General features: G+C 64.3%; 106 protein-coding genes and 1 pseudogene (2 of these 107 running past the window's edge). 48 read left to right on the top strand and 59 right to left on the bottom strand.

Annotated features, from left to right (window positions below):
• The 10 genes from PCA20602_RS09045 to PCA20602_RS09090 form a co-directional block, all read right to left on the bottom strand.
• On the bottom strand, positions 1–862 hold the start of the coding sequence (locus PCA20602_RS09045; protein ID WP_150720924.1) for a hypothetical protein. It extends 1433 nt beyond the left edge of the window; 862 of the gene's 2295 nt are visible here — the first part of the coding sequence; it begins with the start codon at positions 860–862; its stop codon lies off the left edge, out of view.
• A gap of 176 nt (positions 863–1038) precedes the next feature.
• On the bottom strand, positions 1039–1986 hold the full coding sequence (locus PCA20602_RS09050; protein WP_069343228.1) for an NAD(P)H-dependent flavin oxidoreductase: 948 nt from the start codon (positions 1984–1986) through the stop codon (positions 1039–1041).
• A gap of 502 nt (positions 1987–2488) precedes the next feature.
• Positions 2489–3412, bottom strand: a complete 924-nt coding sequence (locus PCA20602_RS09055) for an MBL fold metallo-hydrolase (RefSeq protein ID WP_150720925.1) — start codon at positions 3410–3412, stop codon at positions 2489–2491.
• A gap of 55 nt (positions 3413–3467) precedes the next feature.
• On the bottom strand, positions 3468–3899 hold the full coding sequence (locus PCA20602_RS09060; RefSeq protein WP_069343226.1) for a MaoC family dehydratase: 432 nt from the start codon (positions 3897–3899) through the stop codon (positions 3468–3470).
• A 63-nt stretch (positions 3900–3962) separates the two neighbouring features.
• Positions 3963–4196, bottom strand: a complete 234-nt coding sequence (locus tag PCA20602_RS09065) for a DUF1289 domain-containing protein (protein ID WP_150720926.1) — start codon at positions 4194–4196, stop codon at positions 3963–3965.
• Between the two features lie 28 nt (positions 4197–4224).
• The gene (locus PCA20602_RS09070; RefSeq protein WP_150720927.1) at positions 4225–4662 is read right to left on the bottom strand and encodes a thioesterase family protein; all 438 of its coding nucleotides are present in this window, start codon (positions 4660–4662) and stop codon (positions 4225–4227) included.
• Positions 4663–4729: 67 nt separating this feature from the next.
• Positions 4730–5248 (bottom strand): YbaK/EbsC family protein, encoded by a 519-nt coding sequence (locus tag PCA20602_RS09075; protein WP_150720928.1) that lies wholly within the window; start codon positions 5246–5248, stop codon positions 4730–4732.
• Positions 5249–5345: 97 nt separating this feature from the next.
• Entirely contained in the window at positions 5346–6278 is a 933-nt protein-coding gene (locus PCA20602_RS09080; protein ID WP_150720929.1) for a hydroxymethylglutaryl-CoA lyase, read from the bottom strand.
• 96 nt (positions 6279–6374) lie between these two features.
• Positions 6375–7319 carry a 2-hydroxyacid dehydrogenase gene (locus tag PCA20602_RS09085; RefSeq protein WP_150720930.1) on the bottom strand — a complete coding sequence of 315 codons (945 nt, stop codon included), beginning with the start codon at positions 7317–7319 and terminating at the stop codon, positions 6375–6377.
• Between the two features lie 120 nt (positions 7320–7439).
• Entirely contained in the window at positions 7440–7991 is a 552-nt protein-coding gene (locus tag PCA20602_RS09090) for a YaeQ family protein (protein WP_150720931.1), read from the bottom strand.
• 136 nt (positions 7992–8127) lie between these two features.
• On the opposite strand from PCA20602_RS09090, the gene PCA20602_RS09095 reads away from it, so the two are divergent.
• Positions 8128–8964 (top strand): alpha/beta fold hydrolase, encoded by an 837-nt coding sequence (locus PCA20602_RS09095; RefSeq protein ID WP_150720932.1) that lies wholly within the window; start codon positions 8128–8130, stop codon positions 8962–8964.
• Between the two features lie 134 nt (positions 8965–9098).
• Here the strand turns inward: PCA20602_RS09095 and PCA20602_RS09100 are convergent, their stop codons facing one another.
• From PCA20602_RS09100 to PCA20602_RS09110, 3 genes are all read right to left on the bottom strand, one after another.
• On the bottom strand, positions 9099–9476 hold the full coding sequence (locus tag PCA20602_RS09100) for a helix-turn-helix domain-containing protein (RefSeq protein WP_150720933.1): 378 nt from the start codon (positions 9474–9476) through the stop codon (positions 9099–9101).
• Positions 9477–10070: 594 nt separating this feature from the next.
• The gene (locus PCA20602_RS26275; protein WP_343032044.1) at positions 10071–10958 is read right to left on the bottom strand and encodes a helix-turn-helix domain-containing protein; all 888 of its coding nucleotides are present in this window, start codon (positions 10956–10958) and stop codon (positions 10071–10073) included.
• A gap of 129 nt (positions 10959–11087) precedes the next feature.
• On the bottom strand, positions 11088–12011 hold the full coding sequence (locus tag PCA20602_RS09110; protein ID WP_150720934.1) for a DMT family transporter: 924 nt from the start codon (positions 12009–12011) through the stop codon (positions 11088–11090).
• 410 nt (positions 12012–12421) lie between these two features.
• Between PCA20602_RS09110 and PCA20602_RS09115 the strand changes: the two genes are divergently transcribed.
• Complete coding sequence (locus PCA20602_RS09115) at positions 12422–13642, top strand: diguanylate cyclase (RefSeq protein ID WP_246182093.1); 1221 nt, start codon at positions 12422–12424, stop codon at positions 13640–13642.
• A 125-nt stretch (positions 13643–13767) separates the two neighbouring features.
• Here PCA20602_RS09115 and PCA20602_RS09120 read toward each other — a convergent pair whose 3' ends face one another.
• The 4 genes from PCA20602_RS09120 to PCA20602_RS09140 form a co-directional block, all read right to left on the bottom strand.
• On the bottom strand, positions 13768–14049 hold the full coding sequence (locus tag PCA20602_RS09120) for a hypothetical protein (protein WP_139133269.1): 282 nt from the start codon (positions 14047–14049) through the stop codon (positions 13768–13770).
• Between the two features lie 790 nt (positions 14050–14839).
• On the bottom strand, positions 14840–15025 hold the full coding sequence (locus PCA20602_RS09130) for a hypothetical protein (protein WP_150720937.1): 186 nt from the start codon (positions 15023–15025) through the stop codon (positions 14840–14842).
• Positions 15026–15320: 295 nt separating this feature from the next.
• Complete coding sequence (locus PCA20602_RS09135) at positions 15321–16535, bottom strand: porin (RefSeq protein ID WP_150720938.1); 1215 nt, start codon at positions 16533–16535, stop codon at positions 15321–15323.
• Between the two features lie 227 nt (positions 16536–16762).
• Positions 16763–17653 (bottom strand): NAD(P)-dependent oxidoreductase, encoded by an 891-nt coding sequence (locus PCA20602_RS09140; protein WP_150720939.1) that lies wholly within the window; start codon positions 17651–17653, stop codon positions 16763–16765.
• A 365-nt stretch (positions 17654–18018) separates the two neighbouring features.
• Between PCA20602_RS09140 and PCA20602_RS09145 the strand changes: the two genes are divergently transcribed.
• Positions 18019–18822, top strand: a complete 804-nt coding sequence (locus PCA20602_RS09145; RefSeq protein WP_150720940.1) for an AraC family transcriptional regulator — start codon at positions 18019–18021, stop codon at positions 18820–18822.
• Between the two features lie 30 nt (positions 18823–18852).
• Here the strand turns inward: PCA20602_RS09145 and PCA20602_RS09150 are convergent, their stop codons facing one another.
• From PCA20602_RS09150 to PCA20602_RS09225, 16 genes are all read right to left on the bottom strand, one after another.
• On the bottom strand, positions 18853–20874 hold the full coding sequence (locus tag PCA20602_RS09150) for an acetyl/propionyl/methylcrotonyl-CoA carboxylase subunit alpha (protein WP_150720941.1): 2022 nt from the start codon (positions 20872–20874) through the stop codon (positions 18853–18855).
• Between the two features lie 223 nt (positions 20875–21097).
• The gene (gene bioB, locus PCA20602_RS09155) at positions 21098–22171 is read right to left on the bottom strand and encodes a biotin synthase BioB (RefSeq protein ID WP_246182094.1); all 1074 of its coding nucleotides are present in this window, start codon (positions 22169–22171) and stop codon (positions 21098–21100) included.
• Between the two features lie 71 nt (positions 22172–22242).
• Positions 22243–23052, bottom strand: a complete 810-nt coding sequence (gene bioD, locus PCA20602_RS09160; protein WP_425495656.1) for a dethiobiotin synthase — start codon at positions 23050–23052, stop codon at positions 22243–22245.
• Entirely contained in the window at positions 23045–24253 is a 1209-nt protein-coding gene (gene bioF / locus PCA20602_RS09165; RefSeq protein ID WP_150720942.1) for an 8-amino-7-oxononanoate synthase, read from the bottom strand. Before bioF ends, bioD begins: the two co-directional genes overlap by 8 nt.
• The gene (gene bioA, locus PCA20602_RS09170; RefSeq protein ID WP_246182095.1) at positions 24250–25671 is read right to left on the bottom strand and encodes an adenosylmethionine--8-amino-7-oxononanoate transaminase; all 1422 of its coding nucleotides are present in this window, start codon (positions 25669–25671) and stop codon (positions 24250–24252) included. Before bioA ends, bioF begins: the two co-directional genes overlap by 4 nt.
• A gap of 341 nt (positions 25672–26012) precedes the next feature.
• Positions 26013–26804 carry an enoyl-CoA hydratase/isomerase family protein gene (locus PCA20602_RS09175; RefSeq protein WP_150720943.1) on the bottom strand — a complete coding sequence of 264 codons (792 nt, stop codon included), beginning with the start codon at positions 26802–26804 and terminating at the stop codon, positions 26013–26015.
• 55 nt (positions 26805–26859) lie between these two features.
• Positions 26860–28467, bottom strand: coding sequence for a carboxyl transferase domain-containing protein (locus PCA20602_RS09180; RefSeq protein WP_069343211.1), 1608 nt, complete (start codon positions 28465–28467; stop codon positions 26860–26862).
• A gap of 64 nt (positions 28468–28531) precedes the next feature.
• Positions 28532–28939, bottom strand: coding sequence for a YchJ family protein (locus PCA20602_RS09185; protein WP_150720944.1), 408 nt, complete (start codon positions 28937–28939; stop codon positions 28532–28534).
• A 19-nt stretch (positions 28940–28958) separates the two neighbouring features.
• Positions 28959–29564: a 2-hydroxychromene-2-carboxylate isomerase gene (locus tag PCA20602_RS09190; protein ID WP_069343209.1), complete on the bottom strand. Its 606-nt coding sequence runs from the start codon at positions 29562–29564 to the stop codon at positions 28959–28961.
• 166 nt (positions 29565–29730) lie between these two features.
• The gene (locus PCA20602_RS09195) at positions 29731–30408 is read right to left on the bottom strand and encodes an SDR family oxidoreductase (RefSeq protein WP_150720945.1); all 678 of its coding nucleotides are present in this window, start codon (positions 30406–30408) and stop codon (positions 29731–29733) included.
• Positions 30409–30419: 11 nt separating this feature from the next.
• Positions 30420–31604, bottom strand: coding sequence for an acetyl-CoA C-acetyltransferase (locus PCA20602_RS09200; RefSeq protein WP_069343207.1), 1185 nt, complete (start codon positions 31602–31604; stop codon positions 30420–30422).
• A 33-nt stretch (positions 31605–31637) separates the two neighbouring features.
• A complete protein-coding gene (gene can, locus PCA20602_RS09205; protein WP_150720946.1) occupies positions 31638–32318 on the bottom strand; it encodes a carbonate dehydratase in 681 nt (226 codons plus the stop codon).
• Between the two features lie 55 nt (positions 32319–32373).
• Positions 32374–34194 (bottom strand): bifunctional isocitrate dehydrogenase kinase/phosphatase, encoded by a 1821-nt coding sequence (aceK, locus tag PCA20602_RS09210; protein WP_150720947.1) that lies wholly within the window; start codon positions 34192–34194, stop codon positions 32374–32376.
• Positions 34195–34301: 107 nt separating this feature from the next.
• The gene (locus PCA20602_RS09215; protein WP_069343204.1) at positions 34302–35483 is read right to left on the bottom strand and encodes an isovaleryl-CoA dehydrogenase; all 1182 of its coding nucleotides are present in this window, start codon (positions 35481–35483) and stop codon (positions 34302–34304) included.
• Between the two features lie 168 nt (positions 35484–35651).
• Positions 35652–36134, bottom strand: coding sequence for a PaaI family thioesterase (locus PCA20602_RS09220; RefSeq protein ID WP_150720948.1), 483 nt, complete (start codon positions 36132–36134; stop codon positions 35652–35654).
• A 427-nt stretch (positions 36135–36561) separates the two neighbouring features.
• Positions 36562–36996 carry a MerR family transcriptional regulator gene (locus tag PCA20602_RS09225; RefSeq protein WP_150720949.1) on the bottom strand — a complete coding sequence of 145 codons (435 nt, stop codon included), beginning with the start codon at positions 36994–36996 and terminating at the stop codon, positions 36562–36564.
• A gap of 221 nt (positions 36997–37217) precedes the next feature.
• Between PCA20602_RS09225 and PCA20602_RS09230 the strand changes: the two genes are divergently transcribed.
• Positions 37218–38300 (top strand): MBL fold metallo-hydrolase, encoded by a 1083-nt coding sequence (locus PCA20602_RS09230; protein ID WP_150720950.1) that lies wholly within the window; start codon positions 37218–37220, stop codon positions 38298–38300.
• A gap of 298 nt (positions 38301–38598) precedes the next feature.
• On the opposite strand, the gene PCA20602_RS09235 is transcribed toward PCA20602_RS09230, so the two are convergent.
• The 6 genes from PCA20602_RS09235 to argS form a co-directional block, all read right to left on the bottom strand.
• Positions 38599–39918 carry an MFS transporter gene (locus PCA20602_RS09235; protein WP_150720951.1) on the bottom strand — a complete coding sequence of 440 codons (1320 nt, stop codon included), beginning with the start codon at positions 39916–39918 and terminating at the stop codon, positions 38599–38601.
• Between the two features lie 238 nt (positions 39919–40156).
• Positions 40157–40519, bottom strand: coding sequence for a hypothetical protein (locus PCA20602_RS09240; RefSeq protein WP_150720952.1), 363 nt, complete (start codon positions 40517–40519; stop codon positions 40157–40159).
• A 446-nt stretch (positions 40520–40965) separates the two neighbouring features.
• Complete coding sequence (locus PCA20602_RS09245; RefSeq protein WP_150720953.1) at positions 40966–41856, bottom strand: SDR family oxidoreductase; 891 nt, start codon at positions 41854–41856, stop codon at positions 40966–40968.
• A gap of 46 nt (positions 41857–41902) precedes the next feature.
• Complete coding sequence (locus PCA20602_RS09250) at positions 41903–42583, bottom strand: thiol:disulfide interchange protein DsbA/DsbL (RefSeq protein WP_150720954.1); 681 nt, start codon at positions 42581–42583, stop codon at positions 41903–41905.
• Positions 42584–42830: 247 nt separating this feature from the next.
• Positions 42831–43514, bottom strand: coding sequence for an SPOR domain-containing protein (locus PCA20602_RS09255; RefSeq protein ID WP_150720955.1), 684 nt, complete (start codon positions 43512–43514; stop codon positions 42831–42833).
• Positions 43515–43575: 61 nt separating this feature from the next.
• On the bottom strand, positions 43576–45339 hold the full coding sequence (gene argS, locus PCA20602_RS09260) for an arginine--tRNA ligase (RefSeq protein WP_150720956.1): 1764 nt from the start codon (positions 45337–45339) through the stop codon (positions 43576–43578).
• A 152-nt stretch (positions 45340–45491) separates the two neighbouring features.
• On the opposite strand from argS, the gene PCA20602_RS09265 reads away from it, so the two are divergent.
• Positions 45492–45815, top strand: coding sequence for a DUF1840 domain-containing protein (locus PCA20602_RS09265; protein ID WP_150720957.1), 324 nt, complete (start codon positions 45492–45494; stop codon positions 45813–45815).
• Positions 45816–45914: 99 nt separating this feature from the next.
• Here the strand turns inward: PCA20602_RS09265 and PCA20602_RS09270 are convergent, their stop codons facing one another.
• The 4 genes from PCA20602_RS09270 to PCA20602_RS09285 all read right to left on the bottom strand — a co-directional run bounded on the left by PCA20602_RS09270 (position 45915) and on the right by PCA20602_RS09285 (position 51253).
• Positions 45915–46250, bottom strand: a complete 336-nt coding sequence (locus tag PCA20602_RS09270; protein WP_150720958.1) for a hypothetical protein — start codon at positions 46248–46250, stop codon at positions 45915–45917.
• Positions 46251–46456: 206 nt separating this feature from the next.
• The gene (locus PCA20602_RS09275; RefSeq protein ID WP_150721121.1) at positions 46457–47167 is read right to left on the bottom strand and encodes an MgtC/SapB family protein; all 711 of its coding nucleotides are present in this window, start codon (positions 47165–47167) and stop codon (positions 46457–46459) included.
• Positions 47168–47311: 144 nt separating this feature from the next.
• Positions 47312–50053, bottom strand: coding sequence for a methionine synthase (metH, locus tag PCA20602_RS09280; protein ID WP_150720959.1), 2742 nt, complete (start codon positions 50051–50053; stop codon positions 47312–47314).
• Positions 50054–50152: 99 nt separating this feature from the next.
• Entirely contained in the window at positions 50153–51253 is a 1101-nt protein-coding gene (locus PCA20602_RS09285) for a homocysteine S-methyltransferase family protein (RefSeq protein WP_174980925.1), read from the bottom strand.
• Positions 51254–51398: 145 nt separating this feature from the next.
• Here PCA20602_RS09285 and PCA20602_RS09290 point away from each other — a divergent pair, with 145 nt between their 5' ends.
• On the top strand, positions 51399–51791 hold the full coding sequence (locus tag PCA20602_RS09290) for a rhodanese-like domain-containing protein (RefSeq protein WP_150720960.1): 393 nt from the start codon (positions 51399–51401) through the stop codon (positions 51789–51791).
• Positions 51792–51964: 173 nt separating this feature from the next.
• On the opposite strand, the gene PCA20602_RS09295 is transcribed toward PCA20602_RS09290, so the two are convergent.
• The 4 genes from PCA20602_RS09295 to PCA20602_RS09310 form a co-directional block, all read right to left on the bottom strand.
• Positions 51965–52222: a BTH_I0359 family protein gene (locus PCA20602_RS09295; RefSeq protein WP_069343189.1), complete on the bottom strand. Its 258-nt coding sequence runs from the start codon at positions 52220–52222 to the stop codon at positions 51965–51967.
• A 193-nt stretch (positions 52223–52415) separates the two neighbouring features.
• Positions 52416–53210 carry an alpha/beta fold hydrolase gene (locus PCA20602_RS09300; RefSeq protein WP_150720961.1) on the bottom strand — a complete coding sequence of 265 codons (795 nt, stop codon included), beginning with the start codon at positions 53208–53210 and terminating at the stop codon, positions 52416–52418.
• A 288-nt stretch (positions 53211–53498) separates the two neighbouring features.
• On the bottom strand, positions 53499–54536 hold the full coding sequence (locus PCA20602_RS09305; protein ID WP_150720962.1) for a DUF3108 domain-containing protein: 1038 nt from the start codon (positions 54534–54536) through the stop codon (positions 53499–53501).
• 348 nt (positions 54537–54884) lie between these two features.
• Positions 54885–55781, bottom strand: a complete 897-nt coding sequence (locus PCA20602_RS09310) for an IclR family transcriptional regulator (RefSeq protein ID WP_150720963.1) — start codon at positions 55779–55781, stop codon at positions 54885–54887.
• Positions 55782–55951: 170 nt separating this feature from the next.
• Here PCA20602_RS09310 and PCA20602_RS09315 point away from each other — a divergent pair, with 170 nt between their 5' ends.
• The 6 genes from PCA20602_RS09315 (at position 55952) to PCA20602_RS09340 (ending at position 63080) form a co-directional block, all read left to right on the top strand.
• A complete protein-coding gene (locus tag PCA20602_RS09315) occupies positions 55952–56938 on the top strand; it encodes a fumarylacetoacetate hydrolase family protein (protein ID WP_150720964.1) in 987 nt (328 codons plus the stop codon).
• A gap of 376 nt (positions 56939–57314) precedes the next feature.
• Positions 57315–58469, top strand: coding sequence for an ABC transporter substrate-binding protein (locus tag PCA20602_RS09320; RefSeq protein WP_069344692.1), 1155 nt, complete (start codon positions 57315–57317; stop codon positions 58467–58469).
• A gap of 147 nt (positions 58470–58616) precedes the next feature.
• Positions 58617–59438: an enoyl-CoA hydratase/isomerase family protein gene (locus PCA20602_RS09325; protein ID WP_150720965.1), complete on the top strand. Its 822-nt coding sequence runs from the start codon at positions 58617–58619 to the stop codon at positions 59436–59438.
• 188 nt (positions 59439–59626) lie between these two features.
• Positions 59627–60607, top strand: a complete 981-nt coding sequence (locus PCA20602_RS09330) for a PhaM family polyhydroxyalkanoate granule multifunctional regulatory protein (protein ID WP_150720966.1) — start codon at positions 59627–59629, stop codon at positions 60605–60607.
• A gap of 215 nt (positions 60608–60822) precedes the next feature.
• Positions 60823–62112: a patatin-like phospholipase family protein gene (locus tag PCA20602_RS09335; protein WP_150720967.1), complete on the top strand. Its 1290-nt coding sequence runs from the start codon at positions 60823–60825 to the stop codon at positions 62110–62112.
• Between the two features lie 107 nt (positions 62113–62219).
• Positions 62220–63080: an AraC family transcriptional regulator gene (locus PCA20602_RS09340; RefSeq protein ID WP_150720968.1), complete on the top strand. Its 861-nt coding sequence runs from the start codon at positions 62220–62222 to the stop codon at positions 63078–63080.
• A gap of 64 nt (positions 63081–63144) precedes the next feature.
• Here the strand turns inward: PCA20602_RS09340 and PCA20602_RS09345 are convergent, their stop codons facing one another.
• The 3 genes from PCA20602_RS09345 to PCA20602_RS09355 form a co-directional block, all read right to left on the bottom strand.
• A complete protein-coding gene (locus PCA20602_RS09345) occupies positions 63145–63741 on the bottom strand; it encodes a LysE family translocator (RefSeq protein WP_150720969.1) in 597 nt (198 codons plus the stop codon).
• Between the two features lie 235 nt (positions 63742–63976).
• On the bottom strand, positions 63977–64414 hold the full coding sequence (locus PCA20602_RS09350; protein ID WP_150720970.1) for a nuclear transport factor 2 family protein: 438 nt from the start codon (positions 64412–64414) through the stop codon (positions 63977–63979).
• 124 nt (positions 64415–64538) lie between these two features.
• Positions 64539–65207, bottom strand: a complete 669-nt coding sequence (locus PCA20602_RS09355; protein ID WP_174980927.1) for a chalcone isomerase family protein — start codon at positions 65205–65207, stop codon at positions 64539–64541.
• A 686-nt stretch (positions 65208–65893) separates the two neighbouring features.
• On the opposite strand from PCA20602_RS09355, the gene PCA20602_RS09360 reads away from it, so the two are divergent.
• The 3 genes from PCA20602_RS09360 (at position 65894) to PCA20602_RS09370 (ending at position 68637) form a co-directional block, all read left to right on the top strand.
• On the top strand, positions 65894–66766 hold the full coding sequence (locus PCA20602_RS09360) for a ferritin family protein (RefSeq protein ID WP_170836165.1): 873 nt from the start codon (positions 65894–65896) through the stop codon (positions 66764–66766).
• Between the two features lie 363 nt (positions 66767–67129).
• A complete protein-coding gene (gene rfaE2 / locus PCA20602_RS09365; RefSeq protein ID WP_150720972.1) occupies positions 67130–67633 on the top strand; it encodes a D-glycero-beta-D-manno-heptose 1-phosphate adenylyltransferase in 504 nt (167 codons plus the stop codon).
• Positions 67630–68637, top strand: coding sequence for an asparaginase (locus PCA20602_RS09370; protein ID WP_150720973.1), 1008 nt, complete (start codon positions 67630–67632; stop codon positions 68635–68637). The genes rfaE2 and PCA20602_RS09370 overlap by 4 nt, the downstream gene beginning before the upstream one ends.
• Positions 68638–68801: 164 nt before the next feature.
• Here PCA20602_RS09370 and PCA20602_RS09375 read toward each other — a convergent pair whose 3' ends face one another.
• The 3 genes and pseudogenes from PCA20602_RS09375 to PCA20602_RS09385 form a co-directional block, all read right to left on the bottom strand.
• Positions 68802–69668, bottom strand: a complete 867-nt coding sequence (locus tag PCA20602_RS09375) for an SPOR domain-containing protein (protein WP_174980929.1) — start codon at positions 69666–69668, stop codon at positions 68802–68804.
• Between the two features lie 112 nt (positions 69669–69780).
• A pseudogene (locus PCA20602_RS09380) lies at positions 69781–70761 on the bottom strand (type III pantothenate kinase); the annotation flags it as partial.
• A 122-nt stretch (positions 70762–70883) separates the two neighbouring features.
• Positions 70884–71837, bottom strand: a complete 954-nt coding sequence (locus PCA20602_RS09385; RefSeq protein ID WP_174980931.1) for a biotin--[acetyl-CoA-carboxylase] ligase — start codon at positions 71835–71837, stop codon at positions 70884–70886.
• A gap of 313 nt (positions 71838–72150) precedes the next feature.
• Here PCA20602_RS09385 and PCA20602_RS09390 point away from each other — a divergent pair, with 313 nt between their 5' ends.
• The 11 genes from PCA20602_RS09390 to PCA20602_RS09440 all read left to right on the top strand — a co-directional run bounded on the left by PCA20602_RS09390 (position 72151) and on the right by PCA20602_RS09440 (position 82847).
• Positions 72151–73272 (top strand): MlaE family ABC transporter permease, encoded by a 1122-nt coding sequence (locus PCA20602_RS09390; RefSeq protein WP_150720977.1) that lies wholly within the window; start codon positions 72151–72153, stop codon positions 73270–73272.
• The gene (locus PCA20602_RS09395; protein WP_246182096.1) at positions 73272–74222 is read left to right on the top strand and encodes an ABC transporter ATP-binding protein; all 951 of its coding nucleotides are present in this window, start codon (positions 73272–73274) and stop codon (positions 74220–74222) included. The genes PCA20602_RS09390 and PCA20602_RS09395 overlap by 1 nt, the downstream gene beginning before the upstream one ends.
• On the top strand, positions 74212–75180 hold the full coding sequence (locus PCA20602_RS09400; protein WP_150720978.1) for an MlaD family protein: 969 nt from the start codon (positions 74212–74214) through the stop codon (positions 75178–75180). The genes PCA20602_RS09395 and PCA20602_RS09400 overlap by 11 nt, the downstream gene beginning before the upstream one ends.
• Positions 75181–75260: 80 nt before the next feature.
• Complete coding sequence (locus PCA20602_RS09405; RefSeq protein WP_174980933.1) at positions 75261–76115, top strand: ABC-type transport auxiliary lipoprotein family protein; 855 nt, start codon at positions 75261–75263, stop codon at positions 76113–76115.
• A gap of 15 nt (positions 76116–76130) precedes the next feature.
• Positions 76131–77303, top strand: coding sequence for a VanZ family protein (locus PCA20602_RS09410; RefSeq protein WP_150720980.1), 1173 nt, complete (start codon positions 76131–76133; stop codon positions 77301–77303).
• Between the two features lie 182 nt (positions 77304–77485).
• Positions 77486–79027 (top strand): MFS transporter, encoded by a 1542-nt coding sequence (locus tag PCA20602_RS09415; RefSeq protein ID WP_069340401.1) that lies wholly within the window; start codon positions 77486–77488, stop codon positions 79025–79027.
• 171 nt (positions 79028–79198) lie between these two features.
• Positions 79199–79528, top strand: coding sequence for a (2Fe-2S) ferredoxin domain-containing protein (locus PCA20602_RS09420; protein WP_150720981.1), 330 nt, complete (start codon positions 79199–79201; stop codon positions 79526–79528).
• Positions 79529–79632: 104 nt separating this feature from the next.
• Positions 79633–80262 (top strand): alpha/beta hydrolase, encoded by a 630-nt coding sequence (locus tag PCA20602_RS09425; protein WP_150720982.1) that lies wholly within the window; start codon positions 79633–79635, stop codon positions 80260–80262.
• A 260-nt stretch (positions 80263–80522) separates the two neighbouring features.
• Complete coding sequence (locus PCA20602_RS09430; RefSeq protein ID WP_083253548.1) at positions 80523–81710, top strand: D-alanyl-D-alanine carboxypeptidase family protein; 1188 nt, start codon at positions 80523–80525, stop codon at positions 81708–81710.
• A gap of 19 nt (positions 81711–81729) precedes the next feature.
• The gene (locus tag PCA20602_RS09435) at positions 81730–82578 is read left to right on the top strand and encodes a D-amino acid aminotransferase (RefSeq protein ID WP_150720983.1); all 849 of its coding nucleotides are present in this window, start codon (positions 81730–81732) and stop codon (positions 82576–82578) included.
• Positions 82575–82847, top strand: coding sequence for an HP0495 family protein (locus tag PCA20602_RS09440; protein WP_069340396.1), 273 nt, complete (start codon positions 82575–82577; stop codon positions 82845–82847). The genes PCA20602_RS09435 and PCA20602_RS09440 overlap by 4 nt, the downstream gene beginning before the upstream one ends.
• Positions 82848–82881: 34 nt before the next feature.
• On the opposite strand, the gene PCA20602_RS09445 is transcribed toward PCA20602_RS09440, so the two are convergent.
• Entirely contained in the window at positions 82882–83922 is a 1041-nt protein-coding gene (locus PCA20602_RS09445; RefSeq protein ID WP_150720984.1) for a transcriptional regulator GcvA, read from the bottom strand.
• 100 nt (positions 83923–84022) lie between these two features.
• Here PCA20602_RS09445 and PCA20602_RS09450 point away from each other — a divergent pair, with 100 nt between their 5' ends.
• From PCA20602_RS09450 to PCA20602_RS09505, 12 genes are all read left to right on the top strand, one after another.
• Positions 84023–84355, top strand: a complete 333-nt coding sequence (locus PCA20602_RS09450) for a DUF2917 domain-containing protein (protein WP_150720985.1) — start codon at positions 84023–84025, stop codon at positions 84353–84355.
• A 258-nt stretch (positions 84356–84613) separates the two neighbouring features.
• Positions 84614–85567, top strand: coding sequence for a DMT family transporter (locus PCA20602_RS09455; RefSeq protein WP_174980935.1), 954 nt, complete (start codon positions 84614–84616; stop codon positions 85565–85567).
• 10 nt (positions 85568–85577) lie between these two features.
• Positions 85578–86291: a lipoyl(octanoyl) transferase LipB gene (lipB, locus tag PCA20602_RS09460; RefSeq protein WP_150720987.1), complete on the top strand. Its 714-nt coding sequence runs from the start codon at positions 85578–85580 to the stop codon at positions 86289–86291.
• 24 nt (positions 86292–86315) lie between these two features.
• On the top strand, positions 86316–87335 hold the full coding sequence (lipA, locus tag PCA20602_RS09465) for a lipoyl synthase (protein ID WP_069340391.1): 1020 nt from the start codon (positions 86316–86318) through the stop codon (positions 87333–87335).
• 529 nt (positions 87336–87864) lie between these two features.
• Positions 87865–88731: an N-formylglutamate amidohydrolase gene (locus tag PCA20602_RS09470; protein ID WP_150720988.1), complete on the top strand. Its 867-nt coding sequence runs from the start codon at positions 87865–87867 to the stop codon at positions 88729–88731.
• Positions 88731–89510 carry an IclR family transcriptional regulator gene (locus tag PCA20602_RS09475; RefSeq protein WP_069340389.1) on the top strand — a complete coding sequence of 260 codons (780 nt, stop codon included), beginning with the start codon at positions 88731–88733 and terminating at the stop codon, positions 89508–89510. Before PCA20602_RS09470 ends, PCA20602_RS09475 begins: the two co-directional genes overlap by 1 nt.
• Positions 89511–89926: 416 nt before the next feature.
• The gene (locus PCA20602_RS09480; RefSeq protein WP_069340388.1) at positions 89927–90895 is read left to right on the top strand and encodes an ABC transporter substrate-binding protein; all 969 of its coding nucleotides are present in this window, start codon (positions 89927–89929) and stop codon (positions 90893–90895) included.
• A 14-nt stretch (positions 90896–90909) separates the two neighbouring features.
• Positions 90910–91746, top strand: coding sequence for an ABC transporter permease (locus PCA20602_RS09485; protein WP_174980937.1), 837 nt, complete (start codon positions 90910–90912; stop codon positions 91744–91746).
• A gap of 19 nt (positions 91747–91765) precedes the next feature.
• Entirely contained in the window at positions 91766–92560 is a 795-nt protein-coding gene (locus tag PCA20602_RS09490) for an ABC transporter ATP-binding protein (protein WP_150720989.1), read from the top strand.
• A gap of 44 nt (positions 92561–92604) precedes the next feature.
• On the top strand, positions 92605–93891 hold the full coding sequence (locus tag PCA20602_RS09495; RefSeq protein ID WP_150720990.1) for a dicarboxylate/amino acid:cation symporter: 1287 nt from the start codon (positions 92605–92607) through the stop codon (positions 93889–93891).
• A 277-nt stretch (positions 93892–94168) separates the two neighbouring features.
• The gene (locus PCA20602_RS09500) at positions 94169–96130 is read left to right on the top strand and encodes a sensor histidine kinase (RefSeq protein ID WP_343032050.1); all 1962 of its coding nucleotides are present in this window, start codon (positions 94169–94171) and stop codon (positions 96128–96130) included.
• A complete protein-coding gene (locus tag PCA20602_RS09505) occupies positions 96130–97491 on the top strand; it encodes a sigma-54-dependent transcriptional regulator (protein ID WP_150721125.1) in 1362 nt (453 codons plus the stop codon). Before PCA20602_RS09500 ends, PCA20602_RS09505 begins: the two co-directional genes overlap by 1 nt.
• Positions 97492–97626: 135 nt before the next feature.
• On the opposite strand, the gene PCA20602_RS09510 is transcribed toward PCA20602_RS09505, so the two are convergent.
• The 3 genes from PCA20602_RS09510 to PCA20602_RS09520 all read right to left on the bottom strand — a co-directional run bounded on the left by PCA20602_RS09510 (position 97627) and on the right by PCA20602_RS09520 (position 99906).
• Positions 97627–98364, bottom strand: a complete 738-nt coding sequence (locus PCA20602_RS09510) for a carbonic anhydrase (RefSeq protein WP_217432390.1) — start codon at positions 98362–98364, stop codon at positions 97627–97629.
• Between the two features lie 351 nt (positions 98365–98715).
• The gene (locus PCA20602_RS09515) at positions 98716–99240 is read right to left on the bottom strand and encodes a TlpA disulfide reductase family protein (RefSeq protein WP_069340383.1); all 525 of its coding nucleotides are present in this window, start codon (positions 99238–99240) and stop codon (positions 98716–98718) included.
• 57 nt (positions 99241–99297) lie between these two features.
• Positions 99298–99906 carry a thioredoxin domain-containing protein gene (locus PCA20602_RS09520; RefSeq protein WP_246182097.1) on the bottom strand — a complete coding sequence of 203 codons (609 nt, stop codon included), beginning with the start codon at positions 99904–99906 and terminating at the stop codon, positions 99298–99300.
• A 182-nt stretch (positions 99907–100088) separates the two neighbouring features.
• Here PCA20602_RS09520 and PCA20602_RS09525 point away from each other — a divergent pair, with 182 nt between their 5' ends.
• Positions 100089–100646, top strand: a complete 558-nt coding sequence (locus PCA20602_RS09525) for a hypothetical protein (RefSeq protein ID WP_150720992.1) — start codon at positions 100089–100091, stop codon at positions 100644–100646.
• Positions 100647–100675: 29 nt separating this feature from the next.
• Here PCA20602_RS09525 and PCA20602_RS09530 read toward each other — a convergent pair whose 3' ends face one another.
• Together PCA20602_RS09530 and PCA20602_RS09535 are read right to left on the bottom strand one after the other, a co-directional pair.
• Positions 100676–102211, bottom strand: coding sequence for a YifB family Mg chelatase-like AAA ATPase (locus PCA20602_RS09530; RefSeq protein WP_150720993.1), 1536 nt, complete (start codon positions 102209–102211; stop codon positions 100676–100678).
• Positions 102212–102624: 413 nt separating this feature from the next.
• Positions 102625–102873, bottom strand: coding sequence for an accessory factor UbiK family protein (locus tag PCA20602_RS09535; protein WP_150720994.1), 249 nt, complete (start codon positions 102871–102873; stop codon positions 102625–102627).
• A gap of 396 nt (positions 102874–103269) precedes the next feature.
• Here PCA20602_RS09535 and PCA20602_RS09540 point away from each other — a divergent pair, with 396 nt between their 5' ends.
• The 9 genes from PCA20602_RS09540 to ptsP all read left to right on the top strand — a co-directional run.
• Complete coding sequence (locus PCA20602_RS09540; RefSeq protein ID WP_150720995.1) at positions 103270–104115, top strand: TorF family putative porin; 846 nt, start codon at positions 103270–103272, stop codon at positions 104113–104115.
• A gap of 13 nt (positions 104116–104128) precedes the next feature.
• Positions 104129–104467: a P-II family nitrogen regulator gene (locus tag PCA20602_RS09545; protein WP_010804740.1), complete on the top strand. Its 339-nt coding sequence runs from the start codon at positions 104129–104131 to the stop codon at positions 104465–104467.
• Positions 104468–104552: 85 nt separating this feature from the next.
• Positions 104553–106025 (top strand): ammonium transporter, encoded by a 1473-nt coding sequence (amt, locus tag PCA20602_RS09550; RefSeq protein WP_240493421.1) that lies wholly within the window; start codon positions 104553–104555, stop codon positions 106023–106025.
• Positions 106026–106386: 361 nt separating this feature from the next.
• Positions 106387–107676 carry a glutamate--cysteine ligase gene (gshA, locus tag PCA20602_RS09555; RefSeq protein WP_150720996.1) on the top strand — a complete coding sequence of 430 codons (1290 nt, stop codon included), beginning with the start codon at positions 106387–106389 and terminating at the stop codon, positions 107674–107676.
• Positions 107677–108151: 475 nt separating this feature from the next.
• Positions 108152–109429 (top strand): helix-turn-helix transcriptional regulator, encoded by a 1278-nt coding sequence (locus PCA20602_RS09560; protein ID WP_150720997.1) that lies wholly within the window; start codon positions 108152–108154, stop codon positions 109427–109429.
• 111 nt (positions 109430–109540) lie between these two features.
• Positions 109541–110479 carry a glutathione synthase gene (gene gshB, locus PCA20602_RS09565; RefSeq protein ID WP_150720998.1) on the top strand — a complete coding sequence of 313 codons (939 nt, stop codon included), beginning with the start codon at positions 109541–109543 and terminating at the stop codon, positions 110477–110479.
• A 179-nt stretch (positions 110480–110658) separates the two neighbouring features.
• Positions 110659–111072: a PTS sugar transporter subunit IIA gene (locus PCA20602_RS09570; RefSeq protein WP_069340374.1), complete on the top strand. Its 414-nt coding sequence runs from the start codon at positions 110659–110661 to the stop codon at positions 111070–111072.
• Positions 111073–111075: 3 nt separating this feature from the next.
• Positions 111076–111345, top strand: coding sequence for an HPr family phosphocarrier protein (locus PCA20602_RS09575; RefSeq protein WP_047906779.1), 270 nt, complete (start codon positions 111076–111078; stop codon positions 111343–111345).
• A gap of 99 nt (positions 111346–111444) precedes the next feature.
• Positions 111445–112592 carry the 5' portion of a phosphoenolpyruvate--protein phosphotransferase gene (ptsP, locus tag PCA20602_RS09580; protein WP_150720999.1) on the top strand. It continues 589 nt past the right edge of the window, so the window shows 1148 of its 1737 coding nt (coding positions 1–1148); its start codon is at positions 111445–111447; the stop codon falls past the right edge of the window.

A 112592-nucleotide genomic window follows, 5' to 3' on the forward strand; every position in this document is an offset into this window, starting at 1 on the left:
CATCGGTCTCGCTTTGCGCGACGACATCGGCTCGCACAGCCGTCGGTTCGGCAACCTCGCGACTTTGTACCGCGGCCGACGAGAGCGCCGGATTTCCCGGTGCCACGTCGCGGAACTCGCCATCGGCATTCATAGGAATCGCGGCCCCGAGCGAGCGCGGATCGCTCATCTGGATCAGCGAGGCGATGCGCTCCGCGATGGGCATCTCACCCTGTGCCGCGTCTGCGGCGAGGTCAGCCACATAGGCGGGCAGACGCAGTCGCTGCACGGACGGCACGAGGCCGGTGATCTGGTCGACGAAGTCGCCGATGCGCTGCATCGTCGCTAACGTGTCACCACCAATCGATTCCCCGCTGACGGCGAAGCGAAGGTCGTCGATGGACTGTCCCAGATGACGGAACGGCGCGCTCGCGGCCCCGACCGCTCTCAGCAGATCCGGGAACGGGTAATCGGTCTTGATGGCGGCGCTTCGGATCGGCAGGATCCTGACGTCATCCTCGACGCTGCCCGGTGTGCCGACGTCAGGCGGCTGGCGCTGACGAAGCCCGCCGGCCGGAATCTCAGGCATCGCCGAGGTGCGCGCTGCGAGATTGGCAACGACGGCGAGTGCGAGTACAGCAGGCCATGGGGACACGCCATCGCGCTGCGAGGTATTGCGAGGGCGACGCGGCGCAGTGCGGGCGTTGCTGGCGGTGAGGGTGTTGAGGGGGTTGGCGCGTTGCGTGATTCGCGAGCCACGAAATCGCCGGGGAAACTCGTGTGCACTGTGCGTGCTGCGAGCATTGCGGCGCGGGTCGGATGCGTGTGAGCGCGTGTAGGAAGGCGGGGCGACGATTGCGCGATGGTGGGACACATACGGCATGGGCAGACCTCCGGAAGACGGGCCGGGCATGCGCAGCGTCCACTGCGATACCCAATGCCCGGGGGGAGGAGATTGCCATTGCGAAGCGCGCCGATGCTTGTGATTCGGCCGGGCGCGCTATCGATTTTGACGGCCTGTCCGCTCGTGCGCGCTCAGGCCATCAGCTCGTCAACGCGTCAGCCTGCCAGTCGCTTGCGCGTGTCGTCGTACTCCTGCTTCAGTCGCGCGATGATCTCTGCGGCCGGACGCACGTCGTCCATCAGCCCCACACCCTGACCCGCGCCCCAGATGTCTTTCCACGCTTTCGCCTTGGAGAAGTTCATCGCGGACTTGTCGGCCGTGGGCAGATCGTCGGGATCGAGTCCCGCATTGAGAATGCTCTGGCGGATATAGTTGCCGGACACGCCCGTGAACAGGTTCGTGTAGATGATGTCGTTCGCGCTGGCGTCGACGATGGCCTGCTTGTAGTTATCGCTCGCGTTCGCTTCCGTCGACGCGATGAAGCGCGTGCCGATATAGGCGAGATCCGCACCCATCGCCTGCGCAGCGAGAATCGAACCGCCATTGGCGATCGAGCCGGAGAGCACGATGGGGCCGTCGAAGATCTTGCGCACTTCACCGACCAGCGCGAACGGCGAGAGCATGCCCGCGTGCCCGCCGGCCCCGGCCGCCACCAGAATCAGGCCGTCCACACCGGCTTCGAGCGCCTTGTTGGCGTGACGCAGATTGATCACGTCGTGCAGCACGATGCCGCCGTAGCTGTGCACCGCGTCGAGCACTTCCTTGGGCGGCGCCCGCAGGCTCGTGATGAAGATCGGCACTCGATGCTCGACGCATACGCGCACGTCATGTTCCAGTCGCTGGTTCGACTGGTGCACGATCTGGTTGACGGCCAGCGGCCCGACGACCGCGTCCGGATTCGCCGCCTTGTACGACGCCAGCTCCTCGGTAATGCGCGAGAGCCAGTCTTCGAGAATCTGTGGCTCGCGCGCGTTGAGCGCGGGGAACGAGCCGACGATACCGGCCTTGCACTGCGCGAGCACCAGTTCCGGATAGCTCACGATGAACATCGGCGAGGCCACGACGGGCAGCGCCAGGTTTTGCAGAATCTTGGGAAGGGCCATGAAGTCTCCTGAATCCGGACGTTCGGCAAGCGACCCCTTTCATCGCACGTAGAGGCCGTCGCATCGTTGCTGCCTGCGCAAGATGCCTGCCGCTGGAAAGATGGGGCACATTCGCGAACGATCGTTCGATTATAGGGGGATTCGGACGTTGCCCGACGGGCGGTCACTCGAAGAAAGCTTCGGTTCTTGCCTCGCGATGTCGCCCCTATCAGGGAAAGTCCTCTTGGGAGGTGACCAGGCGCTGACTACGATGAAGACGCGTGCCAGGGGACATCGGCATCAGGGTGTCGCAGGACGAGCGCCGCGTTAGCGACCGCAGCGTTCGTCCGGCACGTCACGTCCTCAAACGCCGCTCGCCTCACGGCCAAGCGGCGTTATTTTTTTGCCCCGCTCATTCCGGCCATTCCGGACGCTCAGGCGATTCCCGCTATTCCTGCCATTCCCGCGCCCCGACCGGCTTCAGTCATCCCGGCCATCGCGTGCCGCCGGGCGTCCGACCCTATCAAACGGCGTGCAGCGTGTCCGTTTCGCTCGCATAACGCAGGGCACCGGCTTTCGCGAGTTCCGCCACCAGGGTGTCGAGCAGCGCCGGCCAGCCGGACGGCGGCGCGAGCATCGCTGCCGCGTTGCGCCACGCGCGCGCAGTGTCGAGCGTGGCCTTGAGCGCTGCGCTCGTCATCTCCCCTTCAGCCATCAGACGGAAGACGATCAGCACCTTGAGGGCGTTGCGGGCATTGCGGGCGGGATCGCCTTGCAGGTAGTCGAGTCGGGAGCGAGCGGCGGCCAGCGCGCCGCCGATATCGTCGAACGGCTTGCCGTGACCGGGAATGACGACCGACACGTCGATCTGTTCGATCAGGTCGAGCACGGCAGCCTGCTCGGCGAATCCCGACTCACCGTCGAGTTCCGGGAAGATGACGCCGAAGCCACGCTCCCACAACGCATCGCCGGAAATCAGAATGCCGTCGGCCGTGTTGTAGAGCATGAGCGCGTGCGGATCGTGCCCCGGCGCGCCGAGTACGAGCCATTCATGGTCGCCGAGCAGCACGGTGTCGCCGGGCGACAGGGTGTCGTCGAACGTGAAGCGCGCGCATTGCTGGCCGGTCGCTTCGAACGACAGGCGGCGCTCGTCCCAGTGACGCACCGGATCGGCTTCGGCCGCCGGCACCCACGTACGGCAACCGTAGCGCGCCTGGAGCGCGGCGTTGCCGCCGCAGTGGTCGGAATGCAGATGCGTATTGATGAGGCGTGCGAGCGGCTGGCCTTCGGGCAGCGCGTGCGCGACGAGCGCGAGCGTCTGTTCCGAATGGCTGACATAGCCGCTGTCGACGAGCGCGGGTTCGTCGCCGGAGAACAGCACGTTGTTCGATGAGAGCCAGCCGCGCTCGAACACGCGCAGCCCGGCGGGCAGGGCAAGCGAGGTCATTGGGCGTATCTCATGGCGTCGTTGGATGACGGACAGGGGGCCTGGATCGCCGCGCTCACGCCGGCTTGGCGCACACAAGGATCTTGGCCGTGGCGGCGATCACCGTCTCGCCGTGCTGGTTGACGGCTTCACCGTCGAGCGAAACGATATCGCCCGCGAGCTTCTCCTTCCACAGGCTGTCGGTGACGGTCCAGCGCACGGTGATGTCGTCACCCGCATGCACGGCGCGTCGCAGCTTCATGTCGAATTCGAGCCCGAGCGGTTGCGCCGTCTTCGAGTAGTGCGTGGCGAGCAACGCGGCGAGATAGGACATCTGCTGCGTGCCCGACGAGATCAGCCCGCCGAAACGCGGATCGGCGGCGGCGTATTCGGCGTCGAGATGCAGCGGATTGAAGTCGTGCGCGAGCGTGGAGAACTCACGGATCGAATCCGGCGAGAAATGATGACTGGCGGAGAAGGTCTCGCCGACGGTAACGATTTTTCCCATATGCGATGACTGAAAGTTGGAGCGATGCGCTGAAGGTGCCATCAGGCGGCGTTCATGCGTCGTTTATGTGTCGTGCTTGCCCGCGATCACGCGACGGTACATCTCGGGCGGCGGTTCGTGTTCGGCGCGTCGTGCGGGCAAGTGCGACCAGACGAGCCGCTTCGCGTCGTCCGTCATCGTCGACCACGACGCGATCTCGTCGATGGTGCGCCAGCATCCCGAGCACCAGCCCGTCGCCGGATTCATGCGGCAGATGTTGGTGCAGGGCGAGGGGACGGGGGCGTCGGGAGCGGTCATGTGCGGGTCGTGAGGATGAACGATGGCGTCAGACAGGCAGACCGAGTCTGGCGGCTTTTTCGCGCAGCTTGCCGTGAAAGCGTTCCTGATCGACGATGACGCGCTCATGCGTGCCGGCGCTCACCTTGTCGAGCCCGTCCCACGCTTCGACTTCGAAGCGCAGCGTGCGGCCCGTGACATCGACCAGCTTGCCCTGAATGCGCAGCGTATCGCCGGCCGGTGTGGCGGCCAGATGCGAGAAGGAGACGAGCGTGCCGAGCGACTGCTCGCGCGGCCAGTCGAGATACGGACGAATGGCTTGCAGGCACGCGCATTCGAGAATGCCCGCAAGATAGCCGGTCGCGAGGACCGCAGGCATCTCTCGGCAGAGTTCGACATCGTCATAGAGTTCGGGCACCACGGCTTTCTTCGGCACACGATACGTCCACTCGAATGTCAGTCCCGGCACAAGTTCGGGGCTCGGCATGGCAGGTCTCCTTGAGGTTGTGGTCCTGACTGCGCGATGACGTTGGCCAGCGCCTGACGATGGCCGGTCAGGCGCGCAGGGCGATGTCGACGACCGGCGCGCCTGTCATGGCGACCAGTTGCTGCGGCGTGAGGTTGAACACGGCGTGCGGGTGGCCGGCCGCAGCCCACAGGCTGGCGAGCTTGAGCAGGTCTTCGTCGATCAGCGTGACGGGCGACACCACATGCCCGATGGGGCTGACGCCGCCGATCGAGTAGCCGGTCTTCTCCTTGACGAAGCGGGCGTCGGCGCGCGCGAGCTCACCGACTTGCGCGGCGACCTTCCTCTCGTCCACACGATTGACACCGCTGGCGATGACCAGCACGGGGGTGTCGTCGGAGGCGCGGCGGAAGATGATCGATTTCGCGATCTGTGCAACTTCGCAGCCGAGACCGGCGGCGGCTTCGGCAGACGTCTTGCCCGTGGCCGGCAGCAGGACGATGGGCTGATCGTGGCCCATGCCCGCGAGCAGGCGCGCGACGTGGCGTGCGCCTTCGGGCAGGTCCTGCGCGTCGGCGGATTCGGGGAGGTGCGGGGTTTCGCTCATGGTCGGGTCCATTGGCGTCGCGCGAATCGCGCGAGGCGTAATCAGTGGATGCAGTGGATGCCGCGCATGCAAAGTGCCGCGGCGTGAGACAACGGTGTCACGCGCTGGCGGCGACGTCCTTCATCTTGGCTAGCATCGCGCGGCCCACGCGCGACGCGTTCGGGCGGCCGATGGCCTGCGAGATGTAATCGCCGGTATGCACCACGGCTTCGAGGTCGATCCCCGTCTCGATGCCAAGACCTTGCAGCAGATACAGCACGTCTTCCGTCGCGACATTGCCCGTCGCGCCCTTGGCGTACGGGCAGCCGCCGAGACCGGCGACGGACGAGTGGAAGATCGAGATGCCCGAGAGCAGGGCGGCGTAGATGTTGGCCGTTGCCTGACCGTACGTGTCGTGGAAGTGACCCGACAGGCGTTCGATGGGGAACACTTTGGCACAGGCTTCCATGACTTCGCGGGTGCGCGAGGGGGTGCCCACGCCGATGGTGTCCGCAATGTCGATCTCGTCGCAGCCGAGTGCAGCGAGCCGCTGGACGACGTCCACCACGCTGGCGACCGGCACTTCGCCCTGATACGGGCAGCCGAGCGCGCACGAGATGCTGCCGCGCAGACGCAGGCCTGCGTCCTTGGCGGCACGCGCGACCGGTTCGAAGCGCGTGATGCTCTCTTCGATGGAACAGTTGATATTGCGCTGCGAGAACGCTTCGCTCGCGGCGGAGAAGATGACGACTTCGTCGGCTTTCGCGGCCACTGCGCCCTCGAAGCCCCGCATGTTCGGCGTGAGCACCGAGTAGATCGTGCCCGGACGGCGCGTGATCCCGGCCATCACTTCCGCGCCGTCGGCCATCTGCGGCACCCACTTCGGCGAGACGAACGACGTTGCCTCGATATTGGCGAAGCCCGCCGCGGACAGGCGGTCCACCAGCGCGATCTTGATATCCGTGGGGACGGGCTGCTTCTCGTTTTGCAGGCCGTCGCGCGGGCCGACTTCAACGACTTTCACACGTTGCGGCAGATGGGATGCGGACATGGGGATCGGTCTCCTCTGATTCCTCTGTTTCGTCTGATGGGGCTTGGCAGCGGCGTCCTGGATGTTAAGTACGTGATGGACGGCGCGGGCGGTAAATCAGTAGCCGCGCGTCAGATCGACGATGCCGGTAATCGTTTCGCCCCGCGCCAGCGCGGCGATCTTGCCTGCGATTTGCGCGACGGTTTCGTCGCGTAGCGTCAGCGCCGAGATGTGCGGCGTGACGGTGACGCCGGGCGTGCGCCAGAACGGATGCTCGGCGGGCAGCGGTTCGGTGCGGAATACGTCGAGCGTCGCCCCGGCGATCTGACCGCTTTCCAGCGCCGCGAGCAGGTCGTCGTCGACCAGATGCGCGCCGCGTGCGACGTTGATCAGGTACGCGCCCTGCGCGAGTTTGGCGAACAGCCCGGTGTTGAGGACATCCACCGTCTGCGGCGTGAGCGGAAGCAGATTGACGAGAATCCGCGCGCCACGTACGCACGTGTCGAACCCGGTCTCGCCGTGGTGCAGTTCCACACCGCTGTCGTCGTGACGCTCGCTCCGGCTCCAGGCGCGCACCGGGAACCCGAAGGTCTTCAGCGCGCGGGCGACGTGTGCGCCGAGCGTGCCGTAGCCGAGGACCGCGACGGGGAAGTCCGCGAGCCGGTTCGGCTTCTGGAATTTCCATTGCGTTTGCGCCTGCTGCGCGTCGAAGGCGTCGAGACGACGCAAGTAGCGCAGCGCGGCGGCGCTCACGTACTGCGCCATCTGGTCGGCCATGCCGGCATCTTCCAGGCGCACGAGCGGCACGCCGGCCGGCAGACGATGGGCGTCTTCGCCGCGGCTGCCCAGCACGCCATCGACGCCTGCGCCCATGTTGAAGATGGCCTTGAGCCGCTCGCGCGGTTGCAGGACTTCGGCGTTGGGCTTCCAGAGCACGAGATAGTCGGCGGGCGCGGTATCGCCCGGCCGCCAGCCGCGGATGTTGGCCCGCGGCAGGTGCTCGGCAAGACCGGTTTCATAGGCGGCAGTCTTGCCGTCCGGCGAGTAGATGAGGATGTCCATGAATTGCAGGGGCCGCCGGCGCGGTCGCGTCGACTCGATTTACGTTAACGTCAAGTGTAACGCAGCTTCCGGGTCGTCGCGTATCGGGGCGGGGCCCGAGAGGTTCGGCAGGCGGGGCGGTCAGCGCGCGGTGGCGCTACGCAAGGTTTCGAGCTTGACGGCAAAGTTGTGATTGTCGTCGGCCACCCAGACCTCGCCGTCCTGAATGGTGCATTGCAGGCGCATGGTGCGCGACGCGAGCGCCGTCAGCGCTTCGGCCGATTCGTCGGCGAGCATGCGCACGCTGAGGTTCGACAGACGGTTGATCTGCGATTCTGTCGCCTGCCACCAGACGGCCGCCGGCTTGCCGCCGTAAGCGATGACATCCACGTGCTCCGCGCGCCCCGAGGCTTTGACGAGACGGCGTGCGTCGGGCTGGCCGACGTCGATCCAGCGCACGATGTCGCCGCCGAAGTCGTGTTCCCAGAGGTCGGGCTCATCGGCGGTAGAAATGCCTTTGCCGAACGAGAGACGCTCACCTGCATAGAGCATGAACGCGAGCACGCGCACCATCATGCGCTCGTCGGTTTCCGACGGATGACGGGCGATCGTGAGGTGATGGGAGGCGTAGTAATGGCGGTCGAGGTCGGTGATCTGCACCTCGGCCTTGTAAATGGTGGCTTTGAGTGCCATACCGGGAGACCGCAGGAATGAAGAGAGTCGCAAGCATACACCAGCGTGCGGTGTGCCCTGCGACAGCGCGTTGGGCGCCGCATTCGCCGCCCAAGCTCGCTATACTGGCGACTTCGTCTTACCAGAAGCATCCCCCATGCCGGTTCCTGCACCGCAAACCATCGACGTCAACGGCTATCCCATGGCCTACGTCGAAACCCCCGCACCTGCCGATGCCGTCGGCGCCCCGTTAGTGCTGGTCCACGGCTCGCTTTGCGACTACCGATACTTCAAACCGAACATGGCGCCGCTGGGACAGCGTCGGCGTGTCATTTCGGTAAGTCTGCGCCACTATTTCCCCGAAGCCTGGAATGGCCACGACGGTACCTTCTCCGGCGAGCAGCACGCCGAAGATCTGGCGGCGTTCATCACGGCGCTCGGCGTGGGTCCGGTTCACGTCCTCGGTCACTCGCGCGGTGGTTACGTCGCGCTGCGCACCGCCTTGCTCGCCCCCGACACCGTGCGCTCGCTGATTCTGGCCGATCCCGGTGTCGAGATCAGTGGCGGACCGATACAGGTGCCGCTCGATAGCGAACGCGGCAACTTCCGTCAGAAGGCATTGGAAGCGATCGAGAGCGGCGATGTCGACGGCGGGCTCGCGCTGTTCATCGACACGGTCAGCGGCCCCGACACATGGCGCCGCATGGTGCCGTGGTTCAAGCAGATGGTGCGCGACAACGCCCGCACCCTCATCGGTCAGGTGGCCGAGCCTCGCACGCCGCTGCCGATCGACGCCCTGGGCGCACTGCATGCGCCGGTGCTGCTGATGGGCGGCGCGGAGAGCCCGCCCCCCTATCCGGACGTGCTGAACGCGCTCGCGCACGCCATGCCGGAAGCCCGCCGCATGCTGATTCAGGACGCTTCGCACGGCATGAACCTCGCCAATCCGATTGCGTTCCATCTCGCCGTGGACGCCTTCCTCGGTAACGACTGAGCGTTTGCGCGCCGCGCGCCAGGCACCGATGTGCCATGCGCGGCCCGTCGTCCGTTGCGAATGCCCGTCGAGCCGGTCGTGCCCCGGTAACGTCGGGCGCGGCAAGTCTGCCGCCGCGAATACGCGTGTCGCCGTCATTCGTCGCGCAACATGCCGTGCCCCAGTCGCAGGCTCAACGTGCGCACCAGATCGGCCATCCATGCCTGATCGCGATCCGACAGTTTCTGCATCGCACGATTGAGCGACGGATACGGATCGCAGGGCGCCGCAACGCCCGAGTCCGCTACCAGACCGCCCGCCGCGTCGAACGCCAGCAGCTCGTGCGGCGGCAACCCCAAGGTGTCGGCCAGAATGCAGATGTTGCGCAGCGAGATGTTGCGTTTGCCGCGCTCGACACCACTCAGATAGGAACGCGCCAGGCCGCTCTCAAGCGCAAGCTTGTCCTGCGCCCAGTTGTACTTCTTGCGCAAACCGGCGAGATGTCTGCCGAATCGGAATAAATTGGTGTCCATAAAAAAGTTTCCTTGTTAGGGACGAGAAGATTGGAACAAAAATCCGGCATCGGGGGCGGTGCCTCGGGTGTCCCTCGTTTGTGAGGCACGAACTACCGGGGGCGCCTCGCAGATTTTTTGTGGACTTTCGGAGAAGGCACAACGAGCGCTGTCGTCCCGACGATATGGGTGGCGCTATTTCGCGTACCGCGTAATCACGCGGCGCTTCGTCCGATGGCAGCGAAGCGTGTGCCGCCTTTGCGTCAACCCGCGTCGCGCAGTGTGACACTGGTCTGACCGGTTGAAGTAGAGCGGGGATTCTGAAAGGTTCCGCGTTGGGATGTCACTCGATGTTGACGGGCCGAGCCGGAAGTTGTGTCGAGCCGTGCGAAATTGCCGTAGGCGTCGAAGCGCTGTCATTCCTGTCGCCATTGACGTGCGCGCTCGCATGCGCTGTCACAAGGCGACGCATGAATGCAGGCGTCGCGCACGTATGGGCTGATTATTTTTAATAGGTTAAACAGTGACTCTTACGAGACGAATGTGCGCGTTGTGCCCCCGATAACGCAGGGGGACTTTGCGCGATGTCCTAAGAATCAATTGGCGCAGGATCGCTCACTCGTCGTCGTTGCGACGCATGCGCAACGTGTCGTCATGCGAGCGTCCCTCGGATGTGCTTTGACGTGGGGCGTCCGAAGACGCCCCTCGCGCGTTCATGGGATCGCCGATGGGCGTCACCTTGCCGACGGCACCCGACGCGTCGACCGTCGCCGACGGACGGGCAGTTTCGGTATCACTGTGGGGCGCGCTGGCAGCGTAGCTCGCTTGTGCCGACATCTGCGACGGTGCCGATGTGGCGAGTAGGCGGTTTGTCGGAAAGCCCGATTCGAAATCCGGACGGACCGGCGTGCGTGCCGGGCTGCCGTCATATGGCGGGCGGGGCAGGCCGGTGTCGGTCGTCATGCGCCGCTCGTTCGCTTCGTCTGCGTCAGTGTCTGCGTCGTCGCCTGTGGCGTCTGCCTCGTCCCCGTCACACAGCGTGTCGAAGGCGCTGCGATCTTCCGCGAAGGTGGGCTGATGAGCATCGCCGGAAGGTTGCTCATGCGCATCCGCACTCACCCCTGCACCGGCGGGCGGCGTGGCATGACTCAAGCGGGAACTGAGGCTTCGAATGATTTCCGCGAGCCAGACCTGATCGCGGTTTTCGAGCTTGCACAGCGACCGGCTGATTTGCGGCAGCGGGGTGCGCTCGGACTGCATGGCGACATCTTCGGCGCCTGCCGATGCCTGAGCGAAGCGCAGCATCTCGGACGTGGGCACGCCGAGTGTGTCTGCCAGCACGCAGATGTTGACGAGCGCGACGTTGCGTCTGCCGCGCTCGATACCGCTGACGTAAGAGCGTGCAAGACCGCTCTCGAGCGCCAGCTTCTCCTGCGACCAGCCGCGCGCTTTCCGCAGGCGGGCCAGGTGGTCTCCGAACAGCGCGAGTGGATTCGTTTGCATGGCGGGACTCCGTTGACGAGTCACACAGCGTAATCAATCCCCCCGCGCCTTGCGACGTTATATCGCTCTACTCCCCATGCGTTACAGCCGGGCCTCTATAAAGAGTCGGCGACGCTGATAGCGCAAAATTTATCGGACACTTCCCAATTCATCTGCGATAGCAGGCATCGGTTCACGCGCTTTGCGAATCGGTCGATGCCAGTTTTCGCCCAGTGTCACGCCACCGAGAATCAGCGCGCCGCCCGCGAGGTGATACACCGCGAGATGCTCGCCGAGGCCGAAGGCGGCGATCAATGCCGTGAAGATCGGCACCAGATTGATGACGACGGTGGCGCGGCGCGGACCGATGCGTGCCACCCCGACCATCCAGATGAACGGTGCGATGACCGAGACCGGGATGGCCGCGAAGGCCAGCTCGGGCAGGTTATCCATGGAGATGCCGGCCTTCTGCGAGATCAGATAGAACGGCAGCAATGCGATGACCGCGAACGTGATTTGCGCGTAAAGCGACGGCAGCGGGGAGAGCGGCAGATGCCATTTGCGCAGCAGCACGCAGTAGAACGCGTAGGCGAGCATGGCGACGACCATCATGGCGTCACCCACGCCGATGCCCTGATCGGCCAGATGCAGCAGCGAGCCATGGCCGACCACCAGCAACACGCCGCCGATGGAGAGCAACCCGCCCGCCAGCGCGCCTGCGGTGAGCGCGTCGCCCAGCATCACGACGGCCAGCGCGAGTGTGGTGAGCGGCAGCAGCGCCAGAATGATGCCCATGTTGGTGGCACTCGTGTAATGCGCGGCCGAGTAGGCGATGCCTTGATAGAGCGCCATGCCGAGCACGCCGAGCGTAGCGTACTGCGCCATGTGCGGCACCAGATCGCGGCGTGCGCGCCACAGCTTGGGCAAGGCGAGTGGCGTCAGGATCAGCCACGCGGCAAACCAGCGCAGAAACGCAATCTCGGCGGGAAAGATGTGACCTACGGCGAGTTTGTTGACGATCACGTTGGCTGACCAGATAAGGACGGCGGTCAGCGGCAGAATGAAATTGGCCATGATTCGATGCAGTGTGCCGGTCGGGTGGCCGACCGGCGGTGAGGTGCGAACTGGAGCAGATTGTCCGCCCGAACCGTGACCGTCGCATAACGAATTTCAGACAAAAGATAAGGGTTTTCAGACGCGACGTCCGACCCGCCGAATCGCGTCTGCTATCGACGAGGGACCTGCCCGATCGTTCGGTGCCCGCCCGTCGCTAAGCCGTCACTCGCTCGCCGCTTCCGCACCGCTTGCCCGCGGCTTGCCCACCGATGGCTCCCCGCCCTTGGCCGCAGGTAAAATGGCACTTCCGGGCCTTCCACGTAACTTACGTAGTCCTTGCGCGACGTCGGCAGTCCCCGGTCCCACGGTGCGATGGCATCGTGCGCGTTTCGTGATTCGTGATGGGTGATCGGAGCAGCATGGTGTCAGTGAGTCAACAAGACCGTCAGGCACGTGCCGACGGTACGCGACAATGCCACACGGCGTCGCCTTCGTCTTCCTTGTCATCCGCTGCGGGTACCGACCCGGCGTTCGCGGGGAAGGGCAAACGGTTCGTGCGACGCATCTATCGTCTGCGGACCATCGGTCTCGGCATTGGCTTTTTCTGTGTCGCGGGCGTCTTCTACCGGCAATCGCCGCCCACGTCGCTCTGGCTCTGGGCGCTCGTCATTTTCCATGGCTTCCTCTGGCCGCATCTGGCATGTGTGCTGGCGCTCTCGCGCCCCGTGCCGTATCGCGCCGAACGCGCGAATCTGATGATCGACGCGGCGTTCGGCGGCTTCTGGGTGGTCGCGATGCAATTCAATCTGCTGCCCAGCGTGGTCGTGCTCGCGATGATGTCGATGGACAACATCGGTGCGGGCGGCGTGCGGTTGTTCCTTCAGGGGCTGCTCGCGAACGTGGCGGGCGGACTGATCGGTATTGCCGTGCTCGGCTTCGTCTGGTCGCCGGCCTCCGACACGTTCAATGTCCTGACCAGCTTGCCGATGGTGATTCTCTATCCCATTGCGCTCGGCAAGGTGACCTACGATCTGGCGCAGAAACTCGCGCAACGCTCGCGTGAGATGGAGCATCTGTCGCGACACGACGGGTTGACCGGTCTGCTCAATCGCCGTGCATGGGAGCAGCGCTTGGCCGAGGTCCACGCGCATTGCGTGCTCACCGGGCAACCGGCGTGTCTGGTGCTGATGGATCTCGATCACTTCAAGCGCATCAACGACACGCTCGGGCATGCTGCTGGCGACGCCGCGTTACGACGCTTCGCCGGACTGCTGCGTCAGCGTCTGCGAGACATCGACGCCGTGGGGCGCTACGGTGGCGAAGAGTTCGGTGCGGTGCTGGTCAACACTGGCGAAGTGGCGGGACGCGACCTGATGCATCGGCTGCTCGCCGACCTGCGCGCCCGCGTGGCGCAGGCCGAGGCGACGATGTCGTCGGAGGATGCTCAGCGGGTCGCGCTGGCCGAGTGCACGGTCAGCATCGGACTGGTGCCGTTCTGCGCGGCATTCGATACGCCGCAGGCGTGGCTTCAGCAAGCTGAGCGGGCGTTGTACCGGGCAAAGCGTCAGGGGCGCGACGGGATGGTGGTTCTCGATGCCGGTGCGTATCGAGATCGGGCGGATGGTGCGCAAGCCTCCGCTGTGCCGTAACCCGGATGGGTCATCGCTGCGGTGCGGCGTCGGAACGATGCTGAGCGGGACTGGACGGGGAGGGGGAGGATTGACGATGTGAAGGGGCTGACGGCGCATGCGCGGCCGACAGCCCACTGCGCCGATCAGCGCGCGCAGAGGCGCGTGAACGCGCCGCGGAGTGCGGCCGGCAGCGCGGCAGCAAAGCTGAACGGACGCGCCAGGGCTGCGAGACCCTCGCCATTGAGCACCCGGGCACCTTCCAGATGCGTTGCCAGGACGCAGAAATCTTCGCGGCGCATACCTACGCGCTGACAGGCGTGATCGAGTTGCTTCAGGTCGTTCGGGTGCAGCGTGATGGTGAGGGTAACGCGCTCTAGGTCGGTGTTCATGACTTTCAATTTTCTCTTTTTCAAAACATCGGGCATGACGCTCTGATGAAGCGCATGCCAAGCGCCTGTGCGATAACGCAGGCGAGCCGGATCCGACTGCGCTGGATCGGCCGGTACGGCGAACGTCGCGGATACACCGAAGGAACGGCATCGCGTCATCGTGACGACGAGGTCGGTTTCGACGAGGCACGCGAAGTGTGATCGTGGCGTCGGTTGTCTTATGCAACACGTGGGCAATACGAGGCTGTGGGCGCGCAATCCGCCGCCTGAGTGATGCGCGGGCGGCGGTACGGCACTGACGCGTGAGAGCGATGCCTCGTAACTACGGGGAGGGATGACTCTCCATCCGGCCATGAGACTTGCGCCGGAATACAGCATGAGTACTGCGAACTGCAACTACGGATAAAGCGATAAAGCGATAAAGCGATAAAGCGATGAATCGCGGCAACGATCGTCACCAGACGTCGGCGACAGGGACTGCACAGCGTTGCCTGTTGCTACTACTGCGGGTACTGCCAATATTGCGATGACTGCGAGGTGTTACAGAGACTGCTGGGTATGACGGGATACTGCGTTGATGCGAGACCTTCCAACTACAGGACTGCGGGTGATGCGTGTACAGCGATGCAGACTTCGAACTTGCGATACTGCGACTTGCTGAACTGCTACTGCGGATTGAACTGCAACTTCGGATAACGCCAATAAAGCGGAACTACGAGAAACACAATCTTCCGAACTGCTACTGCTACTGCTACTGCTACTGCTACTGCTACTGCTACTGCTACTGCTACTGCTACTGCTACTGCTACTGCCGGATGTCGCTGACTTACGCGGCATCCTTGAACTGAATGCGGGGGCAAGCCGTCACGCGATGACTACGGCGGTAGCGCAGTACACGCTCCACATGCGCAGAAGCTGCGGTGCGCATCGCACGACGATGCAGTTGCTTCACACGCGCTGCCGAAATCGAAATGGCGAATGCCGCGATGAACAACCAACTTACGAAAGCCACAACACTTCTCCCTGAAACGATGGCAGCGCCAGATAACCGGTGCGCATCGAATTCGTTGGGAAATCAAAAAGCGTGACTGCTGCCGGCTGCAACTGCATGTAACTTCAATGGAGTGAATTCTAATGAGATTCCCGAATAGGGTAAACCCTTAAAATCGTAAATAGTGTATTTTTTTAGACGAATTACCTCGATATTCCAAACATTCGTTTGAATTTAAGGCGCATTGAATTCAAGGGGAAATCGGCCCGAACCCGCATGCTTTCTCGCATTCGGGCCGATAACGGTGTGGCGACGATCAGAAGCTATGCTTCAGGCCCATACCGAGTAAAAGCTGCGTGCGCGCACCGGCGTCGAGGCCGTAGGACCCGACCGATGCGGTCGCTTCCACGGCACGTCCCTGATTCAGCGTCTTGCCCACGGCTTGCTGATAGCCGCCGATGACATAAGTGGACGTGCGCTTGGACAGCGCATAAGTGACCCCCGCATTGAACTGGTTGTAATGCGCACCGATCGTGCCGTCGGACCGCATGCGCGTGTAGCTGTAGCCAATGCCGGTGTTGATGGCGGGCGTAAGCGCATAGGTGGCGAACGCATTGACGGTGTCGAATTTGGCCGTGCCGGTGAACAGCGACAAGTTATCGCTGGCGTATTGCGCGTTGGAGAACGACACACCGAGAATTGCGGGCCCCACGGCGTATTTCGCGCCGACGCGTGCAATGCGCACTTTGCTCGCCGTCCGAAAACCGGCATTGATCGGCGAATTGAACAGCGAACCGGCGCTGCTGGTCCATTCGCGATACGGCCAGTCGGGATTCCCGGTGAAGACGCCGCGATTGCTGCCGCCATCGGCGAAGAAGTAGCCCGCCGCCAGTGCGATCGGGCCGTTGCTGTAGGCACCCGCCAGACCGTAAGACCGGCCCGCGCCTTCCTTGCCCGCGACGTTGCCGGTCGCGTACATCCCTTCGAATTGCAGGCCGCCGAAGTTCGGCGTGGCGTAGCGGATCGCGTTGTTGATGCGCGCGCCGTTGTCGTAGTTGTCGACGTCGCCCGGTGTGGCGAAGAAGCCGCCGAAGACGCCGTCGGCGGTCAGGCCCTGCACGAGGTTGACGACCGGGTCGTACTGACGGCCGATCGTGACTTCGCCCCATTCGGCGCTTCTCAGACCGACGATGGCTTTGCGGCCGAAGGCCAGACCGCCATTGCCCATGCTGCCGTTCACGGCGTTGAAGCCGCTCTCGATCTGGAACAGCGCGGAGAGGCCGTTGCCGAGCGATTCCGTGCCGCGCAGGCCCCAGCGGCTACCGCCAATGATGTTGCTCGTGATGCCGGAAAACGACTCGGGGCCGCTGGCGCCCGCCGTGTGGTTGGCGTGCACGAAGCCGGAATCGATCGTGCCGTACAGCGTGACCTTGCTCTGCGCGCCAACGCTCGCCGGCAAGGCGAGCAACGTGAGCGAGGCGGCGAGCGCGAGGGCGCGCAGGCCGGTTTTCGAGTGTGGACGTTGGTTCATGGTGTCGGGCGCTTTTGCGCGCTTGGTTGAAATCGACACCGAGAATATTTCTGAACCCCTATTCGGATTCCGTATGAAAATTCCGAAACAACGTAAGTCCGCATGGCAGCGACCGCCACTCCCGGTCGCCAACGGATTTTCTAGGAACCCTCCTTAGGAAACACGCCCAAACCCCGCGAAAAGCGGTCACGCGAAGCGACCCGCTTCGCGCGTATCCCTCGATCTCGTCAGTTGTCGTCCCTGCGCAGACCCGCGCGGCGCAAGGCCACCCGCGACAATGCCGCCCAATCCAGTTGACCCTCATCGTGTGCAAGGCTGTCGAGGTGGTTGTCACGCAACACGCTCGCAAATGGCAGCGGCACGTTCGCCGCTTCTCCGGCAAGCAAGGCGAGGCGCACGTCCTTGGCGCCGAGTGCCAGTTTGAATCCCGCCGGTTCGAAGACTTGTTTCGAAATGGCCGCACCGTATCCGGTGTAAGCGGGCGTGTTGAACATCGTCGTCGTGATCATCTCGAGAAAATCGCTGCCTGCCACGCCGTGCCCTTCGGCGAGCGCAGCGGCTTCGCTCATCGCCTCGATGGCGCTCGCGATCATGAAGTTGCCGGCGAGCTTCACGACGTTCGCCTGTTCGGGCACATCGCCGAAGCGCCAGGTGCGCTGACCCAGCACGTCGAACAACGGCTGGACCGTGTCGAGGACGTCGGCGGCGCCGGCGGCCAGAATGTTGAGCTTGCCGGCTTCGGCGACGTTCACGCGGCCGAGCACCGGTGCCGCGACATACCGCAGGCCGAGCGCCTCGCATTGCGTGCGCATTTCGCGGGCGAACGCGAGCGACACAGTCGCCATGTTCACGACGATGGCGCCAGGCGTGAGCGCGCTCAGGGCGCCGCCGTCGACCAGCACGGTGCGCGAGGTGTCGTCGTCCGCGAGCATGGCGATGAGCACGTCACTGCCGAGCGCAGCGTGCGCGGGGCTGGACGTCGGCACGGCGCCATCGACCGCGAGCGCATCGACGGGGCCGGGCGAGCGGTTCCACACGCGCAGCGGGAAGCCCGCCTTGAGAAGATTGCGCGCCATGGGGGCACCCATCGTGCCGAGTCCGAGAAATCCGATGTTCATACGTTCTCCTGAGGCAAAGGAAGGTCGTGCTGCGCGGGGGATGACCGCCGGCGTCGGAGGCCGACGCAAATCGCGCTAGCCCGAAGCATGACACCTGGCAGAAGATTTCGCAGTCGAGCCTTGTTATCGGATGCACGGGCATTGCGCGACGCAAACGAGGCTCGCCTTCTTCGGTATAGGCAACGCTGCTTGCAGGACTAACCTGCTGCGACTCCGCGGACTATCGATTCGCAAGCGCAGCGCACGGCCGGCGCGAAATTCGCCGTGGCGGCGGGTGCAAAGGTAAGATGCCCGCATATCGGTTGTCCTGGAGACGTACGCCTGCGCGTATGCATTGCCGATAGCCTCCGACTTTTCCATTCGCCATGACCGTCCGCTACAACTGGCCGAGTTTCAAGACCCTGCCGTATCCGGTCTACTTCCGCTACGACGAGTTCGATGCGCAGACCGCGTGGGTGCCGCATCGCCACGACTGGGGCACGTTCAGCTACGTGGCCAATGGCGTGATGCAGATCGAGATCGAGGGCGCGCGGTTTCTCTCCCCGCCGCAGTACGCCGTGTGGGTGCCGCCAAAGGCTACGCATGCGAGCTTCAACGCGGAAGCCGTGATCTACCGGTCGGTGTACATCGACGCTTCGCTGGCGCGCGAGCTCCCGGCCCATGCCGCGACGTTGCGTATCAGCGGCTTGCTGCGCGCGATTCTCTGCGACTTCGCCGAGCGCGGCGTCGCCTGCCCGGCGACCGAGGCCGACAAGCGTCTCGCGCATGTGCTCGTCGACCAGATCGCACTGGCCCCGGCCGAGCCGCGTTTTCTGCCGCAGGCGAGATCGCCGTCGCTGGTGCGTGTGCTGGAAGCGTTACAAAGCGAGCCCGGCGATAATCGCACGGTCGAGGCATGGGCGGCGACGGTCTCCATGACGGAGCGCACGTTCGCGCGTCACTGTCTGACGGAGTTGGGGATGACGTTGGGGCAATGGCGTCAGCGCATGCGTTTCTTTCGCGCCATCGATGCCCTGGAGGCGGGACGCACCGTGAAGTCCATCGCGTTCGATCTGGGTTACGCGACGCCCTCGGCCTTCATCGAGATGTTCACGCGCCAGTCGGGACTGACGCCGGAGCAATTCCGGCGTCAGGTGATCTTCAGCGCACAGGCGCACGACTCGGTGTGAGTCGAACGGCGCCGTGCGCTGCAATGCAATTTACCGCTTGAACGCCAGCAACTGCGCGCCTTCCGGCACCTGATCGCCCACGGCGTACAGCACTTCTTCGATCTCGCCATCGGCCGGCGCGCTGATGGTGTGTTCCATCTTCATCGCTTCCATCACCAGCAGCGGCGTGCCTTTCTCGACCTTCGTCCCGGCGGGCGCGAGCACGGCGATGACCTTGCCCGGCATCGGCGCGGTCAGACGGCCTTCACCGCCTTCCTGTGCGCCGGCCTGTGCGAGCGGATCGTGCCAGCGCAGCGTCCACGACTGACCGTCGGCGAAGACGTGAGCCGTCTCATGCTCGAAGTCCACGTGGCCCTGCACGCGACGCTCGCCGAGCGTCACGCGATACACGCTGGCGTCGTGCGTGTAGCGATACGGATACGTCTGTCCGTCCACCGTGAGCGTGCTCGCTTGCGCGTTGCTCGTGAGGATGACGTCCAGACGCGTCTCGCCATGATCGAACGACAGCGTGCGGCGGTAGTCGCCGTTCAGCCGCCAGCCGGTCGCCGATTGCCACGGCGAATGACGGTCGACGCTGTCCTGATACTTGCGCAGGCCGACGACGGTCTCGCGACCGAGCTGCGCGGCCACCGCCAGCGCGAGCGTCGTGGCGGGCACCGGGGCGGCAGCCGGGAACAGCGCGTCGCGATGGCGTTCGATGAGGCCCGTGTCGAGATCGGCACCGGCGAACGGCTCGCTGGCGACGAGGCGTCCGAGGAATGCGATGTTCGTCTGCACGCCGACCACGCGATACTGACCCAGTGCGCGACGCATGCGGGCGAGCGCTTCGTCGCGGTCTTGCCCCCACACGATCAGCTTCGCGATCATCGGGTCGTAGAACGGCGAGATGGTGTCGCCTTCGCGCACGCCCGAATCGATACGCACGGCCGCGGGGGAGGCCGCGCCGCCAATCTCGAACTGCACCGCAGCGGGCGGGCGCAGCGTCGACAGCGTTCCGGTGGACGGCAGGAAATTGTTGTCCGGATTCTCCGCATAGATACGCGCTTCGAGCGCGTGTCCGTGGATGCGCAGTTCCTCCTGCCTGCGCGGCAGCACTTCACCGGCGGCCACGCGCAACTGCCACTCGACCAGATCGAGGCCGGTGATCATTTCGGTGACGGGGTGCTCCACCTGAAGACGCGTGTTCATCTCCATGAAGTAGAACGAGCCGTCCTGATTGGCGATGAACTCGACCGTCCCCGCGCCCACGTAGCCAACGGCACGTGCGGCATTGCAGGCGGCCTCACCCATCGCGCGGCGACGCGCCTCGGTCATGCCGGGTGCGGGCGCTTCTTCCAGCACCTTCTGGTGACGACGCTGCACCGAGCAGTCGCGCTCGAACAGATAGACGCAATTGCCGTGCGTGTCGGCGAACACCTGAATCTCGATGTGACGCGGACGCGTCAGATACTTCTCCACCAGCACGCGCTCGTCGCCGAAGCTGCTGGCGGCTTCGCGCTGGCACGAGGCGAGCGCGGCGCGGAATTCCTCGCTGCGTTCAACCACGCGCATGCCCTTGCCGCCGCCGCCTGCGCTGGCCTTGAGCAGCACGGGGTAGCCGATGTCGTCGGCACGGGCGTGAAGGAATTCAGGATCCTGATTGTCGCCGTGGTAGCCGGGCACCAGCGGCACGGCCGCGCCTTCCATGAGCGTCTTGGCGGCGCTCTTGCTGCCCATGGCGTGAATGGCGCCGACCGGCGGGCCGATGAAGACGATGCCTGCTTCGTGGCACGCGGCGGCAAACGCCTCGTTCTCGGACAGGAAGCCGTAGCCCGGGTGGATGGCCTGAGCGCCGGTCGCGCGGGCGGCGTCGATGATGGCGTCGATGCGCAGATAGCTGTCGCGTGCGGCGGCGCCGCCGACGTGTACGGCTTCGTCGCACACGGCAACGTGCTTGGCGTGCGCGTCGGCGTCGGAATAGACGGCCACCGTGCGAATGCCCAGCCGTGCGGCCGTAGCCGCCACACGGCAGGCGATTTCGCCGCGGTTGGCGATGAGGATCTTGTCGAACATGTTGCCTCCGGAAAATGATCGATTTGGGCGGCGCTTGCCCCCGACGATGCCGCTTGTGACGGCAGGCCGGGGCACTTGCACCATTCTCTTTGCTAATCAGCTCGACCGCCACAGCGAATCGTCTTGTGCGATGTCGTCGCTGTGGCGGTCGTTCGTCCGTCAATCCTTCTACGCTTGCATCCGTCTACACCAACCTGTCAGCGTCGGTCGCCCGCCGTTCCGTTCAGTGGGTGGCGCAGGGCTTGAGCGGGTCGCAGGCGTCGGCGCTTCCGACGCCCTCGGCGTTTTCCGTGCCGAGCTTGTCTTCCGTCGACGTGCGCATGCCCAGGCGTGCGAGCAGCGCGCGGTCGTGTTCGGCCTGCGGGTTCTGCGTCACGAGCAGCTTCTCGCCGTAGAACATCGAGTTCGCGCCGGCGAGGAAGCACAGCGATTGCAGCGCGTCGTCCATCATCTCGCGCCCGGCCGACAGACGCACCATGGCGCGCGGCATCGTGATACGTGCGACCGCGATCATGCGCACGAAATCGAACGGGTCCACGTTCTCGTTGTCTTCGAGCGGCGTGCCCTCGACCTTCATCAGGTTGTTGATGGGCACCGACTCCGGGTACGGCGACATGTTCGCCAGTTGCGCGATCAGACCGGCGCGCTCACGACGGGTCTCGCCGAGACCCACGATGCCGCCGCAGCAGACCTTGAGTCCGGCGTCGCGCACACGGGCGAGGGTGTCCAGACGATCCTGATACGTGCGCGTGGTGATGATCTGACCGTAGAACTCGGGCGACGTATCGAGGTTGTGGTTGTAGTAGTCCAGGCCGGCGTCGCGCAGTTGCTGGGCCTGACCATCGCGCAGCATGCCGAGCGTCACGCACGTCTCCAGGCCAAGCGCCTTGACGCTGCGCACCATCTCGCCCACGGCGTCGACCTGATGCGGCTTCGGGCTGCGCCATGCAGCGCCCATGCAGAAGCGGGTCGCGCCCGCATCCTTGGCGCGCTGGGCGGCGGCCACGACTTCCTCGACGGGCATGAGCTTCTCGGCTTCCACGCCGGTGTCGTAGCGAGCGGACTGCGGGCAGTAGGCGCAGTCTTCCGGGCAGCCGCCGGTCTTGATCGAGAGCAGCGTCGAGAGTTGCACGGCGTTGGCGTCGAAATGCTCGCGATGCACTTGCTGCGCGCGGAAGATCAGATCGTTGAACGGCAGGGCGAACAGCGCTTCGATGTCGGTAACGGTCCAGGGCGTGTCGTTGCGGCGCAGGGCTTCGTCGTGTCCGTGAGCGGCGGTGTGGGCGTGAACTTGCATGGTGGGATTCCTTGAATTCTGTGAGTTCTGTATGTTCGATAGGTTCGACAGCGGGCGCGAGCGAGGTTCGCTCAGGGCGCCGCATGTGGCCGTGGTGTGAGCGACTGCGCTGCGCGAGGCAGCGCCGCATCGACGAGCGGCGCAATGTCGAGATAGCCGGAAGCCGTGGCGGCGTCGGGGTGCGGCAGATGCGGCACACGCCCGAGCAGCGGCGCGCCGAGTCGTGCGGCAATCGCGTCGACGTTCGCGTCCACATGACGCATGTCCGGATCGACGTGATTCGCTACCCAGCCTGCGAGCGTCAGACCGCGCGAGGTAATTGCCTCGGCGGTGAGCAATGCATGGCTGATACAACCGAGACGCAGGCCGACGACGAGGATCACCGGCAAGCCGAGCTGACGTGCGAGATCGGCGGTATCCGGCGCGCTCGCGTCGGGGCCGAGCGGCACGCGAAAGCCGCCGACACCTTCGACGATCACCAGATCGGCGCGCGCGGCAATGCGCGCATAACCGGCGCGAATCACGCTGCAATCGAGCGCAATGCCCTCGGCAGCGGCAGCGATGTGCGGCGCGGTGGCGTCCTTGAGCACATACGGGCAATACCAGTCGTCGGGCAATTTCAGATTGCTCGCCTGATGCAACTGCTCGACGTCTTCATTGACGAAGCGCCCGTTGTGTTCCGATGCGCCTGCCGCCACCGACTTCAGCCCGGCGCACACCAGCCCGCGACGGGCCGCGGCGTGCAACAGTGCAGACGAAACGAGCGTCTTGCCGATCTCGGTATCGGTACCGGTGACGAAGAACGCGTGACGCGCGGGTGCCGCGCGCTCGGCGGGCATGCCGACATCGGTGACGTCGAGTGAGAGGTTCCGGTCAGTCATGCGCAGGTGCCTCCCAGTCGCGATCGAGCTGGTTGATGGCGCGCGTCAGACGCTCGACGTCTTCGGCCGTGTGCGCGGCGCTCAGGGTGACGCGCAGGCGCGACGTCCCCGGCGCTACCGTGGGCGGTCGAATCGCAGGCACCCACAGCCCGGCTTCGGCCAGTCCCGCTTGCGCATGCAGGGCTGCGGCGTTCTCGCCGAGGATGATCGGTTGCACGCCCGTGGGCGAGACCATGTGACGCCAGTGCGTGAGCGTGAGCGAATCGCGCAGTTGTGCGATTCGCGCCTGCAACGTCGCGCGACGCTGTCGGCCTTCATCGCCCGCAATGATCTTTAGGCTGGCGAGCAACGCGTGCGCCTGCGACGGCGCCGCCGCGGTCGTGAAGATATACGGACGCGCCCGGTTGATGAGCCACTCGACGACACGGCGGTTCGCCGCCACGAACGCACCGCCCACACCGGCGGCCTTGCCGAGCGTGCCGATGATGACGAGGTTCGGCGAGCGCATGTCGAAGTGCTCGAACACGCCGTGCCCGTTCTCGCCGACGACGCCGAAGCCGTGCGCATCGTCCACGATCAGCCAGGCGTCATGACGTTCCGCGAGGGCCAGCAATTGCGGCAGCGGTGCGATGTCGCCGTCCATCGAGAACACACCGTCGGTGACGATCAGTTTCGTCTCGGCGGTGCTCGCTTCGAGCAGTGCCGCGAGCGCGTCGACGTCGCCGTGCGGATAGACGTGAGTCCGCGCGCGCGACAGACGTGCACCGTCGATCAGCGACGCATGGTTGAGCGCTTCGGAGAAGATCTCGGCGTCTTTGGTCGCGAGCGCCGAGATCGTCGCCAGATTGGCCATGTAGCCGGTGCAGAAGTACAGCGCGCGAGCGTCCACCAGATGCGGCGACATGAATTCGGCGAGCGCGTCTTCGAGTTCCGCGTGGGCCTGTGAGTGGCCGCTGATGAGGTGCGATGCCCCGCTGCCGGCGCCGTAGCGCTGCGCGCCTTCGACCAGCGCGTCGACAACTTTCGGATGGGCGGCGAGGCCGAGATAGTCGTTGCTGGCGAAAGCGAGAACAGGGCGGCCGTCGGCTTCCACGTGCGGACGGCACGGGGTGGATACCACGCGATGGCGACGGCGCAAATGCTGGCGGTCGATTTCCGCGAGGCCGGCGTCGAGACGATCGAGCAAGGGATGCTGCGTCATGCCGTCACCTCCGCACCGGAACCGATGTGTTGCATGGTGACGTCGAACGCCGCGAGCGTTTGCGTGGCGAGCCAGTCGACGGTGCCGTCGTCGAGCACGTAGGGCGGCATCAGGTACACCGTCGCGCCGATGGGGCGCAGCAGCACGCCGCGCGCACGGGCTTCGGTATAGAAGCGCTTCGCGAAGGCGCCGGCGGCGCCCTGTGCCTCCGGCAGCACGGCGTCGAACGCCAAGATCATGCCGCGATGACGGAAGTGCTTCGCGCGCGGATCGTCGGCCAGCGGCGCGAGGGCTTGCGTGAGGCGCGCAGCGCGCACGGCGTTGGCGGCGAGCACGTCGTCGTCGGCAAAGATGTCGAGCGTGGCGAGTGCCGCACGGCACGCGAGCGGATTGCCCGTGTACGAGTGCGAGTGCAGGAAGCCGCGCGCGGTGTCGTCGTCGTAGAAGGCGTCGTAGATCGCGTCGCGCGAGAGCACCAGCGAGAGCGGCAGATAGCCGCCGCTGATGCCCTTGGACAGCGTGAGCAGATCGGGCCAGATACCGGCCTGCTCACTCGCGAAGAACGTGCCCGTGCGGCCGCAACCGACGGCGATCTCGTCGGCGATCATGTGTGCGTCGTGCTTGTCGCACAGCGCGCGCACGAGGCGCAGATATTCGGGGTCGTGCATCGCCATGCCCGCCGCGCATTGCACCAGCGGCTCGACGATGACGGCGGCGATGCGTCCCTCGCGCTCGGAGAGCAGCGTGTCGAGTTCGGCGGCGGCGCGTCGGGCCACGTCAATGGGGCGCTCGCCATCGCGTGCGAGACGCGCGTCCGGCGATGCCACGACATGCGCGTGGCGCAGCAACGGGTCGTAGGCATCGCGGAACAGCGCGACGTCAGTCACCGCGAGCGCGCCGAGCGTCTCACCGTGATAGCCGTTGCGCACGCACACGAACTCGCGCTTGTTCTCGTGGCCGCGATTGCGCCACGCATGAAAACTCATCTTGAGCGCGATCTCGACGGCGGACGCGCCATCGGACGCGAAGAACGCATGGCCGAGCACGCCGCCGGTCAACGCCGACAGCCGTTCGGCCAACGACACCACGGGCTCGTGCGTGAAGCCCGCGAGCATGGCGTGTTCGAGGCGGCCGAGCTGATCGACGAGCGCCGCGTTGATGCGCGGGTTTGCATGGCCGAACAGGTTGACCCACCACGAGCTGATCGCATCGAGGTAGCGCTCGCCGTCGGTGTCGACGAGCCAGGGACCTTCGCCGTGAGACAGCGCGACGAGGGGGAGCTTTGCCTGTTGCTTCATCTGCGTACAGGGGTGCCAGACCTGCCGCAGACTGCGCGCGGCAAGGTCGCCGGGATTGCCACGATTGCCCGCCTGGGTTGCGGCGGCATTCGCGACGTTAGGGCGCAGGGAGGCGTCCATCGTTGACTCCTTGGAGGGCCGGAACTCACGACGTGCTTCATCACGTACGTCGTAACGTGCACTGGGCACGTCGTTCGTCCGGCTGGCCTGTGCAGTGCAGGGGACTGCGGATTGCTGCACGTGGCCGGAGGTGGGGGATGGGCGCATGGTAGGCAAAGCGATTTGGCAGGGCAATAGGCGGAATTAATGCGAGAACTCGCTATTTTGTGAGCCGTAAAAAGATGTTATCGACAAGTTCGTAAATCTCGCCGGTAACGTTGCGACATCTCCGCTGTCACCCTTCCCAAAAAAATTTTGTAACCGATGAAGCGTGCCGATATCGGCGGGTGCGGCCTATGGACTCAGGAGGCGTCGCGCCATGACGGCGAACGCTTCTCGAGGAACGAGCGGACCCCTTCGCGTCCCTCGTCGGACGCACGGATCTTCGCGATGCGATCCGCCGTGTCGGCGATGACGGCTTCGTCGATGGCGCGTCCTGCGAAGTCCTGCACGAGGCGTTTGCATTCCTTCACGGCGTTCGGGCTGTTGTCGACGAGCGCCTTGGCCAGCGCGCCGACCGTGCTGTCGAGCGCATCGGCGGCGACGACCTCGTGCACCAGGCCGAGACGTTGCGCCGTGGCTGCCGTGAAGCGCTCTGCCGTCACGAAGTAGCGGCGCGACGCCTGCTCGCCGAGCGCACGAATCACGTACGGGCCGATGGTCGCGGGAATCAGGCCGAGCTTGGCTTCCGACAGGCAGAAATGCGCCGTGTCGACAGCGACGACGATATCGGCCACCGCGGCGAGTCCCACGCCTCCGGCGTAGGTGTCGCCCTGCACGCGCGCGATCACCGGCTTGGGGCAGCGGTAGATCGTGCTCAGCATGACGGCGAGCGTCATGGCGTCGGCGCGGTTCTCGGTGTCCGAGTACCCGGCCATCTTCTTCATCCAGTTCAGGTCGGCGCCGGCGCAGAACGCCACGCCTTCGGCGGCGAGCACGATGGCGCGCACGTCGTCGTTCGAGGCCAGCGCGCGGAACGTGCCCGTCAGTTCTTCGATGACGGTTTCGTTGAACGCGTTGCGCACGTCCGGGCGGTTGAGCGTGACGGTGGCGACGTGAGCGTCGACACTGAACTTGAGCGTTGCGAGATTCATGACGATATTCCTTGATGGACCGGGGCCGGGGACCGAGATAGCGGATGACGTCCGCTTACATGCGGAACAGGCCAAAGCGCGTTTCCGGAATCGGCGCGTTGAGCGCGGCGGACAGCCCGAGGCCGAGCACGGTACGGGTGTCGGCGGGATCGATCACGCCGTCGTCCCAGAGGCGCGCGCTCGCGTAGAACGGATGGCCCTGACGCTCGTACTGATCGCGGATCGGTTGCTTGAAGGCGTCTTCTTCCTCGGCGCTCCACTGGCCGCCCTTGCCTTCGATGCCGTCGCGCTTGACGGTCGCGAGCACCGACGCCGCCTGTTCGCCGCCCATCACCGAGATGCGTGCGTTCGGCCACATCCACAGGAAGCGCGGCGAGTAGGCGCGACCGCACATGCCGTAGTTACCTGCGCCGAACGATCCGCCGATGATGACGGTGAACTTCGGCACGTTCGCGGTGGCGACTGCCGTCACCATCTTCGCGCCGTGCTTGGCGATGCCTTCGTTCTCGTACTTGCGCCCGACCATGAAGCCCGTGATGTTTTGCAAGAAGATCAGCGGGATCTTGCGTTGGCAGCACAGCTCGATGAAGTGCGCGCCCTTCTGGGCAGACTCCGAAAACAGAATGCCGTTGTTCGCGACGATGCCGACCGGATAGCCCCACAGATGCGCAAAGCCGCACACGAGCGTGGTGCCGTAGCGTGCCTTGAATTCGTCGAACTCGGAGCCGTCGACCAGACGCGCGATCACTTCGCGCACGTCGAACGGCTTCTTCGTGTCGGCGGGGATCACGCCGTACAGTTCGCGGGCGTCGTACTTCGGCTCGACCGGCGCTTTGACCGCCACGCTCGCCGGTTTGCGACGGTTCAGGTTCGCCGCGATGCTGCGCGCGATGGACAGTGCGTGGGCGTCGTTCTGTGCGAAGTGATCGGCCACGCCCGACAGACGCGTGTGGACATCGGCGCCGCCGAGGTCTTCGGCACTCACTTCTTCGCCGGTCGCGGCCTTCACCAGCGGCGGGCCGCCGAGGAAAATCGTGCCTTGCTCCTTGACGATGATTGACTCGTCGCTCATCGCGGGCACATACGCGCCACCGGCGGTGCACGATCCCATCACCACGGCGATCTGCGGAATGCCCTGCGCCGACATCTGCGCCTGGTTGTAGAAGATGCGGCCGAAGTGATCGCGATCGGGGAAGACGTCGTCCTGATTGGGCAGGTTCGCACCGCCCGAATCCACCAGATAGATACACGGCAGGTGGTTCTGCTCGGCGATCTCCTGCGCGCGCAGGTGTTTCTTGACCGTCATCGGGTAGTACGTGCCGCCCTTGACCGTGGCGTCGTTGCACACGATCACGCATTCCTGACCGGACACGCGCCCAATGCCCGTGATGATGCCTGCACCCGGTGCGTCGTCGTGATACATGCCGGTCGCGGCGAGTTGCGAGAGTTCGAGGAACGGCGAGCCCGGATCGAGCAGTTGCTGCACGCGATCGCGCGGCAGCAGTTTGCCCCGGCCCGTGTGTTTTTTGCGCGCAGCTTCTCCGCCGCCACCGGCCAGTTGCGCGATGCGTGCGCGAAGTTCGTCGACCACGGTCTGCATCGCGGACGCGTTGCGTGCAAAGTCTTCGCCGCGCGGGTTGAGTTTGCTTTCGAGAATCGGCATGTGACGAAATCCGGTGGAGTTGTGAGTTGTCGTTGAGTGTTTTGGCCGGCGCACCCGCCCGAAATCAGTCGAACAGATCGCCGTCGAGGTAACGCCAGCGCCCGTCGCCGTCGCGCTCGAAGCGGCTGCGCTCATGCAGCCGGTGCGCGCGCCCGCCGATCTTGTAGCGGGCGACGAACTCGACTTCGGCGTGGGTATCGTCGCGTTGCAGATGCGCTTTGACCTGGAGGCCGAGCCACTGCGGGGCGTCGTCGAATTCGAGCGTGGCGGGACGCGTGCTCGCCGCCCACGTATCGAGCAGATACGGGGCGTTCTGACGCACGAACGCCGTATAGCGCGAGCGCATCAGCGCTTCGGCCGTCGGCGGGAGATCGCCGCGTTCCAGATAACGGGCGCAGCAGTCCTCGAACGAGAGGCCGCCGCAGGGGCAGGCTTCGCGTTCGTTGTGCTGCGGCGGTTGGGGTCTTGCCATCGTGTGTCTTGCCTTGTTGTCAGATTCTGCCGTGCTTCAGACAGGCCTCGACCTGCAGGAAGCGGTCGAAGCCCCAGAACGGTTCGCCGTCCACGATCACGAACGGCGAGCCGAACACGCCGCGCGCCATCGCCAGATCGATCTCCGCCTTGAGGTGATCCTTGGCGGCGGGCGAGTGCATGCCGGTGTCGAGCGCCGCGCCGTCGATGCCCAGCGCTTCGCCGAGCCGCACGAGTTCCGCCGGGTCGCCGATGTTCACGTCGTCGACGTAGAGTGCGCGAAAAATCGACTTCGCGAATTCTGCCGACAGGTCGCCGCCGCGATGATCCTGTACCCACAGCACGGCGCGCTCGGCGGCTTGCGTGGGAATCGGGAAATGCGTCGGTCGCTTGTAATCGATGCCGTGAAAGCGCGCTGTGCGCTCCACGTCGTGCCGCAGATACTCCGTCTTGATCGGATGCTGCACCGGCGCGCCCGTGCCGTTCACCTTGTAGACGATGTCGAGCAGGATCGGATGCCAAGCGACGCCACGTCCGTTACGCGAAGCGATGTCGTCGATGCAGGTGCTCGCAAAATACCCATAGGGGGATGCGAAGTCGAAATAAAAGTCGATGGCGGACGTCATGTTGGCTCCGTTCCGAGTGACGTTTCTGGCCCGCGAATCAAAAGATACGGCGGTGTGGCACTAGCTTGTTATCGGTGACTTCGGGACTGCGTGATGCCTCGGTGACAGCGTGGTTTCCTGCGTGAGTCGGTGCGTCGTCGGGTGTTCGTCGTGCAATGCCCGCGCGTTACCACGTGAGCGCGTTGCCGTCGTAGTTGTAGAAGCCGCCGTTGTGCGTGGCGCGCTCGCCCGGCGCTCGTGCGAGCACACGTCGCATGCCGGTCACGCTCGTCTGCACGTCGATGTCGGCGTTCTCGCCGCCCATGTCGGTGCGCACCCAGCCCGGGTGCATGGCGACGCACGTAGCGCGTTGCGCTTCGAGCGACACCGCCTTGACCACCGAATTGACCGCCGCTTTGCTCGCGCGATACAGCCAGCTACCGTTCGATTCCATCAACGCGACACTGCCCATGCGGCTCGACAGGAAGCCGAACGCGCCGCCTGCCGCTTCCACGAAGGGCAGCACGAGCGGGGCGACCTGCATGGCGCCGAGCACGTTGGTATGGAAGACGCGATCAAATTCCGCCTGCGTGATCGGGGCGAGGCCGGTCGTGCGCTCGGAGTTCACTCCGGCGTTGTAGATCGCGACGTCCAGTTCCACGCCGTCGAGTTGCCACGACAGACCGGAGAGCGATTCCACGCGGGAGACGTCAAGTTTCAGCGCCTGGGCGCCCAGCTCACGCAGGGCGGCCAGTGCGTCGTCGCTGCGGGCGGTTGCGAAGACCTGCCAGCCATCCTCGCGGTACTGCCGAACGAATTCCATGCCGATGCCGCGTGAGGCGCCGATGATGAGGGCTGTTTTCATGAACTTCCCGATCAGACGAGTTCGATGGCCATGGCGGTCGCTTCACCGCCGCCGATGCACAGGCTCGCGACGCCGCGTTTGCCGCCGGTCTTGCGCAGCGCGCCGATCAGCGTGACGAGAATGCGCGCACCGGACGCACCGATCGGGTGACCGAGCGCACAGGCGCCGCCGTGGATGTTCACCTTCTCGTGAGGCAGGTCGAACTCGTGCATCGCTGCCATCGTGACGACGGCGAACGCTTCGTTGATCTCGTACAGATCGACGTCAGACGTCGACCAGCCGGTCTTCTCGAACAGCTTGCGCATCGCTCCGACCGGAGCCGTGGTGAACAGGCCCGGCTGCTGTGCGAAGGTGCTGTGTCCGGCAATGCGCGCGAGCGGCGCGAGGCCGAGGCGCTTGGCCGTCGATTCGCGCATGAGCACGAGGGCGGCGGCGCCGTCCGAGATCGACGACGAGTTCGCGGCCGTCACCGTGCCGTCCTTGCGGAACGCGCCCTTGAGCGTCGGGATCTTTTCGGGATTGGCCTTGAACGGCTGTTCGTCCTGATCGACGACCGTGTCGCCCTTGCGGCCCGGCACCGTCACGGGCGTGATTTCCCATGCGAACGAGCCGTCCTTCGTGGCGTTCTGCGCGCGTTCGAGCGAGGCGATAGCGAAGGCGTCCTGCGCTTCGCGGGTGAACGTGTAACGGTCGGCGCATTCTTCGGCGAAGGTGCCCATCAGGCGGCCCTTGTCGTAGGCGTCTTCCAGACCGTCCATGAACATGTGATCGATGACCTGACCGTGGCCCATGCGCATGCCGGCACGTGCTTTGGGCAGCAGATAGGGGGCGTTGCTCATGCTCTCCATGCCGCCGGCGACGATCACGTCGGCACTGCCTGCGGCGAGCATGTCGTGGGCGAACATGGCGGCGCGCATGCCCGAGCCGCACATCTTGTTGACGGTGGTGGCGCCTGCGGCAAGCGGCAGACCGGCACCGAGCGTGGCCTGACGCGCCGGTGCCTGTCCCTGACCGGCGGGCAGCACGCAGCCCATCACGACTTCATCGACCTGTTCCGGTTTCAGACCGGCGCGTTCGACGGCCGCGCGAATGGCGGCGGCGCCCAGTTGCGGGGCGGCGACATCGCCGAACACCCCTTGCAGGCCCCCCATCGGTGTGCGGACGGCGGAAACGATGACGATCGGGTCTTGTTGCATGGCAATCTCCTGAAACGGATAGAAAGCGTGGCGCTAGGCGCGTGGATGCCGTAATTCGGCCATCGCCTGCACGCAGCGGTCATAGACACGCGGCAGTGCTTCGAGGCTATTCACCGACATGCGCAGGTCGCGCACCAGACCGTCGCGCAGGCCGTACACCCAGCCATGCACCGTGACAGCTTGATGGCGTGCCCAGGCGTCGCGCAGCACCGTCGTATGACAGATATTCACGACTTGTTCGATGGCGTTCAACTCGCACAAACGATCATGACGCGCGTCGCGCGAGGGCAGCGCGTCGATCTGATCGACGTGGCGCTCGTAGACATCGCGCACGTGGCGCAGCCAGTTGTCGACGAGCCCCATCTTCGCGCCGTCGAGCGCCGCGCCCACGCCACCGCAGCCGTAGTGACCGACCACCATGATGTGGCGCACCTTCAGCACTTCGACGGCGAACTGCAAAACCGACAGACAGTTCAGGTCGCTATGCACGACCACGTTCGCGATATTGCGGTGGACGAACACTTCGCCCGGCGCCAGACCCGTAATCTGGTTGGCCGGGACACGCGAGTCCGAGCAGCCGATCCAGAGGTATTCCGGGGCCTGTTGCTTGGCCAGCCGCTCGAAAAAGGCGGGATCTTCCGCGTTCACGCTGGCGACCCAGGCGCGGTTGTTATCGAGCAGATGGATGAGAGGTTGGTCTTTGTCTTCGGTCATGATCGTGTCATCCGGCGGGCGTGTCGTTGGCGGGTTCGTTCAAGGCGCCGAAGGCTCAGGCGGCCGCTGCGCGGGGCGGCGCGCTCGTAGCGCGGGCAGGACGACCTGCGCCGTAGCGATTGACGAAACGCAGCGCGACATCGTACGGATAGAAGTCGTGCATCTGTCCGGCGCGTACCCGATCCTGAAAGCCTTGCCACAGGTCGGGATCGAAGAAATCCGGATGATGCTGGTTCAGATAGCGCCGCACGCGCGCGTCTCCCGTCAGAAACGTTTCGAACGTCTGCGGAAACACGTCGTGCGGGCCTACACGGTACCAGACTTCCCCCGACATCGCCTCTTCTTCGTTACGCGGCTCGGGCACCCGGCGGATGTGGCAATCCGTCAGATATTCCAGCTCGTCGTAGTCGTAGAAGACCACCCGGCCGTGACGCGTCACGCCGAAATTCTTGTACAGCATGTCGCCCGGAAATACGTTCGCGGCCATCAGTTCCTTGACCGCGTTGCCGTATTCGCGCATGGCGTGATCGACCTGTTCGTCCGACGCGGTTTGCAGCCACAGATTGAGCGGTGTCATGCGCCGCTCGATATAGCAGTGGCGGATCACCAGCGCGTCGCCGTCGACTTCCAGCAGCGAGGGCACTTCGGCCTGCAACTGGGCGAGCAGGGCGTCGTCGAAACGCGAGAGCGGAAAGGCCACGCTGGAGAACTCCAACGTATCGGCCATGCGGCCCACGCGATCATGCTGCTTGACCATCAGATACTTTGCTTTCACCTGCTCGCGCGTGGTTTCCTTGGGCGGCGCGAAGCGCTCGCGGATCAGCTTGAAGACGTACGGATACGACGGCAGCGTGAAGACCAGCATCACCAGTCCGGCAATGCCCGGTGCGCTCACGAACTTGTCGCTCGAATGCTTGAGGTGATGCAGAAAATCGCGATAGAACAGATTCTTGCCATGCTTCTGCAAACCCAGCGAGGTATAGATCTCCGCCTTCGGTTTGCTCGGCATGATCGTGCGCAAAAACTGCACGTAGGCCGACGGCACCTCCATGTCGACCATGAAATACGCATGCGTGAAGCTGAAGACTACGCGCAGTTCGTCGCGTCGCAGCAGGACGGTGTCCAGCGCGAGTTTGTCGTCGTCGTCGTGCATGATCGGGACGGCGAAGGGCGTGATGACGTCGCCGTTCACGATGCGTCCCACGATGTACGCCGCCTTGTTGCGAAAGAACAGCGACGCCAGCACGTGGATCTGGAAATTCGGCGCGGCATCGAACGTGTCGGGCGTGCCGAACGTTGCCTCGATCGCGCGCATCACATAGCCCACGTCGCGTGCCAGATCGGCGAACGGGCGTTTCAACTGGAAATTCGTGACGATGCGCGAGAGCGTGGCGGCCATGCCGTCCTGCGCCGGATAGTAGACGCGATAAGTCGGTCTGGCGGCGGGAGCGTCGTTCTCGATGTACTCCGTCGCCACAGCGGGGCGCACGAAGATGAAACGGTTATTGAAGTAAGAGCGGTGCAGGATCTTGCAGCACACCGAGTTGAAGAACGTCTCGGCGAGTTCGGGCTGACGATGCTCGGTCAGCAAGCCGATGTAGTGCAGCTTGACCTGCTGCCAGACGTCTTCGTCGAGCGACTGCGCGTCGAACTCGTCTTCCAGCGTGACGATGCATTCGCGCACGCGTTCGTCGTAATAGGCGATGCGATCGCGCTGGAGCTTCTGGATACCCGTGAAGTCACCGGCTTCAAAACATGCCTGCGCCGCGACACACACCTCGCGGAAAATGCGGTAATGCTTGTCGAAGCCGTCCAGCATCGTGCGGGCGACGTCGAAAGCAAACTGCGACGACAGGAGTTTCGGGAAGTGATTCATACCGGTCGGGACAGGCGCGGAGCGAGCTTGCAACGATTGTAGCGCCGCTGCCCGCGCCTGATGGTCCGTCTAGCCTAATGTCGGTTCTGCGTGACTGGTCTCGGGGATTACATCGTTTCCGCGAACAGCTCGCGGCCGATCAGCATGCGACGGATTTCCGACGTGCCTGCGCCGATCTCATACAGCTTCGCGTCGCGCCAGAGGCGTCCGACCGGGTATTCGTTGATGTAACCGTTGCCGCCCAGAATCTGGATCGCTTCGCCGGCCATCCACGTCGCCTTTTCCGCCGTATAGAGAATCACGCCGGCGCAGTCCTTGCGCACCTGACGCACGTGATCGCTACCCAGCGAATCCAGTTGACGGCCCACGGCATAGAGATACGAGCGGCTGGCTTGCAGGATCGTGTACATGTCGGCGACCTTGCCCTGAATCAGCTGAAACTCACCGATCGACTGACCGAACTGCTTGCGGTCGTGGATGTACGGCACGACCACGTCCATGGCGGCCTGCATGATGCCCAGCGGACCACCGGCGAGCACCGCGCGTTCGTAGTCGAGGCCGCTCATCAATACCTTCACGCCGCCGCCGACCTGACCGAGGATGTTCTCCTCCGGCACTTCCACGTTCTCGAACACCAGTTCGCCCGTGTGCGAGCCGCGCATGCCGAGCTTGTCGAGCTTCTGTGCGACGGAGAAGCCCTTCATGCCTTTCTCGACGATGAAGGCCGTCATACCGCGCGCACCGGCTTCGATGTCCGTCTTGCCATAGACGACGAGCGTGTCGCAGTCCGGGCCGTTCGTGATCCACATCTTCGTGCCGTTGAGCACATAGCGGTCACCGCGTTTCTCGGCGCGCAGCTTCATGCTGACGACGTCCGAGCCGGCGTTCGGCTCGCTCATCGCGAGGGCGCCGACGTGTTCGCCCGATACCAGCTTCGGCAGGTACTTCGCCTTTTGCGCGGCGGTGCCGTTGCGGTGGATCTGGTTCACGCAGAGGTTCGAATGAGCGCCGTAGGACAGGCCGACGGATGCCGAGGCACGCGAGATTTCCTCCATCGCGATCATGTGGGCGAGATACCCCATGTTCGCGCCGCCGTACTCCTCCGAGACGGTCATGCCGAGCACGCCGAGGTCGCCCATCTTGCGCCAGAGGTCCATTGGGAACTGGTCGGTGTGATCCACTTCCGCCGCGCGCGGGGCGATTTCCTTCGAGGCGAAATTCGACACCGATTCGCGCAGCATGTCCAGGTCTTCGCCGAGCATGAAATTGAGGCCGGGCAACGTCGTCATGACACAGTCTCCAGTGGGTGGCGCGTGGCGGTTCGCCCGCGCGGATGTTCGATGGTGCTTGGTAAGCGATGAATCTACGATCAATCGGCGATGAGTCAGCGATCAATTAGCGTTCGTGATGCCGAAAGTCGCGCCGTTGGTGGAGCGATAACCGGTGCGATGTATCGCTCAGCGCGCGACGCCAGCCGCCGTGGCGGAATGGGGGGCCAGCACGAAGAGCGTTTGTTGCATGAGGGCGCAGAGTGTCCATTTGCCGTTGTCGACGGCGAACAGTTCCGCCGTGGCGACGATGAGCGTGCGTCCGGCTTTGACGACCTGACCGCGTCCGACCAGTGTATCGCCCTTGCCGGGCGCGAGAATGTTCAGTTTGTACTCGGCGGTGACCAGTTCCTGATCGACCGGGATACGGGTATAGCCGGCATAGCCGCCGGTCGAATCGGCGATAGCGCCGATCACCCCGCCGTGGAAGTAGCCGAGCTGCTGATTGACCTTGTCGGAGAACGGCAGCGAGATTTCGCAGAAGCCGTCGGCCAGATGCGTGAGTTGTGCGCCCCAGTGGGTCATTACGCCTTGTTTGTCGAAACTGGCGCGAATTTTCGCGGCGACGGCGTCGTCGAGCGGAGCGGCATGAGAGACAGGGGCGTTGGCCATGGTCGGGGTCGTGACAGGGACGCAAAGGGCTGGGATAGCCGGGTCCAGAGATACTACTTTACGTTTACGTAAACGTAAAGTCAGGGCTTTCCTGAATCAAAAAGAAGGGATGACGCTTGATCATCGTTCGGTGATGGGGGGCTGGTGGAGATGTAGGGGAAAAGCGATTCCGGTGTGAGGCCGAGCGAGTTGACGTGCCGGAATAGCGAGAATCAGAGGGAGAGTGTTGGGGTATTGGGGGTATTGGGGAGTCAGAGGGGCGGGGATCGGTGCTGCCCTGACGGAGAGACTTTCAGGTGGAACGGAGTCAGGGTAGTACCGGTCCCCGCGGCCCTGGGAGGAGGTCAGGGCTGGGGGAGGGTGAAGCGGGTTGTGGTGTACGGCGCGCAGGCTGGACAGCAGGCCAGCAAACCGAACCCGCAAAAACTCAGTGAGACGTCGCGGCCGTTTTCACGCGACGCGCGGAAGGCGGCACGACTTCCCCGGCCGCTTCGAGCAAAGCGTGGCACTGGGCTTCGTGTTGGGAGACTTCGTCGAGCGTGGCGTGGAGGTCTTCAAGTTGTTGTTCGAGGACCTGACGATGCGCGGAGAGTGTATCGAGGAAGACTTTCAGTTGCGGCACCGTATCCTTCGGCGACTCGTACAGGTCGAGAATCGACTTGATCTCGGAGAGCGTGAGCCCGAGGCGTTTGCCGCGCAGCGTCAATTTCAGGCGCGTGCGGTCCTGGCCGGTGTAGACGCGATGGCGTCCGCCGGGGCCTTCGCGGGCGGGGGTGAGCAGCCCCTGATCCTCGTAGAAGCGGATCGCGCGGGGGGTGATGTCGAACTCGCGGGCGAGGTCGGTGATCGTGTAAGTGAGCATCGGATCGGGTTACGCGAGTCGGGACTCGGGGTTGGGCACAATGTCGGGCGCTGGAGTCGGCACGAGGCCGAGGTCAGGCGTGCGGTGAATGTGCGGTTAAGCGACTACTTACCATTACAGATAGAATTGCCGTTTACGTTAGCGTCAACTTGCATCGTATGCAATCGGTGATGGCGTCAACCTGACAACAAGAGAACAAGCCCAACTGGAGCGTGGCCCCCGTGAATGCCCTTGAACAACAACTGAACTATCCCCTTGGCGACTTTCTGCCTGATGGCGGTACCGTGCACGAAGTCGTGCCGGGCGTCTTCTGGGTGCGCATGCCGTTGCCGTTCGTGCTCGATCACATCAACCTGTGGTTGTTGCGCGACGAGATCGATGGCGTCAAAGGATGGACGGTGGTCGACTGCGGCATCACGCATCCCCAGATCAAGGCGTACTGGGAGCAGGTGTTCGACAGCGCGCTCGGTGGCGAACCGGTGCTGCGTGTCGTCGTCACGCATTGCCATCCCGATCACCTGGGTCTGGCGCACTGGATCTGCAAGGGCGGTGACAAACAGCGTTGGGAAGCGCGCCTCGCCATGTCGCTCGGCGACTACGCGTGGGGGCGTCTCATGTCCGAGGGCGACAACAATAATGCGGCCAACGCGGGCGGCGAATTCGCCGTCGCGCACTTCCTCGCGCACGGCCTTGCCGACGAAGCGATGATTGAGCAGATCCGCAATCGCAAGTCTTACTTCAGCGACCTCGTCCCGGAAGTGCCGTCGCGTTACTTTCGTCTGAAAGACGGCGATACGCTGCGCATCGGCGGCAGCGACTGGCGTCTGATCGCGGGCTACGGCCACTCGCCCGAGCACATGGCGTTGTACTCCGAACAGCACAACGTCCTCATCTCAGGCGACATGGTGCTGCCGCGTATTTCCACCAACGTCAGCGTTTTCGACATTGAGCCGGAAGCCAACTCGCTGCAACTGTTCCTGGACTCGCTGGGCGTGTATCTCGATCTGCCCGCCGACTGCCTGGTGCTGCCGTCGCACGGCCGTCCGTTCACTGGATTGCACACCCGGATTCGTCAGCTTCGCGATCACCATGCGGCGCGTTTGCAGGAAGTGCGCGAGGCGTGCGCGAAGACACCGCAAAGCGCAGGCGACATCGTCCCCATCATGTTCCATCGCAAGCTCGATGCGCACCAGACCACCTTCGCGATGGGCGAAGCGCTCGCGCACTTGCACATGCTCTGGCGCGCGGGCGAACTCAAGCGCGAGCGCGATGCCAAGGGGGTGTGGCGGTTCTCGCCGGTCTGAGTGCGTGACGTTGGCTTCGCAGTGCAATGCGGTGCGACTGCCGAACGCTAGCCAAAGTGGGCGAAGTGGGTATTGACGGCATCGTCATTGACGTCGACTTCGACAGCCAACCGAATCAGAAAGCAAGGCGAATCGATCGCCTTATCTTCATCCGTGCCGACACCAGGCGCGACCAACGGTATTCACGAGCGCACCAACGCAAAACGCCCCGAAGCGCAGGCTCCGGGGCGTTTTTCATGGTGCAGTAATACGTGCGGCGTGCGGCGTGCGGCGTGTGCCGTACACGCGGCTTACGACATCACGCGTGTTGTGCCGACGCCTGCATGTTCCGGCCTTCGCGGCCGAGCAGACCGTAGGTGACGAGGCTGATCGCCACCGTCAGCAGAATGTAATACGCCGGTGCGAGCGGGTTCTGCGTGACCTTGATCAGATACGTGATCCAGAACGGCGCGAGGCCGCCGAACAGCATCACCGAAACGTTGTACAGAATCGAGACGCCTGTGGAGCGCACACCGACCGGGAACACTTCCGTGACGGCCGTCGGGAACGCGCCCCACACGAAGCCCATGCAGATCGCCGGGAGAATCTGCGCGAGCAGCAGGTTGCCCATCGACGGCGTACCGTGCAACCGCGTGAACATCCAGAACGACGTCAGCCCGTATAGCAGCACGAAGAGCAGAATCAGCGGCTTGCGACCGACGCGATCCGAGATCCAGCCCGTGAGCGGACACATCACGGCAATCAGCATGGCGGCGATGAACGTCGACAGGCTCGCGGCGCCTTGCGTCAGACCGAGTTGCTTCACGGCGTAGATCGGCGTGTAGATCAGCGTGACGTAGAACGATGTCGTGGCCGCGACCGTCAGACCGAAGCCTGCGATGAGCGAGCGATAGTGCTTCGAGAAGACGTCCGCAAGCGGCGTGCGGCGCGTGGGTTCGCGCGCCGCGGCATAGGCGAGGAATTCCGGCGATTCCGTCATGCGGCGCCGGATGTAGAAACCCACCGGGCCGATCAGAATCCCGAACAGGAACGGCAGACGCCAGCCCCACGATTCGAGCGCTTCTTTCGACAGCCCCGAGTTCAGCACGTACGCGCACAGCCCCGCGAGAGCGACGGCGAGTGCCTGCGAGCACATCTGGAAACTGCCGTAGAAGCCGCGCAGATTCGGCGGCGAGAACTCGATGAGCATGGCCGTCGAACCGCCGAATTCGCCACCGGCGGAGAAGCCCTGGATTACGCGTGCGAGCAGGATCAGCAGCGGCGCGGCGAAGCCGATGGTCGCGTACGTCGGGGCGATGCCGATGAGGCCCGTGCCAAGCGCCATGAGCAACACCATCACGGAGAGCGCCGACTTGCGCCCGGCGCGATCGGCGTAAAGCCCGAAGGCGAGTCCGCCGATGGGGCGGAAGAAGAACGCCACACCGAGCGATGCCACGCTCGCCAGCAGCGAGGTCGTGTCGTTATCCGCGGGGAAGAAGAGTTTCGCGATGACCACCGCGAAGAGACCGTAGACCGTGAAATCGAACCACTCGAATGCGTTGCCCAACGTGGAGCCGATGACCGCTTTGCGTCGCAGTGCCGGATCGATGACCGGCGTGCCGGTAGGGGTTGTCTGCATGTGCCTCTCCTGCTTGGTTGAGAGTGCCGCAGGCGGATCGGTAGCCGACAGACAGGTCGTCGACACGCGTCCGCTCTCTGGCGGCGAGTCCGGATTGACGTCGTGTTTACCTCTGTTCAAGTTACACGGACACTCTATCGCAGGTTTGGAATGCACCACAACGGGTCAAAAATACGACCGAATCTTGCGCGGGACGGCTTGTTTTACGCATGGAATGCGACAACGGGGGGATGTTGCTTCAGCGATTTCCCCGGCTGCCTTTCCAGCGATAGTCGCGCTGACCGACCCAGTCCCAGCCTCCCGTGTACGGATTGAATTCGTAGCCCTCGCGGTATTCGCTGGTGTAGCAGCCGCCTTTCTCCAGATAGCAGCGCTCGCGCAGGAAGTGCGCGGCGTCGCGCGACGAGTGAGGTTGGACCGGCGCGATGACGACGGGAGGACGCGGCCCGACGATCGCCGGCGCTGGCGTGACGATGACGGGAGCGGGTGAGATGACGGCCGGTGCAGGTGTGACGATCACCGGTGCGGGGGCCACGATGGTGGGCGCGGGGCGCACGTATGACGCAGGCGGCCCGACGACCTGCCAATTGCCTGGATCCATCGCGGCGCATCCGGCTAACGCGGCAACGACGGGCACTGCGATCAGGCGGAAGCGGCGGAAGACGTGAACAGAGGAGATGACCGGAATAAAGGGGACAAAGGGGACAAAGGGGACAAAGACGGCCGGGCCGGAGACGCGTCGGAGAATAAGCTGACTGAGGAATCGGCGTGGGGCGACGCCGCGTAAGTAGCAAGCACGCGATTCGGCTTGCGAAGACATGGCGTTCATGGGAGCACCGCAGGTTAGGAATGCGGGGCACTGTATCGCGCCAGACTCGCCATGCTTCGGCTTTCCTGCGCTTTTTGGGGGATGTCCGAGCCAGACATCCGTGAGCGGCGTGGGCAGTGCTTAACTCGTCGCTCGATGCGCCCCTGAACCTGCCACGCCGGGGTGGCGCATGTCGATCTCGTCGACGCTTACCGACGCGCCGTGTCCGGGGCCGAGGCTCAGGACTTACGGCTTGTATCGCCCTCGTCGCTCTCGCGCTGCGTCGAGTTTCCCGTATCCGTCGCCCCCGCCGCCTTCGCGGCCCTTGCCGCGTCGCGCGCTTGCCGCTGCGCCATCGTCGGCTTACGGGGCGCGCGGGCGAACAGCATGTCGTATAGCCAGCGCGGCAGGCATCGCATGGCGAATGCCACGATGCCCATCGGCCACGGCAACACTGCAAAACGCTTACGACGGGCGATCGCGGCAGCCGCCTTGCGGGCGAACTTGTCCGAGTCCATCAGGAACGGCATCGGGAACGGATTGCCGTCCGTCATCGGCGTGCGAATGTAGCCCGGCGCGATCGTCACGACAGCGACTTTGTCCGCACGCATCTCGACGCGCAGGCTTTCCAGATACGTCATTGCCGCCGCCTTCGACGCACTGTACGCCCCATGCCCCGGCAGTCCGCGGACCCCCGCAACACTGCCGATGCCGACGAGCGTGCCGCGCTTGCGCTCGCGCATGGGGCCGACGAACGGGCTGAACGTAGCGACCATCGCCATCCAGTTCGTGTCCATGACGGAGGCGAAGTGCGGCAGGTCGGCCGCATCTTCCGTATTCACACCGTGACTGATCCCTGCGTTGGCGATGACGATGTCCGGCACGCCATGGCGAGACATGAAGTCGCCGGCGGCCGCGCGCAGCGCGAGGGCGTCGCGCACGTCGAGCGCGTAGCAATGCACGGCATGCGGGTGCGGCAGCGTGGCGGCCAGATCGGTCAGCTTGTCGCCGCGACGGCCGACGAGGCCCAGAATTGCGCCTTGCGCAGCATAGTGGCGCGCGAGCGCCTGCCCCAGCCCGCTGGACGCGCCGGTGATGAAGACCTTCGGAGATGTCGTGTGTGTTGCCATATAACGCAAAAGCCCGGCCGGGGCCGGGCTTTGTGAGCGGCGAAGCTTACAGCTTCTTCGCGCGGATCTGATTGATGATCGAGTCGGCCGTCTTGAGCGCCGCATCGAACGTTTGCTGCTCGGTCGTGGCCGGCTTGCCGGCCTTTTGCATCGCGTCGCCCGACGTCGCCGGCGAGACGAGGTACTTGCCCTGAATCGCAATCGTCGGCACGCCGTCGATCTTGTAGTCCTGCCATGTCTTGTTGGCCGTCTTCACGTTGGCAGCCGTCGAGAAACCGTTGTAGGCGTCCATGTACTTCTGCTTGTCGATGCCGAACTGCGCGAGGAAGTCGGCTTGCTGCTGCGCCGTGAGCAGATAGTTGTGCTTGACGTGGATCTCGTTGAAGACCTTCGGCGTGAGTTCGGCTTCACGGCCAAGCGCCGTCAGTGCGAAGAACATGCGGGTGTGCGGCTCGAAGCGGTCCTGGAAGGCGACCGGCACGCGCTTGAACACGACGTCCTTGCCCTGCGCCTTGACCCACTTCTCCAGCGTCGGCTCCAGCGCATTGCAGTGCGGGCAGCCATACCAGAAGAATTCGGTCACTTCGATCTTGCCCGGACCGGCCGACGTCGGCTGCTGCGGAATCGTCAGATAGTCGGTCCCCGCGACCGGTGCTTCAGGCGAAGCCGAGGCGACACCCGAGAGGAAACCGAAAGAAATCAGTACGGCACCAAGAAGTTTTTTCATGATCGTTGTTTAGGAGTGAGGCAGACGCGCCGCGTATCGGCGGCGCACCCGCAAAACCATATCCCGGATTCAGGCAAATTAGCCAGTGCATATGACCGGCGATGCGCTGCCGGGTTCAACGTTCCGCTGCGGCAGCGAACGCAGCCCCAATGATGCGGGGTTTTGCCATTCCTTGCCGGGCGGGGTCCTGACAGTTACGAGGGGGGAAACAAAAGGCGTTGCCCTTACGGTGCAACGCCTTTCGCGTTCATTGCTTCGTGAAACGGATGACTGCCGTGTCGTACCCGCCGTCCTGCAGGCGTTGACGCACGTGGTTCATCTCGTCGAGCTTGCCGTACGGGCCGAGACGCACGCGGAAGAGCGTCAGACCGTTGGCATCGCGCTGCGTGACCTTCGCTTCGAAGCCCGACAGGGCCAGCTTGGCGCGCAGTTGTTCGGCGTCGCTCTGCGACTTGAACGCGCCGACTTGCAGGTAGTAACCCGTGCTGGCGTTATCCGTGGCGCTCGCGGGCGGCGTGGTCGGGGGCGCGACCGGTACCGTCGACTTGCCGTTCAGGATGTCTGCCGGCGACGGCTTCGTCTGGGCCGGCGGCGTGGCCGGGGCCGTCGGGGCCGAGGCGACCGGCGGCTGCGCCGGAACGCCCGGTACGAGCGGTGACGACTCGACCGCCGATGCCGTATCCGGCACGGCAGCGCCCGGCGCGGCACCCGGCAGCGGCGTACGCGGCTGGAGCGACTTGTTCGGGTCCGGTGCCTGTGCGGCCGGCGAGTTGTCGGCCGGACGCGGCGGCGTCTTTTCGACGAACGGGGTTGGCGTCTTCGTGATGTAGAGCGCAACGACGACGGCAACGGCCAGCCCAACGATCAGGCCGAGCACGATGCCCAGAAAAGTACCGCCCCGCTGGCGGGGTGGTCGACGTGTGTTTGCCATCGAGTCGATTCCGTCCTTACAGAGTTCCGATGCGGCTTGCCGTTCGGAGTGGTTGGATAACTTACATCTTGGCCGGGGCCGACACGCCCAGCACGGCAAGCCCGTTGCGCAGCACCTGACGCGTCGCCGCCAGCAGCGCGAGACGCGCATGCTTCACGGTTTCGTCGTCCACCAGCACGCGATCCGAGTTGTAGAAGGAGTGGAACGCACCTGCCAGATCCCGCAGATAGAAGGCCACGGCGTGCGGCGCAAGTTCCTCGGCGGCACGCGTGAGCATGTCCGGGTACTCGGCGAGCAGTTGCAGCAGCGCGAGCGCGCGTTCGCTGTCGAGCGGCGCGAGATCGGCGTTGGCCAGTGCGGCTTCGTCACCGCCCCATTGCGTGAGGATCGAGCAGATACGTGCGTGCGCGTATTGCACGTAATACACCGGGTTCTCGTCGTTTTGCTTGAGCGCGAGATCCACGTCGAACACGAATTCGGTATCGGCCTTGCGCGAAATTAGGAAGAAACGCACGGCGTCGCGACCGCGGCGCAGGGCGTCTTCACGCTCGGCGGGGTCCGTCACCGGCGTTTCTGCCGTAATGCCGCCCGACCATTCGATCAGGTCGCGCACCGTCACGTAGCTGCCCGCGCGCTTGGAGATTTTCACCTCTTCGCCGTTGCGCATGACGGTGACCATCTTGTGCAGCACGTAGTCGGGGTAGCCCTTCGGAATGCCGATGCCCAGCGCTTGCAGGCCGGCGCGCACGCGGGCGATGGTGCCGTGGTGGTCCGAGCCCTGCACGTTGATGACCTGATGGAAGCCGCGATCCCACTTGCGGGTGTGATACGCGACGTCCGGCACGAAATACGTGTACGTGCCGTCTGACTTGCGCATCACGCGGTCCTTGTCGTCGCCGTAGTCGGTCGTGCGCAGCCACAGCGCGCCTTCCTGCTCGTACGTCACGCCGGCGTCGATGAGCGCCTGCACCGTGCGCTCGACGCTGCCGTCGGCGTACAGCGACGATTCGAGATAGTACTGATCGAAGATCACGCCGAACGTTTGCAGGTCGATGTCCTGCTCGCGGCGCAGATACGCCACGGCGAATGCACGGATCGAGTCGATGTCTTCGATGTCGCCGCTGCCGGTGACGGGCGCGCCGTCGGACGCCTGCACGGTCTTGCCGGCGAGGAAATCCTGCGCGATATCGCCAATGTAGTCGCCGTTGTAGGCCGACTCCGGCCATTCGGCGTCGCCTGGCTTGAAGCCGCGTGCGCGGGCCTGTACCGACATGGCGAGCGTCTGGATCTGCACGCCGGCGTCGTTGTAATAGAACTCACGGTGGACCGCACGGCCCTGCGTGCCGAGCAGCGCGGAGATCGTGTCGCCGAGCGCTGCCTGACGGCCGTGACCCACGTGCAGCGGGCCGGTCGGGTTGGCGGAGACGAATTCGATGAGCACCGGCACCGCTTCGTTGCTGGCGGCGCGGCGGCCGAACGCGGCGCCTTCGGTCAGAATCGCGCGGGCGACCGACTGCTTGGCGGCATTGGCCAGACGCAGGTTGATGAAGCCCGGGCCGGCGATTTCGACGGCGTCGACGAGACCCTTGGCACGGGCGTCGGCGAGCATCGCGTCGGCAATCTTCTGGGCCAGCTCGCGCGGATTGGCGCGCAACGGCTTGGCGAGTTGCATCGCCACGTTACAGGCCAGATCGCCATGTGCGGCGACTTTCGGGCGTTCGAGCAGGATGACGGGCGCGGCAGGCGCGGTGCCGTCCGCAGGCATCAAACCGGCGACGACGTCGCCGATCAGCGCGACGAGAGCATTCTTTTGGGCGGGTAGCATTGGCGGGTGTTTCGGGTGCGTCCGGACGCGTCCGGACAGGCAGTTGAATCGTCAGCACCGGATTTTAACAGGTGTATGATGAAGTCACGGTACCCCTCCTTGCGTAACAGTTCAGGGACGGTGGTGGTGATAACTCAAAAAGGGAGCCAACCATGCTGGTAACGTTCACGGCGCATGCGTCGCCTACGATCAACATGCTGGAGAATCTGGCGCAATTGCTGCTGGGTATCGTCGGGAAGAAGCTCGGCGAGCGCGGCGCGATCGGGGCGGATGAGACGGGCGCCGCCATCGCGAAGCTCGAAGCGGCTATCGCGGAAGACAAGGCCGCTGCCGACAAGGAAAACGAAGGCAAGAAGTCCGACGAGCGCGATGACGACAATCGTCTGCGTCTGTCGCAACGTGCCTATCCGCTGCTGAACATGCTGAGGGAAGCGAACGCCGAAGGCGGCGCTGTCATGTGGGAAGTCAGCCGCTGAGTGCTGCGCACCGGGCCATTCCGGTGCACGCGACGAGCGCACAAAAAAAGCAGGCCGCAAATTGCGGGCCTGCTTTTTTTTCGGCGGCCGTTTCGAGAATTACTGGGCCTTGCCCGGTGCGTTATCCGGCGCGTTCGTGGCGCCATTACCGGTGTTGCCGTTGTTCGGGGTCTTCTTGGTGCTGTGACGCGGCTTCTGCGCCTTGGAATTCGGATGCGGGTCCGACGGCGTCATCGTCTGTGCGCCCGGCGTCGGTGCCTGACGCGAATTCGGCGAGGCCTGACTCGGCATCGGAGTCGACGGGTCCGTCGTCGTGCCGCCGCCAGGGCCGGCTGCGCCGCCACCTGCCGAACCTTGAGCGAAACTCAGTGCCGAGGCACCGGCGAGGGTCAGGGCGGCGACGGACGCTGCGATCGAATAAGTCAGCTTCTTCATCAGATGGACTCCTTTGCTTTGCGCTGCACACCGAAGGAATATCTTTCGTGCAGGCATCACTTGCGTTAGTGAGATTCCAGTCTAAGAAGCTGAGTCACGCTGTGCTGTAAGGCTTTGTAATGGAGTGTAATTCGGAAAAATCCTGGGAACTTTCCCGATTTCTCTCGCGAATACGTAATCAACGCCCGTCGTGCGGCGCCTAATGATTAGTCATCCGAACGACTTGACCAGAACACCTGATTGACGCCGGGAAGCGTTTCCAGATGATCGGTGAGCGCATCGAGTTCGCCGGCCTTGACGGCGGTCGGCAGCAGCAGCGCCTCGATTTCGACTTCCGACTCGCCGAACGGGTGGATGTCGAGCGCACGCACCGGGTAGTTCGACGCTTCGAGCCACGCCTCGACCTTGTCGAGCACGTCGCGCTGCGTGGTGCGGGCGCAGATGACGGACAGCGCATACGTGGCTTCCGAGGTCGCCTCGTTGATCGGCGCCCGGTTGATGCGATTGACGACGGGGCGCAGCAACGTGTTGGCCGCCAGCACGAAGAACGCCACGACGACGGCTTCGACGATCAGGCTGGCGCCCGCCGCCGCACCGACGGCGGCCGATCCCCACAGCGTGGCGGCGGTGTTCAGGCCGCGCACCGACGCCCCGTCCTTCATGATCGCGCCCGCGCCGAGGAAGCCGACGCCCGACACGACATACGCAATCACGCGCGTATCGCCCGGCATGAGCCGCATCGACAGATCGACGAATGCGGCGGCGCCCACGGCCACCAGCACGTTGGTCCGCAGCCCCGCCGTGCGTTGCCGGACCTGACGCTCCACGCCGATGATCGTGCCGAGAATGAACGCCACGGCGAGCGACACGAGGGTGTTGAGCAACGGGAGAAGGTGGAAATTCTGGATGCTGTTCAGGGCTTGCATGGAACGTCTCGACAGGAGCCTGCGGTCATGTTGCGCCGCCGCATTATGGCACCGGGATTTGACGGGGGGAAGGTGTGCTGCGGGGAGGGCGGGGCGACGTGTTGTTTTTCGTCGCCCCGGTAGCGATGACGAGGATTACGACAGTTGCGGGGCCAGCAGACGGCGCGCCGTGGCTTCGTCCACGCCGGTACGCTCCATGAAGTCCTCGACCTGATCGGGGCCGATCTTGCCTAGCGTGAAGTACGTGCTGTCCGGATGCGACAGGTAGAAGCCCGAGACGCTGGCGGCCGGCAGCATGGCCATCGATTCCGTCACGCTCATGCCGACGTCGTGCGCTTGCAGGTAGTGGAACATCGGGCCCTTGACCGAGTGCTCCGGGCAGGCGGGATAGCCGGGGGCCGGGCGAATGCCGACGTACTTCTCCTTGATGAGCGCGTCGTTGTCGAGCTGCTCGTCGGCCGCGTAGCCCCAGAAGTCACGGCGCACACGTGCGTGCATGCACTCGGCGAAGGCTTCGGCCAGACGGTCGGCCAGCGCCTTGAGCATGATGGCGCTGTAGTCGTCGTGTGTGGCGAGGAAGCCGGCTTCCTTCGCGTCCACGCCGAGCCCTGCCGTCACGGCGAACACGCCGATGTAGTCGGCCACGCCGCTGTCCTTGGGGGCGATGAAGTCGGCCAGCGAGCGGTTCGGGCGACGCACGCCGTCCACCACCGGGCGTTCGCTCTGCTGACGCAGGTTGTGCCACGTGAACGCGACTTCCGAGCGCGACTCGTCGGTGTAGATCTCGATGTCGTCGTCGTTCACCACGTTCGCCGGAAGCATCGCGATCACGGCGTTGGCCGTCAGCCAGCGGCCCTTGATCAGCCGATCGAGCATGGCCTTGCCGTCCTCGAACACGCGCCGGGCCGAGTCGCCGACGATCTCGTCGGTGAGGATCGCCGGGTACGGTCCGGCGAGGTCCCACGTCTGGAAGAATGGACCCCAGTCGATGTAGTCCGCGAGTTCGGCCAGATCGTAGTTCTTGAACAGGCGCCGTCCGATGAACTTCGGCTTCGGCGGCACGTAGCTCGACCAGTCGACCTTGAACTTGTTCTCGCGCGCGGTGGCGAGCGACACCATCGGCGTGGCCTTGCGGTTCGCATGCTGTGCGCGCACGCGGTCGTAATCCGTCTTCACCTCGTCGAGGTAGCGCTCGGCGGCGTCGTCGGAGAGCAGGTTCGAGGCGACCGAGACGGAGCGCGAGGCGTCCGGCACGTAGATGACCGGGCCTTCGTAGTGCGGCGCGATCTTCACGGCGGTGTGCACGCGCGAGGTCGTGGCGCCGCCGATGAGCAGCGGAATGTTGCGCAGACGGAAGTAGTCGTCGCGCTGCATTTCCGATGCCACGTAGGCCATCTCTTCCAGGCTCGGCGTGATGAGTCCCGACAGGCCGATGATGTCTGCGCCTTCTTCCTTCGCCTTGGCGAGGATCTCGGCGCACGGCACCATCACGCCCATGTTGACGACTTCGAAGTTATTGCACTGAAGCACCACGGTGACGATGTTCTTGCCGATGTCGTGCACGTCGCCCTTGACCGTGGCGATCACGATCTTGCCCTTGGAGCGCACGTCCTCGCCGGCAGCGGCCATGCGCGCCTTCTCTTCCTCGATGAACGGCACGAGGTGCGCCACGGCCTGCTTCATCACGCGCGCGCTCTTCACGACCTGCGGCAGGAACATCTTGCCTGCGCCGAACAGGTCGCCCACGACGTTCATGCCGTCCATGAGCGGGCCTTCGATGACCTGAATCGGGCGACCGCCCGCATCGGCGATCTTCTGGCGCACTTCCTCGGTGTCTTCGACGATGAAGGTCGTGATGCCGTGCACCAGCGCATGCGCGAGACGCGCTTCGACCGGCTGATTGCGCCACTCCAGATTCTCTTCGCGCTTGGCGGCGCCGCCCTTGAAGCGGTCGGCGATCTCCAGCAGACGCTCGGTGCTGTCCTCGCGACGGTTGAGCACCACGTCTTCCACACGCTCACGCAGTTCCGGGTCGAGGTTCTCGTACACGCCGAGCTGACCGGCGTTGACGATGCCCATGTCCATGCCCGCCTGAATCGCGTGGTACAGGAACACGGTGTGAATCGCTTCGCGCACGAGATCGTTGCCGCGGAACGAGAAGGAGACGTTCGACACGCCGCCGCTGATCTTCGCGCCGGGCAGGTTCTGCTTGATCCAGCGCGTGGCGTTGATGAAGTCGACGGCGTAGTTGTTGTGTTCTTCGATGCCGGTGGCGACTGCGAAGATGTTCGGATCGAAGATGATGTCTTCGGGCGGGAAGCCCACTTCGTCGACCAGCACGCGATAGCTACGCTCGCAGATTTCGGTCTTGCGCTGGTAGGTGTCGGCCTGTCCCTGTTCGTCGAACGCCATGACCACCGCCGCCGCGCCGTAGCGGCGAATGCGCTTGGCGTGGTGCACGAAGGCATCCTTGCCTTCCTTGAGCGAGATCGAGTTGACGATCGCCTTGCCCTGCACGCACTTCAGACCGGCTTCGATCACTTCCCACTTCGACGAGTCGATCATGATCGGCACGCGGGCGATGTCCGGCTCCGAGGCGATCAGGTTCATGAAGCGAACCATCGCGGCCTTGGAGTCGAGCATGGCCTCGTCCATGTTGATGTCGATGACCTGCGCGCCGTTCTCGACCTGCTGGCGGGCGACCGCGAGCGCTTCGTCGAACTGGCCGTTCAGGATCATGCGTGCGAACGCTTTCGAGCCGGTGACGTTGGTACGCTCGCCGACGTTCACGAAAAGCGTGCCCGCGCCGATGTTGAAAGGCTCGAGGCCGGACAGGCGCATCGGCTGGACCGACGGTTCGACAGACGTTTGACTCATGGGGCAATCCGTTCAGTGGTTAGTGCATCGTGCGGACGAGGGGTGATGCGTCGCGCCTATACGTCGCTTCGTCGCTGCGTAGCTGCGTCGCCTCGTCGCTTATGCGTCCTCGTCATTGCGATACTGCGACGGCCAGCGACGCGGCTTCACGTCCGAGAGCGCCTTGGCGATCTCGGCGATGTGCTCGGGCGTCGTCCCGCAGCAGCCGCCGGCCAGATTCACGAGACCGGCCTGTGCGAACTCCCTGAGCAGGCCGGACGTCACGTCGGGCGTTTCGTCGAAGCCGGTGTCGCTCATCGGGTTGGGCAGGCCGGCGTTCGGGTAGACCGACACGTAGGTGTTGCACAGCTTGGCCAGCTCGGCGATGTACGGGCGCATGAGCGTCGCGCCGAGCGCGCAGTTCAGGCCGAAGGTGAGCGGACGTGCGTGACGCAGCGAGTTCCAGAACGCTTCCACGGTCTGGCCCGACAGAATGCGCCCCGAGGCGTCCGTCACCGTGCCGGAAATCATGATCGGCAGGATCTCGCCGGTGTCCTCGAACAGTTCGTCGATGGCGAAGAGCGCGGCCTTGGCGTTGAGCGTGTCGAAGATCGTCTCGACCAGGAACAGGTCCACGCCGCCTTCCATGAGCGACTTCGCCTGCGCGTAGTACGCGTCGCGCAACTGGTCGAAGTCGACGTTGCGTGCGCCGGGGTCGTTCACGTCCGGGCTGATGCTCGCGGTCTTGGGCGTCGGGCCGACGGCGCCGGCGGCAAAACGGGGCTTGTCCGGGGTGCTGAACGCGGCGCACGCTTCACGGGCCAGACGCGCCGACTCGCGGTTCATCTCGTCGGCCAGATCTTCCATGTGGTAATCGGCCTGCGCGATCGTCGTCGCCCCGAAGGTGTTCGTCTCGATGATGTCGGCGCCGGCAGCCAGATACTGACGGTGGATTTCACTGATGACGTCCGGGCGGGTGAGCGAGAGCAGCTCGTTGTTGCCCTTGACGTCGTGCGCGAAGTCGGCGAAACGCGCGCCGCGGTACTGTGCTTCGTCCAGCTTGTACCGCTGAATCATCGTTCCCATGGCGCCGTCCAGGATCAGGATGCGCTGTTCGAGCAGCGCAGGCAGGGTCTGACCGCGCGTGTATGGCAGTGCATTCGGCAGTGCATTCGAAGCGGCAGGCCGTGCGCTTGCGGCGGATGGGGTTGCGGTGCTCATGACGGACGTCGCCTTGGAGTGGCCGGAAAACCTATAATTGTAATGGTTTTCGCGAATGCCGCCCGCGCGCCGACGCCCGAGAACGGGGCTGTCGGGACGCTCGCAGGGCGGTGTCATCCAACTTTCCCGAAGTTTTGTCGACGAAATGGAATTCCTGCTCCCGAGCGCCGCTCACAAGTTCCTGCAAGCCAATGCCAACGCGCTGTTCGTGGATTGCCGCAGCGAGATGGAACACCTGTTCGTCGGCCATCCGGTCGGCGCCATCCACGTGGCGTGGAACGACGGCCCGGACTGGGAGATCAACCCGCACTTCGTGCAGAGCGTGCGCAAGCTGGCCGGGGCCGGAGGTGAGCGTCCCGTCATGCTCATCTGCCGCAGCGGCAACCGCAGCATGGCGGCGGGCGAGGCGCTCGAGGCGGCGGGCTTTGTGAATGTCTACGGGGTGCTGCACGGCTTCGAGGGCGATCTGGACGCCACCCATCACCGCAATGCCGTCAACGGCTGGCGTTTCGATGGGTTGCCATGGCAGCAATGCTGAGCCGGCGTCCTGCCGACGCCCGGCAAGCCTGATAAGCCTGATAAGCCTGATAAGCCTGGAAGGCCTGAAAAGCCTGACATGAGGTCAGGCGTACGGCCGGATTCCCATCTCATGAAAAAACCCTCGCCGAGGCGAGGGTTTTTCGTGTGGCTGCACCGCGTGGGTGACGGCTTTCAATGGAGCACAACCGGGTTCGTCATGAAGTTATCGAACTGACCGAGGAATTCGTCGACTTCGTCCTCGGAAGGTTCGGTGGCAATCAACTTCTGCACTTCTTCACGGAATTGCCGGGCAAGCGAGCCGTCGAGGAAAATCTCACGGCCTGCGGTCTTGTCCACGATTTCATAGCCACCGGCGGACAGCGAATGATTGCCGTTATCGGCGGCAAACTCCACGACACAGTAATTCGGGCTGTTGTAAATCATGAGCATGGCAACTCTCCTGGTGTTCCTGCATGGTCCTTGGTAACCCACATAGGGGCGACGCGGCGCGATTTCAAGAGGCATTGCCCCATGATTCGCTTATCGGCACACCGGCTGACGAATTCAATGGTTTTGGCCCTCCATTTATCAAAGGTTCCGCAACAAGTCCCGCAAGTTCCTCATTTCCACCATTTTGCAGGTTTCAGACGTTAGATGCGGCCCCTGCCAAAAATGTTGCAAGGGCTTTGGTTACGAACTGTTTCTGCTCGACAATCGACAGGTGCGCGGCGTCAGGCACGATCTCCAACTGGGCCCCGGCGATCCCGTCGGCGATGCGTCGTGCCACGGCGGGCGGCGTCGAGGGATCGTTCTCGCCCACGAGCACCAGCGTCGGCGCTTCGATTTCCGGCAAACGATTTCGCACATCGAACGCTGCCAGGGCTTCGCACGCGGCCGCAAAGCCTTCCGGATCGGCATGCGCCACCAGCGCGCGAATGCGTTCGGCCGTCTCGGGATGATGTTTGCGAAAACGCTCGCCCAGCCAGCGTTCCAGCGTGCCGGCGGCGAGTTCCTTCATGCCGTGGGCACGGGCTTTCGCGGCGCGCTCGAGGAAGAGTTCCGTGTCGGCGTCGTCGTAACCGGACGTGGTGTCGATCAGCGTGAGGCTGGCAATGCGCTCCGGGGCGTCCAGCGCGACCTGCTGGGCGACGGCGCCGCCCATCGAAATGCCGACGAAGTGGGTACTCGGGATTTCCAGCGAACTGAGCAGGGCGGTCGCGTCGACGGCCAGTTGTCCGATGGAATAGGGGCCGCGCGTCACGTCGCTGCGGCCGTGGCCCCGACTGTCATAACGCAAGACCCGGAAGTGGGTCGCCAGCTCGGGCACCAGATCGTCCCATACGGTGAGATCGGCCCCCAACGGATGCGCGAGCGTCAGCCACGGTCCGTGACCCTCCACCGCATAATGAATCGATGCTCCGTTGGCGCTGACTTTCATGGGAGGCCCCCTGGTATCGTCACTACGTTGCGAGGTGATGTCGTCGGGCGTCGATGCGTCGAAAATGCGGTCAGGATGATTCTGATTATGTCAGGAAGATCAGGATCCTGCTGAGCGTTTCGTAGTAGTTGGGCAACACTTCGCCGCGCACCCGCATCACAGCGGTATCGCTCGAAATTCTAAGGAATCGAAGGGGATTTCTCAGGGGCGGAAAACCGTGCGTGCCGTAGGGGTTGGGGCGGTTCAGACGGGTTGAGTCACCTCAGCTCCCGTTGCGTCCTGGCCCGCTCACTGTGCCGATTTCTCGGTAAAGATCAGCTCGAATTCGGTGCCCGACGGCTCCGTCTGCCTGACGCGCACCGGCAACCAGTCGAGCGACGGTGCCAGCCAGATATCCACACGCCGTTCATCGCCCGATTTGCGCGGCAGACGGGTGAAGTGACGCGTCTCCACATAGCCCGTCGGCGTTCTCATCGTCTCGCTGCCGACGTACTGCACAGGCCACACTTCGCTGCTGTCCGTGTCGACCACCGTGAACTCGTGCGTCACGCCCACTTGTGTGTAGCGCTCGGGATTGCCTCTCGCGTAACCGGCCAGTTGCATCATCACGCTGAAGCGGTCCTGTGCGCCGGGGGCGAGGGGCACGGTTTGCCCGGAGCGCGAGAAATGCAGCGTGGACAGTGTGGGGGAAGCGTCGCGATGGAAGTCGGTGATGTATTCGGCGCGGCGTCCGCGCTTTTCCACATAACGGGACGGTGCAATGCCGTTGACGTCGTAACCGCCCTCGCTGATGAACTCGAACGTGCCGAAAAAGATGATCGGCACCGAGATGCGCAACTGGTAGTGCCCGTTGTCGTTCACCCAATGCAGTTGGCCGGTCTGGTTGCGCACGCCGTTCATGAGCGCGTCGTACGTCAGGGTGACGGAGGGCGGCGGGTCGAACTTGTCGCCGTTGGCGGCTGCCGCAGTGAGCGGGATGCTCGGCGGTGCGGCGGCGGCGGACGCGTTCGCGCCGGTCGTATCACCTGCGCCTGCCGCCGTTTCCGACGCTGCCAGCGGCCCGGGCGTGTCGGTCGCCACCGGCGCGGCGAGCGTGTCGGGCGGGGCTTCGACCGGTGGTGTCGGCTGGGGCGGGCGTGGCTTGACCACCGGCTTGGGCGGTGGTGGTGCGGGCGGCGCTGGCGGCGGTGGAGGCGCGACCGGCTTGAGCGGGATGAGCGTAATCGGAATGCTCGGAATCGGCGTGTCGTCGAGCATCGTGCGATGGCTGGCGACCCAAAGTGCGATGAGCAGATGAACGACGAAAACCGCCGCCAATACGCCCATCCACAGTCCCCAACGTCGGCGCGGGCCCCTTGGGCCTTTCGGTAATTTCGGTGGTTGCCGCCCCTTCGAACCCTTCGACGCCTTTGACCCCGTCGGCGCGAGCGACGTTTGCGCCGAATCCCCGGACGCGTCAGGGCCGACCGGGTTCGGCGTCACGTCGGCATCGGCGTGGCGAGAGGTGTTGGAAGAGCTGGGCGGGCGCGAAGACACGAGAATCGATGAGTCGGGACGTCAGAGCGTCAGGATCGCACATTGAGATGAACTCGGTTCGACAGCGCCCGTTCGGCCGCGTTCGCGGCGCGTCTTCCAGCGTATTCCCGCGTCGTGTCGGGTGCCGCAGCGCTTCACTCAACGCCGGTTCCCGGGGGCGTGCGCATGCCCGAGGTCGGCCGACAGGTTTTGGGCGAGTGTGCGCAGCGCCGTGTCGATCGGACCGCCCCAGCTCGCATCGAAGCGGCTTTCGGGACCGAGTGCCATGAGGCCCATCACGAGTTGTCCCGTCGCATCGAACACGGGCATGCAGAAGGCGTTGACGGATGGGAGCACCGTGCCCTCGACCCGCGACGCCCGGTGGGCGCGCACGTCGTCGAGCACGGCATCGTACTGCGCGCGTGTGGCGGGCAGATGGTGACGCGACGCATGCTGAAGATCGGCCAGCGCCGCATCGATGAGCGGCGCCGTCTGGCGCGCGGGGAGATAAGCCGCGAACAGGCGTCCGGCGGCGGATTCGAGCATGGGCATGACGTCGCCCAGCCGCAGCGGCACGCGCATCGGGAAGGTCGATTCGAGCCAATGCACCACGGTCGGTCCCTGATTGCCCCACACGGCGATGCCGACCGTCTGATCGATGGCGTCGCGCAGTTCGGTCAGGGCGAAGCGGGCGGCCTTGAAGGCGTCAATCCGTGCGAGGTGTGCGAGCCCCATGCGGAGCGTGAACGGGCCGAGGTCGTAACGTCCGCTCACGGGGTCCTGCACGATGAGCCCGAGCCGCTGGAAGCTCACGAGATAACGGTGCGCCTTGGCGGGGTTCATGCCGGCAGCGTGCGCGAGGTCGCGCAGCATCATCGCGTTCGACGCTTCGGTCAGCACTTCGATCAGACGAAAGCCGACTTCAATGGACTGGATGCCCGAACGGGTTTTCTCCTCGTCGGGCGCGGCGGCATTGCCCTCGTCGCTCTCATTGCGGGGGGCGCGATCTTGACCGCTGTCGCGATCCGTCGTGTTGTCGTGTTCAGGCGCTGTCATGTGTCTCTGTCATTGTTATCGTGGCCGCCCGATCTTCCCGACCGTCGCCGGCGATGCCCTCGGGTAGAATCCTCGGCTTCAAGCGTCATTCTATCGGGCCTCGTGCCCGAGACACGACTTGTCCGATTCCTCCGGTCCGAACCCCGAACCCGCTCGCAGACTCCATTGCCATGAAACTCGCTACCCGTAAGGACGGCACCCGCGACGGCCAGTTGATCGTCGTCTCGCGCGACCTGTCGACCGCCTGCATTGCCGACGCCATCGCCCCCACGCTGCAACGCGTGCTCGACGACTGGACGTTCTACGCGCCGCAACTGCACTCGCTCTACACCGAGCTGAACCATGGCCGTGCGCGCAACACGTTCGCGTTCGACCCTGCCGAATGCATGGCGCCGCTGCCGCGTGCGTATCAATGGGCGGACGGCTCGGCCTATGTGAATCACGTCGAGTTGGTGCGCCGCGCCCGTGGCGCCGAAATGCCGCCCGAGTTCTGGACCGATCCGCTCATGTATCAGGGCGGCAGCGACGACTTCATCGGACCGACGGACGACATCGTCTGCGCGTCGGAAGACTTCGGCATCGACTTCGAAGCCGAGGTCGCGGTCGTGACGTCCGACGTGCCGATGGGGGCGAGCCCGGCGCGTGCGCTCGAAGGCGTGCGTCTGCTGATGCTGGTCAACGACGTGAGCCTGCGCAACCTGATTCCGGCGGAACTGGCCAAGGGCTTTGGTTTCTTTCAGAGCAAGCCGGCGAGTGCGTTCTCGCCGGTGGCCGTTACGCCCGACGAGTTGGGCGACGCGTGGCGCGAGGGCCGCGTGCATCGACCGCTCACGGTGAAGTGGAACGACAGGAAGTTCGGCGCACCGGAGTGCGGCGAGGACATGGTGTTCGACTTCGGGCAACTGGTGGCGCACGTGTGCAAGACGCGCAACGCGCGTGCCGGGACCATCGTCGGCTCGGGCACGATTTCGAACAAGGACCGCAGCCGGGGCAGCGCCTGTATCGCAGAGAAGCGCATGCTGGAGACCATCGAGAAGGGCGCGCCGGAGACCGCCTTCATGCGCTACGGCGACCGGGTGCGAATCGAGATGTTCGACGCGCAGGGCAAGACGATCTTCGGCGCCATCGATCAGGCGGTTGCCCCGCTGGACGAGTAAGCGACGGCGTTTGATTGGCCTCGTCGCCCACGCGGCTCGTCATCGGCTGTGTCGGTCTGACGTCGGTCTTGTGTCGCTTCATGTGATCGATGTGTGCCGACGCGGCCGCACGTCCGACCGCCCGGACGGGAAAATGAACCGGGCCGAACGCCGCGTCCGGTAAGGCTTTGCGGGGTGTCAGGGGGTAACGTCATAGGGTGAACCCGGATATGGCGGGGAATTCTGGCTCCGCTATTCTTTGTCTCCTTGAGTCGATGCGCCTGCCTGGCAGGTTCGCGCACCGGCCCTAACTTTCGCCAGCGCGGCGCGCGGTGTCCGTCCCGAGACACCGGCGTCAGAGAACAACACCAGCGCCGGCCAGACCAGGAGATTTTCCATGCGAAACCCCGTGCGCACTGCCCTGCTGGGTGCGATGTTGCTGGCGTTGGCCGGCGGCGCTGCCGCTCAGGTCAAGATTGGCGTGAGCATCTCGCTCACCGGCCCCGCCGCTTCGCTCGGCCTTCCCGCGCGCGACACGATCAGCATGCTGCCGAAGGAAATCGGCGGCGAGAAGGTCGACTACATCGTGCTGGACGACGCGTCCGACACCACGACCGCCGTTCAGAACACCAAGAAGCTCATCTCCGAGAACCACGTCGACGCCATCATCGGCTCGTCGATCACGCCGAACACGCTGGCGATGCTCGACGTGATCGCTGCCGGCACCACGCCGACGATCTCGCTCGCTTCGTCCGCGCGCATCATCGAGCCGGTCGACGCCAAGCGCTACTGGATGTTCAAGACCCCGCAGACCGACGCGCAGATGGCCTCCGCCATCGCCGAGCATGCGAGCCGTCACGGCGTGAAGACGATGGCCTTCATCGGTCAGGGCGACGCGCTGGGCGAAGCCTTCTACGAAGAAGTCGCCAAATTCGCCGCCCTGCACAAGATCAAGATGGTCGCGAGCGAGCGCTTCGCCCGTACGGACCCGAGCGTGACCGGCCAGATCCTCAAGATCATGGCGCAGAACCCGGATGCTGTCGTCGTGGGTGCCGCGGGCACGCCGGCCGCGCTGCCGCCGAAGGCGCTCGCCGAGCGCGGCTACAAGGGCCTCGTGTATCACAACCACGGCGTGGGCAATAACGACTTCCTGCGCGTGTGCGGCAAGGATTGCAACAACACGTACCTGCCTGCCAGCCCGGTGCTCGTCGCGTCGCAACTGCCGAACGATCATCCGGCCAAGGCCGTGGCGCTCGACTACATCAAGAAGTTCGACGCCAAGTACGGCGCCGGCAAAGTGGCCGCCTTCGGCTCGTATGCCTGGGACGCTGGCATTCTGCTCCAGCGTGCGATTCCGATCGCGCTCAAGAGCAATGCCAAGCCGGGCACGCCGGAATTCCGCAAGGCCCTGCGCGACGCGCTGGAAACGAGCAAGGATGTCCACGTCTCGAACGGCGTGGTCAACATGAGCCCGACCGATCACCTCGGCCTCGACCAGCGCGCCCGCGTGATGGTGAAGATCGAGAACGGCAAGTGGGTGATTGCGCCGTAATGTCGATGACGCCCCTCTGAATGCGAGACGGTACGAGACGATACCGGCCGCTCGCATCGACCTGTTGACCGTCGGCGGCGCTGGCCTGTGTCGGTGCCGCTGTTCCATCCCCGCCTGTGCGGGGATATTTTTTTGGAGCGGTAAGCCATGTCGCAAGACCCGTATCAACACTATCAGTCGCTGCAATTCAAGCGGCATCCGAACGGCGTGCTCGAACTCATCATGGGCGCGGGCGCGAACAAGAGCGGTCTGTCGACGGCCGACCACCGCATGCATCAGGAGCTGGCCGACGTGTGGCGCGACATCGACCGCGACGCCGAAACGCGTGCCGTCGTGATCCGTGGCGAAGGCAAGGGTTTCTCCGGCGGCGGCGATCTGTCGCTCGTGGAAGACATGGCCGACGATTTCGCTGTGCGCGCCCGTGTCTGGCGCGAAGCGCGCGACCTCGTCTACAACGTGATCAATTGCAGCAAGCCCATCGTCTCGGCGATGCACGGCCCGGCCGTCGGCGCAGGACTGGTGGCGGGCCTGCTCGCAGACATCTCGATCGCGGCGAAGACGGCGCGCATCATCGACGGGCATACGCGTCTCGGTGTGGCGGCTGGCGATCACGCCGCCATCGTCTGGCCGCTGCTGTGCGGTATGGCCAAGGCGAAGTACTACCTTCTGCTGTGCGAGCCGGTGACGGGCGAGGAGGCCGAGCGCATCGGCCTCGTGTCGCTCACGGTCGACGAGGCGGACCTGCTGCCCAAGGCATTCGAAGTCGCCGACAAGCTCGCGCGCGGCTCGACGACGGCGATTCGCTGGACGAAGTACGCGCTCAACAACTGGCTGCGCAGTGCGGGGCCGTCGTTCGATGCGTCGCTGGCGCTCGAATTCATGGGCTTCGCCGGCCCGGACGTGCGCGAAGGCATCGCCTCCTTGCGAGAACGCCGTGCGCCGGACTTCGGCGGGGACGCACCTTTCTGAGGGCGTCTTTCCGTCCCTTTCGGTGGCCGCCTGTGTGCAGTCCCTGCTGCCGCTCGGGACGCCCCTGTCGACCGTCCCTTTTTGACACACCACTGGCGCACGCTCGGCGTATGATCGATAGTCATACCTCCCCGTGCGCCTGGCTTGGCCGGCAAGCCGTGCGTCCCCGACCGTGACTGGAGATCGTAATGAGCGATTCGACGAGTGCCATGCCGAACGGCTTCGACATTCTCAAGAAGATGTGGGAGGCCTTCAGCCCGCCCGCGACTTTCACCTCGCCGCTGACGCAACTGATGCAGAGCGCCGCGCCGTTGCTCGATCCCAACGAAATCGAGAACCGTATCGCCGAGATGCGTGCCGTCGAACAGTGGCTCACGCTAAATCTGAACGTGCTGCGCTCGACCATTCAGGCGTTCGAAGTGCAGCGCGCGACGTACGCCACGCTGCGCGCCTTCGGCACGGGCAGCTTCGGCGCGACGGGTACGACAGGGGCCGCGGGCGCATCGGACGCCGGTACTGCCGACACGAGCGATAGCAGCGCGTCGAACTTCTGGCGCTCGCCGTTCGCCACGCCGGAACCGGCGCAGGACGTCGAACCCGCGCCCGAGGCGTCGGCGAGCGAGGCTGAACCGGATGCACCGCCGGAGATGGACGCCGCGCCGGACAGTGAACCGCAGGGTGCAGGTGCTTCGTCGTCGCCGTTCGCTCAGGCGAGCAGCGCTTATGGCGCGCTCGATCCGTCGATGTGGTTCAACGCGATGCGGGCGCAATTCGACCAGATCGCCGCCGCCGCGCAAGCCGCGGGTGTTTCGGCCGCTCAGATGACGGAAGCCGCAGCGGCCCAGATGTCCGAAGCGGCCACCAAGGCGACGCATGCGGCGAGCGGCGCAGCGAAGGCCGCGGCGGGAGCGTCGTCGACCGCTGGCAAAGCCGCCGGAAAGACGGGCGCCGCCGCGAAGAAGCCCGCAACGAAAACGGCTGGCAAGACCGCCGCAAAGCGTGCGCCGGCCAGCAAGAAGACGCCCGCGAAATCGGCGGCCGTGAAGACGTCTGCCAAGACATCGACGAAAACCGCCACCGGGACGTCGGCAAAGGCAACGGACAAAGCCACGGACAAGGTGGCCAGGGCGCCGTCCGCGACGGGCAAGCAAACCGCCTGGAAGTGGTAAGCCTCGTCGGGCAGCGAGGGTCGCCAATGATCGTTGACGATGGTCTTAAGCCCGGCGAATCACCGAACAGGCGAATCGACGGATACGCAGGATCGCAAGGACGGAGAAGGGATAGTTTCACGGGGAGACGACAGCGGCGTTGACGGCGAGATCCGTCGGCATACGCGGCTGACGCGACACAAAGCACAACGAGAGCGAAGGCAGGAGGAGGCCCCATGATCTCAGGCGAACGTACCGGTCTCGTCCTGATGGGCGGCGGCGCACGCGCTGCGTATCAGGTCGGCGTGCTCGCAGCGATTGCCGCCATTCAGCGCGAGGTCCTGCCGTCGCGGCGAGCGATTCCGTTTCCTGTGGTGTGCGGCACCTCGGCTGGCGCCATCAATGCCGCAGCGCTCGCGTCGCACGCCGACGATTTTCAGCACGGTGTGATGAAGCTCGACGCTGTCTGGCGACAGTTCCACGCGGGGCAGGTGTTCCGCGCCGACTCTCTCGGCATGGCCGGGACCGGCGCGCGCTGGCTCGCCGCCCTGTCGCTGGGCTGGGCGTTGCGCCGATCGCCGCGCTCGCTGTTCGACTGGTCGCCGCTCGCCGGCATGCTGCGTCAGGCGATCCGTCTCGACCGGCTGCCGGAAGTTTTCGCTTCCGGCGCGCTCGAAGCGTTGTCGGTCACTGCGCTGTCGTATTCGTCCGGCAAACACGTTACCTTCTATCAAAGCGCCGAGCCGATTCAGGCATGGAAGCGTTCGCTGCGGCTGGCACGTGCGGTGCCGTTGACCGTGGAGCATTTGCTGGCGTCGAGCGCGATTCCGTTCCTGTTTCCCGCCATCGAACTCGATCTGGACGGACAACCGGAGTACTTCGGCGATGGCTCGATGCGGCAGATCGCGCCGCTCAGTCCGCCGATCCATCTTGGCGCGACGCGGGTGCTCATCATCGGCGCCTCGCATGGGCAGTACGGGCTGGACAGCAGCGGCGAGCGCATCGGCGGCTATCCGAGCCTCGCGCAGATCGGCGGTCAGGCGCTGGCCAGTGTGTTCATCGACGGCTTGTCGGCGGATCTGGAACGCTTGCAGCACATCAACAACGTGCTGCGTTACGTGCCCGAGGCGCAGCGCGAGTCGAGCGGGTGGCGTCCCATCGACACGCTGCTGATTTCGCCGAGCCAACGGCTGGAGCCGATTGCCGCACGTCACCTGAAACAGTTGCCGCGCGCGGTGCGCACGATGCTCGGCGCCATCGGGGCCGACGCCGAACGCGGTGCGGCCTTTGCGAGCTACCTGCTGTTCGAGTCGTCTTACACGCAGGAGCTCATCGCGCTGGGCGAGGCCGACGCCTATGCGCAGCGCGACGCGCTTGCCGCCTGGCTCGTGGCCGAAGCGGATGGCACCAGCCCGCTCGACGACGTCGAGGCCGGTGCGGTCGGCGGAGCCGAGCCGCCCGCGAACTCGCCGCTGTCGATCGATCCGGATGAGGCGGTCGCCGATACCGGAAAGCCTGCGGCGTAGGACGCGTTGCGTTTCCTCAGATCGGCGCGCATCGGGTTACGTCGTTGCCGCCACTTGCCTTGCCGGACATCCCGTTCGAATCGTTGTCGTTATTGAATTCAGTGCTAATGCCGAAGCCCTCACACGCCGCTGCCGCCCATATCGACTGCCCGTATCCGTCGACCTTCTGGCGTGATCCGTCGCTCCCGTTCCTTGAAGCCCGAGAGGTACTCGACGGACGTCGCGTGTGCTACGCGCTGCACAGCCATGAGACGTTCTCCATCGGCGCGGTGACGGGCGGGCGCAGCACCTACCTCAATGGGCGGGCGCGGGAGACCGTGGGACGCGGCAGTGTGGTCGTGATGAACCCCGACGCCGTGCACGCCTGCAATCCCATCGGGGACGAAGCCTGGGCCTATCGAATGCTGTTCGTCGATACGACGTGGTTGCGTGATTTGCAGCGCGAACTCGGGTTCGGGCACGGGCAGGATCTGCACCTCTTCGATCCAATGTCCTCAACCGATCCGGCGCTCTACGACGGGCTGAACCGGCTCTACGACGTTTGCACCGATGCGTCGCGCGACCGGCTGGAGCGCGAGAGCGTCGTGCAACAGTTCTTTATCGACGTGCACGAGCGACTGAACCCAGCGCCTAAGCCGATGCGGGACGATTCGCACAAGCTCGGCCGCGCGGCAGATTTCATCCGGGCCCATTGCTGCGAAGCGCTCACGCTCGCGCAGATTTGCGATGCAGCAGGGCTTTCGGCGTCGTACCTCACGCGAGCGTTTCGCGCGCAGTACGGCCTCACGCCGCACGCGTTTGTCATGAATCAGCGCATTCAGTACGCGCGGGCGCGGTTGCGTCGCGGACATGCAATTGCCGAGGTGGCGCTCGATGCAGGCTTCGCCGATCAGGCGCACTTTCAGCGGACCTTCAAGCAACTGCTGGCCGCGACGCCCGGGCATTACCGCGACACGCGTGCGGCATGAGGCGATGTGACGCGATAGGGGGTGATGGGGGGCGATAGCACTCCCCGTACGTGAACGGTCGCCGTTATCCCGCCGCCACCAGATACGCAGCACTTGCCGCCAGCAGGGCGGCCATCCCCCGATTGAGATAACGCATGCGCTTCGCGTCGCGCATGTGACGCCGCAGCATCGCCCCCGCCGCAGCCCAGCAACCGACCGACAACCAGCACACGACAAAGTAGATCGCCGCGAATTGCCAGATGCGTGCGGGGTCGCCGCCGGTGTACGCCCCCATGCCGGCCAGTGCGGCGAGCCAGGCCTTCGGGTTCAGCCACTGCATGACGGCGCCGCGCGACATCGTGGGGCCGCGCGGCATTTGCCTGTCATCGGGAGAGGCGAGTTCGCCGTCGTCGACCGCCAGCTTGTAGGCCATGTACAGCAGGAACGCCACGCCGAACCACTGGATCGCGTGCATCAGTATCGGCATGCGTTGCAGCAGTTCATAGACGCCGAAACCGACCGCAACGAGTAACACCACGAAGCCGACCGTCGCCCCGGTCACATGACGCAGACTCGGCATGAGGCCGTAACGCGCCCCCGAGCCGAGCGCGACGATGTTGACCGGCCCGGGGGTAATGGAAGCCGCCAGCGCAAAGGCGGCCATCGAATAGAAAAGGGTCATCGGAATCCTCGTTGCAGGCACGTCCGCAAGATGGCGGGGAGTGCGAGGCTCCAACGGTAAGCGGACTCGCGCGTCGCGTATTGAAGAAAACTGCCCTTTGCGGGCCACGACGGGATGGCGTGACGCTGGCAGCTACCGGATGCTGTCCGTCGGCGCGGCGTGTCGTGCGGTCATGGTCTGCGCTGAGGTGGCAGGAACGACGATGGGCGAGGTGGTCGATAGGCGGCGTCGTGGCTCAGAGAAACAACCGGTGACGGAGCCAGCGGATCAAGCGTCCAATGAAGGGAAGCTTCAGGTAGAGGTCTTCCGTGGCGTCCCAATAGTCGCGTTGATAGGCGACGCGGCCGTCCACGGCGAGGCGCAGGTGTGAGGCGCCGTGAATGATCTGCTCGTCATCGAGCCAACGCTTGGTGTGGAAGTGGAGATTCCAGACGAGCAACGCCTGATTGTGCTGCAAGAGTTGCGCCGTCACCTCGACGCGTGGCACTTCGAGGCGCTCAAACATGCGGGTGAGGAGTCCGGCCACTTCGGCGGCGCTACGCACTTCGTGAAGTGGCGTCTTGACGTAGACGTTCGGCGTGTAGAACTCGCCCAGATTGCCGATGCTCTGGCGCGTGAGGGTTTCGAAGTAGTGCTTGAGGCGCGTGAGGGCCGCCGTGTGGTCGATGTCCATCGATGCATAGATCCCATAGATGCACAGGCACGCGGAACCGACGCCGCGCCGGCTGGCCGACCCGGATCGGCAGGGAAGGTGTCGCCATTTCGTCGGGCTTGCCTGGCGGGCACCTCCGGTTCGCTCAGCGCGCGTCGCTGATCAGTTCCGCGCGCAAGTCGGGGGCGCTGGTACGCGGGTCCAGCCAGATGGCGAAGAACGCGCGACCGAAGGCGTCGCCCGCGATCTGGCCGATGAGCTTGCCGTCGGAGAAGAAGCGTGTGCCGTCACCCGGCCGGAAGACGCCCGTGAGGTGCTGTCCCGCCGACACGTCCGGCAGAATGCGGGCGAGTTCGTCGGCCCAGCGCTGTCGTTCCTCGTCCGTACCCACTTGCAGCTTGCTCATCTCGATCAGGCTGCGCTGCACGAGCGTGTGCGACTTGAAGCTGCGTGCGTAGCGTACGTCGAGCACGAGCGGATGCGCGCTCCAGTTCGCATTGATGCGCTCGGCGCCGGAGAACAGCGACGCGTCGTAAAGATGGAAGCCCAGTCGCGAGAACGACCCCTGACCGACCAGATGGGCGGCCGGAATCTCTTGCGAAGCCAGTTGGCCGACGTCGAACGCGTATGCGCCTGGGGCCGTCGCCACCGCCATCAGAAGACAGGCGGTACGTAGCCATGCGGCAAAGTCGGGGCGCAATGTGAGGCGCGATGTGACGGGGGGCGTGACGTGTGCCGCAACGTGCGTCGGCGGTGTCAGGCATGCCTGATTTGCCCGGTCTGCCCGGTCTGCCCGGTGTGCTCGAAGTGCCATGCTCGGCTCCTTATCGGACAAGGATCCAGTCGAGTCGGTAGGCCCGTTGGCGGCGCTCGGCTCGTTCTGCCGTGGCGCCTGCCCATCATGCATGTTGCGTAATTGCGACTGAGAACTATCCTCAAAGCGGGGGAGCCGCTGCCGGACGAGGCATCGCAAATGCGGAACGATTGCTTTCTAGCGTAGACCATCGGACGCTGCCCGCGCAGGCCCGTGGCACAAGGACATACCCTGACGCACCGCCGTGGGGCGTCCGTCGGAAGACGTGTCGGACGACGGACTGGCGGGGCACCGGAGCGTGTTCGGTGACATGTGCGGAAAAACCTGTCGCCCTCTGAGCTTAGGGGCTTTCCGTGACAATTTGACAGGCGTCAAAATTACGACGCATTACCGTCACGTGAGTGTCAAACGTCACGGTAATGAAGGGGAATTATGTTATGATTCAAGAGTTTGCCCATATTTTAGTAGGGTCGCTCTAAGCCATATCGCCAGGATGCGGCCAGATAACAGGCGTGAAATCGCCGTCCTTATGCGACGGCAGGGTTCAAGACGTGGAACCGGACGGCGGGGGCCGACCGTGACACGCTCACCGTTTTGTCTGTCGAAATTCGGCGTAAACTTTCACAATACTATCTTGAGTCCTGGTGTAAGGTCTCGCGACCTTGGGGGTAATTGAAATGACCGAAATGCTGTATCCCGAACTGTACAAGTCGCTGGAGGCAGTGCGTTGGAACATGGAAAGCGATATTCCGTGGGACAAGTTCGACGCGAGCCAGCTCACCGACGATCAGGCGCGCACCATCAAGATGAATGCCATCACGGAATGGGCCGCACTGCCGGCGACCGAGATGTTCCTGCGCGACAACCGTGACGACAGCGATTTCTCCGCCTTCATGAGCGTGTGGTTCTTCGAAGAGCAGAAGCATTCGCTGGTGCTGATGGAATACCTGCGCCGCTTCCGCCCCGACCTCGTGCCGACCGAAGCGGAACTGCACGCCGTGCGTTTCCCGTTCGATCCGGCCCCGCCGCTCGAGACGCTGATGCTGCACTTCTGCGGCGAGATTCGTCTGAACCACTGGTACCGCCGTGCTGCCGAGTGGCACACCGAGCCGGTCATCAAGCATATCTACGAAGTCATCTCGCGCGATGAAGCCCGTCATGGCGGCGCTTATCTGCGTTACATGAAGAAGGCGCTGACGAACTTCGGCGACAACGCACGTGCGGCATTCGCGAAGATCGGCGTGTTGATGGCGGCTGCCCGTCGTACCGAAAAGCCGCTGCACCCGACCAACCTGCACGTGAACAAGGATCTGTTCCCGAACGACACGGTGCAGTCGCGTCTGCCGGAGCCGGAGTGGCTCGAACACTGGCTCGACGAGCAGATCAAGTTCGACGACAGCTGGGAAAAGAAGGTGGTCGAGCGCATTCTGCACAACATGTCGCTGCTGTTCGAGCGCACGTTTGCGACCGCGCAGGATCTGAACCGTTATCGCAAGGAAATCACTGTCCGCCTGGCGGCAGTGGCTGCACCGGCACCGGCCGTGGCAGCGTCGGCTTAAGTCGGCAAGATCGGCTTCGTCGGTTCGGCATTCGCCGGTCGAATGACAGTGCGGTAATGCGGTCATCGCAAAAAAGGGGCTTCCGGCCCCTTTTTTGTTGCGCCGACGCATGGCGATGCGGGCGGTGAGTCGTGACGGAGAGGTCTCATCGCGATATCGGGTTGATTCTGCGGTGCGCCGGTTCCATCGCGATATCCGGTGGACTGCGAGATCGTGCCGATGATGTTCCCGCCATCGGCCTGTCGCGCGATGCAGCCACTGCTGCGGATTCGTTCTCCGGACCTCGTGTCGTGGGACAATAGCGGCCATCGGCGCGTCAGCAGCGATCAGCAGCGAATCGCGCACTCACTTCCATCGATCGTCATGTCATCTTCCCAAGTCATTCCTGCGGCCGATTTCGAGGCCAAGATTCTCTCGCGCGAAGCGCTGGCAGCGTTGGCGCCCACATTGCCCCGCCCGCTTGTGTTCACCAACGGCGTGTTCGACATCCTGCATCGTGGTCACGTGACCTATCTCGCGCAGGCGCGCGCGTTGGGGGCATGCCTTGTCGTCGCCGTGAACACGGACGCCTCCGTGCGAACGCTCGGCAAGGGCGACGACCGCCCGATCAACAACGAGAACGACCGTGCGGCGTTGCTGGCCGCGCTGCAAAGTGTCGACTATGTGGTGACGTTCGGTGAATCGACACCTGAAGCGCTGATCGCGGCGGTGCGTCCCGACATCCTCGTGAAGGGCGGCGACTACGACATGGACAAGCTGCCGGAGTCTGCGCTGGTGCGTGGCTGGGGCGGCAAGGCGGTGGCCATTCCGTTCGAACATCAGCGTTCGACGACGTCGTTGCTCAAGAAAGTGCGAGCCCAATCATGACGCTTGCGCCGCTCGTTGAAGTCACGCGTGGCGCGAACGGCGTCGATACGGTCGAGTGCGTGCATTACGGCTCGGTCGCCGTCGTCGATGCCGAGGGACGCCTTCGATATGCCGCCGGTGATCCGTCGTTCCTCACGTTCTCGCGCTCCACGCTCAAGCCGTTTCAGGCGTTGCCGTTCGTGGAAGGCGATGGCGTTGCTCACTTCGGGCTGACGCAACCGGAGCTGGCGCTGCTGTGCGCGAGCCACTCGGGGGAATCGTTTCACGTCGACGGCGTGAAAAGGCTACTGAACAAAGCCGGATGCGACGAGCATCATCTGCAATGCGGATGCCACGTGCCGACGTTCTATTCGGCCACCGGCAAGCGCGCGCCTGCCGATCTCAAGCCGACGTCCCTGCATCACAACTGCTCGGGCAAGCACGCGGGTTTTCTCGCCTATTGCGCACAGCACGACCTGCCGCTCGATACCTATCTCGATCCCGCGCACCCGTTGCAGCGGAAGATTCGCGCACGCGTGGGCGATGTCGTGGGTGTCGATGGCGATGCGCTGCCGCTCGGGATCGACGGTTGCTCCGCCCCGAATTACGCGTTGCCGCTCGACAAGCTGGCTGCCGCGTATGCGCGCCTTGCCGCCAGCGACGACGCAGCGCTCTCGACGCTGTTCGCTGCGATGACGCAGCAGCCCGAAATGGTCTCAGGCACCGCGCGTAACGATCTCGCGTTCATGCGCATGGCACCCGGCGACTGGGTGGCGAAGATCGGTGCTGACGGCGTGCAAACCATCGGTGTGCGCTCCGCCGGACTGGGGATCGCGATCAAGGTCGTCGACGGCAACATGCGTGCGCTCTACACCGCTGCGGTTGCCGTGCTCAAGGCGCTGGGGCTGGTGGACGCGCCCGAGGAAACCGGCCTCGCACCGTGGGTGTCGCCCGTGGTGAAGAACGCACGTGGTACACAAACGGGCGTGGTGCGACCGGTGGTGGCGCTCAAACGCGTTGCTTAATGCGGTGGTAGCGCGGCGTTTGACAGGGGCGCCAACAAGCGCTCCCGATGGGGCCGCGAATCAGACCGTTCGCGACGCCGGTCATTAGCCCATGAATGGACCTGTTAATGAACCCGTCAATAAGTCTATTAATGCGTCGGTGGATGCGTCTGTCAATGAAACCGCTAATGGATTCCGGCCGGCGGGCTACCTGCCGGTGACGGACACGCCTTGACCAGCTGTGCCGACCACTGCTGGGTAACAACGCCACGAACCTGCGTGACGGCGTTGGCATTGATACCGGCAATGCGATAAACGATCCGGCTCTTGGCGTTCGGCCTTTCGCTCAACTGCGGCGTGAGGCCTTTCTTTTGTGCAGCGGCCATCAGACGCGTCGCACGATCCTTGTCGTTGAACAACCCGAGCGAGACGACCAGCGTCGAGCCTTCGTCGTTCACCAGGAAATACTCGGTCACGCCTGCCGAACGCAATGCCGCCACCTGCTTGTCGGCAGCCGCTTTGTTCGGCACCGGATCCAGATGCACCCAATAGCGCTTGTCGACAGCGATGGACTGAATGTCGCCCTGACCGGCCGGTAATCCAGCCAGCAACAAACCGCGCGCCTGCTGCGCATCGCTGGCAGCAAAGGGACCGACGTCGAGGCAACTCGATGCTGCGGTTGCCGCCGTGGCTTGCGACGCACCCGATTCGCCTGACACCGCGGCCGGCGCCGTAGCGGCGAGGGCCTGACTCGCGGCGACGGCGGTGGCTGACACCGATGAGGCGGGCGCATCTCTGCCATCGCTCGCGCCGCTCGCACCGCTCGCACCGCCCGGTGCGTCGGCGGCATTGGTGGCTCCGCTGGCTGGCGTGGGGCTGCTGATCTCCACGCCCGTAAGGCGAACGTGGGTGGGGTCGAGTTGTGTCGTGATGCGCGTCGGTTCCCGGCCGGTCTCCGGCAGCACGTCGCGCCACTTCAGCCAGCCAAGTTGCACGGCGGCAAATGCCGCATTGGCTGCGAGAAACATGACGAGCAACAACGCACGCAACATCTCAGACTCCCCTTCGCGCAGGTTCGGCGGCGCAAGATGCGCCCGCCGGCGTATCGGTCGGTGCGGCATTTGCCGCAGCGGTGTCAGTCGTCGCCGAGGTGGTGGATTCCGCGTCGCGAAGCGCCACTTCGTACAACCCGGCCGGCACAAGTTGATCGTGTTCGGTAAAGGGCAAGGTCAGCGTTTGCGCCAGCGCATGGCGCGCACCTCCCGACAGCACACAACGCACCGGTGCGCCGAGTTGCGCTTCCAGTTGCGCGTGGCTCCGCTCGACGAGGCCGGCCTGAGCGGCGGCGCACCCGCGCAGAATCGCTTCTGTCGTGCTGCGCGCGAATGCCTGTCCACCGGACGGCATGGTCGCGTCGAGCGTCGGGAGTTGCGCGGTGCCCTGCGCGAGCGATTGCAGCATCAGCGCCGGTCCCGGTGCGATCAGTCCGCCGAGATAGTCGCCATTGCCTTGCAAGGCTTCGACGGTCGTCGCAGTACCCAGCGTCACGATCAGCAGATGCTCGCCGGGCCATGCGGCATGGGCGCCGATCAAGCTGGCCCAGCGATCGCTCCCGAGCTGTGTCGGGACACGATAACCGTTGCGCACACCGGCGCGTGATTCGCCCGCGCGCAGGACTTTCAGCCAGTCGGCGGACGCCATGCCCCAGAGCGTCTGCAACGTCATGCGCACGGCTTGTTCGGCGGCGTCGCCCGCCACGTTCGTCAGCCAGACCCCAGCCGGTTCCGGGCAGACGAATCCGTCTTCCTGCCCGCCCTGCCCGATGGCCAACGGCGCCATGTTGGGGGCGAAGTGCCGGTCGCTGTGTGTGCCGGGGGCGTCTGGTGCAGCCGATGCATCCGATGCGGCAGATGCGTCAGCCGTGTCGGCAACCCCGGTACCGAGCGCTGACCAGCCCGCCCGAATTTGCGTGGCGAGGGTTCGCCATTCGGCGTGGTCCACCGCGCCGCTGGCGAGAAAGGCGGGGGATGCCGCCTGCCAACGGGCGGGGCGCACCGCAGGCGCCAGCGCCCATTTGATCCGGCTGTTGCCCGCGTCGACCAGTAGCCACGGCGCAGGGTGAGTGTGTTCCGGGCGCTCTGCGATGCCTGGGGTAGCCTTCGTTGCCTCAGCCACTGGAGCCACCTTGGACGCGGCGGCCATGTCGGCCTTGCGTGCCGATGTGGCGCGCTCGGGAGATGTCGACGAAGTCCGCCGCGATGCGCTCATCAGCGGGCTCCCCGGGTGTCCGTCGTATCTCGTGCTGACGACGCGTCGAGCAGGCGCACCGACACTTCACCGCTGGCGATCGTGCGTTCGCCTTCGTTGGTCGCCACGCGCAAGCAACCCTGTGAGTCGACGCCGAGCGCCATACCGTGCAACACGTCGCGGCCATGTTCGATCACGCGGATCGACGCGCCGCCGTAGGCATGCATTGCCTCCCAGTCTTCGCGGAAAGGTTCGAATCCCTGCGCAGCAAAGCGTTCGAGCATGGCAGCGAGTCGCTGCACCAACGCGGTGAGAACGGATGACATGTCCGGGTCCACCAGCACCGATTCGAGGGCGGCCGGTGGGGTGGGCGGAACGGCGGTCGTCGTCGGCGTGCTCGCGCCGGATGCGGTTGGTGCTGCCGATGCTACGTTTGCCGCTGCCGTGGCATCGTCGATACGCGACGCCACGTCGCCAGCCTGTCGCAGATTCACGCCGATGCCGATGACGACACCGATGCGGCCCGGCCCGGCGGGTACCGTCTCGATCAGTATGCCCGCGAGCTTGCCGCCGCGCAGCAGGACGTCGTTGGGCCACTTGAGACCCAGCGCCTGCGGTGCCGACAATGGCAGATCCGACAGGCCCTCGACGACGGCGACGCCGGTCGCGAGCGACAACCCCGCCAATTCGGCCGGGCCGCCGGGCATCACATAGGCCAGGGAAAACGTCAGGCTATCGCCCGGCAGGCTCTGCCATGCCCGGCCGCGTTGCCCGCGTCCGGCCGTTTGCTGGAGCGCGGCGCGCACGATGGGCGCACACGCGGCGTCTTCCCGAAGGCGTGCAAGAAGATCGAGATTTGTGGAACCCGTGGTATCGACGACTTCGATCTGCCAGCCTCGACAGGAGGCCGCCAGACGCGATCGGATGCGCGCGCCGTCGAGCTGACGGGCGGGCGTATGCGTCGATGGCGTCAAGCTCTCACTGGCCGGACGTTCTGACGAGTCGGAATCCGGTGCGCGGTGCGGAACGTCAGGCGGGAAAGGTGCGGCGTTATTCATGGCTGCTATTGTAGCGGCGAGGCCGGGCCTGCGCCGCGCTGACCTGCGTCGAAGCCCGTATTTCGGCATCATCCGAGGCATGCGTCGGACAATTCCGGCTTGTTTTCAGGCCGCGCCGGGTTGCCATCGACCGGTCGCGCCTGTACCGTACAATGACCGCGTTTTGCTGCGCGTCTTGTATGGATTCATGCCGGATTCCGGCGGTTTTGTTGTCAGGAGAACCACCGTTTTGAACCTCGATGCCGTGCCCACTCTGGAGCTGACCCACTCGGCGCAAGGCCCAGTCGTCATGCTGCGTGGCCTGTGGACGGCGCTGGCGCTCTCGCAACGCAAGAAAACGTTGCTGGGGCTGGTCCATGCGTTGCCGCGCGGCGAGCTGGCGTGGGACCTCACCTGCGTTGAGCGGCTGGATCACGTGGGGGCACAGGCGTTGTGGCGTTACTGGCAGCGCAAGTACCCCTCACGCGTCGCGCTCACCCCGACCCAGCGGGCGCTGTTCGATCACCTCGCCGAATTCGACCGCACGCGTCAGAGTCCGGTGCCTACGCGCCGTGTCGATCCGATCAGTCGTCTGGGCTACTCGTTGCTCACCCTCGGCGAACATTTGCGTGACGGCATCACCATGTTCGGCCGTTTCGTGATCGATCTGGGCCGGGTCGTGCGCCATCCGGCGCGTGCGCCGTGGCTGGAAATGTCCGCGAACATTTACAGTGCCGGTGCAAAGGCGCTCGGTATTACGGCGATGGTGGCGTTCCTCATCGGCATCGTGCTGTCCTATCTTTCCGCGCAGCAACTGAAGTTGTATGGCGCCAGCACGTTCATCGTCAACATTCTGGGGCTTTCGGTGATTCGCGAACTGGGCCCGGTGCTTTCCGCGATTCTCGTAGCCGGACGATCCGGGTCAGCGATCACCGCGCAACTGGGCGTGATGCGGGTGACCGAAGAGCTCGACGCGATGCGGGTCATGGATATCCCGCACGGATTGCGGCTCGTGTTGCCAAAGGTCATTGCGCTGGCGATCGCCATGCCGTTGCTCGTCATGTGGACGAACATCGTTGCGTTGCTCGGCGGGGCGTTGGCGGCGAAGTACGAACTCGGCATCGGTCTGCACTACTTCTTCACGACGCTGCCCAACGCCGTTCGCATCGCGAACCTGTGGATCGGTCTGGGCAAGGGCGTTGTTTTCGGCATGCTGATTGCGCTCGTGGCGTGTCACTTCGGTATGCGCGTCAAACCCAACACACAGAGTCTTGGCGAAGGCACCACGCAGTCGGTGGTCACTTCGATCACGGTGGTGATTCTGGCGGATGCCGTCTTCGCGATTCTGTTCCGCAACGTGGGGATCGGCTAATGAGCGACGCTCTCGTACGCGATCCGTCCAAACGACCCGACTCGCCCGGGGCATCCAATGCCCCCGTCGCGCGAGGCGACGACGTGCTGTTCGGCGCGTCCGCCGGATGTCCGCCGGTCTCGTCGACATTGCAGGGCGACGCGCAGCCGGTGATCGAAGTGCGCGACCTCACCAAGCGCTACGGCACGCACACGATTCACGAGCATCTGGATCTCACGGTGCGCCAGAGCGAGATCATTGCGCTGGTCGGCGGCTCGGGCTCCGGGAAGACGACGTTGATTCGGCAGATCATCGGGCTTGAGGCGCCGACCAGCGGGCATATCAGCATCTTCGGTCATGACATCACGATGATCGACCGGCGTACCGCGCACCTGTTGCGTCGTCGCTCGGGCATGTTGTTCCAGCGTGGCGCGTTGTTCTCGGCGATGACGGTGTTCGACAACATTGCGCAGCCGTTGCGTGAGCTGCACACGTTATCGGAGGATCTGATCCGCGATGTCGTGATGTACAAGCTCGAGATGGTCGGGTTGTCGGGGCGCATGGCGAATCGCATGCCGTCCGAGTTGTCGGGCGGGATGATCAAGCGCGTCGGGATTGCGCGTGCCATTGCGCTGGAGCCGGAGTTGCTCTTTCTCGATGAGCCGACCGCCGGACTCGACCCGCAGGCGTCCGACGAATTCGTCGACATGATTCGCGGCCTGCATCGCTCGCTCGGCCTGACCGTGGTGATGGTCACGCACGATCTCGATACGGTGATGATGCTTGCCACGCGCGTGGCCGTGCTGGCCGATCGCAAAGTGCTCGTGAACGCCCCGGTCGAAGACGTGGTGTGTGTCGATCACCCGTTTATCCACAGCTTCTTCCTCGGTGAGCGCGGTAGACGCGCACTGCTGGCTTTGCCCGCAGCACGGCGCGCCAAGATTTCGGAGTTACTCGACGATGGAAAATAAATCGCACGCTTTCATGGCGGGCCTCTTCACGCTGGCATTGCTCGCGGCGGTGGCCGCCGCAGTGTACTGGTTTAATCGCGACAACCGTGTGCGGGTGCCTTACGACCTGGTATCCAGCACCAACGTGACGGGGCTGAACCCGGAGTCGGCCGTACGGTATCGCGGTCTGGGAGTGGGCAAGGTCGAGTCGATCAAATTCGATCCGCGCAAGCCCGGTCAGATTCTCATCCGCATTCTCGTGAACGAAGGCACGCCGATGACCAAATCGACGTTCGCCACACTGAGCTATCAGGGCGTGACGGGGCTCGCATTCGTGCAACTCGACGACGACGGGCATGACCGGACGTTGTTGCCGTCGTCCGAGACACAGGTCGCGCAATTGCGTCTGCGCCCGAGTTTCGTCGACGAACTCCAGCGACGCGGGAACAACCTCGTGCATCAGCTCGAAGAGGCGACGTCGTCGGTCAACAAGTTGCTCGCACCGGAGAACCGCGAGGCCATTCTCGATTCGATCAATAGCGTGAAGATGGCGGCGCAAAGCGTGAATCGCGTGGCGACACAGTTGGAACCGGTCACGAAGCAACTGCCGGAAACCGTGCGCGAATTGAACGGCACGCTGTCGGGCGCACATCGACTGACGAACCAGTTGACCGATCCGCAGGGGCCGCTCGTGCGTAACCTCGATAGCGTGGGGCGTGCGGCAGATCAGGCGGCGTCGAGTCTCGCTGCCTTCCAGGGCACGATGCAGACGTTCGAGGGCTCGCTGCAACAGGAAGCGTTGCCGCGTCTGAACCGTCTCTCCGACGATCTGCGCTTTACCTCGCAGGCCGTGGGGCAGGCAGCCGAAACGATCAACCGCAATCCGCGCGCACTGCTGTTCGGCACTTCGCCGCCCTCGCCGGGACCGGGTGAGGCTGGCTTCGCATGGCCGAACGGCACGAACGGGGCTGCGCAATGAGATGGACAATATGGCGCGCAATGGCGCGCGTAATGCGGCGCGCCACTGGGTGCGTAGTGATGTGGGTAGGGATGTGGGACATGAGGCGCGACACCGGCATGCAAGGGGATATCGAGATGACGGAACCGACCGGACGAGGTAAGGACATGCGAGTGACGAACATGGCTGCGAGGTTCTGCGTCGCGTTTGGCGTAGTCACGCTGGTGGCTGGGTGTGCGGCCCCCGCGCCGTCGGGGTCGCTGGCCCGTTTCGACCTCGGCCCGCCGGTGATCCCCGCTTCCGCCGTGGCTGGCGCCAGCGCGAACGGCGTGAATGCCACGAATGGTGTCGTCGCACCGGCATCCGATGTCGCGGCTGCCGCCGCGAATGCGCCGCGCCAATCGCCGCTCAAGGTCGTGGTCAATGCGCCGAGCTGGCTCGACTCCGACATGATCTATTACCGTCTGCCCGCGAGCGAAGGCGATCAGGCGCGCGTTTATGCGAACAGCCGCTGGCTGGCGTCGCCCGCCCGACTGTTTGGCGATCGGCTGCGGGCCGCGTTGTCCGTCGACCGGGCAGTGCTTGCTGCGGGGGATCCGGCGGCGGCGCCTGCGCTGCGCGTCGAGATCGAGGAGTTCGCGCAATACTTCGACAGCACGTCGGCAAGTCATGGCGTCGTGCAGGTGCGCGCAACGTTGTTCGATGGACCGAAGCTGCTCGCACAGACCACGCTGCGCGCACAAGCCCCTGCGGCCACGGCCGATGCCAGCGGCGGTGCGCGTGCCCTCGCGACGGCCAGCGATGCCGTGCAGACGCAATTGATCCAGTGGCTGGCCGGACGCGTGCCGTCACCCTCCGCGACGACACGCGCCCCTGCGCAGTCGCGCGCGGTGCCCGCAGCAGCATCGTCGGGTGCGTCGGGGGCATCGGTCGCGCCAGCGGCGCCGTCGCGATAGCCGGTCGTCTCGCCGATGCCCGAGCAAGACGTCAAACCCTGGCAACGACGCGCCTCTCCCCTTACGCGTCAGGCATTGCTGTGCCTGATTCTGCTGATCGCCTACGCGAGTCTCTATCCGTTCGAGTTTCAGCGCGCAGCCGTCGGCCCGTTCGACTATCTGTTCGCGCCACTTCCCCGATGGATGACGATGTTCGATGTCGTCACCAACGTGCTGGGCTACATACCGCTGGGCATGCTAACGGTGCTCGCCCTGCATCCGGCGTGGCGTGGCACGCGGGCCGTGCTCGCAGCGTTTCTCCTCGGGACGCTGCTCTCGTGCGGCATGGAGGCGCTGCAAACGTATTTGCCCACGCGCGTCGCGTCCAATGTCGATCTCGCCACGAACGCGCTCGGTGCGCTCATCGGCGGTGCGATTGCCGTGCCGTTGACCAGCCCGTTACTCGATCGTGGATGGCTTCGGCATTTGCGCTTCGCGTGGTTCGAGCGTCACGCCAGCGTGCTGCTGGTATTGCTCGCGCTCTGGCCGTGGGCGCAGGCATATCCGCAGCAATTCCTCTTTGGCGATGGCGATCTCGTGCGTCAGATCTGGCTCTGGCAGGACCCCGACGTCACGGATCTGGTGCTCGACTGGGTACCGAAGCTCGGGCAATTGCAGGACTATCTGTCAGAGCTCGACGCCGTGGCGAGTCACGCCTTGTGGGAGACCGTGGTGACGGCCAGCGGCACGATACTGGCGGGGATGCTCGCCACGCTGGCGATGCGTCGGACGGCGCCGCGTGTGCCGCTGCTTTGCGCGATGTTCGTCAGCGCATTCGCGATCAAGGCGATCGCTTCTGCGTGGCAGTTCTCGCCGGCGCAGGCGTTCGACTGGGTGACGGCCGGGGCGATCTACGGTGTGGTCATTGGTGCGCTGGTCCTGAGCGTCGCCGGGCGCGGACCGCGCGCGTTGCGAGGCGCCGTCGCGCTGGCGGCGCTCATCGTGCTGCTCGTCTTCGTCAACCTCCTGCCCGCGAATCCTTATTACGAGGCGGCGCTTCAGTCGTGGCGTCAGGGGCAGTACGTGCACTTCAACGTCCTGGCGCGTTGGCTTGCGTGGACATGGCCGTACTTCGTGCTGATCTATCTGCTCGCGATGTTCGACCCGAGCCATCGCGGCCCCGCACGCACTGTGGGAAAGCAGCGCTGAATGGGGCGCGATGAAATTCCCCACTCATTGTTTCCAATTTGGAAATAGCGTATTGGCCGTCAGCCCATTGGTGAGACGCCCCGTCAATCCTAAACTCTCATATAAGGCACGCTGATACTTGGTGCGCCACGACCGCCCGGCATCGACAGGCAGATCCCGGGCGGTTTTCATTGGGAGAGAAGATGAGCACCTGGGGATTGGCGTTTGCGCACAAGACACGGCAGCGCGTACTGATGGCCGTGATCGCGGCGGCCACGGGCATCGAAATGCTGGAGAACGGCATGTTCGTGTTCGCGTCGTCGCATATCGCGGGCGGCGTTGGCGCGGCGCCGGAAGAGTATGCATTCGTCTCCACGCTCTATGCCGTCGCCGGTATTCTCGTCATCCTCAAGCAACGCTGGCTCGCGTCTCGTCTGGGCTATCGCACATTCCTGGCCGGCGCGCTCACGCTCATGGCGTTCGGCGCGTGGCTGTGCGGCATGGCGCACAACCCGATGCAACTTGCCGTCGCCCGCTTCGTGCTCGGGCTGGGCGCGGGATCGCTGTTCACCGCCAGCCGCATCCTCATCAACCTCTGCTTCGCCCCCGAATTGCGGCTGCGCGCGCTGCTCTTCTTCACCTACGGCTTCTTCGGCGGGCAGATTTCCGCACCGCTGCTCGCGAGCTATCTCGTCGATCACTTCCTGTGGTCGTCGGTGTTTTTCGCGGTCGTGCCGATTGCGCTCGCCGGTGCCGTCGCCTCGTGGCTGTTCATCCCCGATTTTCGTGAACGTCTGCGCGACGAAGGCGAGTTCGAAATGCGCGGCATCGTGTTCTTCGCCGCTGGCGTGCTGTTCGTCGAGGTGATGATGCAGCGCTCGCGCTTCGACTTCTTCTCCAATCCGTTACATCTGCTCGAACTGTGCCTCGTCGGGGCGATCTGTGCGATCGGCTATATGTGGCATCAATACTCGCATCACAAGCCGCTGATCGATTTTCGCGTGCTGGTGCGCAACCCCGTCTATGTGCTCGGACTGGGGGGGTACGCCGTGTATTACTTCTTCTCGTATTCGACGTCGTATCTGTTCCCGATCTACATGCAGCAGGGGTTGCAATGGAGCGTTGAGCACACCGGATATCTGCAAGCGGTCGCGTCGGTGACGAGTCTGGTCGTTGCGGTGATCTACACGCTGGCACGTCCGAAGTTCGTACAACTCAAACCCTTCGTGCTGCTGGGTTACCTGTGCCTGCTCGGATATGCGTTCCTGCTCTCGCAAAGCTATCAGGGTGTGTCGAGCCAGTGGCTGATTGTGCCGATGGTGCTGAGCGGTCTCGGGGGCGTGTTCGCCATGATTCCGATTGCCGAACTGACGTTTCGCGGGATGGACGAATACGTCTTCCAGCATGGGTATCAGACGAAGAACATCGTGCGTCAGCTGGTGAGTTCGATGTCGGTGTCGGTCATGGCCGTGCTGATGCAGGATCGTCAGGCCGTGTTCATGCATCAACTCACGCCCGCGATGACGCCGCTCAATCCGGCTTATAACGCGGCCGTCTCGCAGGCGCAGCAGACGTTCTCGGCGAGTGTCGATCCGGCGACGGCGGCGCATATGGCGTCGGCCTGGGTGGGGAGTCTCGCCTCGCAGCAGGCGCTGGTGCTCTCCTGCGTGAACGTGTTTTTCGGGTTTGCGTGCCTCGCGGCCTTCTGCGCCGTGTTCATGGCGGTGCAGCGGCGTTTGCGCTGAGGCGTAGCGCGGCTCTGGCGTCCCGGAATCCGCATTTCCACGTTCCCGTCGTGTCATGCCCGCCGCCCGGTAGCCGGGTGCGCCCGCAAGGGGCGGGCAGGTCGGTTAGAATGGCCCGCAACACGCCCGAAACAGGGCTTCCGGCTGCCAAATCCCCCACAAAACACCGACATGGCTACCCCGTCGCAGTACTACAAGCATCACGTGTTTTTCTGTCTCAACCAGCGCGAACCCGGCGCCGACCGACCGTCGTGCGCCAACTGCAACGCGCAGTCGATGCAGGAATATGCCAAGAAGAAGGTCAAGCAACTCGGTCTGGCCGGTCCCGGCAAAGTCCGCGTGAACAAGGCCGGATGCCTCGATCGCTGCGAACAGGGCCCGGCCGTGGTGATCTACCCCGAAGGGACCTGGTACACCTACATCGACGAATCCGATATCGACGAGATCGTCGAGAAGCATCTGGCGCAAGGCGAGATCGTCGAGCGTCTGTTAATCGACTGATCGGGTCGGCGCACCAGCTCTCAGGATTTTTCGTCGGCTACGCGTTGCGTCCGGGCCAAGCTGCCCGGCGCGCATGCGTGCGGCATTTCAGCCCACTATCGCTCATGAACGCTCAGACTGAACGCTTCACCATCGACGGCCCGGTCGGCGCCATCGAAGTCGCCATCGATCGTCCCGCAGGCACTCCGCGCGGCATCACGCTCGTCGCGCATCCGCACCCGCTGTTCGGCGGCTCGCTCGACAACAAGGTCGCGCAAACGCTCGCGCGTGCTTTCGTGCAGCTCGGTTACGCCGTCGTGCGCCCGAACTTCCGGGGCGTGGGCAAGACCGAAGGCGAGCATGACAAGGGCATCGGCGAGCGCGACGATCTGCTCGCGGTGATCGGCTGGATGCGTCAGCAACCAGGCTGGGAAAGCCTGCCGCTCGCGCTCGCCGGTTTCTCGTTCGGCACGTTCGTGCTCTCGCACGTCGCCAGGACGCTGGAGGCGGCCGGCACGCCGGCGCAGCGTCTGGTGTTGGTCGGCACGGCCGCGAGCAACTGGGAAGTGGCCACGGTGCCAGCCGACACGCTCGTCATTCACGGCGAGCAGGACGACACAGTGCCGCTGCAATCGGTGCTCGACTGGGCACGTCCGCAGACCTTGCCCGTCGTGGTAATCCCCGGCGGCGAGCACTTTTTCCACGGCATGTTGCCGCTGCTGAAACAGATCGTGGTCGACGCGTGGCGTCATTGATACATCCCGACGAAAATTTTGCGTAATTTCGACAGCCAGCGCTCGCTTCGCTGGGGACGTCAAATCGTGGCGGGTATAATTCGCGTCTGAACCATGTCATGCCGTGTCGGGTCTATGTTCCCGACAGGCGTGGCTCCGGTGCTTCGGTGCCGCCGTCTTCTTCGCCGTGCCGCGCTCGCCAGAGCGTGAGTTGCACGGCGCTCCTTCAAGCGCAGATGCCTCTGAGTTTTACTTCGCTCACTTCGTTTTCCTCATCGCCAATGAAATTCAACGCTTCGCTGTCCCGTGCCGCCGTCGCCGCGGCGATTGTCGCTTGTGGCTCGCTCGCTACGCTTCCCGCCCGTGCTCAACAGATCCCGCCGCCGCCGATGACGGCCAAGGCGTGGACCATCGTCGACGTGACCAGTGGTCAGGTGCTGGCCGCCGGTGACCCGGATGCCCGCGTGGAGCCGGCGTCGCTCACGAAGATCATGACGACTTATCTGGTCTTCGAAGCCCTGCGCGACAAGCGCATTTCGTGGGAACAGACCGTCATTCCGGGCGAATCGGTCCGCAAGGTGGGCCGCGACGAATCGCGTACGTTCATCGAAGCCGGCAAGCCGGTCTCGGTGCACGATCTCGTGTACGGCATGATCATCCAGTCGGGTAACGACGCCTCCATCGCGCTGGCCGAGCTCGTCGGCGGCTCGCAGCCGGGCTTCGTCGAACTGATGAACCGCGCCGCGCAACGCATGGGGCTGAAGAACACCCATTACACGAACGTCGACGGTCTGACCGACCCGCAGCACTACACGACCGTGGCCGACATCGCCACGCTGTCGACGCGCATGATTCAGGACTTCCCCGAGTACTACAAGGTCTACTCGGAGAAGAGCTTCACGTACAACAACATCCGTCAGCCGAACCGTAACCGTCTGCTGTATCTCGATCCGACGGTCGATGGTCTGAAGACCGGTCACACGAAGGAAGCGGGTTACTGCCTCGTGTCGACGGCGTCGCGTCCGCTGCCGGGCGCTCCGGGCGTGAACCGCCGCGTGCTGTCGGTCGTGGTCGGTGAGCCGACCGAGCGCGCCCGCGTGCAGGACAGCCTCTCGGCCCTGAACTACGGCTACCAGAACTTCGACACGCTGCGCGTGTACGGCGCGAATCAGGTCGTGGCCACGCCCAAGGTCTGGAAGGGCAAGGACAGCGAGCTGAAGATCGGCGTGAAGAAGGACACCTTCATTACCGTGCCGAAGGGCATGGCCGACAAGATCAAGCCGCAACTCGAACTGCGCGAGCCGCTGATCGCACCGATCGCCAACGGCGCGCAGGTAGGCACCGTCAAGGTCATGGCCGACGGCAAGCAACTGGCCGAATTCCCGGTCGTGGCGCTTGGCGACGTGGCACAGGCCAGCTTCATCGGCCGTGCCTGGGACGCCCTGCGTCTGATGTTCGTGAAGAAATAATCGTCAAGACCTTTGCATCATGAATAACCCCACCGTCTGGCTCAATGGCGAACTGATCCCGCTCGCCGACGCAAAGATTTCGGTCCTCGACCGAGGCTTCCTCTTTGGTGACGGGATCTACGAAGTCGTGCCGGTGTATCACGGCAAGCCGTTCCGTCTCGCGCAACACCTGGACCGGCTGGAGCGCAGTCTCGCGGAGATCCGTATCGCGAATCCGTACACGCGGGCCGAATGGGAAGCGCTATTCGCGCGTCTGTCGGCCACGTGTCCGGCTGATCCGCACAGCGTCTACGTGCAGGTCACGCGTGGCGTCGCGCCGCGTCAGCACACGTTCCCCAAGGACGTGACGCCGACCGTGTTCGGCATTGCCACGCCGCTCACGCTGCCGAGCCGCGAGAAGGTGGAGCAGGGCGTCGGCGCGGTCACGCATGAAGACCGCCGCTGGCTGAACTGCCACATCAAGTCGACGTCGCTGCTGGGCAACGTGCTGATGGCGCAATACGCGGCGGATCACGAGGTGCAGGAAACGATCCAGTTCCGCGACGGGCTGCTCACGGAAGCGTCGTCGAGCAACGTGTGGGTGATCAGGCACGGTGCAATGGTCGCGCCGCAGCGCGATAATCGAATCCTCGAAGGGATCCGCTACGGCGCGCTGGAGACGCTGGCGCAGGAATGCGGCATTGCGTTCGAGGAGCGTGCGGTGAGCGAAGCGGAAGTGCGCGATGCCGACGAACTGCTCATCACGTCGGCCACGAAGGAAATTCTGGCGGTCGTCACGCTCGACGGCAAGCCGGTGGGCGACGGCAAGCCGGGCCCGGTCTTCCGAGCGCTTTATGCGGCGTATCAACGCGCCAAGGAGGCACTATGACGACGGAAGAGAAGAAGAGTCTGATCGAGTTTCCGTGCGACTTTCCCATCAAGGTGATGGGGCACGCGCAGGACGGCTTTGCGCAGGCCATCGTGGAACTGCTGCGTGAGTTCGACGCGCAGTTCGACGCCGCTACGGTGGAAATGCGCCCGTCCAGCTCGGGCAAGTATCTCGGCCTGACCGTCACGGTGCGCGCGCATTCGCAAGCGCACCTCGACGACATCTACCGAAAGCTGACCAGTCACCCGATGGTCAAGGTCGTGCTGTAACAACGAAGTGAGACGGCGCCGGCGCGCGCGAAGGTCATGCGCGCGTCGGTGCGCCGTCGTCGGGCGGCATGCCGGGGGGCATCCCCAGTTGCGCGCCCGTCGCCATCTCTCCCGCCGTTGCGGCCATGCCGGCCGCCAGCGCTGCGGGGCTTGGTTGCGCGGGACGCCGACGCGTGTCCTTCACCAGATCGAACGCCGCCACCTCCTCCAGAAACCACGTCCGGAATGCCTGAACGCGCTGCGCGCTCAGCACGGCGGGCGGGCATACGAAGAAATAATCCCATCCGCATGGCGTATCGACGTCCGACAGGCGTACGAGGCGCCCGGCCATGATGTCGCCGACGGCCAGCGAGCGCCGTACCAGCGCGACCCCCTGTCCAACGATTGCGGCCTGCGAGAGCATGCCCGAATCCTCGTACATCATGCCCTGCATCGGCTCGGGTAAATCGAAGCCTGCCGAGGCGAACCAGGGCGCCCACGGTTCGTCGTGTGAGCGCAACAGCGTGCTGGCGCGGAATTCCTCGGCGGTCTGCGGTAGCTTGCCGTCGTTGTAGGTCGGACTGCACGCGGGGAAGAACACGTCGTCGAGCACCTTCTCGATGTGCAGCCCCGGCCAGTTGCCCTTGCCCATGCGCAGGGCGATGTCGACGTCGTCGCGCTCGAAGTCGGTCAACTGCGCGCTGCACCGCAACTCCACTTCCAGTTCCGGATGCCGGTCGATGAAGCGGCCGATGCGCGGCGTCAGCCAGCGACTGGCGAACGACGGCATGGTGGTCAGCACCAGCCGGCGCTCGCTGCGCGTGCCCGCTTGCAGTTTGCGCGTGGCCTGCGCGATGTCGGTCAGCGCGGCGCGGATCGAGGTGGCGTACTGGCGTCCCGCTGGCGTGATGCTGATGCGCTTGCCGTTGCGGGCGAACAGCGTGGTGCCCAGTTCCTGTTCCAGCGCTCGAATCTGATGGCTGATGGCGCCGTGCGTCACGAACAGCTCTTCGGCTGCACGGGAAAAGCTCTCCAGGCGGGCAGCCGCCTCGAAGGCGCGCAAGGCGCTAAGGTTGGGAAGTCTCCGAAGATCCATGTGAGCTCTATTCGCAAGGCCGTGAAAATATGTCGTTTGGTGCGGCGCCTGCCAGTCCCTATGATTCAGTCATTGTCTCGCACTGAGTGGGGGTCGTAAAATGCAAAACAATTTGACAAAGGTTCAGTACGTCTACGGTCTTCGCCCGGGCGAAGTCATCACGCTCGAATTGCACCAAGAGCATACGCTTGTCGCACGCGGCGCGCCGGTCTGGGTGACGCGGGCAGGCGATCCGCGCGATTACTGGCTGGTTCCCGGCCAGCGCCTCGCCGTCGAGCCGGGCCGCCGTTACTGGATGTCGTCGGACGCCGTCGGCGAAGCCCAACTGGAGCGCGAAGTGTCCCGCCGGTTTCCACTGGCCCGCGTGCTCCGCAAGTGGCTGGCCGGTCGCAGGGCCGCCCGCGAAGCCAACTCCTGCACGGCCGCTGCCTGACGGTCGGCAGCCGTGATCGGGAGGAGCGGCCGTCTGGCCATCTTCTCGGTCGCACCTTCCGATAATGGCAGGGCATCTCCCGCGCGCTCTGTGGCGACATTCGCCAAAGAGCGCGTGTTTCGTTTTAGCGGGCGCTGGCGAGACGCTTCGGCGAAGCTGCCGGCGCCCTGCATGTGTCAATCGAATTCACAACAAGATGCGCAACAATCGGGGAGAAAATCCCTCGATAGCGCTCAAAACAAGAGAAGTCGTCCCCCGATGAGCCAAGTGCCGCCCCCCGCGCCTCTGACATCCTCCGCTGCGCCGAACCCCCAGGCCGATGAACGCCTCGGCCGTTTGCTGATGATCGCCGCCATGGTGATCTCGGGCACGATCGGTTATTTCGTGCTGATGTCGGGACAACCGGCGCTGAACGTGGTTTTCTTCCGTTGCCTGATCGGCGCCGTCAGCCTTTGCGCATGGTGCGCGTGGCGCGGCTACTGGCGTGGCCTGCGCATGACGCGCTGGCAGATCGTGAATGTGACGCTCGGCGCCATCACGCTCGTCTCCAACTGGTACTTCCTGTTCACGGCCTACCGCATGACGTCGGTGGGCATCACGACCGTCGTCTACAACGTTCAGCCGTTCCTGTTGGTGCTCGCTAGTGTAATCGTCACGCGCGAGCGGCCGTCGCTCGCTACGCTGGCCTGCCTTGGCGTCGCGTTTGCGGGGCTGGTGATTCTGGCCGAGCCGGGCGGTGTGCATGGCACGAACTATCTGCTGGGCGTGGCGAGTGCACTGGCCGCTGCGTCGCTCTACGCTGCGACCACGCTATTCACCAAGAAACTTGCCGGGACGATCCGGCCGGAGATCATCGCCGCCTTGCATATGACGATCGGTGCGGTCGTTTTCGTGTGGATGGCCGATTTCCGGCACCTGCCGTCGGCCCCGCGCGAAATGGGGGCCATCGTCACGCTGGGGCTTTTCCATACGACGTTCATGTATCTGCTGCTGTACGGCGCGTTCCAGAAGGCGTCGACGTCCAGCCTCGCGGTGTTCGGTTTCGTCTATCCGGTCGTGGCCGTGGCGGTCGACTTTCTGGCGTTCGGGATCGTGCTGCACCCGACCCAATGGCTTGGCGGCGTGATGATTCTGCTGGCGGCCGGCTGGTACGCCCGTGGGTTGGGGACCTCGCCCGCGGGACATCGAGCAAGACCGGCGGGGTTTCGCTAAAATTGCGTCCATGACCTCCCCGATCGAAGTTTGCTGGCGTGGCACGGAAGACTACGCCACATCGTTCGATGCCATGCGCGCGTACACCGACGCGCGCGGTCCGAACGGCCCCGACCAGCTCTGGATCGTCCAGCATCCGCCCGTCTACACGCTCGGACTCGCCGGCGATCCCGCTCACCTGCTTGTCGCCAACACCGGCATCCCACTGGTCAAAGTCGACCGTGGCGGCCAGATCACGTATCACGGCCCCGGTCAGGTGGTGATCTACCTGCTCGTCGACCTGCGTCGCCGCAAGCTTGGCGTGCGGGAAATGGTGCGGCTGATCGAGCAGGCGGTGATCGACACCCTTGGAGCGTATAATCTCGACGTTGAGCGCCAGGCCGGCGCGCCAGGCATCTACGTGAGCCGGGGCGACGGCACCGCAGCTCACGCCGGCGCGAAGATCGCTGCGCTCGGGTTGAAAATCCGCAATGGATGCAGTTATCACGGCGTATCGCTTAATGTCGCCATGGATCTGCGTCCGTTCGACTGGATCAATCCGTGCGGTTACGCCGGTTTGCAAACTGTAGACATGGCCACGCTAGGCGTGGCTCCCCGCTGGGACGAAGTGGCCGCGCGACTGGCGCAGCAACTCGGTCATCACCTCGAACAGCACCCCGCGACGACCGATGTCGCGCCGAAGGCCGATCAAGCAACGGCCACGGGCGCAAATGCCGCCGCCTGATTGGACGTTTGGAAAGCCCCCACCATGACCACCGTGACTCAGAACGTTATCGAGAACGACGCCGCGAACAAGGAAGTTCGCACGATCGACGGCGAATACGACGCCACCGCCAAGCAGAAATCCCAGGCCAAGACCGCACGCATCCCGATCAAGATCGTGCCGATCGAGCGTTTGAAGAAGCCGGACTGGATTCGTGTGAAGGCTGCCACGCACACGTCCCGCTTCTACGAGATCAAGCAGATCCTGCGCGAGCACAACCTGCACACCGTGTGTGAAGAAGCGAGCTGCCCGAACATCGGCGAGTGCTTCGGCAAGGGCACGGCTACGTTCATGATCATGGGCGACAAGTGCACGCGCCGCTGCCCGTTCTGCGACGTCGGCCACGGCCGTCCCGATCCGCTCGACGCCGATGAGCCGCTCAATCTCGCGAAGACCATCGCGGCAATGCGTCTGAAGTACGTGGTGATCACCAGCGTGGACCGCGACGACCTGCGCGACGGCGGCGCCCAGCACTTCGTCGACTGCATTCGTCACGTGCGCGAGCTGTCGCCGCAGACCCGTATCGAAATCCTGACGCCGGACTTCCGTGCGCGTCTGGATCGTGCGCTGGGCATTCTCAATGCCGCGCCGCCCGACGTGATGAACCACAACCTCGAAACGGTGCCGCGTCTGTACAAGGAAGCGCGCCCGGGCTCGGACTACCAGCACTCGCTCAATCTCCTGAAGGAGTTCAAGGCCGCGCATCCGGATGTCTCGACGAAGTCGGGCCTGATGGTTGGTCTGGGCGAGACGGATGAAGAAATCCTCGAAGTGATGCGCGACATGCGCGCACACAACGTCGACATGCTCACGATCGGTCAGTACCTGCAACCGTCGGAGCACCACCTGCCGGTGCGCCGTTACGTGACGCCGGACACGTTCAAGATGTTCGAGGAAGAGGCCTACAAGATGGGCTTCACCCACGCCGCAGTCGGCGCGATGGTGCGCTCCAGCTACCACGCCGACGTGCAGGCGCACGAAGCCGGCGTGGCCGACGCCATCTGATTCTCCCGCAAGGCTGGCCCGCGCCTCGAACGATGCGCGGGCGACGCCCGGGCGATGTCGCCTGAATCGGACGCTCCGATGATGCGCGACTCGCCGTCCCACGATCCCCAATCGAAATACCGCAAGCGCCGGACACGACGCTGACGTCTGTCGCCCGTTGCTGTCGGCATCGACGACCGACTTTGGCGTCTTCTGATGACTGTGAAGCGCGCCACGTTCCTCATCTGCCACAAAAAATGGCATGAAGATGGCGCGAAAATGACATGTGAGACGCACCGCCTCGCGTTTCCATTACGAGCCGTCACAGCCGCCTTCGGCATTTCTGCCGACGCATCGTCCGCAAGTCCCTGTCCCGTCTGGTTCTCCCGCCTATTTGCTGCGAACGCCGCCGAATTTCCCCTCTCCGCCCGTTCCAGCGGGCGAAATATGTTGTAACAACCGTCATCTTGTTCCTTGCGGTGGGCTGTTCCAAAATAATGAAGTTCTGTTTTGTACCTCAAAACAGGATGCCCGCACGTGAGGAGATTGCATGTCGCGCCAGGTCATCGAAGGCCGCTATTTCGTGGAGACGCCGCCAGGGCAAAGCATTGCCCTCGTGCTGGACTCGCCACACAGCGGCGTCGTGTTTCCGGCGGACTTCGACACGATCGCGCCAACGCGGGCCATTCACGACTGCGGCGACGCCCATGTCGACGAACTCTGGTCGGTCGCGACACATCATGGCGCGACACTCGTGGCGGCGCTGTTCCCGCGCGCCTACATCGATCCGAACCGTGCCGAGCACGACCTCGACCCCGAACTGCTCGCGAGCCTGTGGCCGCACGACGCGCGCCCGCAAGCCTATAGCGAGCGCGGTGTCGGACTGCTGCACCGCTTCGCTGCTCCCAACGTACCGCTTTACGACCGCCGCCTGACGGTGGCCGAAGTCGAGCGTCGCATCCACGACTACTACCGGCCTTATCGCCACGCGCTGCGCGATGCGCTCGATGCCGCCTGGGAACGCCACGGTGTGGTCTGGCATCTCGATTGCCATTCGATGGGCTCGCGCGGCGGAGCGCTCGACCCCGATGCGGGCATGTCGCGCCCCGATGTGCTCGTGAGCGATGGCGACGGCGCCACGGCCGATCCGGCGTTCTCGCGTTGGGTGATGGCCGAATTCACGCGTCTGGGCTTTCGTGTGGCCTACAACGTGCCCTATCGCGGCGGTGATCTGGTGCGCCACTTCGGGCGCCCCGCCGCGCGGCGTCACAGCGTGCAGATCGAACTGAACCGGGCGCTCTACCTGGACGAATCTTGCGGCGAGAAGCATGACGGCTTCTCGGCGCTGCAAGCGCAACTTGGCCAATTCGCGGCGTCGCTCGCCGCCTATGCCGAACAACATAGCGAGGAAGTTTGATGGACTACACAGTCGCTTCAGTCGACACGGCGCTTTCGCTGCTGTCGCTGGTCGGGGAATGTCCCGGCCTGGGTGTGACGGAACTGGCGCAGCGTGCCGGCCTGAACAAGTCGCGGGCATTTCGTCTATTGGCGACGCTCGAGCAGCACCGCTGGGTGGTCCGCGAGGGCAGCCCGGTCACTTACGTGCTCGGCGCGCAGGCGCTGGTGCTCGGCGTGGCGGGGCACGAGCAGGTCAATCTCGTGAAGGTGGCGCATCGTCATCTTCAGGCGCTCAACCGCGCGCTTAACGAGAATATTCAACTGCGTGTGCGCGACGGTCTCGAATCGCTGTGCGTCGCCCGCGTGGAATCGACGCACGAGCTGCGCGTGCACGGCGTGGTCGGCAATCGCCGTCCGCTGTACGTGGGCGCTTCGGGCCGTGTGCTGCTGGCGTTTGCCTCGGACGACGTTCGCGCGCAAGTGCTGGGCCGTCCGCGCAAGCGCTTCACGGCAGGCACGCTCATCGAGCGCGACGAACTGGCGGCGGAACTGCTCAACGTGCGACGTCAGGACTGCGCCGTGAGCTTTGGCGAACTCGCGCCGGAAGCCGTGTCGGTGGCGGTGCCGGTGCGTGATGCCTCCGGTGAAGTGATTGCGTCGCTCTCGGCGTCGGGCCCGTCCTCGCGCATGACGCGCGCGCTGCTGCCGGACATCTCGTCGCGTCTGTCGGCGTGTGCAGCGGAAATTTCCGCTGCACTCGGCTACCAGACGCCGATGCCCGAGGCGCTATCCGCCTGAGCGACACCGTCTGAGAAAGACGTCAGGACGATGGCGGGCGATCACGCCTGCCGTCGTCCACCGCTGTCTTCGATGCGCCTGTCCTCGTAAGGAAAGGGGGTCAAGATGGCTTTCGATTTTTTCAACGGACCGTTGTGGTGTATCCCGCTCGGGGATTGCCCGCACCATCGCCGTCATATCGCGTGAAATTTCCCGATTTCACCGGATTTTCTGGAAATCCAGAAAGTTTCTCCGCCTGTTTTCTGGTTTTTCGTATAACGGAACATCGGGTTTTCCACAGCTTCCCACAATAAAATCAATGACTTGCATCGATGGCATAAGTCTTGCTTTCTAATGCGCGTGCTGCCGGAGCGTCCGAATTCTCATCAGGAATCCGGAAACCCAGAGCAAGCCGTTCTAATAAGAGAGGAGACCTTATGTTCAAGCAATGTCTTGCCGCCGCTGCGCTGTGCGCGGCTTCGCTTCACGCGTTTGCCGACGATCTGGTGCGTTTGGGGAATCTGAAGTTCGCCCACTATGGCGCCGTGTCGTACATGAAGGTGATCGGACCGAAGTACGGCCTGAAGATCGAGGAACGGATGTTCGCCAAGGGCGTGGACATCATGCCAGCCATCGTGGCCGGCCAGATCGACGTGTCGGCAAGCGCGCTTGACGCCGCGATCGCAGGTCGTGCGCAGGGCGCGCCGATCTATGCGGTCGCCGGTTTTGCCAAGGGCGGTGTGCGTCTCGTGGCGAAGAAGGGCCTGCCGATCACCAAGGTGGCCGATCTCAAGGGCAAGAAAGTCGGCGTGGCTCGCGGCGGCGCTCAGGAACTGATTCTGTACGCAGAACTGGCGAAGGCCGGTCTGACGTGGTCGGATCAGCCGGGCAAGGACGTGCAGATCATGTTCATGGCGTTCGCCGATCTGAATCAGGCGCTCGCCGCCGGCAGCATCGATGCGATGTGCCAGTCCGAACCGCAAGCGTCGCAATCCATCAACAAGGGCTTCGGTGTCGAAGTTCTCAAGCCGTACGACACGCCGATCGGCGAGCCGGTCCGCGCGCTCGTGATTACCGAGAAGCTCTACAAGGAAAAGCCGGACGTCGCGCAGCGTCTGATGTACGCGTTCGTCGAAGCGACCGATTACTTCATCAAGAACCCGAAGGCCGCCGAGAAGTTCGTTCGCGAGGACATGTTCAAGAACCAGATCACCGAGCAGGATTTCACGGACGCCATCGGCAACTCGCCGTACAGCTACGACCTGAGCCTCTCGCACGTGCAACTCACCACCGACCTGATGAAGAAATACGGCGTGGGCAAGTTGCAGGATCCGGTGCCGAAGGCTGAAGACTGGGTCAAGCTCGACCTGCTCGCCAAGGCGAAGACCAAGCTGAACATCAAGTAAGGCGAGGCGAACGGATGTCCGCAGTTCTTCCCAATTCGGGGGTCTCGCGCACCACGCGTCTGCTGCGTGGTGTGCTGATTCCGGTCGCGGTCGTGGTGATCTGGCAGATCGTCACTGGCCTCGGCTGGATCAACCCGATCATTCTCCCGTCGCCGCTCGCCGTCGTGGTCAAGTGGTGGCAATACCTCAAGCCGACCGTCGCGATGTCCGACGGTTTCAACGCGTGGCTCCAGTCGAGCGAGCTGCTCATGGACGCCACGCACAGCCTGTATCGCGTGGTGATGGGCTTCCTCGTCGGGGCGGGCATCGCCTTGCCGCTCGGTCTGCTCATGGGCACGAGCACGCGCGTCTACGGCCTGTTCAATCCGCTGGTGCAGGTGGTGCGTCCGATTCCCCCGATCGCGTACATCCCGCTGGCCATCCTGTGGTTTGGTCTGGGCAACCCGCCTGCGTTCTTCCTCATCGCGCTGGGGGCGTTCTTCCCGGTGCTGATGAACACGATCGCCGGTGTGCGTCACGTCGACGGCATCTACCTGCGTGCCGCGCGCAACCTTGGCGCGGGCCAGTTGACCATCTTCCGCCGCGTGATTCTGCCGGCGGCCACGCCGTACATCCTGTCGGGCGTGCGGATCGGTATCGGCACGGCGTTCATCGTGGTGATCGTGGCCGAGATGATCGCCGTGAACAACGGCCTGGGCTATCGCATTCTGGAAGCGCGCGAGTACATGTGGTCCGACAAGATCATCGCCGGCATGCTGACCATCGGTCTGCTCGGTCTGGTGATCGACCTCGGCATGGATCGTCTCAACAACCACCTGCTCAAGTGGCATCGTGGTCTGGAAACCAAGTAAGGCAAGGGAGACGACCGACATGCTGATTCAAATCGATCACGTCAACAAACAGTTCCCGGTGCCCGGCGGTGTCGTCGATGCCCTCAAGGACATCGATCTGAGCATCGACGCGGGTGAGTTCGTCTGCCTGCTCGGGCCCTCGGGCTGCGGCAAGTCGACGCTGCTCAACGCGCTCGCGGGCTTTGTGCAACCGACGTCGGGCGCGATCCGTATCGACGGCCGCGCCGACGCGGCAGCCGAACCTGGCCCGGACCGCGGCATGGTGTTCCAGGAGTACGCGCTGTTTCCGTGGATGACGGTGGCGCAGAACATCGCCTTCGGGCTCGAAATCAAGGGAATGAAGCGCGCCGAGATCAACGAGCGCGTGGACCTGCTGCTCGGCAAGCTCAATCTGCGCGAATTTCGCGAGCGCTTTCCGCGCGATCTGTCGGGTGGCATGCGTCAGCGCGTGGCGATTGCCCGCGTGCTGGCGCTCGACAGCCCGATCATGCTCATGGACGAGCCGTTCGGTGCGCTCGACGCGCTGACGCGTCGCACGTTGCAGGACGAGCTGCTGCGCATTTGGGAGGAATTCAAGAAGACGATCATTTTCGTCACACACAGCATCGAGGAGTCGATCTATCTGGCCGACCGGGTCGTCGTCATGACGTACCGACCGGGCACGGTCAAGCGGGACGTGGCCATCGACCTGCCCCGTCCGCGCGACACGGCAGGCAGCGAATTCAATGAATTGAAGAAGGAGCTGGCCCAGATGGTGATGGAGGAGCAAATGCGCTTTGCGCAAAGCGAGATTCGCGGGGTCACCGCGGATTGATAACAAGGGCGGTGGCGTGCCCCACCGCCTGAAGAGGAAACAACATGCAAACCCAGACCAAAAAACCCTTTTACCGCATCCTGTACGTGCAGGTGCTGTTTGCCATCGTCATCGGCATTCTGCTCGGGCACTTCAAGCCCGATCTCGCCGTTGAGATGAAGCCGCTTGGCGACGCGTTCATCAAGCTCATCAAGATGATCATCGGTCCGGTGATCTTCTGTACGGTCGTGACCGGTATCGCCGGCATGGAAGACATGAAGAAGGTCGGCCGCGTTGGCGGCAAGGCGCTGATCTACTTCGAAGTCGTGTCGACACTGGCACTGGTGATCGGTCTGATCGCCACGCACGTGCTCAAGCCGGGCGCCGGCTTCAACGTCGATATCAACTCGCTCGATCCGAAGGCGATCGCCGGCTACGCCGCGAAGGCCGCGCACGGCGACACGTTCACCGACTTCCTGCTGCACCTGATCCCGAACACGATCACCGACGCGTTCGCCAAGGGTGAAATCCTTCAGATCCTCGTGATCGCTATCCTGTTCGGCGCCGCCCTTGGCGCGATCGGCGAGCGTGGCCGCGTGGTGACGAACTGGATCGACAGCGTGTCGGGCGTGCTCTTCCGCGTGGTGCACATCATCACCAAGGTCGCTCCGCTGGGCGCCTTCGGTGCCATGGCCTTCACCATCGGCAAGTATGGTATCGCTTCGCTGGTGCCGCTGGCCAAGCTCATGGGCACGTTCTACCTGACGTCGTTCCTGTTCGTGATCGTCGTGCTGGGTCTGATCGCCAAGTTCACGGGCTTCTCGATCTTCCGCTTCCTCGCCTACATCAAGGAAGAGCTGCTGATCGTGCTGGGTACCAGCTCGTCGGAAGCTGCACTGCCGCACCTGATGGAAAAGATGGAAAAGGCCGGTTGCTCGAAGTCGGTGGTGGGTCTGGTGATCCCGACCGGTTACTCGTTCAACCTCGACGGCACCAACATCTACATGACGATGGCCGTGCTGTTCATCGCACAAGCGACGAACATCGACCTGACCTGGGGCCAACAGCTCACGCTGCTCGCCGTGGCGATGCTGACCTCGAAGGGCGCTTCGGGCGTGACCGGCGCAGGCTTCATCACGCTGGCCGCTACGCTGGCCGTGATCCCGACGATTCCGGTCGCCGGGATGGTGCTGATTCTCGGCATCGACCGCTTCATGAGCGAATGCCGTGCGCTGACGAACATCGTCGGCAACGGTGTCGCGACGATCGTCGTGTCGGCCTGGGAAAAGGAACTGGACCGCAAGAAGCTGGCCGAGGCCATGTCGGGCAAGCAAGGTCCTGAGCTGGCCTGACGGCCGGTGGCAGGGGCGGCGGCGCGGTCTCGCATGACAGCGCTGGCGTCCCGCCAGAGTAACGTTAGTAACGTTTGCCACCGGGCGGCGCGGCACAGGCACAATAGCGCCTGAGCTTCGCCGCCCGGTGGTCCTTGATTCTCGTGAATATGCACGGGTTTGGCGATACCGACAGAGGGTGCCCACGCGCCGTCTGTCGACATCGTACGAACCGGCAACCGACGTCAACAAGGCGTATTTCTTCACTCACGCCCTAATGGCTACCCTGCACGACAACATGAGCCGCGCCCGTTCGAGCGACACCTCGCAAGGTGCCGCGTCGCCCGCGAGTGCTGCTACCCCCCGGCGCGACGAAGTCCCCATCGATTTCGAGAGGACTGTGCCGATGCGCCGTTGGTCGTGGATCGTCGTCATGTTGCTGGCGAGCGTCCTGTTCTGCTGGTTGACGTACGCCCTGAGCTGGCAGCGCGGCGTGGCCGACCTGCGCGTGAACGCCGGCGCGCGCGTGGAGCGCTACGCGGGCAGCCTGCGCAGCACCGTCGACCGCTACGAGTTCCTGCCGTACCTGCTCTCGCTGCATCCGTACGTGCACGACCTGCTGCTCGACCCCAAGAACAAGGCCGTCGTGCAGCGGGCCAACGACTACCTGTTCGACGTGAACCAGCGCGCCAAGGCCTCGGCGGCGTACGTCATCGACGCCAATGGCCTTGCGCTCGCGGCCAGCAACTGGCGCGAGAAGGCGACGTTCGTCGGGCAGGAGTATCGGTTCCGTCCGTATTTCATCGACGCCATCAAAGGCGCGTTCGGCCGCTTCTATGGCGTGGGCACGACCTCCGGCGAGCCGGGGTATTTCGTCTCCCAGCCGATTCTGGTCGACGGACAGATCCACGGCGTGGTCGTGGTGAAGCTCAACCTGGAGTGGTTTCAGCGCGCGGGGGCCGACGCCTCCGAACCTGTGGTCGTCGCCGACGATCATGGCGTGATCTTCCTGTCGTCCGAGCCGCGCTGGCAGTATCGTTCGCTCACGCCGCTCGCCCCGGATGTCAAGGCGGCGCTCGACAGCACGCGTCAGTACTACAACCAGAACGTCACGCCGCTCGCGTGGAGCGAAGACGAGCGACTCGATGCCGATGGTGAAGTCGTGACCGTTCGCGACGGTCGAGGCTCGGGCAAGACCCGCCGCTTTCTCGCGGTGCAGCGCAAGCTGGGGGAGCCAGACTGGACGCTCATGTACTTCGCGCCGCTCGATCAGGTGATCGCCAACGCACGCATCGCGGCGGTGGCGGCAGCGTGTCTTGCGGCGTTCACATGTTTGTTGGGCGTGGCGTGGAATCAGCGTCGTCAACGTGTGCGCGATATGCTCAAGAGCCGCGAGTTGCTGCAATCGGCGTATGCCGAGCTGGGCGAACGCGTGGCTGAGCGCACCGCCGATCTGCAATCCGCGAACGAACGTCTGCAAACCGAAGTGCAGGAGCGTTCACGCACCGAACATGAATTGCGCGAGGCGCAGAGCGAACTCGTGCAGGCGTCGAAACTCGTGGCGCTGGGTCAGATGGCGGCGGGCATCACGCATGAACTGAATCAGCCGCTCTCCGCGCTGCGCAGCTTCTCGGACAACACGCGCGTGCTGATCGAGCGTCGCGAGTACGACGCCGCGCAGGAAAACCTCGAAGCCATTGCGTCGCTCACCGATCGCATGGGCAAGATCACGGGGCAGTTGCGGCTTTTCGCCGGACGCGCGCGTCGCGGCGACATGGAAGCCTCGGTGGCGCGCGCGTTGGACAACACGTTGATGCTGTTGCGCGGACGTCTCGCCGGCATCCAGGTAACGACAACGTTTGCCAACGGACTCGAAGACGTTCAGGTGGCGTGCGAAGGGTTGCGGCTCGAACAAGTGCTGATCAACCTGGTGGGAAATGCCATCGACGCCGTGGCGGGGGCCGCAAGCCCGCAAGCCTCGCCGTCGATCTGGATCGATGTAGACGCGGACGATCTGTGGGTGCGCATTTACGTGCGTGACAACGGGCCAGGAATCGCGGAGGCACATATGCCGCGTCTGTTCGAGCCGTTTTTCAGTACCAAGGAGGGCGGTCAGGGCATGGGGCTCGGACTCGCAATTTCGTCGTCCATCGCACAAGAGAACGGCGGCCAGTTGGTCGCGCGCAATGTTCCGGGCGGTGGCGCAGAATTTCTCGTGACGCTGCGCCGCGTGCAACGCACCGGCGCGACAATCGCATGATGTACAAGAACCTCCAGATCCTATTTGTCGAAGACGACGAACTCGTGCGGCGTGCCACGCTGCAGAGCCTGCAACTCGCCGGGCTCGATGCCTTCGGACTCGCCTCGGCCGAAGCTGCGCGCGAACGTATCACGCCGGACTTCGCCGGCATTGTCGTATCCGATATTCGCCTGATCGGCATGAGCGGACTCGAACTGCTCGCGCATCTGCGTCAGCATGCGCCGGAAGTGCCGGTGATTCTCGTCACCGGTCACGGCGATATTTCGATGGCGGTGCAGGCCATCCGCGACGGCGCTTACGACTTCATCGAGAAACCCTTTGCGCCGGATCGTCTGATCGAGTCGGCCAAGCGTGCGCTCGAGACGCGCAAGCTCATGCTGGAGAATCAGGCGTTGCGCCGCGAACTGGCGGAGCAGGGCGGTCGTGCCTCGCGCATCATCGGACGCAGTCCGTCGATGGAGACGCTGCGTACGCTCATCGCCAACGTGGCCATGACGGATGCCCCTGTCCTCATCAACGGCGACACCGGCACCGGCAAGGAACTGGTCGCGCGCAGCCTGCACGAACTGTCGCGCCGCAGCGATGCGCCGTTCGTCGCGCTGAACTGCGGGGCGTTGCCCGAAGCTATTTTCGAGAGCGAGATGTTCGGTCACGAAGTCGGCGCGTTCACCGGCGCGGCCAAGCGTCGCATCGGCAAGCTCGAACACGCGTCGGGCGGCACGCTGTTTCTCGACGAGATCGAGAGCATGCCGGCGGCGTTGCAGGTCAAGTTGCTGCGCGTGTTGCAGGACGGTGTGCTGGAGCGGCTCGGCTCGAATCAGTCGATTCGTGTGGACTGCCGTGTCGTGGCTGCGGCGAAGGGCGACATGGAAGCGCTCGTGCGCGAGGGTACGTTCCGTCGCGATCTGTATTACCGGCTGAATGTGGTGACGCTGGCGCTGCCGCCGCTGCGCGAGCGGCGCGAAGACATCCTGCCGCTGTTCGAACACTTCATGCTCGACGCCGCCGTGCGGTATGGACGGCCCGCGCCGGTGGTGTCGGATCGGATGCGTCAGGAACTGCTGCAATCGGATTGGCCCGGTAACGTGCGCGAACTGCGTAACGCTGCTGACCGCCTTGTGTTGGGAGTGGCGAGTGCGCCGGAAAGCGATGGCACGCTCGCACCGCTGCCGCTCAAGGAACAGGTGGAACGTTTCGAGCGCGCCGTGCTGCAAGAAGCGCTGGAGCATAGCAAGGGCAACGTGGCCGCGACGGCCGAGGCGCTGCACGTTCCCAAAGCCACGCTGTACGAAAAGCTCAAGCGGTATGGCTTGCATACGCGTGGACACGGCGAGGGCGGGACGGGTGGTGACGGGCGGTGAAGGTCGTCCAGGGATTGCGATCGGCTCGGCAGAACGATCGGTGATTTCCCATCGCGCATCGAATATCGAATCGATGGCTGCTGCTGTCGTGGCGATGTCCGACCCGCTCCGTCATTCGCGTCTTAAGCTCGCGTCTTAAGCGATCAGGTCGACCTTACCGTTGCCGAGGCGGTACACCCCACCGATGATCTTCAACGTCCCCTTCGTTTCTGCATCCCGAAGGATGGCAGACGCCGTGCGCAAAGCGTTCACGTTGTCACGCACGTTCTGTGCAACGGCTGCGTCGAGTCGGTCGGGGGCGTTGATGTCGATCTTGCGCACTGACGACTCAATCTTCCGAACCAGTGTCTGGATGCTGCCCGGGTATTTTGTGCCCTTGGTGTGAGCACTCAGCGCGGCCTCGACGGCGCCGCATTTGTCGTGGCCCAACACCAGAATGAGCGGCACCTTAAGTACGCCAACGGCATATTCGAGGCTACCCGTGGCTTCGTCGCTCGCAATGTTGCCCGCGACGCGGGCCGTGAATAGATCGCCGCGCACGCTGTCGAACGCGTACTCCGGCGCGACGCGCGAGTCCGCGCAACCGAGCAGTGCGGCATAAGGATTTTGTCCGCCGTTGAGCGGTTCCCGTTCGGATGCGAAGTCATGGCGTTGCATGAGTCCGGCGACATAGCGGGCATTGCCCTCCTGCAATCGCGCGATCGCGTCGTCCGGTGTGATGACGTTGTGCGGCTTGAGAGGCTGCACGGCAAAGGCCGGGGCAGAGATGCCGCTCGTCAGTCCTGCCACGGTGGCGGCCAGCGCCCCCGAGCCCTGCAGAAATTTGCGTCGCGCCGACGTTGGCGTCTCAGGGTGTCTCGTCTCGCACATCATGCACCTTCCGGAAAAAGAGAGTGGATTGGTGACATGGATTCTGTGAGCGTGATCACGCGGCAACTGCGGTGCCGATCGCGGCATGTTGCCGCACGCTCGCGAATCGGTTCATCTGTCGGCCGCTTGACGGCGAGCGGGCAACGTTATTGAAACGCATATTGGGAAAATGCTTTGGATTCGGGTGCCTAACTTTCGATTTCGGACGAGTGTGTGATGTCGACTGTCTCGTCGAAGAAAACAAAAAGCGCCCCGTGGGGCGCTTGTTGGTTCGATGCGTCGATGTTAGATGTCGTGAGGCGTGGCGTCGGAGTCGTGGACTATGGGCTGTTGGGCTATCGGCGTTGATGTGCGTCAGGCCTGCTTCGCGAGTGCCGTCTCGATGAGCTTGTTCAGTTCGGCATATTCCGGCTCGCCGACGTACTGCTTGAGCACCTTGCCGTTACGGTCCACGACGAACGTCGTCGGCGTGAGTTGCACGTTGCCGTATTGCTTGGCGACGCTGCCGTCCGAGTCCATTGCCACCTTGAAGGGCAACTGACGCGTCTGCGCGTAATTCATCACGTACATCGGCGGATCGTAGCTCATCGCCACGGCGACGAATTCCAGTCCCTGACCCTTGTACTTCTCGTACGTCTTCACCATCGTCGGCATTTCCTTCATGCACGTGACGCAGCTCGTTGCCCAGAAGTTGACCAGATAGACCTTGCCCTTGAGCTGGTCGGTCGCGAGCTTCTGGCCGGAGAGCAACGTGAACGTGGCTTCAGGCGCGCGCTTCTGTCCGGCGAAGGTGAAGTAGGCGGCGATAGCCACGGCGGCGATGATCGCGATGGCGATGATCTTGCCGAGAGGAGACTTGCGGGAGGTCGTAGCGCTCATGACACAGCCGTGTGGGTGATTTTGGAGGACGAGTCGACGTCGATTCTACTCTGAATCTCAGCGCGTCGTGGTGCCGCTCCCCGGGTGCAAACGGGCACGGCCACGGGCGATGGCGTCGTCGAGATAAGCGCCGTAAAAGTCCGGCAAGCCGGCACCGATCAACGGGTCGGCAACGGGGCGTCCGCTCGTATCGAGGAACAAAACCGTCGGCGATACCTTGACACCGTGGGCACGCGCCCAGACGACGCCCGTCGTCGTCGACCCATCGAAATCGCGCACCGGCGTTGTACTGTCCATGCCGATCTCGCGCACTTCGTACTTGCCGCTGCGCACCAGCGGTGCGAGTTCGCGCTGACGGATCGGGCCGCAATAGACGCAGTCGCGCAACGACACCAGCACGATCAGCGGCATGTCGAGCGACGCCGCCCGGCGCGCGTGCGCCGAGAAGTCCGTCGCCAGCGGGACAGCGGCCTGTTGCTGCGCCGCCACCTTGCTGTCGAGCGGGGCCGGTGCGGCAGCGCCTTCGCGCGGATACGTGACGCCGGTGGCCTGCGCCAGTTCGAGCCTGGGTTGTGCTTCGCCGGACGACGGTGCAGCGGCCGTCATGCCTGCGGTGAAAGCACCGGCGATCCAGACGAGGGCGTTGCGGACGAGGATGGATGTCATGGCGTCGATCATACCGGGATCCGTCTCGGTTCGTTCGCGGCGCGCCGGTGAGGCGAGGACCGGGGCGATATCGCGGGGATATACCGTTGAATGCCGTTGATGCGATGTTCATGCGGCGTTCTCCCTGCTGCAACGCCTGATGGATAATGGCGGCTTCCGATCCACCTCCACACTCCACCGTTATGAATCGCGTTGTCCGTGTCTGCGTGATGTTTGCCGCGCTTGCCGCGACTGTCGTGCTTGCCGCCTGTTCCCCGCGCTACGATTGGCGCGAAGTCCACGACAAGGATGGCGCGTACGCTGTCGCCTATCCCGCCAAGCCGACGCAGGACGAACGCGAGGTCAAGTTCGCCTCCGGGCCGTTGCCGATGCGCATGCAAGCCGCGCGCGTGGATGCCGCGCTCTTCGCGGTGGGTGTCGTCACGCTGCCCAGCGACGATGCCACGCTGCGCCAGACGGTCGTTGACGAACTGCGGCACGGATTGCTCGCCAACGTGAACGAAAGCACGGCGGCACCTTCGCAGGTGATGGTGCGTCAGGCGGGCGACGCTCCCGCATTGCCCGGCATGGCCGTCTCGGCGAAGGGTGTCGCCAGCGTGGGGAGCGACAAGGCCGAGCGCTTCGTCTCCGCCCGCTTCGTCGGGCGCGGCACTCACGTCTATCAGGTCGTTGTGATGGCGACGAAAGCCCCGAGCCAGGAACAGGTCGATCAGTTTCTCGACTCGTTCACGTTGGAGTAAGACGTTCCCCGGCGCGCACGTACGCTCCCTCATGTCGGCGCCTCCCGGTACTGCACGGCTTCGGCGATGTGGCGGGCGTCGATCGCATCGCGCTCCGCCAGATCGGCAATGGTGCGCGCCACGCGCAACACCCGGTGGTAGGTGCGGGCAGACCAATGATGCTGCGTCACCGCCCGGTGCAGCACGTCGTGCGCGGGCGACGCCAACGCGCATTGCGCTTCCAGCGCTCGATTGGACAGGCTGCAATTCAATTGCCCCTGACGCGATAACTGACGCGCTTGCGCCTGCCGCACGCGCTCGGCCACCGCTTCACTGCGCTCACCTGTGGCGGGTGCGGCAAACGTTTCGGCGCTCAGTGCCGGGACTTCGACATGCAGATCGATGCGATCGAGCAACGGCCCCGACAGGCGGTTGCGATAGCGCGCCACTGCCTCGCTCGTGCAACGGCAAGTTCGCGCAGGATGTCCCAGATCGCCGCAAGGACACGGATTCATCGCCGCCACCAGTTGGAACGTCGCAGGAAACGTCGCGTGACCGCCCGCCCGCGAAATCGTGACGTGTCCCAGCTCCAGCGGCTCGCGCAGCACCTCCAGCACGCGACGCTGAAACTCGGGCAATTCGTCGAGGAACAATATGCCGCGATGGGCGAGACTGATCTCCCCCGGGCGTGGCACGCTGCCGCCCCCGACCAGCGCCGCAGACGATGCCGTGTGATGCGGCGCACGAAACGGACGACGTCCCCAATGCCGCATGTCGAACCCCCGCGCGCTCAGACTGGCGAGCGTCGCGGCTTCTACCGCCTGCGCCTTGGTCAACGGCGGCAGCAGTCCTGCGAGGCGTGTCGCCAGCATCGACTTGCCGGTACCCGGCGGCCCGTAGAACAGAATGTGATGGCCGCCCGCTGCCGCCACTTCCAACGCGCGCTTGGCGTGCTCCTGCCCCTTGATGTCGAGCATGTCGGCCATGTCACCTGTCGGTGTGCCGGTCAGGCCCTCGTCATCGCCGGAGGCTCGCGGGACGACCGCGCGAGGTAGCGGCGTGGCGACATCCGGTTCGGCGAGATGGGCGCAGACGTCGAGCAAGGTCCGGGCGCCGTAGACCGTCGCTTCTTCGACGAGTGCCGCTTCCTGTGCGCTGCTCACCGGCAACACCAGTGCGCGCGCCGACGGTTGCGCTGCCATCGCGCTTGCCATCGCCAGGGCGCCGCGCACGGGGCGTAGCTCACCCGTGAGCGACAGCTCTCCCGCAAACTCATGTGTGCGCAGACCCGCCTCGGGCAGTTGGCCGCTCGCCGCCAGAATGCCCAGCGCGATCGGCAGATCGAAGCAGCCGGATGCCTTGGGCAAGTCGGCCGGCGCCAGATTGATCGTGATGCGCCGTGCCGGAAACTCGAAACGGCTGTTCTGCAACGCCGAGCGCACCCGTTCCCGGCTTTCCTTGACCTCCGTATCCGGCAGACCGACGAGCGACAGTCCGGGCAGTCCGTTCGCCAGATGCACCTCGACCGTAACCGGACGTGCCGCCATTCCCGTAATCGCCCGGCTGCTGACAACCGCCAGTGACATGACCTTCCTCCTTCTTCATCTCCGGTAATCCCCATCTATTCCCATCCGCCCTGTTCACAAGATGTCGTCACAACAGGAGGGCGTTCTGCCGCGTTGCTGTCGATAGTCGTGCAAGCCTGCGGCACAGCGCAACGTCTTATCGGCGCAAATACGCGGTGGGGTGGAGGTTTTCGGACTCAGGGTGCGGCGTGTCCGGAATCGTCTGCGATGCGAATAGGAGGATTCCGATTACTTATTCGGAAGTCAGGAGTCAATCGGCGGTGGGGCGCCAGTGATGGGGCGAGAGGGTGACAGGGTGATAGGCAAAGGGCGGGGACGAGAGCACCGAGATCGGAGAGGAGCGCAGCGCATGGCATCGCGCAGGCGCGCGAGCCCGAATGTGACAAGGGGCGCTTTCGCGCCCCCGTGAGTCCTTAGTCTTGCGCTTCGCTGCGCAGGCCTTCGAGTTCGGCCAAGCGCTTTTCCAGCGCTTCGAGCTTCTCGCGCGTGCGGGCGAGCACCTGCGCCTGCACGTCGAATTCCTCGCGCGTGACCAGATCGAGCTTGGTGAAGCCCTGGTTGAGCAGGCTCTTGACGTTGCGCTCGATATCCTTGGCGGGCGATTGCTTGAGCATCTCGCTCACCTTGGCTTGCATGTCTTGCAGGATCTCGTTCGGTTTCATAAGCCTTCCTCTCGTCGTTTCTTTGCACCGATCTGGTGCTTGCACCGTCAGTGTGCTTCCCCGTGCCGGCCAGACCGGTGCAACGTGGTGCATCCGGCGTGGCTTTCAATGTTGGCGCAACTCTAACACCGTTTTTTGCGCCCAGCCAGCCAAGCGCCCCGGCCCATCGGCCCGGAGATGAGCATTTGACACCGTCTGCCGGGATTCGTTGTTCCCGGGGTGTCGTACCCCCGCATCACCGTCCCTGCAATTTTGCCAATTTTTTATCCCGAAATTCGTATTGTGCGCGTCGCAGCGCATGTGGTCGAAGGAGCTGGCACGGGAGTTGCTCTACCCAAGTTCAGAACCTGCCACACGCTGTACCAAGACGTTGAAAATTCAACTTAGGGGAAAGTGATGAAAAAAGTGTCAACAGCGGTAACCAATGCAATGGCTGGCTTTGTGTTCTTCGGTGCTATGTCGATGTCGGCCGGCGCATTTGCGCAGGCTGCCACTGACGGCGCCGCACCGGCAGCAGCGCCGGCCGACGCCGCAGCCGTGGCAGCCGAGCCGCTGACCATTACCGCTAACGTCGGTCTGTTCTCGGACTATCGCTTCCGCGGTATTTCGCAAACGGCCAAGCGTCCGGCAATTCAGGGTGGTTTCGATATCGCGCACGAATCCGGTTTGTACGCCGGCGTGTGGGCGTCGAATATCAGTTGGATCTCGGATGGGAATTCCGCCGTCAGCGCGCCCATCGAGATGGATTTTTACGGGGGCTGGAAGAAGGAAATCATCCCTGACTGGACCATCGACGTCGGTGGTCTGCAGTACTACTACCCGGGCTCGTATCCGACGGGGCAGTTTTTCCCGCGCCCGCATACGTTCGAACTGTATGCCGCCGTGGGTTGGAAAACCATCACGCTGAAGTATTCGCACGCACTGACCCGTCTGTTCGGTCTGGTGAGCCCGGACGGTCAGGACACGACCAACAGTGGCTACCTCGATCTGACGGGGACCTACGACATCGGCTTCTGGGGCCTGTCGGCCGTGGGCCACGTGGGTCACCAGTGGGTGCATAACTTCGGTGCAGCAAGCTATACCGACTGGAAGATCGGCCTGTCGAAAGACCTGGGCAAGAACTTCACCGTGTCGGTCTCCTACGTCGATACGAATGCCGACGAGAAGTACTACACCGCCGCGAACTCCGGCAAAGTGCTCTCCAAAGCTACCGTGGTCGTAGGGTTGTCGAAGACATTCTAAGGAGCGACTCATCATGAAGCTGATTACCGCAATTGTGAAACCCTTCAAGCTCGACGAGGTGCGTGAAGCGCTCTCGAACATCGGCGTGGCGGGCATTACGGTGACCGAAGTCAAGGGCTTCGGCCGCCAGAAAGGCCATACCGAGCTGTATCGGGGTGCAGAATATGTCGTCGACTTTCTGCCGAAGGTAAAGATCGAGGCGGTAATCGGCGACGCGCTGCTCGATCAGGCGATCGACGCCATCGAGCAGGCGGCCCGCACCGGCAAGATCGGGGACGGCAAGATTTTCGTGTCCAACGTCGAGCACGTGGTCCGTATCCGCACTGGAGAGACCGGCGAAGACGCGCTGTAAAGGTCCTAAACAAGAGACAACAATCATGAAAAAACTGCTTGCCAAACTCCTGCTCGCCGCCGCCTTTGCTGGCGTTGCGGGCACCATGGGCCTCGGCTCGACCGCGGCGTTCGCGCAGGACGCCTCGGCGCCTGCCGCCGCTTCGGAAGCGTCTGCGCCTGCGGCCGCCGCCGCTGCACCCGCTGCCGCACCGGCGTCTGCCGCTCAGGCCGCTGCACCGGCCGCGCCGGCCGCCGCGACCCCTGTCCCCGCGAACAAGGGCGACACCGCGTGGCTGCTGACCTGTACCGCACTTGTGATTCTCATGACGCTGCCCGGCCTGGGCCTGTTCTACGGCGGTCTCGTTCGCTCGAAGAACATGCTTTCCGTGCTGATGCAGTGTTTCATCATCTTCTCGCTCGTGGTCGTGCTGTGGGCGATCTACGGCTATAGCATCGCGTTCACCGAGGGCGGGGCGTTCTTCGGTGGCTTCGATCGCCTGTTCCTGAAGGGCATGACACCGGATTCGGTGGCGGCCACCTTCAGCAAGGGCGTGAACGTGCCGGAGTACGCCTACATGGCCTTCCAGGCAGCGTTCGCCGCGATTACCTGCGCGCTGATCGTCGGTGCCTTCGCCGAACGCGCCAAGTTCTCGGCCGTGCTGCTCTTCACCGTCATCTGGTTCACGTTCTCGTACCTGCCGATGGCGCACATGGTCTGGTTCTGGGCGGGCCCGGATGCCTACACCGACGCGGCCGCCGCTGACGCTGCCACCGCACATGCCGGCTGGTTGTTCCAGAAGGGCGCGCTCGACTACGCAGGCGGCACGGTGGTTCACATCAACGCCGCTATCGCAGGTCTCGTGGGTTCGTACATGGTTGGCAAGCGCGTTGGCTTCGGCAAGGAAGCGTTCAAGCCGCACTCGCTCACCATGACGATGATCGGCGCCTCACTGCTCTGGTTCGGCTGGTTCGGCTTCAACGCCGGCTCGGGTCTGGAAGCCAACGGCGGCGCAGCACTCGCCTTCGTCAACACGCTGCTCGCGACGGCCGCTGCCACGCTGTCGTGGACGGCCGGTGAGTGGATCGGCAAGGGCAAGCCGTCGATGCTCGGTGGCGCATCGGGCGCGGTGGCCGGTCTGGTGGCCGTGACCCCGGCAGCCGGTTTCGTCGGTCCGATGGGCTCGATCGTGCTCGGTCTGCTCGCCGGTGTGATCTGCCTGTGGGGCGTGAACGGTCTGAAGCGCCTGCTCAAGGCGGACGATGCACTCGACGTGTTCGGCGTGCACGGTGTGGGCGGCATGCTCGGCGCGATTCTGACGGGCGTGTTCGCAGCACCGTCGCTCGGCGGCACGGGGATCTACGACTACGTCGCCAACGCCGTGGCACCGGATTACTCGATTGCCGGTCAGGTCTGGATTCAGTTCCAGGGCGTGGTGACCACGCTCGTGTGGTCGGGTGTCGTGGCCTTCATCGCCTTCAAGATCGCCGACATCGTGCTGGGTCTGCGTGTGCCGGAAGACGAAGAACGCGAAGGTCTGGACATCACCTCGCACGGCGAATCGGCGTACCACAACTAAGACGACGGACCACCGCTTATCGACGGCAATCGTCGGTCAGTCAGGCTTTGCCCCGGTTTCGGCCGGGGCGACAAGAAGGAGTCGCTGGTGGCCGGTCGGACAGCCGTCACCGGCATTGCGCGGGCACCCGTTGGGGTGCCCGTTTTTTTGTCTGCGGTTTTTGCGCACGTGATGGCGGTGCGGGGGCTTCCCCGCTTTCCACACCTTCCGCGCTTGTGATTCGCGATCCCGCCCCCATCTCCTCTCATCGCAGCATTGCATCGGACCTCCCCGGCCGGTGCCCCTTCCAGGGGCATGGCAAACGGCGGGGGCGTCTGGCGGATGCTCTACAATCGATATTCCATCTGGATATGAGAGAAGCATGGTTCCGCATCTCGTCACGGCCCTGAAAGGCCCCTTGCTCGACCTGGAAAAGAAGATTCTCGATGCGACGCCCGCCATCGAGCGCTGGTTCCGGCTCGAGTGGCAGGAGCACACGCCACCGTTCTACTGCTCGGTCGACCTGCGAAATGCCGGCTTCAAGCTCGCTCCCGTCGACACCAATCTCTTCCCCGGTGGCTTCAACAATCTCGCGCCCGAGGTGCTGCCGCTCGCCGTGCAGGCCGCAATGGCCGCGATCGAGAAGATTTGCCCCGACGCGAAGAATCTGCTGCTGATTCCCGAACGACATACGCGTAACTCGTTCTATTTGCAGAACATCGCGCGTCTGTCGACGATCATGCGTCACGCCGGGCTGAATGTGCGTCTGGGCAGTCTGTCGGACGACATTACCGAGCCGACGACCATCGAGTTGCCAGACGGTCAGCACGTCGTCATCGAGCCGCTGGAACGCACGCCGCGCCGTCTGGGGCTCAAGAACTTCGATCCGTGCTCGATTCTGCTCAATAACGACCTGTCGGCCGGCATCCCGCCGATTCTCGAGGGGCTGCACGAGCAATATCTGCTGCCGCCGCTGCACGCGGGCTGGGCGATGCGTCGCAAGAGCCAGCACTTCTCGGCGTACGACGACATCGTCAAGAAGTTCGCCAAGATGATCGACGTCGACCAATGGATGCTCAATCCGTACTTCGCGAAGTGCGAAGGGATCGACTTCGACGAGGGGGTCGGTGAGGAGAAGCTTGCCGATACGGTCGATGCGGTGCTCAAGAAGATCAACAAGAAGTATCGCGAGTACGGCATCACCGAGAAGCCGTTCGTCGTGATCAAGGCCGATGCCGGCACCTATGGCATGGGCGTGATGATGGTGCACGACGCCGCTGAGATCAAAAACCTGAACCGCCGCGAGCGCACCAAGATGAGCGTGGTGAAGGAGGGCCTCGAAATGCACGATTTCATCGTGCAGGAAGGGGTCTACACGTTCGAGCGCATCAACGAAGCCGTGGCCGAACCCGTCGTCTACATGATCGATCGCTATGTGGTCGGTGGCTTTTATCGTGTGCACACCGGACGCGGTACCGACGAGAACCTGAACGCCCCCGGCATGCACTTCGTGCCGCTCGCGTTCGAGCACACGGCGCTGCCCGACGTGCACGCCAAGCCTGGTGCCGCGCCGCCGAACCGCTTCTATATGTATGGCGTGGTGGCGCGTCTCGCGCTGCTGGCGGCGTCGGTCGAACTTGAACGCACCGATCCGGACCCGGAAACCTACTGATCGCGTGATGGCGTCATGGCTCGATAGCGTCATGACGCATTGAACCGGGCGCGGCGAGTGACAACTGGCCGCGCTCTTTCGGTTTCGGCGTCTCTTTGAGAAGTTTCTGAATTTGATGCGAGGCTGTGTCCGCGTGGCGGATGCCTCGTGCGCGTCTCGTCCCGAGAGGCGAAAAGAAAAAGACGCCCGGCTGGCCCCCCGACTAGCCGGGCGTCACATTTACCGGCCGCCTCATGCAACGGTCGGAAATCGGGGCTTTCCTGGGCGGTCCCCCCCGCAAACTGGCTCCCTGCGCATCCCCTTCACGCTTCGGATCGGTGTACTGTGCCGGTCCGTCGTCCGGTTCGCATCAGCGATGAAGCGATGATGCGACCGATCGACGCCCTCGACATCCCCCGAACGGGGGATGTCCGTCAGTGTTGAAGTGGAATAAGAAATTTCCTCGAAATTGCCTTTGGCCAGGAGCGACTTGCGAATGCAGGGCGACTTGCGCACACGCCTTCGTCAAATCCATCAATTGCCGATGCCTGTCATCGGCTATCTGCCGCTGTGGCTGGAAACGCTGCGTCTTTGGCTCGATGCCGACGGCGTGGCGGCGCTCTGGTGCCATGCGCAGGAGGGCACCTCCGCCGTGAGTGAGGACGGATCGACGGATGCCACCTGCTGGTACGCCCCGCAGGCGCCGCTGGCCGCGTGCGAGCGGTTGGCGGCCAGCGGGTGGACCATGCCGTCTGTGGCCGAACTGCAACACGCGCTCCCGCAGGGGCGAGTGATGTCCACTCACCAGCGCCAGGGCCGGGCGGGCGCCGTGGGGGCCGGAGAGGCCGGGGCGGCCTTATTGCCGCGTCCGGCGGCGCTGGCCGCGTGCCTGCCAGACGGCGATTTGCTCGACGTCTGTCTGCTGCCTGCACAACGTATCCCGGACACGCCGCCGCCGTACCAGGATGTCGCCCCCATCGGAGCATTGCGGCTGCTGGTGTCGAGGCGGCGTGAGCATCCGCGATTCACGTCGCGAGAAATCGCCGCGTTCGAGACGGCCGCCGCCGGGTTCGCTACGGTGCCGGAGCGTGCGCCATTCCCAACATTTCCAACATTTCCACCGCATGCCGCGATGACGTCCGCCGTACCGGACCCCGGTCCGGAAGTGTCCGACGCCATCGGGGCCGACATCACGGGCACGCTGGTCTGGCATCGCCGCCAGCCGGAGTGGGCCGATCCTGCGGCACTGGCACTCATGCGCCGGGTCTGGCGTCTCGTGCCGGGGCGTGCATGGCCCGATGCCTGCGTCGTGGTGCAGGCATGCCAGCGTCTGGCCGACGAGCTCATGCTCCACCCGTGCGACGCCCCGCCAGCCGGCGCGCAGGTGTGCGCCTCGGTGCCGGTGCCAGGGGGAACGCTGCATCTGCACGCCACCCATTTGTGCGGGATGGGGGGCAGTGCGACCGAACGCGTGCGCATCGCGCTACATCTTGCCGTACCGCCGGCCGTCCGATTGCTGCAGCGGCTATGGGAGACAGCGCTCACGCCTGTGCAGCGGGAGATTGCCATGCGCCTGCTCGCGGGCCAGTCGCGCACGCAAACGCGCGAGGCGTGCGCCATCGGCGTCCAGACGCTCAAGACACACCTGTCGCTCATGCGCGCGCGCCTGGATCCGGTGCGCGATGCGTCGCTGTTGCTCGGATTGGGCGGGCAGGGTGTGGTCGGTGGGTGGCAACGGGGGGCGACGACGGCCGTAAACGCCGGCCGGACGTGATTTGCGCGTCGACGCACTGCGCAGCGACAAAACGACGGCTCGGCTAGAATAGATGCCTGTCGCCGCAGCTTGCGGTGTGTGCATCCGAACCCCCAAGACTCCCGCCGATCGATGCAGATTCTCTTTATCGCCGACCCGCTCGACCAATTCAAGATCTACAAGGACACCACGTTCTCGATGATGCGCGAAGGTGCGCGTCGCGGGCACCGCATCTTTGCATGCGAGCCGCACGAGATGGCGTGGCAAGGCGCGACGGTCGATGCGCGTGTGAAGGAAATTCGTCTGACGGGCGATGCCGACGCCTGGTACGAAGTCGTGGAGACGCGCGTTGCCGCGCTGACCGAATTCGACGCCGTGCTCATGCGCAAGGACCCGCCGTTCGACATGGAGTACATCAACTCCACGTGGCTGCTGGAGATCGCTGAACGTGCCGGCGCGCGCGTGTTCAACAAACCGAGCGCGATTCGTGACCATTCCGAAAAGCTGGCGATCGCCGAATTCCGGCAGTTCGTGGCGCCGACGCTGGTGACGCGCGATGCAGGGCGTCTGCGCGCCTTCCACGCCGAACATGGCGACGTGATCTACAAGCCGCTCGACGGCATGGGCGGTACGGGCGTGTTCCGCATCGGCCCGGACGGCCGCAACCTCGGCGCCGTCATCGAGATGCTCGGCGAGAACGGCGCCCGTTCGGTGATGGCGCAACGCTTCATTCCCGACATCAAGCTGGGTGACAAGCGCGTGCTCGTGATCGGCGGCAAAGTGGTGCCGCATTCGCTCGCGCGTATCCCGCAGGGCAACGAAGTGCGCGGCAACCTCGCAGCAGGTGGCCTCGGCGAGGCGCGCGATCTGTCGGCGCGCGATCGTGAGATCGCAGAGTCGCTGGCGCCGGTCCTCTGGCAACGCGGCTTGCTGCTTGTGGGGTTGGACGTGATTGGCGATTACCTTACGGAAGTGAACGTCACGAGTCCGACGTGCTTCCAGGAAATCACGGATCAAACCGGTTTCGACGTGCCGAAGATGTTCATCGACGCGCTGGAACTGGCCGTCTGACGGACATTGGGGTCGCGCGGCGGTAATCCCGTTGGTAGCGGCCCCTAACCTGATGAAATTTCAGGATTAATTCGGGATTTTGGCGCGCCTGCTAAAATAAGAATCCCAAAATCGACAGGTTCGCGTTCGTCGTTGTGTTTGTATCCCGAACACTCGCGGCGCCCGGCGCGCCTAGCATCATGGCTGGAATTCTGATCATTGCCCACGCACCGCTGGCTTCGGCACTTCGCGAGTGCGTTTCGCATATCTACGGCGGTTGTCCGTCGCGCATCAGCGCGATCGACGTTGTCCCTGACCAGGACACCGCGGCGCTCGTAGACGTCGCCAAAGAACGCCTCGCGCAACTGCGCGAAGAGAACGGCGTGCTGGTCCTGACCGATCTGTTCGGGGCGACGCCGTCGAACGTGGCGGCGCAACTGGTAGGACCGAAAGTGCGTGTGCTCGCAGGGGTGAACCTGTCGATGCTCATCAAGGCGGTGTGCTATCGCTCGGTGCCGCTCGACACGCTGGCGGAGAAGGTGCTTTCGGGCGGATCTAAAGGTATTCTGGAAGTCGGCGCGGGTGCGCCGGCCACACACACTACGTCACACTGAAACATGCTTCGACAAGAAACGACGATCGTAAATAAATTGGGCTTGCACGCCCGGGCATCCGCAAAGCTGACGCAACTGGCGGCGAAATTTCAGAGTGAGGTCTGGCTGACCCGTAACGGTCGGCGTATCAATGCGAAGAGCATCATGGGCGTCATGATGCTGGCGGCGGGGATCGGCTCGAAGGTCGAAGTCGAGACCGAAGGCTCGGACGAAGCGCAGGCCATGCAGGAAATTCTCGACCTGATCGCGAACAAGTTCGGCGAAGGAGAGTAACGCCCGGCCGTGTTTTCGCCGCACCCCCGCGCACTGTCGCCGAAGACAGAACACACAGATTTCGGTCGAATCACCCGCCTCTGAACTGGGGAGACTTCCTTGTCTTTCACCCTGCACGGCATTCCCGTTTCCCGGGGCATCGCGATCGGACGCGCGTATCTGCTCGCGCCCGCCACGCTCGATGTCCCGCACTATCTGCTCGATCCCAGCCAGATCGACGATGAGGTCGCGCGCTTCGAAAGCGCCCAGGCAACCGTCCAGCAAGAACTCGACACGCTCAAAGCGGAGTTGCCGGACGACGCCCCGGGCGAGATGGGCGCGTTTCTCGACGTTCACTCCCTGATCCTCAACGACACGCTGCTCGTCGATGCCGTGGTCAAGCTCATTCGCGAGCGTCGCTACAACGCGGAATGGGCGCTCACGACGCAGCTCGACGTTCTCGTTGCGCGTTTCGAAGACATCGAAGACGAATACCTGCGCGAGCGCCGTGCGGACATCGAACAGGTGACCGAGCGCGTGCTCAAGGCGCTCGCCGGTGCCCCCGGTATCCGCCATGTGGTGGACGAGACGCCGCGCGACGACATGATCGTCGTGGCCCGCGACATCGCGCCCGCCGACATGCTGCAATTCAAGTCGCAGACGTTCAAGGGCTTCGTCACGGACCTCGGCGGCAAGACGTCGCACACGGCCATTGTCGCCCGCAGCCTGGGTATTCCGGCGGCGGTCGGCGTCGCGCAGGCCAGCCTGCTCATCAAGCAGGACGACGTGATCATCATCGACGGCGATCACGGCATCGTCATCGTCGATCCCGCGCCGATCGTGCTCGAAGAGTACAGCTACCGGCAAAGCGAGCGTGCGCTGGAAGAGCGTCGTTTGCAGCGCCTGAAGCATTCGCCTGCGCAGACCATTGACGGTACGCACATCGAGTTGCTCGCCAACATCGAACTGCCGGAAGACGCCAAGACCGCGGTGGCGGCCGGTGCTGTCGGCGTGGGGCTGTTCCGCACGGAATTCCTCTTCATGAACGAGGAGGAAGCGCCCGAGGAAGAGGCCCAGTTCGAGGCCTACAAGCGCGCGGTCGAATCGATGCAGGGCTTGCCGCTCACAATCCGGACCATCGACGTGGGGGCTGACAAGCCGCTCGACAGTCACGAGACGTACGAGACCGCGCCGAATCCGGCGTTGGGACTGCGTGCTATTCGCTGGAGCCTGTCCGAGCCGCGTATGTTCCTGACGCAACTGCGGGC

The sequence above is a fragment of the Pandoraea capi genome, from assembly GCF_902459735.1.
GTDB lineage: Bacteria > Pseudomonadota > Gammaproteobacteria > Burkholderiales > Burkholderiaceae > Pandoraea > Pandoraea capi.

Excerpts from the sequence above, each read along its gene's own strand:
- PCA20602_RS09410 (WP_150720980.1), top strand. The coding sequence starts at position 76,131 with ATGCCCGAGCAAGACGTCAAACCCTGGCAACGACGCGCCTCTCCCCTT.
- amt (WP_240493421.1), top strand. The coding sequence starts at position 104,553 with ATGGGCCTCGGCTCGACCGCGGCGTTCGCGCAGGACGCCTCGGCGCCT.
- PCA20602_RS09100 (WP_150720933.1), bottom strand. The coding sequence starts at position 9,476 with ATGGACACCAATTTATTCCGATTCGGCAGACATCTCGCCGGTTTGCGC.
- PCA20602_RS09255 (WP_150720955.1), bottom strand. The coding sequence starts at position 43,514 with ATGGCAAACACACGTCGACCACCCCGCCAGCGGGGCGGTACTTTTCTG.
- PCA20602_RS09250 (WP_150720954.1), bottom strand. The coding sequence starts at position 42,583 with ATGAAAAAACTTCTTGGTGCCGTACTGATTTCTTTCGGTTTCCTCTCG.
- PCA20602_RS09185 (WP_150720944.1), bottom strand. The coding sequence starts at position 28,939 with ATGGCAAGACCCCAACCGCCGCAGCACAACGAACGCGAAGCCTGCCCC.
- PCA20602_RS09055 (WP_150720925.1), bottom strand. The coding sequence starts at position 3,412 with ATGACCTCGCTTGCCCTGCCCGCCGGGCTGCGCGTGTTCGAGCGCGGC.
- bioA (WP_246182095.1), bottom strand. The coding sequence starts at position 25,671 with ATGGACGCCTCCCTGCGCCCTAACGTCGCGAATGCCGCCGCAACCCAG.
- PCA20602_RS09470 (WP_150720988.1), top strand. The coding sequence starts at position 87,865 with ATGTCGCGCCAGGTCATCGAAGGCCGCTATTTCGTGGAGACGCCGCCA.
- PCA20602_RS09095 (WP_150720932.1), top strand. The coding sequence starts at position 8,128 with ATGCCGGTTCCTGCACCGCAAACCATCGACGTCAACGGCTATCCCATG.
- PCA20602_RS09480 (WP_069340388.1), top strand. The coding sequence starts at position 89,927 with ATGTTCAAGCAATGTCTTGCCGCCGCTGCGCTGTGCGCGGCTTCGCTT.
- PCA20602_RS09215 (WP_069343204.1), bottom strand. The coding sequence starts at position 35,483 with ATGACGACGTTGCCCGGCCTCAATTTCATGCTCGGCGAAGACCTGGAC.
- PCA20602_RS09120 (WP_139133269.1), bottom strand. The coding sequence starts at position 14,049 with ATGCCCGATGTTTTGAAAAAGAGAAAATTGAAAGTCATGAACACCGAC.
- PCA20602_RS09240 (WP_150720952.1), bottom strand. The coding sequence starts at position 40,519 with ATGGATCCAGGCAATTGGCAGGTCGTCGGGCCGCCTGCGTCATACGTG.
- PCA20602_RS09400 (WP_150720978.1), top strand. The coding sequence starts at position 74,212 with ATGGAAAATAAATCGCACGCTTTCATGGCGGGCCTCTTCACGCTGGCA.
- bioB (WP_246182094.1), bottom strand. The coding sequence starts at position 22,171 with ATGCAAGTTCACGCCCACACCGCCGCTCACGGACACGACGAAGCCCTG.
- gshB (WP_150720998.1), top strand. The coding sequence starts at position 109,541 with ATGCAGATTCTCTTTATCGCCGACCCGCTCGACCAATTCAAGATCTAC.
- PCA20602_RS09475 (WP_069340389.1), top strand. The coding sequence starts at position 88,731 with ATGGACTACACAGTCGCTTCAGTCGACACGGCGCTTTCGCTGCTGTCG.
- PCA20602_RS09575 (WP_047906779.1), top strand. The coding sequence starts at position 111,076 with ATGCTTCGACAAGAAACGACGATCGTAAATAAATTGGGCTTGCACGCC.
- PCA20602_RS09075 (WP_150720928.1), bottom strand. The coding sequence starts at position 5,248 with ATGAGCGAAACCCCGCACCTCCCCGAATCCGCCGACGCGCAGGACCTG.
- PCA20602_RS09200 (WP_069343207.1), bottom strand. The coding sequence starts at position 31,604 with ATGCAACAAGACCCGATCGTCATCGTTTCCGCCGTCCGCACACCGATG.
- PCA20602_RS09340 (WP_150720968.1), top strand. The coding sequence starts at position 62,220 with ATGCCGAAGCCCTCACACGCCGCTGCCGCCCATATCGACTGCCCGTAT.
- metH (WP_150720959.1), bottom strand. The coding sequence starts at position 50,053 with ATGAGTCAAACGTCTGTCGAACCGTCGGTCCAGCCGATGCGCCTGTCC.
- PCA20602_RS09050 (WP_069343228.1), bottom strand. The coding sequence starts at position 1,986 with ATGGCCCTTCCCAAGATTCTGCAAAACCTGGCGCTGCCCGTCGTGGCC.
- PCA20602_RS09305 (WP_150720962.1), bottom strand. The coding sequence starts at position 54,536 with ATGGGCGTATTGGCGGCGGTTTTCGTCGTTCATCTGCTCATCGCACTT.
- PCA20602_RS09190 (WP_069343209.1), bottom strand. The coding sequence starts at position 29,564 with ATGACGTCCGCCATCGACTTTTATTTCGACTTCGCATCCCCCTATGGG.
- PCA20602_RS09395 (WP_246182096.1), top strand. The coding sequence starts at position 73,272 with ATGAGCGACGCTCTCGTACGCGATCCGTCCAAACGACCCGACTCGCCC.
- PCA20602_RS09265 (WP_150720957.1), top strand. The coding sequence starts at position 45,492 with ATGCTGGTAACGTTCACGGCGCATGCGTCGCCTACGATCAACATGCTG.
- PCA20602_RS09405 (WP_174980933.1), top strand. The coding sequence starts at position 75,261 with ATGAGGCGCGACACCGGCATGCAAGGGGATATCGAGATGACGGAACCG.
- PCA20602_RS09510 (WP_217432390.1), bottom strand. The coding sequence starts at position 98,364 with ATGATGTGCGAGACGAGACACCCTGAGACGCCAACGTCGGCGCGACGC.
- PCA20602_RS09415 (WP_069340401.1), top strand. The coding sequence starts at position 77,486 with ATGAGCACCTGGGGATTGGCGTTTGCGCACAAGACACGGCAGCGCGTA.
- PCA20602_RS09335 (WP_150720967.1), top strand. The coding sequence starts at position 60,823 with ATGATCTCAGGCGAACGTACCGGTCTCGTCCTGATGGGCGGCGGCGCA.
- PCA20602_RS09325 (WP_150720965.1), top strand. The coding sequence starts at position 58,617 with ATGTCGCAAGACCCGTATCAACACTATCAGTCGCTGCAATTCAAGCGG.
- PCA20602_RS09070 (WP_150720927.1), bottom strand. The coding sequence starts at position 4,662 with ATGCCGAGCCCCGAACTTGTGCCGGGACTGACATTCGAGTGGACGTAT.
- PCA20602_RS09530 (WP_150720993.1), bottom strand. The coding sequence starts at position 102,211 with ATGTCACTGGCGGTTGTCAGCAGCCGGGCGATTACGGGAATGGCGGCA.
- PCA20602_RS09420 (WP_150720981.1), top strand. The coding sequence starts at position 79,199 with ATGGCTACCCCGTCGCAGTACTACAAGCATCACGTGTTTTTCTGTCTC.
- PCA20602_RS09450 (WP_150720985.1), top strand. The coding sequence starts at position 84,023 with ATGCAAAACAATTTGACAAAGGTTCAGTACGTCTACGGTCTTCGCCCG.
- can (WP_150720946.1), bottom strand. The coding sequence starts at position 32,318 with ATGACCGAAGACAAAGACCAACCTCTCATCCATCTGCTCGATAACAAC.
- PCA20602_RS09060 (WP_069343226.1), bottom strand. The coding sequence starts at position 3,899 with ATGGGAAAAATCGTTACCGTCGGCGAGACCTTCTCCGCCAGTCATCAT.
- PCA20602_RS09570 (WP_069340374.1), top strand. The coding sequence starts at position 110,659 with ATGGCTGGAATTCTGATCATTGCCCACGCACCGCTGGCTTCGGCACTT.
- PCA20602_RS09345 (WP_150720969.1), bottom strand. The coding sequence starts at position 63,741 with ATGACCCTTTTCTATTCGATGGCCGCCTTTGCGCTGGCGGCTTCCATT.
- PCA20602_RS09310 (WP_150720963.1), bottom strand. The coding sequence starts at position 55,781 with ATGACAGCGCCTGAACACGACAACACGACGGATCGCGACAGCGGTCAA.
- PCA20602_RS09145 (WP_150720940.1), top strand. The coding sequence starts at position 18,019 with ATGACCGTCCGCTACAACTGGCCGAGTTTCAAGACCCTGCCGTATCCG.
- PCA20602_RS09495 (WP_150720990.1), top strand. The coding sequence starts at position 92,605 with ATGCAAACCCAGACCAAAAAACCCTTTTACCGCATCCTGTACGTGCAG.
- PCA20602_RS09540 (WP_150720995.1), top strand. The coding sequence starts at position 103,270 with ATGAAAAAAGTGTCAACAGCGGTAACCAATGCAATGGCTGGCTTTGTG.
- PCA20602_RS09545 (WP_010804740.1), top strand. The coding sequence starts at position 104,129 with ATGAAGCTGATTACCGCAATTGTGAAACCCTTCAAGCTCGACGAGGTG.
- PCA20602_RS09140 (WP_150720939.1), bottom strand. The coding sequence starts at position 17,653 with ATGAACATCGGATTTCTCGGACTCGGCACGATGGGTGCCCCCATGGCG.
- PCA20602_RS09485 (WP_174980937.1), top strand. The coding sequence starts at position 90,910 with ATGTCCGCAGTTCTTCCCAATTCGGGGGTCTCGCGCACCACGCGTCTG.
- PCA20602_RS09315 (WP_150720964.1), top strand. The coding sequence starts at position 55,952 with ATGAAACTCGCTACCCGTAAGGACGGCACCCGCGACGGCCAGTTGATC.
- PCA20602_RS09370 (WP_150720973.1), top strand. The coding sequence starts at position 67,630 with ATGACGCTTGCGCCGCTCGTTGAAGTCACGCGTGGCGCGAACGGCGTC.
- PCA20602_RS09180 (WP_069343211.1), bottom strand. The coding sequence starts at position 28,467 with ATGCCGATTCTCGAAAGCAAACTCAACCCGCGCGGCGAAGACTTTGCA.
- PCA20602_RS09500 (WP_343032050.1), top strand. The coding sequence starts at position 94,169 with ATGAGCCGCGCCCGTTCGAGCGACACCTCGCAAGGTGCCGCGTCGCCC.
- aceK (WP_150720947.1), bottom strand. The coding sequence starts at position 34,194 with ATGAATCACTTCCCGAAACTCCTGTCGTCGCAGTTTGCTTTCGACGTC.
- PCA20602_RS09330 (WP_150720966.1), top strand. The coding sequence starts at position 59,627 with ATGAGCGATTCGACGAGTGCCATGCCGAACGGCTTCGACATTCTCAAG.
- PCA20602_RS09225 (WP_150720949.1), bottom strand. The coding sequence starts at position 36,996 with ATGCTCACTTACACGATCACCGACCTCGCCCGCGAGTTCGACATCACC.
- argS (WP_150720956.1), bottom strand. The coding sequence starts at position 45,339 with ATGCTACCCGCCCAAAAGAATGCTCTCGTCGCGCTGATCGGCGACGTC.
- PCA20602_RS09220 (WP_150720948.1), bottom strand. The coding sequence starts at position 36,134 with ATGGCCAACGCCCCTGTCTCTCATGCCGCTCCGCTCGACGACGCCGTC.
- PCA20602_RS09290 (WP_150720960.1), top strand. The coding sequence starts at position 51,399 with ATGGAATTCCTGCTCCCGAGCGCCGCTCACAAGTTCCTGCAAGCCAAT.
- PCA20602_RS09360 (WP_170836165.1), top strand. The coding sequence starts at position 65,894 with ATGCTGTATCCCGAACTGTACAAGTCGCTGGAGGCAGTGCGTTGGAAC.
- PCA20602_RS09430 (WP_083253548.1), top strand. The coding sequence starts at position 80,523 with ATGAAATTCAACGCTTCGCTGTCCCGTGCCGCCGTCGCCGCGGCGATT.
- PCA20602_RS09270 (WP_150720958.1), bottom strand. The coding sequence starts at position 46,250 with ATGAAGAAGCTGACTTATTCGATCGCAGCGTCCGTCGCCGCCCTGACC.
- PCA20602_RS09520 (WP_246182097.1), bottom strand. The coding sequence starts at position 99,906 with ATGACATCCATCCTCGTCCGCAACGCCCTCGTCTGGATCGCCGGTGCT.
- PCA20602_RS09425 (WP_150720982.1), top strand. The coding sequence starts at position 79,633 with ATGAACGCTCAGACTGAACGCTTCACCATCGACGGCCCGGTCGGCGCC.
- PCA20602_RS09135 (WP_150720938.1), bottom strand. The coding sequence starts at position 16,535 with ATGAACCAACGTCCACACTCGAAAACCGGCCTGCGCGCCCTCGCGCTC.
- PCA20602_RS09525 (WP_150720992.1), top strand. The coding sequence starts at position 100,089 with ATGAATCGCGTTGTCCGTGTCTGCGTGATGTTTGCCGCGCTTGCCGCG.
- PCA20602_RS09515 (WP_069340383.1), bottom strand. The coding sequence starts at position 99,240 with ATGAGCGCTACGACCTCCCGCAAGTCTCCTCTCGGCAAGATCATCGCC.
- PCA20602_RS09320 (WP_069344692.1), top strand. The coding sequence starts at position 57,315 with ATGCGAAACCCCGTGCGCACTGCCCTGCTGGGTGCGATGTTGCTGGCG.
- PCA20602_RS09090 (WP_150720931.1), bottom strand. The coding sequence starts at position 7,991 with ATGGCACTCAAAGCCACCATTTACAAGGCCGAGGTGCAGATCACCGAC.
- PCA20602_RS09505 (WP_150721125.1), top strand. The coding sequence starts at position 96,130 with ATGTACAAGAACCTCCAGATCCTATTTGTCGAAGACGACGAACTCGTG.
- PCA20602_RS09175 (WP_150720943.1), bottom strand. The coding sequence starts at position 26,804 with ATGAATCTCGCAACGCTCAAGTTCAGTGTCGACGCTCACGTCGCCACC.
- PCA20602_RS09065 (WP_150720926.1), bottom strand. The coding sequence starts at position 4,196 with ATGACCGCTCCCGACGCCCCCGTCCCCTCGCCCTGCACCAACATCTGC.
- PCA20602_RS09245 (WP_150720953.1), bottom strand. The coding sequence starts at position 41,856 with ATGGCAACACACACGACATCTCCGAAGGTCTTCATCACCGGCGCGTCC.
- PCA20602_RS26275 (WP_343032044.1), bottom strand. The coding sequence starts at position 10,958 with ATGCAAACGAATCCACTCGCGCTGTTCGGAGACCACCTGGCCCGCCTG.
- PCA20602_RS09085 (WP_150720930.1), bottom strand. The coding sequence starts at position 7,319 with ATGGACATCCTCATCTACTCGCCGGACGGCAAGACTGCCGCCTATGAA.
- PCA20602_RS09490 (WP_150720989.1), top strand. The coding sequence starts at position 91,766 with ATGCTGATTCAAATCGATCACGTCAACAAACAGTTCCCGGTGCCCGGC.
- PCA20602_RS09350 (WP_150720970.1), bottom strand. The coding sequence starts at position 64,414 with ATGGACATCGACCACACGGCGGCCCTCACGCGCCTCAAGCACTACTTC.
- PCA20602_RS09535 (WP_150720994.1), bottom strand. The coding sequence starts at position 102,873 with ATGAAACCGAACGAGATCCTGCAAGACATGCAAGCCAAGGTGAGCGAG.
- PCA20602_RS09435 (WP_150720983.1), top strand. The coding sequence starts at position 81,730 with ATGAATAACCCCACCGTCTGGCTCAATGGCGAACTGATCCCGCTCGCC.
- bioD (WP_425495656.1), bottom strand. The coding sequence starts at position 23,052 with ATGACTGACCGGAACCTCTCACTCGACGTCACCGATGTCGGCATGCCC.
- PCA20602_RS09300 (WP_150720961.1), bottom strand. The coding sequence starts at position 53,210 with ATGAAAGTCAGCGCCAACGGAGCATCGATTCATTATGCGGTGGAGGGT.
- PCA20602_RS09375 (WP_174980929.1), bottom strand. The coding sequence starts at position 69,668 with ATGTTGCGTGCGTTGTTGCTCGTCATGTTTCTCGCAGCCAATGCGGCA.
- PCA20602_RS09560 (WP_150720997.1), top strand. The coding sequence starts at position 108,152 with ATGCAGGGCGACTTGCGCACACGCCTTCGTCAAATCCATCAATTGCCG.
- PCA20602_RS09445 (WP_150720984.1), bottom strand. The coding sequence starts at position 83,922 with ATGGATCTTCGGAGACTTCCCAACCTTAGCGCCTTGCGCGCCTTCGAG.
- lipB (WP_150720987.1), top strand. The coding sequence starts at position 85,578 with ATGACCTCCCCGATCGAAGTTTGCTGGCGTGGCACGGAAGACTACGCC.
- PCA20602_RS09455 (WP_174980935.1), top strand. The coding sequence starts at position 84,614 with ATGAGCCAAGTGCCGCCCCCCGCGCCTCTGACATCCTCCGCTGCGCCG.
- PCA20602_RS09195 (WP_150720945.1), bottom strand. The coding sequence starts at position 30,408 with ATGAAAACAGCCCTCATCATCGGCGCCTCACGCGGCATCGGCATGGAA.
- gshA (WP_150720996.1), top strand. The coding sequence starts at position 106,387 with ATGGTTCCGCATCTCGTCACGGCCCTGAAAGGCCCCTTGCTCGACCTG.
- PCA20602_RS09355 (WP_174980927.1), bottom strand. The coding sequence starts at position 65,207 with ATGGCACTTCGAGCACACCGGGCAGACCGGGCAGACCGGGCAAATCAG.
- rfaE2 (WP_150720972.1), top strand. The coding sequence starts at position 67,130 with ATGTCATCTTCCCAAGTCATTCCTGCGGCCGATTTCGAGGCCAAGATT.
- PCA20602_RS09150 (WP_150720941.1), bottom strand. The coding sequence starts at position 20,874 with ATGTTCGACAAGATCCTCATCGCCAACCGCGGCGAAATCGCCTGCCGT.
- PCA20602_RS09110 (WP_150720934.1), bottom strand. The coding sequence starts at position 12,011 with ATGGCCAATTTCATTCTGCCGCTGACCGCCGTCCTTATCTGGTCAGCC.
- PCA20602_RS09080 (WP_150720929.1), bottom strand. The coding sequence starts at position 6,278 with ATGTCCGCATCCCATCTGCCGCAACGTGTGAAAGTCGTTGAAGTCGGC.
- PCA20602_RS09440 (WP_069340396.1), top strand. The coding sequence starts at position 82,575 with ATGACGACGGAAGAGAAGAAGAGTCTGATCGAGTTTCCGTGCGACTTT.
- PCA20602_RS09285 (WP_174980925.1), bottom strand. The coding sequence starts at position 51,253 with ATGAGCACCGCAACCCCATCCGCCGCAAGCGCACGGCCTGCCGCTTCG.
- PCA20602_RS09235 (WP_150720951.1), bottom strand. The coding sequence starts at position 39,918 with ATGCAGACAACCCCTACCGGCACGCCGGTCATCGATCCGGCACTGCGA.
- lipA (WP_069340391.1), top strand. The coding sequence starts at position 86,316 with ATGACCACCGTGACTCAGAACGTTATCGAGAACGACGCCGCGAACAAG.
- PCA20602_RS09295 (WP_069343189.1), bottom strand. The coding sequence starts at position 52,222 with ATGCTCATGATTTACAACAGCCCGAATTACTGTGTCGTGGAGTTTGCC.
- bioF (WP_150720942.1), bottom strand. The coding sequence starts at position 24,253 with ATGACGCAGCATCCCTTGCTCGATCGTCTCGACGCCGGCCTCGCGGAA.